This is a genomic window from Emergencia timonensis (assembly GCF_900086585.1).
GTDB classification, from domain to species: Bacteria; Bacillota; Clostridia; order Peptostreptococcales; family Anaerovoracaceae; genus Senimuribacter; species Senimuribacter timonensis.
Genome location: NZ_FLKM01000009.1, coordinates 634388 through 749730 on the forward strand (window position 1 = coordinate 634388; position 115343 = coordinate 749730).

Below are 115343 nucleotides of genomic sequence, written 5' to 3' on the forward strand. Positions count from 1 at the left end.
TGACTTCCTTCCTGGGTGTGGCAGCGCAGAAGACAGGATACAATCTGGCCCTGCTGTCCAAGTTTTCTTATGGAAGCAAGGGGGTCGTCATCCCGCTGTTCATCATGTCCCTGCTGACGCTGGGCTGGTTTGCCAGCATTGCCGGCATGGTGGGCGAAGTCTGGGGCAAGTGGATCGGAAATCCTTCCGGTATCACTGTAATCAATCCGGAGAATTTTGGCATGGAGGGCATGAACCCGATCAGCTTAGAGGAATTCCTCGCTTGTGCCATCTTTGGTGCAGTCTTTACATATACTGCCGTACGGGGAATGTCTGCCATCGAAAAGGTTGCTACGGTATTCTCACCGTTGATTCTGATCGTAGCGGTCATCGCAGGTGTGGTCTTCATCTCACAGGCAGGCGGCGTCGGTCCATTCCTGAATGAAGCAGGTAAACTAGGCGGCATGGGCCTGGGCGACGGCATCACCATCGTTGTGGGAAGCTGGATTGCAGGCGCGATCATGGGCGTGGATATGTTCCGCTTTAACAAATCGGTAAAAGCAGTGTGGCTCTGCGCAGCAGCCTGCTTTGTCATGACAAACCCGATTCTGAACTTTGTCGGTTACATCGGCGTCGTAGTCAATGGGGAGTTCAACTACGTGTTCTGGATGCTGGGAGCAGGGATCATTTTGGCGATTCTGGGCGTTGTCGTATGGACGACGGCTCTGTGGACCACGGATAACTCAGAGTTATACTGCAATTCCATGTATACCGGTCCGGCGCTGGATGTCTTTGGCGTCAAAGCGCAGCGCAAGACCATCGTCATCGTCATCGGTGTCTTGGGAACGATTCTGGGCGCGGCAGCCTTCTATCAGCTCTTCTTCGCTGATTTCATCAACGCATTGGGCGCCATTGCGCCGCCTCTTGCAGCGCCGATTCTGGCGGACTTCTTCGTGGTCGGAAAAGAGAAGAAGTACGACCACGAAGCGCTGGAAAAACAGCCGGCTGTACGCTGGGCAGGGGTGATCTCCTTTGCTGTAGGCGCTGTCCTGGGCTTCGTATTCCAGTACGTGACAGCTCTGCCTTACGGACTGCCTTCCGGCTTGTTCGCTTTGCTGGTATCCTTTGTACTGTACATCATCATCTACAAAGTGACACCGGATGCAAAGACGGATGCGAAGGTCGTAGCAGAACTTGGGAAATAAAAACTTCCTAATATGAATAGAAGAACCCTCCGGGCAGTTGATGTATAAAGCTGCTGCGGAGGGTTTTGCTGTGTGTTCACAAATTGCAGACAATATATTATAATGTAACTATAATACAGTTACAGATGAAAGTGAAAAGATGAGTAAAATAGAAAAACTGATAAAAAGAATAGAATCGTTTCCAAAAGATTTTACCTATCAAGAACTAAAAAATATTGAATGATTTCGGGTATCAAGAATTTCATAAAGCAGTGGACGATTATCTTGAGACTTGTGAGAGCCTTGGCCGTAAGCCGGAGAAAGCGTTTAAAGGGCAGTTCAATGTGAGAATTGATCCGGCTCTTCACAAAGAGCTGGCTTATCATGCGGTGCGGGATAACTGCTCGCTGAATCAGTATGTAGAAAACGCCTTGAGGAAGGCTGTGGAGAAGGAAGAAGACAGATAACAGGTCCAGGCGGCGCAAAGTGGGGGTTTTACCCCGAGCAGCGCCGTTTTTTTGGTGCCAGAAGCGGAAACCTAGCCCATCTAAGACGATTTTCTCGGTATAGGGCTCTATTCGCTTCCTGTATATTCTATTTTTTACAGTTTATATCTTGAGGCGGCGCCGATGCATTTCCTAAATACAGCTTTCACATCAAAAATCCGGCGCTAGGCACCTCGAAATAGGGCCTTTGCGCCGGATGGCAGGTTTTGGTCGATCTATATGATATCTGCAATCTCTTCAAATGATTTTTTTCGCAGTGTCGGCAGTTCATAATCAGGATCAGGCTTGCCGACGACCAGGATCATGACCGGTGTTTCTCCCTCCGGGCGTCCCAGCAGGTCTCTGAGAAACGTAGGTGGAGCCGGGGTATAGGTCAGACTTGCCAGGCCCGCGTTGCGGATGGCGTTGATTAGGAAACCGATGGAGATGCCGATGGACTCGTTAACATAGTAATTCTTATCCTTCGTGCCGTCCTCCAGCATGCGGTAATATTCCTTGAAAATGACAATCAAACATGGCGCTTCTGTGAGAAATGGTTTTTCCCAGGTTACTGCAAGTTTGTTTAAATCCGCCTGCCACTCGTCGGTTATTTGTTTTTCGTAAAAGTTCTTTTCTACTTTTTCGGCTTCTTCTCTGATGCGCTGTTTCACGTCAGGATCTGTGACGATGGTAAAATGCCACGGTTGTTTGTCTGCGCCGTTGGGCGCCGTTCCAGCCGTTAAAACACAGTTTTTTATGACGTCCATATCCAAAGAATCAGGTAAAAACTGTCTATATGTACGGCGTTTTCGAGATTCCTCCAACAACTCTTGTGATTTTTTGTTCATATGTGATGTCCTCCTCTTTGGGTTTTGTTTATCAAAGGTTATCACAATCACGCCAATAGTGCAATAATGAAATTATGAATATTAACAAAAAAAATTAATGCTATTTGTTGATTTTGATAAAATGCTGTTTGATATTGTGACATAATAATGTAGAGAAACTTCACCGAAATAACAAAAAAAATTTCTAAAAGGGTGTTGACATTCAGCAGGTTCAGTAGTATCTTATATATAGTGATTAGCACTCAAATTGAGTGAGTGCTAATAAAGGAGAGATGATGTATGGAATTAACAGAAAGAAAATTAAAAATCCTGCAGGCAATCATCAGTGATTACGTCAGATCTGCAGAACCTGTTGGTTCAAGAACTCTTTCCAAGAAGTTTGATCTGGGTATCAGCCCCGCTACGATCAGAAATGAGATGAGCGATTTGGAAGAAATGGGATATTTATCACACCCACACACTTCTGCAGGCAGAGTACCGTCAGATAAAGCTTACAGACTATACGTAAACCATCTGATGGAAAGGCACGAGCTGACTACAGTGGAAAAGAATTTAATTGCTGAGAAGCTGAGAGCAGACGTAAACGAGTTTGACGAAACCATCAAACACGCGGCCAGAATTCTTTCCGAGATTACGAATTTGACTTCTTTTGCTATGTCGCCTACACAGAATGAGGACACATTGCGGTTTGTCAATCTTTTGCCGGTGGATGAGCATACAGTCGTTCTGATGATTGTCTCTGAAAGCGGTAAGGTTTCTAACACAGCCCTCAAGCTTAAGGTGCCGTACACGGAAGAAAGCCTTCAGATCTTAGCAAAGAATATAACATATAATTACAATGGCAAGAAAATTACAGATGTCCTGAAAAGTCGCATTATTTCAAACTTTGAATCTGATATCGAAGCAATGAGCAGACTGGCAGAGAACATCATGCCAAATTTTATGAAGACCCTGGAAGACATGCTCAATGTCAACCTTTATATGGACGGTCTGACAAATATCTTCGATATTCCTGAATATAACGACCTGGAGAAGGCTAAGAGCTTCCTTTCACTGCTAGACAAGAAAGAAGACTTTACAAAGCGATTGATGGAAAGAGAAGATGGCATCATTGTTACCATCGGTGACGAAAACGCTGATGATTTGATGAATGATTGCTCGCTGATTACGGCAACATATCATGTAGATGGCAAGTTAGTTGGAAAGATTGGTGTAATTGGACCGACAAGAATGAGATATGATGAGATTACATCCATCATAGAGTACTTGACAGATAATCTGAACAGTACATTCCAGTTAGAAGGCGGTGAAAAGGAAAATGAATAACGAAGAAAAAAAAGTAAATGAAGAACTTGACGAAGAAGTTAAGAATGAAACTCCCGACACTGAAGAAACTAAAGAAGATGAGGTCAGGGAGGAACAGCCGGAAGATGCGGCAGATGCTGAGGCGAATAGTGAAGAAGACGAGGCGGTTAATACAAAATACTTGAGATTGATGGCTGATTTTCAGAACTTCAAGAGAAGAGTTGAAAAAGAGAAAAGTGACATTTATGCATATGCGAATGAGAAACTCGTATCGCAGCTGCTTGATGTGATAGATAACTTCGAACGGGCGCTGCTCCACGAAGAAGCAGACGACTCTTATGTCGAAGGAATGAAGATGATTTTCAAACAGCTCACTGGGGTGCTGGAAAAGGCAGGGCTGGAAGAAATAAATGCGCTTGGAGAGGATTTTGATCCTAATTTCCACAACGCGGTTATGACGGAGGACAATGACGATTATGACAGCGGCAAAGTCACAGAAGTCATGCAAAAGGGGTATTTACTCAATAAAAAAGTGATCAGACCTTCTATGGTCAAGGTCAACAATTAACCATCTTTTTTCCGCATTACTGCAGTTTGCTGCACCAGATGCCCGGGGTTACGTACTTCGAGTCCGCGCCTTACGCATCAGCTTGCAATCCTGTGTACTGCGAAAAAAATCCAGGTTAATGAAACTGATAGAGTTTCAAGCTTTTGAATTGATCAACCAAAGGTCTACAGAAAAAGAATTTTAGAGAAATTTTAAGGAGGAAAACAAAATGGCTAAAGTAATAGGTATAGATTTAGGAACAACAAACAGCTGCGTATCAGTACTTGAGGGAGGAGACCCGGTCGTAATTGCAAACGCAGAGGGTAACAGAACAACTCCATCCGTGGTAGGATTTGCAAAGAACGGAGAGAGACTGGTTGGAGAAACTGCAAAGAGACAGGCAGTTACTAATCCAGAGAGAACCATCGCATCCATCAAAAGACATATGGGTGAAGACCACACTGTAGAAATCGATGGCAAAAAATATACACCTCAGGATATTTCTGCTATGATTTTGACAAAACTGAAAACTGATGCAGAGGCGTATTTGGGAGAGAAAGTAACAGAAGCGGTTATCACAGTACCGGCTTATTTCTCTGACGCACAGAAGCAGGCAACCAAGGACGCCGGAAAAATCGCTGGACTGGAAGTAAAGAGAATCATCAACGAGCCGACTGCAGCATCCCTGGCTTATGGTCTTGACAAAGAAGAAGGATCTCATAAGATTCTGGTATACGACCTGGGCGGCGGTACTTTCGACGTATCCATCCTGGAACTGGGCGACGGCGTATTTGAAGTATTAGCTACTAACGGTGATACACATCTGGGCGGCGACGACTTCGACAATGCAGTCATGAACTTCCTGGCAGATACCTTCGCAAAAGAAAACGGCGTAGATCTGAGAGCAGACAAGATGGCGCTGCAGAGACTGAAAGAAGCTGCTGAGAAAGCAAAGAAAGAGCTGTCCAGCGCACAGACTACAAACATCAATCTGCCGTTCATCACAGTAACGGCTGATGGTCCGCTTCATCTGAACATGGATCTGACAAGAGCAAAATTCGATCAGCTGACTGCTGACCTGGTAAATAAATCAATCGAACCGATGAAGAAGGCCATGGCTGATGCAGGCGTATCAAATAACGACCTGGCAAAGGTAATCCTGGTCGGTGGTTCCACAAGAATTCCGGCAGTACAGGACGCAGTCAAGAAAGTTACAGGCAAAGAGCCGTTCAAGGGCATCAACCCTGACGAATGCGTGTCCATCGGTGCAGCTATCCAGGCCGGTGTACTGACTGGCGAAGTACACGATGTACTGCTGCTGGACGTTACTCCACTTTCCCTGTCCATCGAGACACTTGGCGGCGTTGCAACAAAGCTGATCGAAAGAAATACGACAATTCCTACAAAGAAGAGCCAGATCTTCTCAACTGCTGCTGACAATCAGACGGCGGTAGACATCCATGTAATGCAGGGTGAAAGAGAAATGGCAGCCGGCAATATCACACTGGGACGTTTCCAGCTGACTGGTATCGCACCTGCTCCTCGTGGAATTCCGCAGATTGAAGTTACTTTCGACATCGACGCAAACGGTATTGTAAACGTAAGCGCAAAAGATATGGGAACTGGTAAGGAACAGAGAATCACAATCACTTCTTCCACAAACCTTTCTGAAGATGAAATCAATCAGAAGGTAAAAGAAGCAGAACAGTTCGCAGAAGAAGACAAGAAGAGAAAAGAAGAAATCGAAGAGAGAAACAAGGCTGAAAATCTGGTCTATGAGACAGAGAAGGCACTGAAAGAATTAGAAGGCAAGATTTCTGACGATGAAAAGAAATCTGTTGAAGATGCGAAAGAAGAGCTGAAGAAGGCTCTGGAAGCAAATAATCCAGAGGACATCAAAGCCAAAACAGAAACTTTGACTGAGAAGTTCCACGCAATTTCCACAAAACTTTACGAGCAGGCACAGGCAGCAGGCGTAGATCCAAGTGCAGCTGGTTTTGACCCGAACATGGGTGCGGCAGGCGCCGGTCCAGATGCAGGCGCTGCTAATAACGGTCCTGCAGGGGATAACGTAGTTGATGCGGATTATGAGGTTGTGGACGACGACAAATAATAAAGCTTGCTAAATTTTCGCATTACTGCAGTTTGCTTTTGCAATTGCTCGATTGCGTACTTCGAGTACGCGCACTCACAATTACTCGGTAAACCTGTGTACTGCAAAAATTTCTCAGCGCTTTATAACGCAGCGACAGCTGTGAATGAGTTTTCGGGCGCACGAAGATTGTTAAATTCGCAATATGATATGTAAATTTGCTCATGGCGGCGAGGCCCGCCAGGAGCAAATTTTACTGCGTTAAGAAGGAAGGTGAAAGTTATGGCAGAAAAAAGAGATTATTATGAAGTCCTTGGCCTGAAAAAGGGTGCAAGCGACGATGAGATAAAGAAAGCCTTCCGAAAGATGGCTATGAAATATCATCCCGATAAAAACCCAGGTGATAAAACTGCAGAAGAGCAGTTTAAAGAAGTCAATGAAGCGTACAGCGTCTTGTCAGATCCTGATAAAAAGAGCAAGTACGACCGATTTGGCCACGCCGGCGTAGATCCAAATGCTGGCTTTGGGGGTGGCGGTTTCGGAGGCTTTGGCGGCGGAAGCGGCGGTTTTGACGATATATTTGATATGTTTGGCAGTATGTTTGGCGGTGGTTTTGGCGGCGGAAGCGCCAGCAGAAAAAATGGCCCTATGAAAGGCAGAGATCTGCAGAAAGCGATTACCATCGACTTTGAAGAGGCCGCTTTCGGAACAAAGAAAGAGATCAGCATTAACAAATACGTACAGTGTCCGAAATGCAAAGGAGAAGGAAACGCCCCCGGCACAGAGAAGAAGACTTGCGGCAATTGCGGCGGAACGGGTCAGGTCCATACAGTGCAGAGAACGCCTTTTGGACAGTTCCAGAGCACGGGACCATGTCCTGACTGTGGAGGGAAAGGTACGATTATTGATACGCCGTGTCCTGACTGCGGAGGCACTGGGAAAATTCGCAAGAATATCAAAATCAACGTGGATATTCCTGCAGGCGTAGATAACGACAGCGTTATTCCTATCAGAGGGCAGGGCGAACCAGGTGAAAACGGCGGTCCTAGCGGCGATCTGTACGTGGTAATTACAGTGAAACCACACAAGATGTTTAAACGCGATCGGGATAACTTATACTTAGATATTCCAATTTCCTTCAATCAGGCGGCACTAGGAGATGAAATTACTGTACCGACTCTCGATGGAAAGGTATCCTATAAAGTTCCGGCAGGAACGCAGCCAGGCACGGTCTTCAGACTGAAAGGCAAAGGAATGAAAAACGTTAGAAACGGGCGTATGGGGGACCTGTATGTAAAGGTCGTGCTGGAAATTCCAACCAAGCTGAATTCTAAACAGAAAAAGGCTGTGGAAGAGATGGGCAAAGCCCTGGATAACAACTGCTATCAGAAAAAGTCCGGTTTTGCGGAAAAAATGAAAGATTTGTTTAAATAGTCCAAATAGAGCTGCCGTGCTTGATAATTTCAAGTGCGTTAGCTCTTTTTTAATCGAAAATGATGCAGGCTCTTGACTATGGGGCGATCATGTGCTTTAAAATATAAGTAGGAATACGGAGGTGGTATCTTGAATTTGAAGTTTCATACAAAATTATCGTATGGCATCGGCGGGCTGGCGGACAACGCCATGTTCACGCTGATTGAGACGTTCCTGCTCTTTTACCTGACGACGGTGGTCGGCATCAAGCCGGCAGCGGCAGGAACCATCCTGGCACTTGGATGCATCTGGGAAGCCTTTTGCGGTCCGATCAGCGGATTTTTGTCAGATAACATTGAAACCAGATTTGGCAAGAGGAAGCCTTTCCTATTGGTGGCGGCGGTACCGGCGGTCATTGTCACCAGTCTGCTCTTTACCTCCATAGACATGAGCTATGGACTCAAAGTCATATATTACGGGTTGATGACGATTCTCTTCTGGTGGTGCTTCGCCATCTTCTTTGTCCCGTATATGACCTGGGGGTCTGAGCTGACAAGCGATTATCACGAGCGGACGGTGCTGCGGTCCTACGTCTATGTGTTCAATCAAATCGGAAAAGGTCTCGGCATGGTGTTGCCGTCGGTACTGGTCGCCTTCCTCATGGGCATTGGCAGGACGCTGGAACAGTCCTGGTCGGCAGTGGGCATGACCGTAGGGATTGCCAGCGGGGCGGCGCTTTTGATCTGCGCACTGACCATCAAAAAGACCGATGTGCCGGGCTTTGTAAAGGATCCCGATAAGGAGAAGATCCTGACTGCAGAGAACATCAAGAATATGTTCAGAGAATATTTTCAGATCCTGAAGCTGAAACCGATCAGGTACATCATCGGCGCCAGCCTGATCTATCTCATTGCCAACACGATCTTCGCTTCGGATCTGGTCTACTACTTTACGTATAACCTGGGGCTGCCTGCGGTGCAGATTTCGGCGATCACACTGCTGATGACCGTGGCGGGCATCGCACTCACTCCTTTTATTGCAGCCTGTGCGGGCAAAACGGACAAAAAGCTCACCTTCATGGCTGGCATGATATTCAGCGGGGTCATCCTCATCGGGGCAAGGTTTGTCGGAGTCAGCTCCTTTGCGGCAAGTTGTCTCATGTGCGGGCTCTTTGCCGTAGGGAACACTTGCTACTGGCAGCTGATGCCGTCGATGATCTATGATGTCTGCGAGGTGGAAGAACTGGCATCCGGCGAAAAGCATTCGGGAGCGGTCATCTCCCTGCAGGCATTGTCGGAGTCGCTGTCTGCGGCGGCAGGCGTACAGATTCTGGGCATTATCCTGCAGCAGGCAGGCTTCAACGAAGCGGCGGCAGTACAGGGCGCGTCTGCCCTCACCTGGGTCAGCAACAGCTTCTCCCTTCTTCCGGGAATCGGCATGCTGATCGTGGCATTTGTCATCAGCCGTTATCCCATCAACAAAAACACCTTCCCGCGGATACTGGAAGGTGTGGAAAGACGCAGGCGGGGCGAAGCCGTGAACCTGGAAGAGTACGGGGACATCTTTTGATCAAAGGACTGCCAGGCGGGTCTGCCGCAGGCGGGATATCGGCTTTCCTTGCGGCGAGCAAAGGTGTATGATAGAATGGAAGTAAGAAATTTCCGAAGGCAATAGTTAATGAGTTGGGATTGAGGGAAGGAGATCAGTTATAATTCGTATCGCTGATGGAGGGATTCAGATTTCACCGATAGTATGTCCGCAAAAAATGTCAAAGCCATTGGCTACAGAAGTCAGTGACGCAAGGCAAAAATATACTACAGGGGAAGAATTGTCACGATTAGAAAGAAGGTGCTCTCATTGGCTCTCATGCCTGAAAGAGCACCGGTCGTAATAGGCAAGGAATTAAATGATTATAAAATTAGATTAGTACTGGTCGGAAATTAGGATATCTTTTATTGCATAGATGAAGAGGATAGAAAAGTAAATATCTTGCGTGTGATGTACGATAGAATGAACTGGAGGGAACATTTTGAAATATATAGAAATCAACATCGAAACAGAAAGCCAGGGCATCGAGGCTGTGATCAGCGAACTGATGAATCTGGGTATTACGAATACTGTAGTGGAAGATCCCAGGGATATCGAAGATCTGATGGACAAGAAGCAGACTTACGACTGGGACTATCTGGATGATGAGATCATCGAAAAGATGAAGGACAAGCCCAAGGTGACGGTATACTTTGAAGATACGGAAGAGAATCGGACGCATATTCGCGAAATTGAACTTGCTATGTCAGAGCTGAAGGCGAAGGCTGCGGCAGGAGAGTTTGGTCAGAACATGGATTTTGGCACTTTGCAGGTTACCAATAAGCTGGATGACGACGCAGAATGGAAAGACAAGTGGAAAGAGTATTTCAAGCCGTCAAAGATTTCTCAGCGTTTGGTGGTTAAACCGACCTGGGAGCCTTACGAAAACAAAGAGAATCACCTGGTCATCGAGATCGACCCGGGCATGGCTTTTGGAACGGGAACCCATGAGACGACGTCTCTTTGCGTGAAGATGCTGGAATCCTATCAAAAAGAGAATGACAAGGTACTGGACGTAGGCTGCGGAAGCGGCATTTTGTCCATCGCATCGGCTCTTTTGGGAGCGAAGGAGGTATTGGGCATCGATATTGATCCGGTGGCGGTGGAAGTCGCAGAGGAAAATATCGTTTTGAACAAGGTGGATACTGTGGCCAAGGCGCAATATGGAGATCTGACCAAAGGCGTCGACTATCAGGCAGACGTCATCGTAGCCAATTTGATGGCCGATTTGGTCATGATGCTGGCAGAAGACGCGGCAAAGCACCTGGTCAAGGGCGGTTACTTTATCTCTTCCGGAATTTTAGTAGAAAAAGAACTGCAAGTAGTAGAGCATCTGAGAAAGAAGGGCTTTGCCATCATGGAAGTCAGAGAAGACGGCGGCTGGTGCTGCATTGTGGCAAAGGCATAGCTTTAGAAATAGATGAAGGGAGCTTTGAAAAATCAAGGCTTCTTTTTTTGCCATTGACAACCGCACTACTTTGTATTACAATGTAGTTGTATCTTGCAATACAAGGTAGTCTGTTTTGTTCAAAAGGAGAGAAAAATGATTCCATCACAGATGTTAAAAGGCGTTTTGGAAGGCTGCATATTGGCTGTCATTGAAGAGGACGAAACCTATGGTTATGAAATTACAACCAGGCTGGCAGGCTATGGTTTTGGGGCGGTGGCAGAGGGAACCATCTATCCGATTTTGCTGCGGCTGGAGAAGAGCGGCAGCATTGCCGCCGAATTGAAACCATCCCCGGCAGGTCCAAAGCGGAAGTACTATCATTTGACAGCGGCTGGAACAATGAGTCTGATAGAATTTCAGAAGAACTGGCGCTCAATCAGTGAGGCGGTGGATTCAGTATTAGAGGGAGGTAAAAGGAATGGATAAGAGAACACGGGCATTAGCGGCTGAAAATGAAATAGAAGAAAAGAAAATTTGGGATGCCAGCGAGGAAATCTATACCGATATCGTCGTCTATCTGCGAGTTTCACGTCTGCCTGCATATAGTCAGGAACTGGTGCGCAGAGACGTTATCCATATGATTTTAGACGGTCAGGAGCGAGGCCAGGGAATCGGGCAGGTCATCGGTGAGGATTATAAGGGATTCTGCGATGAAATTATCGACACCTTTCCGCCGAAAGGACAAAAAGAAAAAGTCCTGGAGGTGTTCGATATGATCTGCATGTGTCTGTATATTTTAGGCACAATCAGCGTGATATTCAATCTCATCGACAACCTTCGACAGAAGAATCATCTTTTAACCTATTCCCTATCGGCAGCAGATGTGTTAAACTTTACTATGATTGTAATCATTGCCAATCTGGTCGTCTATGTGATATGCAAAGGTGCCTTTCAGGAGCCAAAGAAAGAGAGCAAGATGAAGCTTTTTATAGAAGGATTTTGCCTTTTCTTCTTAATCGCGGGATTCTTTGTAGGTGCAAATCTCTTATTGAGCCATTATGCAGTGCAGTTCAACATGGTTATAGCAGTTGCAGGCATTGCTTTGGCATTTGTCGTTCATAGAGTCGTAGAGACCAGAATTCCGGCTTAAGACTATTGCGAGGAGGTTGCCTGATTGAAGAGAAGCAACTCGAAGAAAAAAGATAATATTATATTCATGCTGTTCTGCCTGGTTCTAGGCATGCTTATGGGCTGGCTGGCCAAGGACCTGGCAGGGAACGGCGTCATTGGCGCTATCATATCCAATATCGGCATCTGGGTGTTCGTTTCCGCCCTGATTGCTGTCTATTCGCCAGAAGCAGTCCGGGCTGCAGTCCATGTGTTCCTGTATTTCATTGGGGTCATTGCCGCTTACTATACCCATCTGTTTGCCTTGGGAGGACGCGTCGACATGGGACAAGTCGTCTACTGGATCATCTTTGCTGCGATCGGCGCTTTGATTGGATTTATTGACTGGCATGCAGGTGATAAAGAGTGGCTGGGGGCTGGCTGTGCCGCCTTGCCGATTTCCCTCTTGATCGCAGAAGGTTATCCGATTTATCACAGCATGTCGGTTTCACTGGGTTTTGATATCGTCTGTGCCATCATACTTTACATACTTTTGGCTCCGGGAAAAAATCAAAAACTAATGGCGCTGCCTTTTATCATGGCATTTACTTTTGCATTGGTATATTTTGACGTTTTTTCAAAGATCTTTGGAGGGTGGATATGAGACTTTTTGCAGATGCAGGATGCATCGGGGACAAATATATCAAAATTACGGATCAGGGTGATATCAGGCATCTGTCAAAGGTGCTCAGATTGAGAGAAGGCGACGAAATCGACGTATCCGATTCTATGGAATGGGAGTATCGAGCGGAGATTGTCCGCATAGAAGAAGAGGAAGTGCTTCTGGTTATCCTCGATAAACAGAAGTTCGCCAGGGAGCCGAACCTTGAGGTGACTCTTTTTCAGGGCATTCCCAAGGCGGGAAAGATGGAGAGTATTATCCAGAAGTGCGTAGAACTAGGCGTTCACGCCATCATTCCTGTGTTTATGGAGCGCACCGTGGTGGTGGATAAGGGTAATTTCAGCAAAAAGCTGGACCGGTGGCAGAAAATCAGCGATGAGGCGGTCAAACAATGCAAGCGGGGAATGGTTCCACAGGTTGGCAGACAGCGACCCTTCTCCGAAATGCTTGACAAGCTGCGGAACTATGATTTAATCCTCTTTCCTTATGAAAACGAGGGCGATTATTCCATCAAAGATTGCCTGCGCGGCCTTGCAGAAAAGCCCCGGTCAGTAGCTATTGTCATCGGGCCGGAAGGGGGATTTTCGGACAAGGAGGCAGCAGCGCTGGATGAAGCTGGTGCTGCCCGCGTAACCCTGGGCAAGACCATTCTCAGGACAGAAACAGCCGGCATGGCTGCTCTGGCCATGACCATGTATGAACTGGAACTGTAGAGATTGCCCTGCATCAACATCACTGCAGCAGTTCTGCTATGGATGCTTTAGGGGTCCGAAGTTTTCTTTTTAACAGATAGAGTCCCTCTGTGTCGCCTTTTTCTATCGTATTAATGCCGCCGTTGCAGCTGAGAGTCGCCTTGAATCCCATGGACTTGAGCAGATCACGGGAATCTTCTGTGTAGGCGCCAAAAGGCCAGGTGAAGGTGTTAGGATAGACGCCTGTGGTTTCTTTCAACTTCTTTTGCAGTATTGACAAATCCTCTTTCAGGATTTTCTCATAAACATCTTCAGATTCCCATTCTTTCTTGCTGGCGCCTTTGCGTCCGCCCTTTGCTTCGTGCGAATCCCAGGTGTGATTCTGAATTTCCCAAAGACCGGAATCTGACATCTCTTTTATCTGATCCCAGGTCACATTGCAGTAATCTTCCGCACGGTGATCTGCCACGCTGGCCTCTTCGCAGGCGTGACCGATGACGGAGAGGACGGCTTTCATGCCGTATTTCTCAAGGGCTGGGGTAGCGTAGTTATAATTGTTGCAGTAGCCGTCGTCAAAGGTGATGACGACCGGCTTTTCTGGCAGCGCTATCTTTCCCGTCTTGTCGTAGACGTAGTCGATGAGTTCTGTCATGGTGATGGCTGTATATCCGTTTTCTTTCAGATATTTCATATCGCTTTCAAAGGTGGTTGCAGGTATAAAGTAGTCGTTGACCTGTGACTGCTTTTTCGTCAATCCGTGATACATCAGAATCGGGACCTGCGCTGTAGCGGCAGCAGTCTTCGCTGTTTCTTTGATTTCTGGCGATGCCCGATGCTTTGACAGAAGACGGATCAAGGCATAGGTGTCGATCCATATTTCTGAGTTGCATTCTTTTTGTGATTCGTCGAAGACCAGTTGCATACCGAAATGCAGGTGAGGGACATTGATATTGTTGACGTTTTCTTTGACGCTGTATCCGCTCTGGCCGGAATAGCCGATAATCTGACCGGCTTTGACGGTGTCTCCTTCTTTGAGATCTTTTATGTATGGAGAATCTTTGCGAAGGTGGGCATAGTAGTAATAACGAAAACCGTCGTTGCTTCTGATGCCGATCCGCCAGCCGCCGTACTGATTCCAGCCGAGAGCTTCAACTTTGCCGCCTTCAACTGCTGCAACAGGGGTTCCAACACTGCAGAACATGTCATGCCCAAGATGTTTGCGGGCAAAACCGTAGCTGCGGCCATTTCCAAAGTCATCGCTGTCAGTGTACCAATAGCCTTCAGCTACAGGGGAGTAAGCGGTAAGACCATAGTTGCCGTCTTTATCCAAACCGAGGAAATTGCCGATTACGGCGCAGTAGGCTTTATAGTAATAAGGGTAGGATTTCATATTAGATGTGATATCTTCTACCGAGCTGCCTTCGTTGAGCGTTTCCACAAACCAATCGATGTCTTTGTGAGAATACATGGAAAAATCGCCGCCATATTTGCAGGCGAGGAAAGCCAGGATGTCTACCCAGCTGACGTGAAGGTCTTGCTCGTAAGTTTCTATATCTACATTCATGGCGTCTTCCAAAGCTTCGTAGGTGATATCAAAATCAACCCATTTGATGTAATCTTTGTTCGCTTTATCGGAGGTGACCATCAAACCCTGGACGCTGTGCTCACTGACCATGACGCAGACTAACAGACATATTAAAAAAACAGAGAAAAATTTCTTTGCCATAAAATAATCCTTTCATAACAATATAATGCGCCCATAGCGAAGATTATTCTTGAAGTTACGAGAAAAAGGTTGTACTATTTAAGTAACTAGTTAGATTTACACAATAGAAAGAGGATGTTTATGAAAATCGCATTTCACACATTAGGCTGCAAGGTCAACCAATACGAGAGCGAGGCCATGAAGGAGCAGTTCGCTGCAGCGGGCCACGAAATCGTAGGGGAAGAGGATTTTGCAGACGCTTATGTGATCAATACATGTACCGTGACAAATCTGGCGGATCGCAAGTCACGGCAATATATTCGCAAGATGAAAAAGGTCAACCCAGGCGCTGTGGTGGCTGTGACAGGCTGTTATGCCCAGGTCAGTCCTGATGAGGTCAGCCAAATTGAAGGCGTCAACATCGTCGCCGGCACCAATGAAAAGCAAAATTTGCTCGGTTACATCGAGGAATATATGGCTGCGGGCGAGACCCAGTGTCACGTCAAAGCCTACGAAGAGCTTGACAAATACCAATCGTCAGGTCTGATCACTTCCATGGAATCCAGAACCCGCGCCTACATCAAAATCCAGGAGGGATGCAATCGATTTTGTTCCTATTGTATCATTCCTTATGCCAGAGGCAAGGTCAGAAGCCGGGCCTTGGCGGAAATCGTAGAGGAAGCCGGCGGGCTGATCGCCAAAGGCTTCAAGGAACTGATTCTGACTGGAATCAATACGGCTCTCTATGGGGAGGATCTGGGTCATGGAGGCATCGAACCGCTGATCGCGGAACTCGATGCCTTGCCAGGGGACTTTCGGATTCGTCTCAGTTCTCTGGAGCCGACTGTCATCAACGCCTCCTATGTTCAGCGTCTTCTGAAGTATGAGAAACTCTGTCCTCACCTGCACCTGTCTATCCAGAGCGGATCGGATCACGTCTTACAGCTGATGAACCGCCGCTACAATCGGACGGCATACCTGGATATCGTCAAAGTGCTTAAGGAATTTGATCCTCTGTACGGCATTACGACAGACATCATCGTGGGTTTTCCGGGGGAGACAGAAGAAGATTTTGCTGACAGCCTCAGAATCATCGACGAGGTTGGATTCTGCAAAGTACACGCTTTCAAGTATTCACCGAGAAAGGGGACAAAAGCCGCGGAGCTCGGGGGGCAAATATCCGGTGAGGTGAAAAATAGCCGCAGCCGGATTTTGATTGAGAAAGCAGAGGCGGATGCCGGACGGTTTTTTACCCTGTGCAGAGGCGCTAAGCGGCAGGTTTTGTTTGAGGAAATCAGCGAAGACGGCTTGCTGACCGGTTACACGGACAACTATATCAAAGTTTATGCAATCGGTGAGAATGCGATGTTAAATCAGTTTTACAATGTAAAACTTTTAAATGAATATAAAGATGGCATGAAAGGAGAGATTGTTAATGACTGATTGTATATTTTGCAGGATCGGAAGTCACGATATCCCGTCGACTGTCGCTTACGAAGACGACAAGATCATCGCATTTCACGATTTGGAGCCCCAGGCTCCCGTTCACGTTCTCGTGATTCCCAAAAAACACATCGAGTCACTGGACGACGTGACAGAGGAGGACCAAGAACTTTTGGGTCACATCATGTTTAAGATTCACGAGATCGCTGCTGATCTGGGCCTTGCAAACGGCTACAGAGTTGTCAGCAACAATGGAGAAGACGCGTTCCAAACGGTTAAGCATCTTCACTTCCATATTCTCGGCAAGAGAAAAATGACCTGGCCTCCAGGCTGATATATGGTGGTACAGCAAAAACAAACTAGTCCGAATTCGGACTAGTTTGTTTTTGCTTGGACAACGATACCTTTACCTTTACAACGATGTTAAGACTAAAATAAAAAATGAAAAATTCTGAAAAAGGTATTGCTTTTTGGATGAAATGTGCTATACTTTAGTTACAAAAAGCGATGAAGTACTATTCAAAAGCTTCTGACATAAGATAAACTGAAACATATGTTTCAGGGAAGAAAGAGGTGAGACCACCAGAAGTGTTTAATGAGGTACAGAGAAAAGTACCGGCTGTTGAACGCATCTAGTTTCGCAAAGTGAAAACTTAGAAGACTGTGACGACGGTAGTTTGATACCGCCATTGCAGAAGAAGACTAAGACGGAAACTTTGGCAGGAAGAAATGATAGATGTTAAAACAGCCGGTGCTTTATTTTTTGTATAAAAGCACCGGCTGTAGTTATCTTAGATTTCAAAGGTATGGAACTTTTCGATGGTTCCTTCTTCTTCTTTAAACTCGTAATCGTTACCAGGTAAAATGGCATTGGCCGCAATTCCTACGATAGCAGCGATAGCAAGCCCGGAAAGGGTGATTTCTGCGCCAAAGGCAGTAAAGGAGATTCCGCCTACGGAGTTGAAGCCCAAAGCGCATACCAGGATGAGCGCAGCGATAATTGTGTTTCTGGACTTAGTAAAATCAACCTGGTTTTCTACTACATTTCTAATTCCAATTGCGGAGATCATACCATACAGGATCAGAGATACACCGCCGATGATGGCGGCTGGAATCGAGGAAATGAGGAAACTGATCTTTGGTACGAAGGACAGCAGGACTGCAAAGCAGGCGGCGATGCGGATGACCGCTGGATCATAAATCTTTGTCAGCGCCAGAACGCCTGTGTTTTCCCCATAAGTTGTATTGGCAGGTCCGCCGAAAGCGGAGGACAGGCAGGTAGCCAGTCCATCGCCTAACAGTGTTCTGTGAAGGCCTGGATTTGCAATATAGTTGTTGCCCGTTGTAGCGCCGATGGCAGAGATATCACCGATATGCTCCATCATGGTCGCCAGTGCGATTGGCATGATGGTGATGATGGCGCTGACGTCAAACTTCATAATCATAATTGGCGGAAGTCCGACCCAGGATTCTTCACTGATAGCAGAAAGGTCTACAGCGCCAGTGACGACAGCAACGACATAAGATATCACGACCCCCAGGATGATCGGTATGATTTTAGCCATGCCTCTTCCCCAGATGTTGAAAATGATGATGGTCAGAAGTGCAACCAGGGCCAGGAGCCAGTTCGTCTTACAGTTGGTAATCGCTGTAGGAGCCAGAATCAAACCGATGGAGATGATGATGGGACCAGTTACCACTGGCGGAAAAAACCGCATAACCTTCTTTGCACCGAAGGCTTTGATAAAGGCTGACATCACCACGTAAACCAGTCCTGCGGCAAATACGCCGCCGCAGGCGTAAGGCAGCATCTCTGTATTAGGCGTGCCGTCTGCCAGCATAGGAGCCACTGCCGCATAACCTCCCAAGAAAGCAAAAGAGGAACCTAAGAATGCGGGAACCTTCCCTTTTGTCAGAAAGTGAAACAGCAGCGTCCCTAGTCCGGCCATGAGCAAAGTGGTTGCAACGCTGAGGCCGGTCAGGATAGGAACCAGTACAGTGGCGCCGAACATAGCAAAGGTGTGCTGAAGACCCAGTATCAGCATTTTGGGTATTCCCAGTTTAGAAGCATCGTGGATTCCGTGTTTGTTTACATCTTCGTTTGTCATTCGTATAAATCCTCCTTTAATTTGCAAAAACATCTGCGGGCATAAAAAAAATCTTATCACAGACGTGACAAGATTATCTATTATTCTCCCAATATGTAAATCTTGCCGGCATCATGTTACCGACCTAAAGATGTTCTTTTCTCGATAAATACTACATTATTCGTGGACTTCTGTCAAGGGAAAATATATAATGGATATTGTGACTATAAAATTTGAGGTGTAAACAATGAGTGATTTAATTCTATATCTAAGTGTAGCCGTCATCGGCTACTTTGTCGGCAGCAAACTGAGAGCAAAGCAGGAGATTACCAGATGGACTGGCAGAATTCAGACCTTTGCCATCATCGTGCTGATCTTTACCATGAGCATGAGCATGGGATCAAAAGGTGAGGTCATGGAGCATCTGAACTCCATCGGACTATATGCGTTTATTATGACCGTGGTGATTATATTCTGCTCAGTGGCAGCCATCACCATCTCTAGAAAGTTCTTCAAGCTGGACAAGTACGGGAACATAGAGGGAAGCGAAGTACCGCCGGAAGAAATCGCAGAAGAGGAGGAAAAGGCTCAAAAGGACGGCTCTATGACCATCATCATCCTGATATGCGTCGTCGCAGGACTGGCTTTCGGCTATTTCGCTGTGGACAGGATTTTTTCCGATATGGAATTTTTCGCCTCTCTGGCCGGCAATCTGATTACCGTCGGTCTCTGTATTCTGTTGTTCTTTGTCGGTTTTGACATGGGCTTCGAGGGCACTGTCATCGACCATTTTAGAAAAGTCGGACTGCGGGTGCTTGCCTTTCCATTTATCATCATGGTGGGAACCCTGGCTGGCGCTTTGCTGTGCAGTTTGTTCCTGCCTCTCTCCATCAGGGAGTCTCTTGCCATCGGCGCGGGCTTCGGCTGGTATACCTTTGCTCCCGGCATTATCTTGGAAAAGGGCCTGGTGACGGCCAGCGCCGTCTCATTTATGCATAACATCATGCGGGAATACATTTCTGTGTTAATCATTCCGATGACGGCAAAAAAGGTCGGCTATTTGGAATCTATGGCAGTGTCTGGATGCTCCTCCATGGACGTGTGCCTTCCAATCGTGGAAAAAGCGACTCGCGGAGATATCGCCATGTATTCCTTTATTTCGGGCGTGATTCAGAGTATGGCCGTTCCTATTTTGGTGCCACTCATTCTGGGATAATTTCTTTGGAGAGGACGAAATAGATGAAGGATTTGATTACATATACCTTATTGGCAATCATCGGCTATTTTGTAGGCAGCAAAATGAGGGAACACCGTTGGGTCACCAAATGGACCGGCAGAATTCAGACGGCGGCAATCGCTATTTTGCTGTTCACCATGGGCCTAAGAATGGGTTCGAATAATGAAGTGACCGATCATCTCAGTTCCATCGGACTGATTTCTGTCGCTATGACATTGGCAATTATGCTGCTGTCGAGTCTTTCTGCCGCATTAACCAGAAGGTGTATCGGCATGGATCGCTGGGCCGTCATGCAGAATAGAGAAGTTGATTCTTTGGAGGAGACCGTAACGACAGACGAGAAATCAGGCAAGGCGCAGACCGTGATGGCCGTGACCATCTTGCTGTCTGTTATGGCTGGACTTCTGTGCGGTTATTTTTTCGTCGGCAGCCTCTTTGCAGGCCATATGGATCGCTTTGATTTTTGTGCAGGGCTGGCGGTGAACCTGGGTTTGTTCCTGCTGCTTCTTTTGATTGGATTTAACATGGGACTTGACGGAACGGTTCTTGAGAACTTTAAGAAGGTCGGCGCTAAGATTTTGTTTTTTCCTTTTGCTATTATGGCAGGCGCGTTTTTGGCCGCCGCCCTCTGCTCACTGCTGATGGATATCGACTTGCGCCAGTCCTTTGCCGTGACTGCCGGCTTTGGGTGGTATTCACTGGCGCCCGGCATTATTCTGGAACGAGGATTGGCCCGCTGTGCAGCGATTTCTTTTATGCACTGTATTATGAGAGAATACTTTTCATTACTTTTGGTGCCTATTGTAGCCAAAAAGGTCGGATACATGGAAGCAATCGGCCTCTGCGGCGCCACTGCAATGGGCGTCTGTCTGCCCATTGTAGAGAAATCGACGCGGGGAGACGTGACGATTTATTCGTTCATCTCAGGTTTGATTCAAACTGTATCGGTACCGATTTTGATCCCGTTGATACTGGGATAGGAGGATAAGCAATGTTTCTAACTGTAGGAGAAATTTCTAAAGCCCTCGGCATTTCCAACGAGGCCATCCGATATTATGTCAAAGAGGGCATCATCAAGCCGAAGAAAAATGAGGAGAACAACTATTGGGAGTATTCTTCTGACGACTTGATGAAGTTGACCGATGTACTATTTTACAGGACGATGAATCTGACCATGAAAGAAATTAAGCTGATTATGGGCGGCCTGCACTTGGAAGATATCGGAGCGGTCATCGATCAAAGAAAGTCAGATATGATTGGCGAGATCAAAGAGCTGGTCAGTTCCCTTTCAGACTTGGACCTGTGGCAGGAAAACTACCGCAGGGAATTAAACCTGATCGGCAGGTTCACAGTTGGCGCCATGCCGGCAGAGTTCAGAAGATACGGTTGTTTTGAAGAGCCGAACCATATGGCCCGGTATCTGGAGGAATGTTTTGATTTGGACAAAGAGGACTGGGGCGGCGTTTCCATTTCATTTTACTACAATATCAACGAAGTGAGACCAAAGCTGCAGCGATATCTTTCCATTGAAGGTTCGGTCAAATTAAAGGTATCCAATACCTATGACAACATCATTGAGGAGAAAGCAGATCACTGCCTGATTACAGAAGTCCATTACAGTGATGATGTACTTGAGATGATTGAACCCATGATAGATTACGCCTGAAAGCACGATCTCCATCTGACCGGAGAATTCTACGGCCGGGAGGACACGAATTATTATGTAGATGATAAACGGTCTGGACTTTACAAGATTTATGCGCCCATAAAAGATTAGCTGATATTTTGCAGAACTTCATAAATAGGTATTGACCTCGGGGTTACCCCGAGGTTTATTCTTTTGTTAGGCAGAAATAAATACGACAAAGGAGGCTATCAGTTTGAAGGTAGAAGAAATGAAACGGTACATCGATGACCATGCGCAGAATATCATCTCAGATCTGAAAGGATTCGTAGATATTCCCAGTGTGTCTTCCGACAAGGAAAACGTGGACAAAGCGCTGGATTATGTGCTGCAGTTGGCAAAAAATATGGGGTTTGAGGCAAAAAGTGTTCTCAATCACCAGGTAGGTGTGATTGAGATTGGAGAAGGGGAAGAGACGATCGGCATTCTATCTCATGTTGACGTGGTGCCGCCAGAGAATCCCCAGTCTTGGATCAGTCCGCCTTTTGAAATGACAGAAAGAGATGGTCATCTTTGGGGACGGGGAACCATGGACGACAAAGGCGCGATCATCGTTTGTCTCTATGCGATGAAGTGCCTCTTTGAGAGTGGAGAGCCGCTTAAGAAAAAGGTCCAGATGATTCTAGGTACCCAGGAAGAAGTGGAATGGTCTGACATGGAAGCTTATGTGGCGAACTTTCCGCTGCCCGATTATGGATTTACACCTGATGGGGAATTTCCTCTCTGCAATATCGAAAAAGGCTGTATGGACGTAGAGCTGTACTTTGACCTAGATGAAACAAGGGACAGGGACGGCTGGTATTTTACAAGCATCCTTGCCGGACAGGCGACCAATGCCGTGCCGGGCAGCTGCAGCTGTCAGCTGGTCAGATATCAGAATGGGGCGGCAGCAGAAAGCAAGACCCTGACGACGACGGGGAAGCCAGTTCATTCCTGTCAGCCGGAGAAGGGGGAAAACGCTATTTTTAATATGGCGGATTTAGTCGCCCAAACAGAGCACCGCGAGAATCAAATCAGCAGAATTTTGATGATGCTGAAAGAAAAGTTCAGCAGTCTCTATGGAGAGGAAGTCGGTTTGTATAGCGAAAGTGAGATGTATAACGGAGAGTTCGTCCACCGTAACGTCTTTGCGCCGACTTTGGTGAGAACGGATAAAAACCACCTGCTGGTTCATATCAACATCAGATTTGCCTATGGTACAGCAGAGACGGAAATCATCACCAGATTAAGAGAAGTGGCAGAAGCCTATGGAGGGAAACTCCAAGTATCCAGCTCTATGCCAGCGGTGTACGTCAGCAAGGAGAGACCGTTTATGAAAGCCTTCGCACAGGCTTACGAAGAAGGCTCCGGCAGAAAGCATTCGTTTGTCCTGGCATACGGCGGTTCTTACGCCAAAGCCATGCCGGGCATCGTCTCCTGGGGGCCGATTTTTCCCGGTGACGAAGATACCTGTCATGAGGACAATGAGCACATATCGATCAAAAGTCTGCTGGACAACGGAAAAGTATTTGCCATCGCATTAAATAAGGTGGCTCTGTCAGAGCAGAGTTTTAAGTAATTGAGAAGGGAGTTATTTTTATGAGTTTTGGATTTTGGAGTTTAATACCTGTCATCGTTATCATCGTATTTGCACTTATCACCAAGGACACTTTTATTTCCTTATTCCTCGGCGTGGCGACAGGCTTTATCATGGTTGCTGGAGGTAACCCGATCAAAGCCTTTAACGGTTTTCTGGAAACTTTGACAGAGGTCATGACCGATGATAATACAGCCTGGGTATTGCTGATCTGCGGCCTGTTCGGGTCTTTAATCATGCTGATTACTGAAGCTGGCGGCGCCCTGGGGTTTTCCCGGTTGGCGGAACGATTCTTAAAAACCAGGACGGCGTCTATGATTGGAACTTGGATTTTGGGTATTATCGTCTGTGTGGATGATTATTTAAACTGTCTGGCTGTAGGCGCGGCAGTGAGAAAGATCACCGACAAAGAGAGAGTTTCCCGAGAGATGCTGGCCTATATCATCAACTCAACGGGCGTGACGGTATGTGCAATTATTCCGTTTTCATCCTGGGCGGCCTTTATGGGAGGTCTGATGGAAAAGGCTGACATGTTGGGAGGCTACAGCGTATCAGGCGCATATATCCATACGATTCCCTACATGCTTTACGGATGGCTGGCTGTCATCTGCGTGCCGCTCTTTATTCTCAAAGTGATTCCTCTCTTTGGGCCGATGAAGTCTGCTGAGCGCAGGGCGCTGGATACGGGAGAGGTATTTTCTGCGCAGACAAAGGCACAGCTGAAGGCCCTGCCTGATGAAGAGCTGAAATTCAAGGGCAAGAAATGCAGAGCGTTTAACTTCCTGGCGCCTATTATCTTGGTGGCTGTGTTGACTGTAACCACAGAGGACCTGCTCATCGGTGTATTTGCAGCATTGGCGCTGTGTTTTGTCATGTACTTGCCGCAGAGGCTGATGAGTGTGAAGGAATATTTTAACAACATCATGGCCGGGCTGGCCGACATGTTTTCCATGCTGGTCATCATTATTTTGTCTTACACCTTGATTGAAGTCAACGGCCAGCTGGGTCTGGTGCAGTTCGTTGTAGACATCGCTTTAAAAGCTGTCAATCCGGCACTGCTGCCCGCAACTATTTTCATCGTCATCGGCCTGCTGTCTTTCGCTTCGGGCAGTTTTTGGGGGCTTGCAGCAATTGCTTTTCCAATCGTGGGACCTTTGGCTGCAGCACTGGGTGTAAACCCGCTGTTATGCGGCGGAGCTTTGATTTCTGCCGTCGCTTTTGGCGGACATATCTGCCTCTATTCCGACACGGTTATTTTGACGTCTGCATCGACGCAGGTGACAAATGCAGAGTATTTCAGGACTTCAGCGCCGCTGGTAGGGGTTCCTTTTGTCCTGGCCGCCATCGGCTTTGTCATCATGGGTTTCGCATTATGACATGTCCATAAGTTCTGATTAGGTTTTTGATTTTCTTCTGATGGTTTCGCGGAACTTCATTCAGGTAGCTTAAAGGTATTGTAACAGGTATCGTCATTGTGATAAACTATGAGAAAGGAAGAGGAGGATTGGCTATGGCTAAGGGGAAGCTGAGAAAAATGTTGGGGAGCGTGGAATCAAAAGCAAGTATTGACTTGATGAATCTGATCGAGACGCAGAGCAAGATTACGTTAGGGATCTGGGCAGTCACCTATGCAAAAGATCATTATTTAGCGATCTATGAAGAGGTTTGTCCTGCAGAGCGGCGGCTGAGAGAGATTGTAACAGCCTGTGAAGAATATCTGCAGGAAAGCAGGAAGTTGAGCGAGGTTAAGCCTCTGATCAGAGAGGCCGGGCTGATTGGGCGTGAAATCACCGATAACCCAGTCGGCCAAGCGGCAGCACGTGCAATTTCCGCAGCATGTGCCGTGATGCAGACGCCGACCAATGCTCTTGGCTTTCTGTTCTATGGTGCGGCGGCCGTCGCCTATAGCCGTGCAGGCTTGACACAGCCAGCGGAGATTTATGATGAATTGGCCGAGAAAGAATTGGGACAAGCGCTGAATTCTCTGCAGAAGATTGCAGTCTGCAATGAATCGAACCCTGTGAAGATTAAATGGAACTGCTGATACGATAGCAGAAAACCACAGAATAAAAGGATGCTGAATGATGGGTCTTCCCTTCAAACAGCATCCTTTTTTGATATTATAATATTTCGTGATGCGCATTGGTAGGTGACCAATGGACATTAACCATATAATTGTATAGCCCGGCACTGTCTTTCTCTTTAAATAGTTTTAAAATTTCACGGTGCTCGTCATTAATCAGAGCCAGGTACTCCTTGCTTCTACTAGCCTCGTCCTTAGAAAATCCTCTGGTGAAAAATTTACTCTTTAGTCTGGATATAGTATCCTCTAAAACCTCATTATCACATTTTTCAATATACACCAGATGGAATAGGTCTTGTTGTGTTAAGTACATCTCGTAGTTGTCGGTTTTGATGGCCAAATCCATGCTCTGGATATAGAAATCCATGCGAGATAAATCTTTATCAGTTAAAATATTGCAAGTCATCTGAGCAGCAATACCGTCCAGGGCGCCGATTACAACATATAACTCTGAAGCTTCCTTTTCTGAAACACCTTTTAAAACAAAGCCTTTTCTTGGCACATTATCCAGAACACCTTCGCAAGATAACTGAATCAAAGCCTCTCTGACGGGAGTTCTGCTTACAGATAGTTCCTGTGAAATTGCAGTCTCATTAATGCGCTGAGAAGGAATAAGCTTTCCCTCTAAAACTTGTTCTGTAATGTAGCTGTATACATGGTCTTTTAGTGTCTTGTATTTTTTCATACAATTCCTCCAAATTGGTAAGTCTCCGTTTAATGTAACCATAATAGCACAAAATATGGAAAAAAGGAATAAAAATATATATTTGACAGAATTAACAGAATACATTGACAAAATATAATATACGGTGTATAATCCTCTATAATAAAAATTGTATATTATACACCGTAAGAATTGATGAAGAAAAGGAGAAAAGTAAAATGAAAAAGTTTAACCATGTAATCGTGAGAAGACCGTGTAAAGCAATGGTAGAGGGCATTACCTCCGTACCTGAATTAGGCAAGCCTGATTATGAACTGGCATTAAAACAGCATGACGCTTATATCGAAGCACTGAAACAATGCGATGTTGATGTGACAGTTCTGGAAGCTGACGAGAGATACCCTGACTCCTGTTTCGTAGAGGACCCGGCACTGATTACGAGAAAGTGTGCAATCATCACGAATCCTGGTGCAGCATCGAGAAACGGTGAGAAAGACGAGATCGTAGGAGCAGTAAAGAAATTCTTCTCTGACGATCAGATTGAATACATCAAAGCGCCTGGTACCCTGGAAGGCGGAGACGTCATGATGGTTGGCGACCACTTCTATGTTGGAAGATCTGCAAGAACCAACGAGGAAGGCATCAGACAGCTGACAGAAATCCTCGCCAAATATGATATGACTTGCTCTGAAGTAAAGCTGGAGAAAGTATTGCACTTGAAGACAGGTGTCAACTATTTGGAAAACAACAACATGCTGGTATCAGGAGAGTTCATCGAGAAGCCGGATTTTGAAAAATACGACAAAGTTGTCATTCCAGAGGAAGAAGCCTATGCAGCAAATTGCATCTGGGTCAACGATAAAGTCATCGTGCCTGAAGGTTATCCGGCTGTTTTAGAGGCGGTAAAAGGTATGGGGTATGAAACCTTGCTGGTAGATACGTCAGAATACAGAAAATTGGACGGCGGCCTGAGTTGTCTGTCACTTAGATTTTAATTGAGATAAATGAGATGGGAGATGAAGGATTTGAAGAGTCCGTACATAGCAAAGAGACATTGGGATTTTGAAGAGGCTGCTCTGAGCAAGACCAATGAGATGGTAAAACGATATGACGATGTGATCGATCTCAGCATAGGCGATCCGGATTACCCGGCCGATAAGGGATGCATCGACAAAATGCATGAAGAAGCTTTGGCAGGACATACAAGATATACAGAATTCCTGGGCGATGAGGATTTGAGACGGGAAACAATCAAACAGTATAAAGAAGATTACGGATTTGACTTCGACGAAGATGAAATCATCATCACTGCAGGCGGCACCCACGCCATGTATCTGACTATGGAAGCAATTCTCGATGAAGGTGATGAAGTCATCGCTATTGCGCCGTATTATATCTATTACCAACCGCAAATTGAACTGCCAAGAGGGAAGCTGGTAGTCTACAACACACGCAGCGAAGACAACTTTGATGTGGATCTGGCAGAATTTGAAAAACACATTACAAGCCGCACGAAGGCTGTAATCATTAATTCTCCAAATAATCCAAGCGGTAAGGTATACAGCCAGGAAAACGTCAGGGGGATACTGGAAATGGCCGAGAAATACGATTTTCTGGTCATCGCTGATGATATTTATGGAGCATTGAACTATACCGACAATAAAAAGGCGATTTGTTCCTATGAAGAGCGGCCAAAACGAGTGATTACGATATACAGTTATTCGAAAGATTACTCCATGACTGGGTTAAGACTAGGACACGTTATCGCTGATAAGGAATTGATTGCTACTATGAGACGAGTGAATGAAGCAGTCAACTTCACCATTAACTCTATGTCTCAGAGACTAGGCATCGCAGCGATTAAGGGTAGAAAGGAAATCCAGAAAGGGTTGTACGAAGAGTACTATAAGAGGGTGATGTATCTCTATGAACGCATACAAAAAATGAAGAATATCACCTGTACGAAACCAGAGGGTACTTTTTATGTCTTTGCTAACATCAAACAGACAGGCATCAGTTCTATGGACATCTGGGAAAAAATCCTCGATGAAGCCCATGTGTTGGTGCTGCCGGGTAGCGGATTTGGTGAAGCGGGAGAAGGCTATATCCGCATTGCATGCACAGTAGGTATCGATACATTGAAGGAAGCCTTTGACAGATTGGAGAAAATGAAGATTTTTAAATAAACTATTGCCTGATATAGAAGAAAGTGAAAGGTGAAATATGAATATTGGTATTATAGACTGGATCATTATAGCAATATATCTTGCAGGCATGCTGGTAATTGGCTTTATTGCAAAAGGCAAAATCGAAACAATGGATGATTTCATCCTGGGAGGAAGAAGATTTAATAGATGGGCCTTAATCGGCACGATTCTGGCTACAATGGTAGGATCAGGCATGTTGATGGGCGCTGTGGGAAATGTGTACACCAGTGGAGCAGAGAGTTCGGCTTTCTGGATTTACATAGGCATGGGCATCGGTCTGGTCACAATGGGAATCTGGAGCAAGGCTATTAGAAATACCAACGCCAGGTCATTGGCAGAGATTACGTCTGTTTTCGGCGTATCTACAAGACTGGCTGCGGCAATTGTCGTTTCTATTTATGCTGTTGCTTTGGTAGCAATTAACATTGCCGGTCTTAGAACGATTATTGTCTACGTGTTCAGCGGAATTAATATTTCGATTCCTGTAGCGACGATCATCGCTGCGGCAATTTCTATCGCTTATACGGCAATGGGCGGATTCTTTGCAGTCGTTTGGACAGATGTTGCGCAGTTGGGCATTATGATTCTCGGCGTATTTATTATTGGTCCGATTATCGGTTTGACTATGGTAGATGGAGGTATGGACACGATTATTACTACTTATGAAGCAGAGGGGATGACGATCACGAATCCTTTGGCAGGAGGCGTGACTGTGGGAATTGTCGGAACGGTACTGACTTACTTCCTGACATCGCCTGGCGATCCGACCATGCCACAGAGGGCTTTATCAGCAAAAGATGCCAAGACGGCGAGATTTTCTTTTACGACGACGGGAATCATAGCGCTGCTCTTCGGAGTTTCCATTCTCGTCATCGGTGGTGCAATCCATGTCTTGATGCCGGGAATCGAGGCGAAAGATTCCGTGCTGCCATTGTTCATTGCAACGTATTATCCGCCGGTTATCAAGGGAATCTGCTTGGCAGGAACAGTAGCTGCTGTCATGTCCTCCTTTGACTCCTTCCTGATTTTGGCAACGACTCACATCATGTATGACATCGGAAGAACAATCAAACCAGATATGCCAGAAGAAAAGATTTCAAAAGCGCTGCCGAAATTGACAATTATTATCGGCATACTTGGTATCATCGTGGCGTTGTTCATTACAAGTCTGCTTGATTATCTGACCGCGGTATTCAGCATCGTCGGTTCAGCTTTAGTGCCAGTGTTGGTAGCTGCCCTGTTCTTTAAATATAAGACGTCAAAGAGAGCTGCTACCTTATCCATTATCCTCGGCGGCGGCATCCCGGCGGTTCTATTCTTTACCGTAGGATATGACGTACCGTTGGGCGATCCGACATTTATCGGTGTGGGAGCATCTATTTTGACTTTGATTATTGGCTCACTGATTTGGAAGGATAAAGTCAGCGTAGAAGAGAAAGCGGCATAAGCTTAGTAAGGTGGTGTTAATTTGAAATTTTGTCTAATTGATGCAGGTATTTTTATAGATAAACCGGAACTATTGGATCCGTTGAGGGCCATAGGCGAAGTAGAAGTCTTCAATGGCATACCTGCAGGAACGGAAGAAGTTATTGATCGGGCAGGTGATGCCGACGTTATCGCTTTCGGGCTGATGCAGTTTACTGAGGAAATGCTGGATGCTCTCCCAAAATTGAAGGTACTTCAATTTATCGGCACAGGCATGTGGAACTTTGTCAATGTCGATTACGCTGAGAGCAAAGGAATCAGAGTGCTCAATATTGACGGTTACGGAAGTAATGCGGTAGCGGAGTTTGCAACAGCAATGGCTCTATCTCTGGCAAAAAATATCCCTCCTGCCGACAGGGTATTGAAAGAGGACAGATGGACCATCGACGGTTTGATGGGTAAGGAAATCAAAGGATCTACCGTCGGGGTCGTCGGCACTGGGAGCATTGGGCGCTTATCCGCAGAAAAGTTTGCAGCACTGGGAGCTGAAGTCATAGCCTGTGATATCTATGAAAGTGAGTATTTAAAAGAAAATTACAATATTCAATATAAATCCATGAAAGAAGTTTTTATGGAGGCTGATATTGTAACCTTACATATGAAAGTAACGGAAGAAAATGAAAGGATCATCGATCATAAATTATTATCGCTGATGAAAAAAGACGCACTTTTAATCAATGTAGCCAGAGCGGAATTGGTCAATACAGAAGATTTATATAAAGCGTTGATTTCGGGGAATCTGGCTGGCGCAGCCATCGATGTATATGACAGCGAGCCGCCAACGGCTAGGGATTATCAGCTCGCTCAGTTGAAAAATGTCATCGCAACACCTCACATTGGCTACTATACCCAGGAAGCGAATGACAACTCAATCAAAATGGCGGTCTCCTCTATCTTAGCCTCTCTATAGGACTTAGGTGGAGTCTGAAAAAGGAATGTTTGGCATCATTCCTTTTTCTTTTTGCAATGGTAGCAAAAGGGAAAATTGTTAAGAAGCCCCGGTTTTAGGGCAAAGGGTATCGCCGTAAGGGCATGTACCAAAAAGTTAAAGGAAATAAATTCGAAAATTGACTTGCCTAATTCGTTCAAAAATAGTATAATAATTCCGTTATAGACACGAAACTGTTCACAGCTGAATATTTCAAGTTGGTCAGGAGGTGAATTGGAATATGGCACAAGTAATTGTAAGAGAAAACGAAAGTTTGGAAAGCGCTCTAAAGAGATTTAAGAGATCGTGCGCTAGAGACGGCGTTATGAGTGAGCTTAGAAAAAGAGAGCACTATGAGAAGCCAAGCGTAAAAAGAAAGAAAAAGTCTGAAGCCGCTAGAAAAAAGGCTAAGAAATTCTAGTCATTTAGGATCGAGGTGATATAAATGGCTTTGAAAGAACAACTTATGGCCGATTTTAAAGACGCGATGAAAGCCCGCGACGAAATCGCCAAGAATACAATCAGTCTTGCTCGTGCAGCAGTCAAGCAATACGAGGTGGACAACAGAGAAGAACTAGACGACGCAGGCATTATTGCAATTTTATCAAAGCAAGTTAAAATGCGTAAAGATGCCCTCGCTGATTTTGAAAAAGCTGGTAGAACAGATTTAGTCGACTCATATAATGCAGAAATCGAAATTCTTAACCGTTATCTGCCTGAGCAGTTATCAAGAGAGAAAGTGCTTGAAATTGTAAAAGAGACTGCAGCCTCACTTGGAATTGAAGGAGGCAAGCAGAACATGGGCAAACTCATGGGACCCGTCATGGGTAAGGTCAAGGGTCTTGCCGACGGAACCCTGGTGAAAGATGTCGTGATGGAATTTCTTTCATAATATCTGAATGAGGACAACCTGGTAGAAATACTGGGTTGTTTTTTTAATGTAGTCAGAAAAACTTGCCTCAACAGGTTCGAATGGAGGACGTTTCAACAAATTAAAATTTTTCCGCGAACTGATACTAATATGAAGCTGTAAATTCATAGATTTCAACTCTGTCAAAAAGACAAATTTTTCCTTAAAACGCTTGAAAAAAATGTACGAGGGGTATAATATTATTAGATATGTAAGGCAGAGGGAAAACCTGCTATGAGTTGGAAAGAACGCGGATAGATTTGGCGGAAACCAGACTGCCGGTCGCATTCTACAAAACGACAGTCTAATCAGGCAGGCGGACTTTATGGCTTTGTATTGAATACAAGGTCTTTTGTTTTATTATCAGATGTCAGATGCAAGGTCGTCTTGCATCAAAATATATAGAGAGAGGAGGAATCTTGCCAAAGCCGGTGAAAACCGGTGACGGAAAACTAAAGGGCCTTACCATCCCCATGGTTGGCAGCCAGTTGTCCGGGTACGGACATATACCCGGTAAAAGCGGGTACGCCCGCAAGATGGGGAAAGAATGAAAAAATTAAGAAAGCTGATGGCACTGTTGCTGGCAGTGAGTCTGATTGCTCTGATGGGGGTGACTTCTTTTGCTGATAATATCGTTCCTGGTACAGAAGAGAAGGATCTCTGCTTGAACTGCAAAAGCGCAGAAGAAGGACATGTTCATGACGATAGCTGCTACAACCATTCCTGGGATGACGGTCAGGAGATTATGGCAGCCACCTGTACAGAAGATGGTGAAAAACTGTTTACTTGCACAATTCCTGGCTGCAATGCGACTAAGACTGTGCCTGTTTTGGCAGGCCATGCCTGGAATCAAGGTGAGAATACTGTAGCTCCAACTTGTACAGAGAATGGGATAAAACAGTACGCCTGTACCGCGGAGGGTTGTGAAGCAACCGAATCTGTAGAGATGAAAGCCCTGGGCCATGACTGGGACGAAGGAACTGTTACCACGCCAGCCACCGACTCGACCAGTGGTGAAAAATTATTTACATGCCAGCGCGAAGACTGCGACGCGACAAAGACTGAAGTGATTCCTGCCAAATATACGTATGTATCAGGAGAGAGCAAATGGAAAACTAACGTAATTTCCTTTGCACCGACAAGCGAAGGCATCACTTACGAGATCACGTATACCTCTACTAAAACCAAAGAGGTATTTACGCAGGCAGAAGTTGATGCAATGAGCAAGGAAGAAATTAAAACGCACAAACTCTTTGTCTCCAAAATCACATACACCATTCCGAAGGACTTTGAGGCAAATAAGGTAAACATTTTTATGGGAGATGCAATCAACAACGCTGCAAATTATATGACCTATCTTCCAGGAGATGCAGCCCCGATTCAAATTGCCATTGTAAACCATTCTTCCCATGGATATGGATATCAGAATGGCAGCTTTGCCGTTACGACAGAAGACTATCAGCAGTATTTTGACAAAGGCTGGGCAACACAGTCAAACGCAATCGGATATGACAGCCAGAATATTCCAGAGGAATACCTTGCAGTCAGAAGCAAAAATGGAGCCATACAAAGTCTGTATGGTGTAACAAGTACATCAAAAGTGTCAAACGAACAGATGACAGATGCTGTGTTGGGCGCAAAACTAGTAGAAGCCGGTTATTCTAATGGTATTGATGATTTACACAAGTATTATCTGGATTACTATAATGAAAAGAAAAATACCAGCTATACAGCTCTTGAACAGCTGCCAGACAGCGAAATCGCAGTACTTTTGACATCTGGAAACACAACATCTGTTAAGGAACAGAATACAGAGATTGCAGAACTGTTATACAACTATTTCTACAATCATCTATACAGTCTGACTCCTGCAGGTGCTGGCTATCCTGGACATGAAAACAATGCTTATACGATAGGCTCGCTGATGAGAGCTTACCATAATAAACAAGCTACAGTATTTGATCAGTCTATCTCTAAAGCATGGGGCGATATTGCCGCATCTGCAGAGGATGGAGCCAATTCCTACCTGTGGGAAGGCTTTGAAGCTTGGATTAACAGTCCGGATACACGAAACACATATCAGAATTACAACTATGGATTCACTGCAGGTTTTTCACTAGAACGTACAGATACAACCTATAGTGTAATAACCAAATACTTTACATCCACAGACGGTAGTGCACCAGTCTTAGACGGCTCTGTGACCAGGGTAGACCAGGTTGCAATTGGTGTCGGTAATACGGCAAGCGTAGTACCTGAAGCTGCATGGAACAGGTATGATGGGAATGACTATAAACTTGAAGAACCAGCAAAATTGAGTTTGGTTGCTGTAGTAGATCCGGCATCTAACGTGATTGTTCTCAATTATTACCGAAACGTGTCAGGTCAGGTAATCGTTCCACCAGTAGATCCGCCGGTTGACCCACCTGTGGATCCAGATCCGAACGATCCGCAGCCGCTGCCGCCAGATGAGAACTTAGAAGATCCTGAGAAGCCTGATAATCCGAAAGACAATCCAAACCAGCAGCTTCCGCCGGACGAGCATTTGAAGGAGGATGACAACGTAAAAGCGACGAAGTCAAATCATCCGGATCAGCCGAAAACCGGCGATGAATCACAACTGGCTCTGTATTTGATTCTGACTGTAGGCGTCAGTGGAGCATTGGCTCTTACGGTGAGAAGAAAAAGATCGAGTAAATAAAATTTAAAACGATGCTTGTTTTAGCCGTCGTACCGCAAGATGTGGTGCGGCGGATTTTTTACTGTTTTTTAAAAACCGGGCTACGCGGAATCAACTGACTGACCCAAGAAGTTGGACCAAAGGGGGCAGTTACGCATATGCCAGTGCCCAGCGGCAGGCTGCTTAACGAAAGAGACCAAATTAGGCGAAACTGCGCAACACACCCTTTGCAAAGAGAGGGGCAGTTACGCATATGCCGGTGCCCAGCAGCAGTCTGCTTAACGAAAGAGGCAAAATCAGGCGAAACTGCGTAACACACCCTTTGCAAAGAGGGGGCAGTTACGCATATGCCGGTGCACAGCAGCAGGCTGCTTAACGAAAGAGGCAAAATTAGCCGAAACTGCGTAACACGCCCTTTGCAAAGAGGGGGCAGTTACGCATATGCCGGTGCCCAGCAGCAGGCTGCTTAACGAAAGAGGCAAAATCAGGCGAAACTGCGTAACAGCGGCAGTTCAAGAGTACAAGGGCGCCCGGTCAGCGAGTCGCTCGCTCGGGCGATGAGTCCATCTGATATCTTTTTGCCCATTAACAAGTCATATCGGCTGACCACACGGCATACATTCTAACATGAAACTGATAAACGAATTTACCTTTGACTTCGATATTACAGGACCAAAGGTTACGGCTTCTGCAAATGCAGCCATCATTGAAAATGTACTCAGAGTAGTTTTGATCAGCGATACTTCGGTGACAGTTGATACGGGACGCTTTTATGTTACTGTCAAAGGAAGCAGATTTGTGATAAGCGAAATTTGGGAAGGACGAATGGAACTTGAAGGAAAAATCGAGGGAATCGAATTTTATAAGGCATTGGGTAAGGATTAAGCTGGAAGGGTTTAAGCCTGAACGAATTATTTCGGAGGCGATTGCCCGCGGCATGACCATACGCCAAATAGATTATAAAGACGAAACGGAAGTCTGCATGACAGTGGCAGAAGAAGATTTCCGGGTAATCAAGAAATTCGCTAAGAGCAAATATAAATTTACCATCATCGACGAAGGAGGTGCGCATCCGGTTGCCAGGAAAATCAAGGCAGGAAAGATGATGATTGCAGGCATGGCGATTTTTCTTCTCTTTTTTGGTGCTCAAACACTTTTTGTCAGAGAAATCAACGTCATCGGCTGCAAAAGTATTACGGAAAGCAGCATCAGAGAATGTCTCCGAGAAGAAGGTCTTTACGAAGGCAGCAGAAAGAATTTCGACTGCGACGCCATTGAGCGCAGGCTCTTCAAAGAGTTTGACAACATCGTATGGGCAAAAGTGGCTTACGAGGGGAACTACGTGGAAGTGAAAATTTCTGAAAGCAAACAGGTTCCAAGTGACAAAGTCGGTAAAGAGACTCCGTGCAACATTGTAGCAGACCAAGACTGCTACATTGAAAGAATTTTGTCTTACACGGGCAGAAGTGTCGTCGCTAAGAATGATTTTGTGAAAAAAGGGGATATACTGATTACAGGAACCATTCCCATTGAACATCCTTCCTATGAAATGGGAAAAGATGATTCACCGGAACATTACGTCCACGCTGCAGGCAAAATCGTAGCCAGAGTACCTTATTATTATTCTTTTTATATGGAGCCGACAGACGATGTCAAAGCTGCTGCGGGCACCATGCTGAGAGAGTGGATTGCAGAAAATATCCCGGAAAGTGCGCAAATTTTAAATAAAGACTTTCATTTTGACAAGAAAAAAAATATAATAAGAGTATATGGTACGGTAGAAACTCGCCAGCAGGTGGGGAAAGAAAAGGAGATTGTAATTGACAAACACAAACGAGGAACTAAAGAAGATACAGATCGAGGATGATGTTGACAGAGTAGAACTCTTCGGCAACATGGATGCCAACCTTGGCTTAATTCAGGAAAGTACAGGTGTAGAAATCTTTCAAAGAGACGATTGTCTGCTGCTGCGCGGTGACAAGCTGGAATTAGCAGAAGGCATACTCAAGGAGCTGATGGACATTATCAGAGTGGGAGAAAAACTGGATGTTCAGAAGGTCAACTATATCATCAGCCTCAAGGAGCAGGGTCTATCTTATCGAGAGAACAATGTAAGCAAGGATATCATTTGTTTTACCTGTAAAGGAAGACCACTGAAGCCGAAGACCATCGGACAGAAGAACTATGTGAACAGCATCAGAAAAAAAGACATTGTCTTTGGTATCGGACCAGCGGGAACAGGTAAAACCTATATTGCTGTAGCCATGGCGATCAACGCCTTTAAAAATAAAGAAGTACAGAAGATCATTCTGGCCAGACCGGCTGTAGAAGCGGGAGAGCGGCTGGGCTTTCTTCCCGGCGACCTGCAGGAAAAGGTAGATCCCTATCTCCGCCCTCTGTATGACGCCTTGTACGATATCCTGGGAAGGGACAATGCCTCCAGACTGAAAGAAAAAGAAGTGATCGAGGTCGTTCCGCTGGCATATATGAGAGGCCGGACTTTGGACAACTCCTTCATCATCCTTGACGAGGCGCAGAATACGACCAGGGAACAGATGAAAATGTTTTTAACCAGAATGGGCTTTGGCTCAAAAGTTGTCGTCACCGGCGACATCACCCAGATCGACCTGCCTAGAGGGAAGAAAAGTGGTTTGATTGAGGCGGAAAGGGTACTAAAGAACGTACGGGACATCGATTTTTGCTATTTGAAGGATGTAGACGTGGTCAGACATGAATTGGTCAAGCAGATTATCAACGCTTACGATCAGTTTTATAAGAAGTATCCAGAAGAGATTGAGGAATAATCATGAATATCTATTTTGAAGATGGACAAGTAGTGGATGAAACGATTTTGGCAACGATGAAAAAAGCAGCCGAATACTGTTTGGATCTGGAACAGGTGGATCAAGAGCGGACAGAGATCAGCGTTACTTTCGTGGAAGGGGAAGAAATCAGAAATCTGAACCGGGAATACAGAGATACGGACAAGGTGACGGACGTTCTCTCTTTCCCTCAGTTTGACGATCTTGACGAGATTCCGGAGTTTGGAGAAATCTGTTTGGGAGACGTGGTCATCTGCAAAGACAGGGCCTTAGAGCAGGCGGAAGAATTCGGCCATTCCTTTGAACGAGAGATCATCTACCTGTTCACCCACAGCATCCTCCATCTGCTGGGTTATGACCACATGGAGGAAGACGAGAAAAAAGAAATGCGCCAGCGAGAAGAAGAAGTGATGGCACATCTGGGAATATTGCGGGATAGTAGAGGAGAATGAATATGGACTACAAAGAACTGTACAGAAAGGCGGCAGGGGTCATGCCCAATGCTTATGCGCCTTTTTCAAAATTCAGCGTGGGAGCGGCGCTTTTAACCAAGACGGGGGAAGTCTTTACCGGTGTCAACGTGGAAAATTCTTCTTACGGCGCTACGATCTGTGCCGAGCGGACAGCTTGCGTCAAAGCCGTCTCGGAGGGGTTTCGTGCGTTTGAGGCTCTGGCTGTTGCATCCAGCGGAGGAACGGCATACCCCTGCGGCATCTGCAGACAATTTCTCTACGAATTTGCACCGGATCTTGACGTCATCGTCGGGGAAGACGAGGCGCACCTGAAAATATACAAACTGAACGAACTATTACTGGAAGGATTTAAATTATGATGAAATCAGGTTTTATCGGCATCATCGGCCGCCCTAATGTGGGAAAATCGACATTGCTCAACAGCATTTTAGGAGAAAAGATCGCCATTACGACGGACAAGCCCCAGACGACGCGAAACAGCATCAGAGGCATCTATACCAGGTTTGACGAGGAAGGGGAAACTGACGGCGTGCAGATGGTGTTCATCGATACGCCGGGCATTCACAAGGCAAGAAACAAGCTGGGGGCAGCCATGACGGATATGGCGCTGAATACCTTCAAAGAAGTAGACGTGATCTTATTCCTGGTGGACGGCAGCATCAAAAAAGGACCGGGAGACAAATACATTGTCGACCTGCTCAAAGATCTGCAGACGCCGAAGATTCTTGTCATCAACAAGATCGACACCATGGGTCCGGAAGAGTACAAAGAAATCTTTGACGAATACGATGAGCTGGGGGTCTTTGACGGCATCTTCGGCACGTCAGCCCTAGAAGGCAAAAACGTTCCCGAGCTGATGAACAAGATTGAAGAATACATGGAAGAAGGACCGATGTTCTTCCCCGAAGATATGGTGACCGACCATCCGGAACGCTTCATCGTCAGTGAGATTATCAGAGAAAAGGTGCTCAATTATTTGGAGGAGGAAGTTCCCCATGGCGTAGCCATAGAAATCGAGTCTTATAAAGAAGAACCCAATATCACCCGCATCGGAGCGGTGATTTACTGTGAAAAAAAATCTCACAAGGGTATCATCATCGGCAAGCAGGGCAAGAAGCTGAAGGGCATCGGCAAGGCGGCACGCCTGGAGATCGAAGCGCTGCTTGGTACGAAGGTCTACTTGGAATTATGGGTCAAAGTTAAGGAAAACTGGAGAGACAGTGATTTTGCGCTGTCTAATTTCGGTTACAAGGAATAGGTTATGTACATCAATTCGGAGGGAATCATCTTCAGACAGGTCAAAGCGACAGGCGGCAGAAGGATGATTCTTTTGTTTACAAAGAAATATGGGAAGATCAGTGCGGGCAGCAATATCAACGAAAAGGGCAGGACAAAATCGGCTCTTGCCATGCGGCCTTTCACTTATGGTACCTATGAATTGTACAAAAACAGGGAATACTACAATATCAACAGTGCTGATGTTAAAAAAAGCTTTTTCCGAATTGGGGAAGACGTGGACAAGTATATGCAGGCTTCCTTTGTTCTGGAGCTGACAGAAAAGATGGTTCCGGAGGATTTGCCGCAACCCAGATTGTTCAATCTGCTGATTGATTTTCTGGATGCGATGGAGAGTAGAGAGAAAAGACACGAAACCCTGGTGCTGGCTTATGAAGTCAAAGCATTGGCGATTTTGGGCACCTATCCTCAGCTTGACCAATGCACCTGCTGCGGCAAAAGTGAAGATCTGCGTTATTTCAGTATTGCAAGCGGCGGCATGATGTGCAGTGACTGTAGGGAAAAAAACCTGGAAAATACGGCAAATAAAGCCAATGATACATTGATTTATGAAGCGAAATTTGATATAGTAAAGATATTGAAATATTTTTTTGATACGCCGATCAAAGCGTTTGAGAAAATAGCTCTGGACGAGAAGGCTGCCGAGAGTTTACAGGCAATATTGAGAAAATACATGTCATATTATTTAGACATAGGCACTTTGAAAAGTGAGAGTATTTTTGAAGGGAAATTTTAGGAGGTACATGAAATGGAGATTACGTTAGAAAAGATCGAATTAGTCAAAGACAGAACAGGCGTGACTTACAAAGAAGCCAAGGAAGCTTTAGAAGGCGCTGACGGAAATGTGGTCGATGCGATTATTGCAATTGAAGAGACCATCGACCAGAAATCTTCTAAGAAGATCGGCGCCCAGGGTGAGGCTTTGATATCAAAGATGAAAGAAGTCGTAAAGAAGGGCAACATCTCAAAGATTCTGGTGACGAGAGACGGTGATACGATTATCAACATTCCTCTGACCGTAGGCGTCTTGGGAACAGTGGTTGCCCCTTGGGGAATGATTGCAGGCGTGGTTGCGGCCTTTGGCTTCAAGTGCAGAATAGAATTCGTCAAAGACGATGGTTCTATTATCGACATTACAGAAAAAGCTGGCGATATCTATGAAGAAGCAAAAGAAAAAGGCGCCGACATCTATGAGGACATCAAAGAGAAGGCCCCTGGCGTTTATGAAGATATAAAAGAAATAAGCGGGGAGGCCTTTGCCAAAGCAAAAGATGCCGCCAAAGACGCAAAAGAAAAAATGATGAAGGATAAAGATTACGACGATGACGACATCGATATGGACAGCGTGGATCTTTGTGACAAGGATTGTGACGTATGCGAAGAACCTTGTGAAGAAAAATGTGATGACTGCAGGTTTGATGAGGTACACGAAGAAGAAAAATAAAAAATGGAAGGATATTAGCATCAATGAGTAAAGAAGTTACAATGGAGAAAATCGTTGCACTTGCGAAAAACAGAGGATTTGTATATCCTGGCTCCGAGATTTATGGAGGCCTTGCAAATACATGGGATTACGGTCCTCTGGGTGTGGAGTTCAAGAACAACGTCAAGAAAGCCTGGTGGAAAAAGTTTGTACAGGAATCCAAATACAACGTAGGGCTTGACGCGGCGATTCTGATGAATCCCAGAACCTGGGAAGCGTCCGGTCACGTAGGCGGCTTTGCTGATCCACTGATCGACTGCAAGGAATGTAAAGCAAGATTCAGAGCAGATAAACTGATTGAAGACTATATGCAGGAAAACGGCATGGAGGTCGTTCCAGTAGATGGCTGGGCCAATGAGAAACTGGAAGGCTACATCGCCGAAAAAGAAATGAAATGTCCTGAATGTGGAAAGAGCAATTTTACCAGCATCAGACAGTTTAATCTGATGTTTAAAACGTTCCAGGGCGTTACCGAGGATTCGAAATCAGAAATCTACTTGAGACCAGAAACGGCACAGGGTATCTTTGTCAATTTCAAAAACGTGCAGAGAACTTCCAGAAAGAAGATGCCTTTTGGAATTGCTCAGATTGGAAAATCTTTTAGAAACGAGATTACTCCTGGTAACTTTACTTTTAGAACCAGAGAATTTGAACAGATGGAATTAGAGTTTTTCTGTAAGCCGGGAACGGATTTAGAATGGTTTGACTACTGGAAACAGTATGCAATCAAGTTCCTGGAATCCCTGAATATGAACATGGAACACATCAGAACCAGGGATCATGAAAAAGAAGAGCTGTCTCACTACAGCAATGCGACGACGGACCTGGAGTATCTGTTCCCGTTCGGCTGGGGAGAACTGTGGGGTATCGCAGACAGAACGGACTTCGACCTGAAACAGCACAGTGAATTCTCAGGACAGGAGATGACCTATACCGATCCTGAGACCAATGAGAAATATATACCGTATTGCATCGAACCGTCCCTGGGCGCCGACAGAGTGGCTCTGGCATTCCTGGTAGATGCTTATGATGAAGAGACGCTGACCGATGGCAATGGAAAAGAAGACACGAGAGTCGTCATGAAATTCCATCCGGCTCTGGCACCGTTTAAGGCGGCTGTACTGCCACTGGCGAAAAAGCTGGCGCCTGTTGCGGAACCGATTTTTGAGGAGCTTTCTAAGTACTTCAACGTGGACTATGACGCAGCGGGTTCCATCGGGAAGAGATACAGAAGAGAAGATGAAATCGGTACGCCTTTCTGTATCTGCGTTGATTTTGATACTGAAACAGATGGTTGTGTTACAATTCGTGATAGAGATACCATGGAGCAAGTAAGACTTCCTATCGACCAAGTTAAAGGATATATTGAAGAGAGATTGGTATTTTAAAGGAGATTAGATATGAAATTCGTTTATTCATTTAATGAAGGCTCAAAAGATATGAGAAGCCTTCTCGGCGGTAAAGGTGCAAATTTAGCAGAGATGACCAAAATCGGTCTGCCAGTTCCATTCGGTTTTACAGTAACGACAGAAGCATGTAACAAATACTACGAAGAAAACAAGACCATCGCTGATGAAATTATCGACGAAATCCATGAGAAAATGGCGGAATTAGAAAATGTAACAGGGAAAAAGTTTGGAGATACGGAGAATCCCCTCCTCGTGTCCGTGCGTTCCGGCTCTGTTTTTTCCATGCCGGGCATGATGGATACCATTTTGAACTTAGGCCTGAACGATGAAACCGTAATCACCTTGAGCAACTTGACGGACAACGAAAGATTCGCCTATGACAGCTACAGAAGATTTATACAGATGTTCGGCGACGTAGTGATGGAGATTCCAAAGAGCGAGTTTGACGCTATTTTTGACGGACAGAAAGAAAAAGCCGGGGCGGAATTCGACGTAGATTTGACAGCAGAAGACCTGAAGGCTGTCATCGTAGAATACAAGGCTCTTGTCAAGAAGTTCATGGGCAGAGAATTCCCGCAGGAACCGGGCGAACAGTTGATGGAAGCGATTCAGGCGGTATTCCGGTCCTGGAATAACGACAGGGCTATTCTGTACAGAAAACTGAACAATATTTCTGATAAACTGGGAACTGCAGTCAACGTACAGGCCATGGTCTTCGGCAACATGGGAGATACTTCAGGCACTGGCGTGGCATTTACAAGAAATCCAGCTACGGGAGAAAATGCCTTATTTGGAGAATTCCTTGTCAACGCCCAGGGAGAAGACGTGGTTGCCGGCATCAGGACGCCAAAACCAATTAAGGAAATGGCAGTATCCTTCCCAGACGTATATAAGGACTTCGAACGGATTGCAGACGTATTAGAAAAACACTACAAAGACATGCAGGATATGGAATTTACTGTTGAACGCAATAAGCTATACATGTTACAGACCAGAGCTGCGAAGAGAACTGCCGTGTCAGCGGTGAAAATCGCCGTCGATATGGTAGGCGAGGATTTAATTTCTAAGGAAACCGCGGTTTCCCGCATTGATCCAAACCAGATTGATCAGCTGCTCCATCCTAACTTCGATGAAAAGGCGGAAGCAGAGGCAGAAGTCCTGGCCAAGGGACTTCCTGCATCACCGGGAGCGGCCACTGGCAGAATTTACTTTACTGCCGCTGACGCAGAAGCTGCCGTTGCCAACGGCGAGAAGGCAATTCTTGTAAGACAGGAGACCTCGCCTGAGGACCTGGCTGGCATGGTGGCTGCAGAAGGCATCCTCACTGCCAGAGGAGGCATGACCTCTCACGCTGCTGTAGTAGCCAGAGGCATGGGCAAATGCTGTGTAGCCGGCTGCAGTGAAATCGCAGTCAGCGAGAGCGAAAAGACTTTGACTATAAAGGACGATGTATATAAAGAAGGCGACTACGTTTCCCTAAACGGTTCCAAAGGAATCGTCTACAAAGGAGAGATTAAAACAGTTGCGCCTGAATTCTCCGGTGACTTCGGTACTGTGATGTCCTGGGCAGATGAAATCCGTTCTCTGAAAGTGAGAGCCAATGCGGATAATCCGAGAGACGCGAAACAGGCTGTAGAATTTGGCGCACAGGGTATCGGTCTTTGCAGAACAGAGCATATGTTCTTTGAGGAAGAGAGAATTCCAGCAATCAGACAGATGATTATGGCAGAGACAGAAGAAGAGAGAAGAGCGGCTCTTGCGAAACTGCTGCCGTTCCAGAAATCCGATTTTAAGGCGATTTACAAAGTCATGGAAGATAAGCCGGTTACCATCAGACTCCTGGATCCGCCGCTTCATGAGTTCCTGCCGCATACAGAAGAGGATACGAGAGAACTGGCTGAACAGACAGGAATTTCCTATGCTAAGTTATCCCAGATTGCAGAAGAGCTATCTGAGTTTAACCCGATGCTGGGACACAGAGGCTGCAGATTGGCTGTTACTTATCCTGAAATTGCGGAGATGCAGACCAGAGCAATTATAGAAGCTGCCGTTGAAGTGAAGCAGGAGAAAGGCTTTGACATCATTCCAGAAATCATGATTCCGCTGGTAGGTATGGAGTCAGAAATTGCAGACGTCAAAGCTACCGTAGAGAAAACCATAGGAACCTGCTTGGGAGAATACGGCGTGGAGATGGAATATCTCATCGGTACCATGATAGAAGTGCCGCGGGCAGCGCTGACAGCTGGCAGCATCGCCAAAGAAGCAGAGTTCTTCTCCTTCGGAACCAATGATTTGACACAGATGACCTTCGGTTTCTCCAGAGACGACACTGGCAAAATGATTAAGGAGTATATGGACAAAGGCATTTTGGCTGACGATCCGTTCCAGACCATCGACCAGGAAGGTGTCGGCTCTCTGATGGAGCATGCCGTAAAACAAGGTAAACAGACCAGACCGAACATCAAATTAGGAATCTGCGGCGAACACGGAGGAGACCCTAGAAGTATCGAATTCTGCCACAAAATTGGACTTCATTATGTTTCCTGCTCGCCATTCCGTGTGCCAATTGCGAGAATCGCAGCAGCACAAGCAGCAATCAAAGAAAAAATAGCAGACTAAAGCAGAAGGAGCTGTCTTAAAAGAGACAGCTCCTTTTTTGACATAAAAAGGAAGCAGGGATTGAATTATGATTCGAGGAATGATATAATGATTCTTGTAGAAAATATGTGATAGAAGAAATGCATGGTATAGACAAAGCGTTCTCTTTTGAACCTGCAGAAGTACAGGTTGAGGCCAGCTTTGTCTTTTTTAGAAATAGAGAGTACCTGTTGTCAATTCTGCGCCTAGTAGATGAATTGACATGGAAAGAAGGTGTACGTGTTGAATGATGTTTTTAAACAGATGAAGGAATGGAAATGCGACGTAGAGGGTGCCCTGGAACGATTTCTTGACGACGAGGAGATGTATATGGACTTCCTGCACCAGATTGCAGAAGAGGAGGCCATCGTCAAACTTGGAAAAGCCATTGACGCGGGAGATATACAACTAGCATTTGACTATGCCCATACCTTAAAAGGCGTTCATGGAAATATGGGGCTGACGCCGCTGTATCTTCTGGATATAGAAATCGTGGAGCCCCTGAGAGAAGGAACCTTTGAAACCGTCAAAGAAAATTATCAAAAACTAGTTGCAGAAAATGAGAAGCTAAAAGAGATTTTAAGATAAGAGGAACCGAATGGAAAGCGAAAAAAGTATTCTGGTTGTTGATGATAATGCGATCAACAGAGAAGTATTAAGAGAAATCCTTAAAACAGAATATTCGGTCCGGGAGGCAGAAAATGGTGAAGAAGCACTTCGTATTATGCGTGAGATGCCGGATCGTATTCTTGCTGTCCTCAGCGACATTGTGATGCCTTTAATAGATGGTTTTCAACTGCTCGAAGAGATCAGCAATGATTCTAAATTGGGCAATATTCCGATTATCGTCATGACTGCCAGCAGTGAAAACCAGGAGGAGATCAAAGCCCTCCGCATGGGTGCCTGGGATTTTATTACCAAACCATATAATCCGGAAGTGATTCTCTGTCGACTGAGAAACGCTATTGGCAGAAGTGAGGTCGCTGCAGCAGAACAGATGAGGCACATGGCCTGCCACGATCAATTGACAGGAATCTATAACAGGGTTCATTTCATGAAGAAAACGGAATCCATGATTAAGCGCAATGCAGACAAACAGTTCGTGTTTGTCTACTTTGAAGTGGACAGATTTCAACTGATCAATACTTTCTACGGCGCAAAAGAAGCGGACAGTTTAATTCAGTATTTAGCCAAAATCTTAAAGCTCTTTGCAGAAACGTATGATCTTTTCACATATGGACGTATGGAGTCGGATGTCTTCTGCTTCTGCATGGAATATGATGCAGATGAACTGGAGCAGATGATCGATCGCGCCAAAAGCCTGCTCGAACAGTACGGGTCCGATTATGATATCGAACCTAACTTTGGATTGTACGTGGTGAAAGATAATCGGATGCCTGCAGAGGTGATGTACAGCAATGCCAGCGTTGCGGCCAAAGAGGGCGCAGGCAATTACTTGAAATATTTTACCTATTATACCGACGAAATGGACGCGAAGCTGAAAAAAGAACAGGAGATTCTCAACGATATGCACAGAGCGTTGGAGAATGAGGAGTTCTGTATCTATCTTCAGCCTAAATACAATATTCATACCAATGCCATCGCCGGAGCAGAGGCACTGGTCAGATGGATGCATCCAGAAAAAGGGATGATTTCACCAGGAGATTTTATTCCAGTGTTTGAGAATAACGGTTTTATCACCAATCTGGATTACTACATGTGGGAAGAAACCTGCAAACTGTTGCGCAGCTGGATTGACGAAGGTCTTAATCCGTTGCCGATTTCCGTCAACGTATCCAGAGTGGATATTTATAATTCCCGGTTAGCAGAATCTATCGTGCAGTTGGTAGACAAGTATCAGCTGCCTCACGATCTGTTGGAATTTGAAATTACAGAGAGCGCGTATGCTTTTAACCCGATGATCTTGATTAAGCTGGTCAGCGATCTTCATGAAAATGGCTTCACTATTTTGATGGATGACTTTGGTAATGGCTATTCCTCACTGAGCATTCTCAAGGATATTGAAGTAGATATTCTCAAACTGGATATGCTGTTCCTTTCCAATTCTAAAGATACGGGCCGGGGAGAGAACATTCTAGCGTCTGTCATTCGAATGGCTAAATGGCTGAAGATTCCGGTCATCGTTGAAGGCGTTGAGACTGCCAGCCAGGTGAATTTTTTGAAATCTGTAGGCTGCGATTATGTACAGGGATATTATTATGCCAAACCGATGTCGGTAGGAGAGTACAAAAAACTGAGGATGAAAGCGGAAGGCTTTGACGGAAATCTGAGGAACAGCGATAATGACGATTTTGATGTAGACTCCCTTTTCCAATCCAACCCGCAGATGAAAGTGCTGTTTGGAGATTTGCTTCAGGCATTGGCAATCTTTGAATTTGACGGCCAGAATATGGAATTTGTGAGAATAAACGAAGGCTATTATGATCTTTTCGGCTCAGACGACCCTGCTATTAGAATGGGAAATCCGATAGAAATTGTCGACAGCCAATATCGGGACATCGTTATGAATTCTTTCCGCACGGCAGTAAAAACGCACGGCACTGCCGAGTGTGACTTTATCAGATATACCGCTACAGGAGCATCGATTTGGGTCAATCTGAAGCTGAGATATCTAAAAGAGATTGGAAACAAGCACCTAGTATTGGGTCTGCTCGACGACGTGACTGCACAGAAACGCATCGACTTTGAATTGACAAAATACCGGCAAGCTTTGATTGGAGAAGGTCGTGATGGAAATATCATGATGGTCGTCGATGATATGCCGGCCAACAGAGCGATTTTGAAAAAGATCTTTTCGGATCAATACACCATCATTGAAGCCTCAGATGGTATGGATGCCCTGGAAAAACTAAATGAAGCGCCTAATGTCTCTGTTATTCTTCTGGATATCGTCATGCCGCGGATGAACGGCTGGGATTTTCTGCAGCACAAACGGAATCTGCCTGCCATAGCCAACATTCCGGTCATCATCATTTCAGCGGAGGATAAACTCAACGAACAGGAAATCGCTTTAGATATGGGCATCAACGACTATATCGTCAAACCTTTTGTGCCGGAAATTGTAAAAAAGAGGGTCAGCAATGCGATGGATTCTATCAAGTTTATGCAGGAAGCGGTCAGAAAATATGATTCTGCAGCGCAGATGGCGAGAATTGACAGAACTACAGGGTTATATCATTTAGATGCGGCCACAAAGATTGTAGATGAGTATTTGGAAGATTTTGCTGATGATCTCAACGTGATGGTCACCTTTGCGGTGGATAATTTTGCGGAAACGAGCAGACAATATCTGGAGCACTATGACGAAAGTCTGGTGAAAAAAATCGGCAGGATTATCAAAGAGCTGTTCCGCAGGGATGATGTCGGCTTTAGAACAGATGACGACATCTTTGGTGTCTTTGCGAAGAATTACAAAGACTTAGAAAAACTGAAGGAACGTCTGGACGAGTTTATAGAGCTGGTTACGGCAGATAACAGTGAAGACCACGTTGTAATCGTCTGCTCTATTGGCGCAGCGTTCTCCCCAGGGGCAGGAAAAACTTTTGACGAACTGTATGAAAATGCCGAAACTGCAAGATTAAACGCAAAAAATACCGGGGAAAACATAAGTAGTATTTACAACGAGCGAAATTAATTGTATAATTAAGAAAACTAGGAATTGGGGTGAAAATATAATAGATGGTTGGTCTTTGGGGAACTTATATAGGAAATATCATAATGACAATTTTTATATCCATGGTGCCAATCATTGAGCTGAGGGGAGCGATTCCCATCGGCGTTGCCAATGGTCTCAGTGTGAGAACAGCGCTTTTTGCAGCGATTATTGGCAATTTAATCCCTGTGCCTATTATCATATTGTTCGTGCGAAAAGTATTTGCATTTATCAGAACCAAAAGTGAAAAACTGGACCATCTGGTCTGCAGGTTTGAAGAGAAGGCAAAGAAACAATCAGGTATGGTTGAAAAGTACGAATGGTTTGGCCTCGTGCTCCTGGTCGCAATCCCGCTTCCAGGAACTGGAGCATGGACGGGAGCACTTGTTGCTGCTATGCTGGATATGAGGATGAAGAGAGCATTTCCTGCAATTATGATCGGTGTGATCATCGCAGGGATTGTGGTTTCGTATATTACATACGGAGCAAGTATGTTGTTTTAACATACGGTGGAATCTAACAAAAGGAGGTAAGAATGATGATTTTAGGATTATCATGGTTCAGTATGCCGGTCTTCTGGCTGGCTGCAGCGGTCATCTTTGTCATCATCGAAGGACTGACCATGGGTCTGACGACTATTTGGTTCGCCGGCGGCGCTGTCATTGCATTGATTGCAGCTTTATTAGGCGCAGGGCTGGAAATACAAATTGGCTTGTTCTTCGTGGTTTCGATCATTCTCCTGTTCAGCACCAGGAAGCTGTTTGTGAAAAAGCTACATACTGGACAGGAAAAGACCAATGTAGATGCCTTGATTGGCAGAGAAGCAGTCGTGACTTCAGCGATTAAGCCCCTGGAGCCTGGTATTATCCGGCTGGGAAGCCAGGATTGGACTGCAATCTGCAAAGCGGAGGATACTGTTATAGCAGAAGGAACAAGAGTTCAAGTAACCGCCATTGAAGGGGTAAAGGCCGTGGTCGTCCCTTTGGCTGAATAGAAAGGAGATTATTATGGGAGTTGAAATGGGTGAAGTAATTAAAATAATCGTAATCGTAGTCTTAATTATCGTAGCAATCGGATTGGTTGTAACGAATATCAGAATCGTGCCGCAGGCAAGAGCCTACGTCATTGAAAGACTGGGTGCATATAAAGGAACATGGCAAGTAGGGCTGCATTTTAAAGTGCCTCTAATCGATAAGATTTCCAGGAAAGTATCTCTGAAAGAAAAAGTGATTGATTTCCCGCCACAGCCGGTTATTACCAAAGATAATGTTACTATGGAAATTGACACAGTTATCTATTTTCAGATTACAGACCCTAAGCTATATGCTTACGGTGTTGAAAGTCCAATGGACGCAATTGAGAATCTGACTGCGACGACTTTGAGAAATATCATCGGTGAATTAGAACTGGATGAGTCTTTGACCAGCCGTGAGACGATCAATACAAAGATTCGTATTGTTTTGGACGAAGCTACTGATCCATGGGGTATCAAAATCAACCGTGTGGAAGTAAAGAATATTACACCGCCAAGGGATATCCAACAGGCGATGGAAAAGCAGATGAGAGCTGAGCGAGAAAGAAGAGAAGCGATCATCAGAGCAGAGGGTGAGAAGAAGGCTGCGATACTGACCGCAGAAGGACACAAAGAGGCGGTCATCCTGGAAGCTGAAGCTAGTAAGGAATCAAAGATTCTCGATGCAGAGGCCAGAAAGCAGGCCTCCATCAGAGAAGCCGAAGGTCAGGCAGAAGCAATCAGAATGGTTAAACAGGCGACTGCCGACGGTATCAAAATGCTGGTTGAATCACAGCCAAACAAGGAAGTTATTGCCCTGCAGGGTTTGAATTCCTTCGAGAAGGCTGCTGACGGCCAGGCAACAAAGATCATCATTCCTTCAGAAATTGCAGGCCTGGCAGGGCTGGCAACTTCTCTGAAAGAATTGATCAAAGAAGACTAATCGCATAGTAAATCAACATTGAAAGCACCTCGCTGAGCGGGGGGCTTTTTTGATTCAAAGGAAATTGCTTTTTTACAATTTCCTAATATCTTGAAAGTTAAACAAAGGCAAAAGCACGGAAGCGCATAGGACTGTTAACTGAATCTGAAAATCGACTGAGGGAACCGCATACAAAACATAATAACAAATGGTTATATAAAAATGCAAAACAAAGTGTCGGCAAGAGAATTGCAAACAGCATATTATGTGTAATACAAGAAGGGAAAGTAATTTATTAAGATTAGAAAATAGCAATGACGTGTTTTTTGTGTTAAAATACCCATGTACCAACAGTATATAAATGTGGAGGCGCGATGGATGAAAGAGGTCATATTGAGAAAAGCGGCGGTCTTGGACATGGACAGCATTATGAAGCTGCAGATCAGCATATTTGAGGGAGAGCAGAAAATTCCGGCAGAAATCATACCGATTGCTGAGGAAATGCATCCGCAGTGGTGGTGCGCCTTACTGCAGGAGACTGTCGTAGGCGCGGTTGCAGCCTGGGAAGAGAAGGGCACGATTCATTGGGGCAGATTTGTCATGGACCCGGACTACAGAGGACTCCATATTGGCACGCGATTAGCTAAGTTTTCCTTGGACGATCTCTTCTCTCAGGGGATTGAAGAAATCCATCTGGAAGCGAGGGAGGCAACGGTAAAAATTATCTGCAGCATGGGTGGAAAAATTATGGGGCAGACGACCAACTTTTATGAGGGGACCGTAACACCCCTCGTTCTATATAAACAGGATTATGCATCGTAGGGAGCGGGGTAACTTATGCTGCCCTGATAGAAAAGGAGAGTGGAAAGATAGCAAGGCTATCTTTCCACTCTCCTTTTTCCTATTATTAGAGCAATGCCACCTGTTCCCGGTAGTCTGCCAGATTCTTAGCAAGCAGCGCCGGGGTGTCCAGGCCATAGGGGCATTTTTCCCTGCATTGTCCGCAGTGGAGACATTCGTCGATCAATTCCATGTCGGCCTGATGAGCTTCGTCCATGTAGACAGAAGTCGGTGCCCGGCGGATCATCAGGGACATCCGCGCGCAGTCGTTGATTTTGATACCGACAGGACATGGCATGCAGTAGCCGCAGCCACGGCAGAATTCACTAGAAAGTTCTTCGCGCTCTTTCTGAATAAAGTTCTGCATTTCTTCGTCCATGGCAGGCGGGTTCTTTTCGCAGGCGATGAATTCCTGCAGCTCCTCCATCTTCTGTACGCCCCAGATGGGCAGCACGTGGTCGTACTGCGCACAGAAGGCGTAGGCGGCATCAGCTCTCGTAATCAGTCCGCCGCTCATGGCCTTCATGGCGATAAAACCCATATCAGCCTGTTTGCACTTTTCTACCAAAGCGGCATCCTGCTCGCTGGCCAGGTAGCAGAAGGGAAACTGCAGGGTTTCGTAGAGACCGGAGTCGATGGCCTCGTGGGCAACAGCCAGCCTGTGATTGGTGATGCCGATGTGCCTGACCTTGCCCTGGGCTTTTGCTTCCAGCATGGCCTCATAGAGTCCCGTGCCGTCGCCCGGTTTTGGACAGAAGGCTGGATTGTGGAACTGATAGAGATCCAGGTAATCTGTCTGAAGATCAGAAAGAGACTGGGCAAGCTGTGACCAGAATTCCTCCGTAGTATTGCACATGGTTTTGCTGGCTATGTAAACCTTGTCTCTGATTCCGCGTTTGGCAATGGCGCAGCCCAGTTTCTCTTCACTGTCCGTATAGAAACGGGCGGTATCGTAAAAGGTCATGCCGTTATCATAGGCTTCGTAGATCAGAGCCTCTGCTTCCTCATAAGGAATTCTCTGAATCGGCAGAGCGCCAAAGCCGTTTTTATTCGTTATGATTTCTGTTTTTCCAAGTCTGACCTTCGTCATAGTTTTCACCTCTAATTTTTTAAACTCTGCAGCGGAGCCGGAATCCGTCCGCCGCGGTTGATCATCTTGGCTGGGGACTGGCTTCTGAGCGGCATGACCGGTCCGTAGCCTAAAAGTCCGCCAAAGTCCAGTTCTTCGCCTTCTTTGAGTCCAATAGCAGGAATTACTCGCACCGCCGTCGTCTTGGAGTTGACCATGCCGATAGCCGCTTCGTCAGCGATAATGGCAGAGATGACTTCGCTGGCAGTATCGCCTGGAATGACGATCATGTCGAGACCTACAGAGCAGACAGCGGTCATCGCTTCTAATTTTTCGATGGAAAGAACTCCATTTCTGGCAGCTGCAATCATGCCCGCGTCTTCACTGACTGGGATGAAAGCGCCGGAAAGCCCGCCGACGCTGGAAGATGCCATGACGCCGCCTTTTTTCACTGCATCATTGAGCATGGCGAGGGCAGCAGTCGTTCCGTGAGCGCCGCACTGTTCCAGGCCGATCTCTTCCAAAATGTGTGCGACGGAGTCGCCTACAGCAGGTGTCGGCGCCAAGGACAGGTCGACGATGCCGAATTCCACATCCAGCATATCGGCAGCTTCACGACCGACCAGCTGGCCGATGCGGGTGATCTTGAAAGCAGTCTTTTTGATGGCTTCTGCCACCACGTTGATCGGTGCGTCAGCAGGCATCTTGGAGAGTACGGATCGGACGACGCCGGGGCCGGATACACCCACACTGATGACGCAGTCTGCTTCACCTACGCCGTGGAAGGCGCCAGCCATAAACGGGTTATCTTCTACAGCGTTGCAGAAGACGACCAATTTGGCAGCGCCGATGCACTGTCTGTCTTTGGTCAGCTCCGATGCCTGCCTGACGGTTTCGCCCATGATTTTGACGGCGTCCATGTTGATGCCGGCTTTGGTGGAACCGACATTGACGGAGGAACAGACCAGTTCCGTCTCTGAAAGGGCGCGAGGAATGGATTCGATCAGTTCCCTGTCACCGGCGCTGAACCCTTTCTGCACCAGAGCGGAATAACCGCCGATGAAGTTGACGCCTACATCGTGGGCAACTCTGTCCAGGGTTTTGGCGTATTTGACCGGATCTCCGCCGGATACGCCCGCCAGCATGGAAATCGGCGTGACCGCGATTCGCTTATTTACGATGGGAATGCCGTATTTCTTTTCGATGGATTCTCCGGTTTTTACCAGATCCTTGGCATGGCTGTATATTTTGTTGTAAACCTTTTCACAGGATTTGTCGATGTCGCTGTCTGCACAGTCGATCAGAGAGATTCCCATGGTGATGGTTCTGATGTCTAAGTTTTCTTCTTGTATCATGGTGATGGTTTCCATGATGTCGCTCATATTTAACATTGTGACGATCCTCCGCTTCCTATATTCTATGCATGGAATTAAAGATATTCTCATGCATGACGTGAACCTGCATGGCAGGTACTTTTTCTTCGATGGATTTTTGGAGCTGGTCGATCTGCTTGTCCGATTCTGTAATGTCGATGATCATGACCATACAGAAAAAACTGTCCAGAACGGACTGGGTCACTTCGATGACGTTGGTGTTTGCTTCTGCGCAGGCAGTGGAAACCTTTGCCAGGATCCCAACCATATCTTTTCCGATCACTGTTACCACAGCTTTTGATGTTTCTTTCATTTCTTTTCTCCTTTTATTACAACTTGAAATTGATGATCATTGAGTGAGTCATTTACCTTATATAATATGTTAAGACAGGGGTACTTTTCAAGAAAAAATTTCTTGTTTCTGCCGGAATTTCCAACCATATTAGAAAAACTTTTCGAATTAGCATAAAAAGTGACTTTTGTGCGGCTGTTTCGATCAAAATCCGTCCCGGCCAGCTTCTCTTCGATGCGCTCTCTGGCGATTTCGCCCTCCACCAGCTGCCGAAAGGCGGGGTGGTAGGTACCGCCACTGATCTCACCGTTTTCGCTGATGATATCGGTGCTCTTGAGGCCCACGCGGATGATGTTGATACTGGCAGCATCGAGGAGCTTGTACATCTCCTTGGTTCGCAGAATTGCTTCGTCTTGAGAGAGCGGTTCGTATTCGCCGCGCAGATACTGATTGTGAAGCTCCGTATCGTTGATGACGATGGTGGGATAGAGACGGGCTATCGCAGGGGCGATTTTGACGGTTTCTCTTGCCGAGTAGAGGCAGGTTTCCAGGGTGTCCCCGGGCAGACCGATCATCAGCTGAATGCCCAGCTCAAATCCGTAGTCTTTGATCAGATCACAGGCCTGGTAGACTACTTTGCTGTCGTGACCTCGATTGGAAAGTGCGAGCACCTTGTCATCGAAGGACTGCACGCCCAGTTCGATCGTATCGGCGCCATACTGTTTCAGGTTATCGAGGATTTTTTCGTCGATGTAGTCTGGCCTGGTGGACATATGGATCTTGTCGACTCTGCCCGCATCCTTGTATTTCCCTGCGATAGCCAGATAAGCAGACTGCTCTTCTATGGGGATCCCCGTAAAGCTGCCGCCGAAAAAGGCGATTTCTATGGTGTCCAGATTTCGGTTCTCTAAGGTGGATAACCAGGTTTCTATGGTGTTTTCCACATCTTCGCCTGTGACCGCCTTCTGCCTGGCCGTGATTTTCTTCTGGTTGCAGAAGATGCAGTCGTTAGGGCAGCCTTTGTGGGGGATGAAGATGGGTATGATTGCATGTTTTTTCACTTGTCTTTCGCCTCCATTGCTTCGGTTTGCAGCTTCACTGCGGTACTCACGTACTTCAGGTACGTTCCGTTCCTCCATTCAGCGCAAACCTGTGCACTAAAGGCGAAATCCTGCGTGAAACTGTTTTTATGCCCTAACCCGGTTTTGGTACAAAACCGCTGGTAGGTCAAACGCCAGAAAATCCAAAATCTCAGATTTTGTAATTTTTACGGCGCCTCCTTTCGTCGATATGGGTTTGTTCTTTGTCTCTCTCGAATATAGGGTATGGGGGTATATATCAGCCGTTTCGTACAATACAGTTAGGCTTTTTGCAGGTACTTGATTTATTTGGCGTAACTGTTTGCATGTTAAGTGCCAGAAATCGGCAAAACTTCGCTATTCGTGGCCCGATTCTCGTATGAATATGCAGAAAAGGGCGCTTATGGGGCCTGTATTACGCCGCAGGTATGTTTTTTTGCAGCCTTACAAAGCATATACCCCCCTGCTAAACAGTAAAAAGAAGTCAACAGTTACGCGAAGACCCGTAAAAGGCTTCAAAAAGCATAACCGTATTGTAACACGGCGGCCTACAAAATCGACCCGATATCAGTCAGTTTATAATCTGGGAACCATCTGCAAGTTAAGCCCCGCTTTTCGATAAAGGTGACGATGCGCTGAAAATCGGGATGGGCAAAGAGGTCGCCGTTAAAGAGCACCTCGTTTCCCACTCTGCCGCTGCAGCCGCCGATGAATCCGGTGTCATAGCCGTCCAGGCGGACAAAACCGGGGGAAACCTGCAGAACTTCCAGTTCCGGGTATTTGCTGCACGCGCGAATGATGCCCTCATCATAGGTGATGATGGCATCTTCTGCGACTACGACGATACTGCACTTGGTATAACCCTGGCCCACGTCGATCAAAGTCATACCCATCTCCTTGGCGGCAAGGAGCAGCTTTTCGTTGGTATAGGACAGGTTATGGATGAAGTATCTGCCGGTGCAGGCCGCATTGAAGGCTACATCAGAAGGGTAATCTCTGCCCAGGTCTTCTTTTTCTGCAAAGAAAATCGGTGCGCCGTCCCCGGCTCCCATTTTGCACAAAAAAATATCAGGGTGATTGGAAATTGCCGGATCGACGATGTCGCTGGAGGCAATAAAAGACAGGTGGCAGCCCAGGCCTTCTAAATAGTCTGTCAGTATCTTGTTTGCATCTTTTGAAATGTATATCTTGTTCATAGCAATATTCTAACACGAATAGCCGGTGAAAAAAAGAAGTTATTGCAGATTCCCTCTTGACTTCCGCCTTTGGTATGTGTTTATACTATTGTTAGTAGAAGGAGTGAATTATGAAGAACAACACATTAATGACATCAGGGACGATTTGGAAGGAGATACTTCTTTTTTCGATTCCTTTAATTTTAGGCAACCTATTTCAACAGTTATATAATATTGTCGATTCCATTATTGTCGGCAATGTGGTCGGCAGCAGCGCTCTCGCCGCAGTAGGAGCCAGCGGCGCCATCATCCAGCTTTTGGTCGGCTTCTGCATCGGGGCTTCGGCCGGTGCTGGCGTTGTCACCAGCCAGTACTACGGCGCTCGAGACGACGAGGGCGTGCGCAAAGCAGTACATACGACCATCGCCATTTCCATCGCCGCCGGCGCTATCCTATCGATAATAGGCGTTTTGACGGCGCCTCTGATTTTAGACATTATGGGGACACCGGAGGAGGTTTTTGATCAGGCATCGGATTACCTGCGGGTATTCTTTGCCGGCATCATCTTCTCTGTCATCTACAACATGTCGGCGGGCATTCTCAACGCCGTGGGAAATTCGCGCAGATCGTTGATCTATCTGATCATCGCCGCAGTCTCGAACATTTTCTTAGATATCCTGTTTGTAGCAGTATTTAAAATGGGTGTCGTCGGCGCAGCCATCGCTACCGATATCAGCCAGCTGATCTCCTGTATCTTCATCCTGCGTTTTATGCGGCGCAGCAAAGAGTCCTACAGAATCAGGCTGCGGGACGTTCGCTTTTATGACAACCTTTTAGGAAAGATCGTCAAAATCGGTCTGCCAACAGGGGTACAGAATATCGTCATCTCCCTGTCCAACGTGGTGGTTCAGTCCGGGGTCAACAGCTTCGGCGCTACCGTAATGGCCTCCTATGCGGCATTCAACAAAATTGACGGTTTCATTCTGCTGCCGATTCTGAGCATGAGCATGGCGGCTACCACCTTTGCCGGCCAAAACTACGGCGCGCGGGAGTTCGACCGGGTGCACAAGGGGATGAAGGTTTCCATCGGCATGGGCGCCGTCTATGCTGTCGTGGCAGGCGCTTTGATGCTGATCTTTGCTCCCTATATTATCAGGATCTTTACAGGCGAGCAGGCAGTCATCGATTACGGCATCTACATGATGAAATATATGTATCCGTTCTACTGGATCATCGCCATTTTCCATATTGCGACGGGTACCATCAGAGGTGTGGGAAAAACCTTGCAGGCCATGATCATGTCCATCTGCTCTCTCTGCGCGGTTCGTATCCTCTGGATCTGGGGGTCTTTCCAGTTCGCACACAAGTTATATCTGCTTTTGCTGGGTTATCCGATCACCTGGGTTATCGGCGCGATCATGATGCTGATCTACATCAAAAAAGGCAAGTGGCTGGAAGATCCGGAAGCCGCAGAGCAAAAGGAATCATAAAGAAAGGAAGGAAGAAAAGAAGTGGTAAACATCGGAAACAAATGGGATGAAGTATTAGCTGGAGAATTTGAAAAAGAATATTATTTGAAATTGCGGCAGTTTTTGATCGAGGAATATAAGACGCGGACCATTTACCCTGGCATGCACGATATGTTCAATGCCCTGCGGTATACTTCCTATGAGGATGTAAAAGCCGTCATCTTAGGCCAGGACCCCTATCACGGTCCCGGTCAGGCACACGGCATGTCTTTTTCTGTGCAAAAAGGTGTGAAACAGCCGCCGTCACTGGTGAATATCTTCAAAGAAATGAAGGACGATCTGGGTATCGACCCGCCGGATCACGGCTGTCTGGTCAAATGGGCGGAGCAGGGTGTTTTGCTCCTCAATACCTGTCTGACGGTGAGGGAACACCAGGCCAACTCCCACAAGGGAAAGGGCTGGGAGATCTTTACCGACCGGGTCATCGAGCTGCTCAACGAAAGAGAAAAACCCATCGTCTTCATTCTTTGGGGTGCCAATGCCAAGTCCAAGGCACAATTAATCACCGGGAAGCAGCATTTGATTCTCGAAGGCGCCCATCCGAGCCCTTTCTCTGCCTATAACGGATTTTTCGGCGGACAGTATTTCTCTAAGGCCAATACATTTCTGACAGAAAAAGGAGAAGGACCGATCGACTGGGACTTGAAGGAGTAACTATGGAGAAGATCGCCTATATCGTGCCGTCAGAGACGATGATTCCCGCCGTAGAAGAGATTTTGGCTGACGATGTAAAAAGGGGCGTCGTTGTGGTGCAGACGGTGGATGTTTATCGTTCCGCTGCAGAATACCGCAGGCTGGCAGCAGACGGCTACGGCGTTATCATCGCCAGAGGGGGCATCTATACTGACTTGGCCGCGGTATCCGATTCTGTCCATGTGATGGAAGAAAAAATCCGTACCTCCGATATTCTCTACATGCTGACCTCTGTCAGGGAAACTTACTGGGGAAAAATATACGTAGTGCTGCGGGAACATGTGGCAAAGAAGTTTGAAGGCGCTGTTTCTCTCTTTGATTTTCCTTTGGAAGTCAGACGTTATACAGACCTGGAATCTCTAAAGCGGCAATTGGAGTCCATACCAGAACAGGGGGTTGTCGTATTGTCCAGCGGTGTGGCGTCGATGCTTTGTGACCGGGAAGACTTGACTATGGTAGAACTGATGAATCGTGATACCACTATCAGGGAGACGGTGAGGGTGGCAAAAGAATTCCTTACCCAGCTTGCCGAAAGCGCCAAGAGGGTCAATGTGCTGGAATCGATACTCAACAATGTGGACGAGGGGCTAATTATTTTTGACCGGGAGTATCGCATTCGCGAGGTCAACAGCAAAGCAGAGGAACTGCTCGCCCAAAGTGCGGAAAATCTTCTTGCTGCTGACGTGCGTAAGGTGATCCCCAATATGCCGGCAAAAAGAATGCCTGGCGTCTGCGAGACTGCGCCCCGTTCCTTCGTGCGGAAATTAGACCGCGCCATGCTCAGCTTTACCATTCATCCTTTCCAATTCTACAAGTCAGAAAAACGATATCTGACCACGGTACAGGATGTGACCAAGATACAGGAACTGGAACACACCATTCGTATGAAGCTGGCGCAGAAGGGCCTGGTGGCGTCCTACCACTTTGACGATATCAAAACCGAAGATGCTGCCATGAAGGCTTTGATCAAAAGAGCCCGCACTATAGCGGACTTTGAAGGCTCCGTGCTAATTTACGGAGACAATGGCACGGGAAAAGAACTCTTCGCCCAGAGCATCCACAACGCCAGCAGGCGGAGAGAGGGGCCTTTTGTCGCGGTCAACTGCGCGGCCCTCAGCGAATCTCTCCTGGAAAGCGAACTCTTCGGCTATGTTGCAGGCGCATTTACCGGCGCCAGAAGTGAAGGTAAGGCGGGGCTTTTTGAGCTGGCGCACCAGGGGACGATTTTCCTGGACGAGATCAACAGCATGCCCATGGGGCTGCAGGCGAAGATCCTCAGGGTCATCGAACAGCAGGAGGTCATGCGGGTAGGTTCTGATTACGTCATCCCGCTGGACGTGCGCATCATTGCCGCCAGCAACGGAAATCTGACCAGAAGCATCCGGGAAAACCAGTTCCGCAAGGATCTCTTTTTCCGGCTCAATACCTTTCAGCTGAATATTCCGCAGGTGAAAGAGCGCAAGGGGGATATCGTGCCTCTGTTCAAATACTATCTGGCGGAGCTGCGAGGATGTCGGGCAGAGGAGATTCTGCTTTCCCCTTCTTTTGAAGAGGAACTGCTGGCTCACCACTGGCTGGGCAACGTGCGGGAGATCAAAAGCGCCGCTCTGCGTTATCACGCCTTTGACGGCGATAATTCCTGCGGCGAAATCATTCAGAATGGGCAGGCTGACGAAGGTCTTGTGGATGAGGAACTGAAAATCGACCTGGGCCAGTTGAACAAGGTGGTGGAAACCATGGTCATCGAGTCTCTGCTGGCCAAAGGCACTTCCAAAAACGATGTGGCAAAAGCGCTGGGCATCAGCAGGCAGGCACTGTATAAAAAACTCCATAGAGAAGAATGATGTAAACCAATGTAAAGAGAAGTTGACGTACGATCGACTTCTCTTTTTATTTTGCGGTAAAAAACGATGAAATTGCAAGGTCTTTAATCATGGCACGGGAATTGCAATTATATAACGTAAATCTGGCACAGAATGTTTTCTTTTCAGGTGCCGGTAAAGGAAAAAGGAGAAAAATTATGCCAGCAACAATTGTGCAAGGAGAATGGTATTCAGAGGCATTGGGACGTCCGACACAGATTACCGGTTTGCTGCCGGCCAATCTGTCCAATGGACGACTGCAGCCTGGCCGTAAACTGAAAACCATCTATCTGCTGCCGGGCGCATTGAGCCACAGCGAAGCAGTCCTCACAGAAATGAACTTAGCCTCTTACTTCGAAGGTTTCGATTTTGCAGACATCGCCATATTCTGTGTGACACCCACCTTCAGCTATTACGTGGATTATCAGAAGGAATATCGGTATGCGCATCAGTATTTTACATTTATGACCCGGGAACTCATCGAGCAGACCAGGACGCTGTTTCCCCTTTCGGATAAAAGAGAGGATACGGCGATCTACGGCTGCTCCGTAGGCGGGTATGGAGCCTATTATTGCGGGCTGAACAGTCCGGATGTCTATGGTCATGTCGGCGCCCAGAGCGGCATGCTGGATATGAAGTGGGCGATCGAGGCCCGCCCTTTCATGACGATCAAGCATCAGCGGCAGTTTGGCGACAATCTGGATATCAGCGGGAAATCCTATGACCTGTTCCATGTGGCGGCAGAGCTGGATCGAGAAGCGTCAGAGGGCAGAAAAGAAATTCCGAGGCTGTTTCAGAGCTGGGGAGAAGAGGATTACCTGGCCGTACCCAATGAGAATATGCATGCCCATTTGAAATCGTTAAAAAATCTCGACTATACATATAAGGTAATTCCGGGACCCCACGGCTGGGGCATCCACAATGAAGGGGTGAACCTGTTTCTGGACTGGTTCCTGGCAGATCAGAAGAAAGGAGATGAAGAATCATGGCAGCGTTGATTCGTACCAACATGGTGTCAGATGCGGTAAAAGACCGTATGGACGTATTGCTTGCAGTGCCGCAGAAAAAACATGTGAGATCAGCTAAGTCTCCCGAGCTGAGATTAGGCAGCTTTGAGAACGAGTACCCGGTTTTGTTTCTGCTTCACGATGAAGCTTCTTCACCGGCGGAGCTTTATCAGATAGCGGCGATTTCCCGCCTTGCCGATGAAACGGGACTTTTGATCGTTCTGCCCCAGGGACTGCTCAGCTTTTATACTGACTATGCAGAAAGGGACGTCAATGAAGGGTCGCCGGAGAAAACGGCAGCCTCCAACATCGAAGGGCAGTTCAGCGAAATGCGATATGGGTCCTTTCTTCTGGACACGGTGAATTTTGTCCGCAACACCTTTCCAGTATCAAAAGAAAGAGAAAAGACCTTTATCGGAGGCATCGGCATGGGCGGATTTGGAGCCCTGAAGTGTGCAGCAGCCAATCCAGCGCTATTTTCTGCCGCCGTCTCTATCTCCGGCATTACCGATCTGCAGTGGCTGATGGACCATGACCTGGGAAGAGGGGAACAGTTTTCCGCCATATTTGGCGGTTTGCAGGCAATGGGAGAAAACGACCTGGCCGGCAGCTTCGCAAGACTTTCGGGTACTGCGAAGGGACCGAAAGTCCTGCAGATTTGGCAGTCGTCCGAAGAGCGGGCGGCGATGAATGAAAGCTTCCGCGAAAAAATGCAGGGCGTCTATCCATGTTATGAAGCTAGAGAAAAAGAGGATTCAAGGGATTGGCACTACATCGAAAGCGCTTTACGCGAAGCAGCAGACTGGCTGTAGATTTTATTGAAAAGGAGCAGAACAAAATGAAAAAGAAACAACAAATAGAATTCGTCCCCGACAGTCGTTTTCAGGCGATGGGAAAGGAAGCGGTCATGGTATTGGTCTACTGGCTGGCTATGTTTATCGGCGTGATGCTGTCTGCAATCTTCCTGGGCAGAGGAAATCCGGCGGACTATACCTATCTCTTTGGATTTCCCCTTTGGTTTACGGTTTGTATCGGCATTATGATTGTCGGCATTCTCGTGGGCATCTACCTGGTCATGAGGGTCTTCCAAAATGTTTCTCTGGATGCAGAAGATCCGGAATTTGATTATGAGAAAGGAGTCAGAAGATAATGGATATCAGCAATACAACGCGTATTTTTGCAATCGTCACCTTTATCGTCTACGCACTAGTCTGTGTGGTACTGGGCAATGTCGCTTCCAGAAAAAAGGTCAAAGGGGATGGCTTTGGCAAAAGTTACTTTGCCGGGGGAGGAAACATGGGGTTTCTGGCAGCCGGCTTTATGATCGCAGCCAGCTTTGCCAGTGGAGGAACCTTCTTATCAAATCCCGGCCTCTCTCATGCCTGGGGGCTGATGTGGCCGATCTGTATGGCTACCTTCGCTTTCAGCGGACTGATTGCAGCCAGCATTATCAACAAGAAACTGAAAATCGTCTGTAATCGAATTCATGCGGTGTCCTTAGGCGCTGTGCTGCAGCACCGCTATGACAATAACAAATTCATCGCATGGTATACGCCGTTATCCATCGTGATTTTCACGGGGCTGTTCCTGTACCAACAGATGACCTCCGGGGCTCGTCTGATGGAAACCATGACCGGGCTGCCCTATGCTCTCGGACTGGTGATCTTTGGACTGATTCTTTTGGCTTATACCATCTTCGGCGGCAGCCGCGGGGCAGCGGCAGTATCGGTCTTCCAGGGTTTTGTCATGACGGTGACGACCGTTGTGCTTGCCATCGGCATCGTATCCTACGTCAACGGCAGCTTTGGCAATCTGGAAAATGCCTTCCGCAATTTAGCCGCAGACGAGCCGGGAATCTTAAGCCCAGGGTCCACCTTTGGCTTTGTGCTCTTGGCCTGCTATCTGTTTCAAGTGGGCGTATCTGGAAACATCGGCAAAGACAACGTCTCTCAGGCCGTCAAAATCGGAAACAGCAAATCCCTGCACAATTCAACGGCCATCACCCTTGCCTTTGTCGGCTTATGGTGCATTGTGATGCCGACCCTGGGCACCATTGGAAAAACAGTATTTCCTGATGTGGTCTCCGATACGATCATTCCCTATGCAGCGCTGAAAGTGCTTCCGCCAGTGTTTGCAGGCATCGTTTCTTCCGGTGTCGCTGCGGCGATTCAATCTACCATCGCCTTTCAGCTGCTCAACGTAAACTCCTGCGTCGTCATGGACATCTATGGCGGATTGATCAAAAAGGGAAGGGCATCCGATGCCCAGTTGAAGAAGGTCAATACGGCAGCAGTGGTGGTAATCATGGTGATTACCGTGGCCTTTGCCATTAAACCGCCGGCATTGATCGGGGTCATCAACAACTTCACCATTGCGGGCGGCGCATGTGCCTTCTTCATGCCGGTGCTCTTCGGCGTATGGTGGAAACGGGCGAACAAATTTGGCTGTATCGCCTCCATGGTTGTGGGAATCGGATACTATTTGCTTTCAACGGTAGTACCGGCGTTGAGTTTTGGTATGCTGCCGCTGATCCCATCTTTGGTATTCTCCTGCGCGGCGATGATTTTTGGCAGCCTGCTTACACCGGCGCCGGGCAGTGAAGTCCTCGACGTGTGGTTTGGTGTCGGCAGAACCTGCTGCAAGCCGTCATCGGCAAAAATAGAAGCATAAATACATTATGATATTGAAAAGAGGAAATTTAAAATGACTGAACAATTATTAGAAGGAATCCGAGTCTTGGATTTTACGGATTTTCTGGCGGGACCCTATTGCGGCATGTATTTTGCCGATATGGGCGCTGACGTGATCAAAGTGGAGAATCTGCGCAGCGGCGGCAACTTCGTCCGCGGCGCCAGGCCTCTTGAGAAGACGACGGGCAGAAGCATGTATTTCCAGAACCTGAACAGAAACAAGAGGGGGGTAGCGGTGGATTTGAAAACCGACGACGGCAAGAAGCTCTTTGCCGATCTGGTAAAATCCGCTGACGTTCTCCTTGAAAATAATCGTCCCGGCGTCATGGAGAAGCTGGGCTTCAGCTGGGAGGTCTGCCACGAGCTGAACCCGAAGCTGATTTACGCATCCATCTCTGGATATGGGCAGTACGGTGCCAATGCGAAGAAACCGGGTTATGATCTGATCGCCCAGGCCATGGGCGGTTCCATGTCCATCACGGGTTGGCCGGGTATGGAGCCGACCCGTGCAGGCATGGCCATCGGCGACCTCTTTGCCGGGCTCAATGCGGGCTTTGCCATCCTGGCCTCGCTTTTGAAGAGGGAGGAAACAGGCATCGGACAGAGAATCGACGTGGCGCTGGTGGACAGCATCGTCAGCGGCATGGAAGCCAAGCTGATGCAGTACGTGTACGAGGGAAAATCCCCGGAGATGACGGGAAACAAGTACATCTCGTCAGCGCCTTACGACTCCTTCAAAGCCAAGGATGACTACTTTGTCCTAGCCAGCGGCACCGATGTCCACTTCCGCAAGCTGACAGAAGCCATGGGTATGAAGGAACTGGCGGAAAATCCGCTCTATCTGGACACTGAGCTGAGAAAGAAAAACGCCGACTCTTTGAAAAAAGTCATCGAAGAGTGGGCCAGCGACAAGACGGTCATGGAGTGCGTGGAGATCATCGACAGTGTCGGCGTTCCAGCAGGCCCGATCTACAACTGCGAACAGGTCTGTGCTGATAAAAACATCACGGAAACAAGAGAGATGCTGGTCAAAGTTCCCCATAAGGAAGCAGGTGACTTGACCGTGATCGGCAACCCGATCAAGATGAACGAATACCCGTGCCAGTATAAAAAAGCGGCGCCGGATCTGGGGGAAGATAACTTCAGTATCTTTGCATCTCTGGGATTCTCCAGGGAGGACTTAGAGAAGTACAGAGAAGAAGGGGTGATCAACTGATGCTGACCTTACCGGAAAAAGTGGAAATCATAGAGGTCTGCCCACGGGACGGCTGGCAGAACCATAAGACGTTGATTCCCACAGAGACGAAGATCAAGTATATCAAGAAGATGATCGACTGCGGTGCGAGAAAGATGGACGTTACTTCTTTTGTCAATCCCAAGGCCGTGCCGCAGATGGCGGATGCCTTTGACGTGGTGGCAGGCGTGTCGGACTATGCAGACGAAAAGGGCTGCCGCTTGTCGGGCCTGGCGCTCAACCAGAAAGGCGTAGACAATGCGAGAAAAGCGGGACTGACTGACATATCCTTTGTCCTCTCTGTCAGTGAGGAGCACAACCTGCGTAACTCGAAACGCACCATCAAAGAATCGCTGGATACCTTTTTGAAACTGGCGGACAGCGCAGAGGGCCTTGCCATCACCCTGGCGCTGCCCTGCGTATTCGGATCGCCTTTTGGCGATGAGATACCGATGAAACGAGTGACGGATATCATCGACAAAGCCTTTGCTGCTGGCGTAACAGAAATCGGCCTGGCGGATACTGCCGGCATCAGTACGCCGGGCCACACGAGAGAAGTGCTGCAACATCTGGCAGGATTTGTGGATTTTGACCATGTGAGCATCCACTTGCACGACACCAGAGGCATGGGTCTTGCCAACGCCTATGTGGCTCTGGAAGAGGGGATTACAAAATTTGACGCGTCCATGGGAGCGATGGGAGGCTGCCCGTTCGTTCCAGGCGCAAAGGGGAATATAGGGACTGAGGATTTGATCAACATGTTTGAGCAGATGGGAGTGGCTACGGGCTATGACCTGCAGATGGTAATCGAGACTGCTGTCGAAATGGGCAGAGAAATCGATGCGGAACTGGTCAGCAGCATGACCAGGCTCTGCGCGCAAAAATAGGCTCGTGTTGATAGCGGAAATATAGTATAGTGGAAAGCGGGGAGACTCCCGCACCCTGAGGAGGAAAATATGGAATTCAAATTATCTCAGAAGATCGGTCTCTTCCTGGGACCCATCGCAGCAATTATCTTATGTATTTTACCCAGCGGCATTCCCGGCCTTGCTCCAATCGGCGTCAAAGCGCTGGCGCTGACTCTTTGGATGGTCATCTGGTGGGTGACCTCGGCGCTGCCCATCTGGGTGACGGCACTGCTGCCGATTGCAGGCTCCATCGTGCTGAACCTGGCGGGAATGGAAGTGACAGAGGAGGGCGTTAACGCTTACGGATCTTACGCTGCACCTGTAACCATGATGTGCCTGGGCGTCTTTGTCCTGGGCGCTGTTATTGAAAAATGGAATCTGCACAGACGTATCGCCCTGAGCATCATCAACATGGTCGGCGGCAGACCGTCCATGATCGTCTTTGGCTTTGGCCTTGCAACAGCAGTCATCTCCATGTTCATGTCCAATACCACGGCGGTAGCCATGCTGCTGCCTATCGCAATTGCATTGATATCCCAGCTGGGACTGACAAAAAAAGATGGATTTTCTGTAGGCCTGATTCTGATTGTGGCATACGCAGCATCCATCGGGGGTATGGCTACCTTGATTGGCTCGGGCACCAATCTGTCGGCGGTGGGGCTGATCAAAGAATTGACTGGCATCAGCATGAGCTTTACAGACTGGCTGATCATCGGCCTGCCTTTTACCATCGTGCTGCTGCCCCTGGCGACACTGCTAATCTGCAAGATGTTCAAGGTGGGACAGACGGACCTGGGCGATACCAAGGTGATCAGAGAAGAACTGAAGGCTTTGGGAAAGATGAGCAAAGGGGAGAAAATCAGCACCGTTTATCTGCTGGTGGCGATCCTGGGATTTGCGCTCAACGACCAGGTCGCGAGATTGCTTCCGTTTATCTCCAATGAAGGCTTTGCCATCGTGCTGCTGGTCGCATCCTTTGTGATTCCTGTCAATTGGAAAAAGGGAGAGTTCCTGATGGACTCCAAGACGGCCCTTGAGAAGACCTCCTGGAGCACCTTCATCCTCCTGGGCGGCGCTCTGACCCTGGGCGGTATTTTCAAAAACGCCGGTATCGCCGCCTGGATTGCAGAAGGCCTGGGTTTCCTGGCTTCCTGGCCGCCAATCCTGATCATCATCTTCCTCTGTGTCGTCGTGGCGATCCTCACAGAGGTGGTATCCAACTTCGTCGTCGTGGCAGCGTTCCTGCCGGCCATATCGGGCCTGGCAGTGACCATCGGCATGAATCCGATGTTTCTGATGATGGCGGTATCTCTTTCGGCAAGTTTCGCCTTCATGCTGCCGACGGGCACGCCGCCAAATGCCCTTGTATTCGGCAGTGGCTACATAGAGATGAAAGATCTGATGAAGGGCGGTTTTGTGGTAAAGGTGCTGGGCATCGTCATCTTCCCGGTCATCATGTACGCCGTTGCCGCGCCGCTGTCGCCATTGTTTTAAACGAACTCGTTCAATATAAATGCCTAATAGAAAAGACCGCCGGCAGGCGGTCTTTTCGTCATATGGTCTATAGATTTTTGATTTCTTCGATAGGCAGGCCTGTAATGCTTGAAATGGTTTCTATGTCAAATCCCATTTCTTTCATCTTTTTTGCATTTTCCAATTTTGCCTTTGCTTCGCCTTCGGCAAAAATCTGCTCCCGCTCCATCTCAATCTGCAGCTTGATCTTCTCTTCCAATGTCATCAGCTTCCGCCTCCATTCCGAAGTATTGTATTTCTCTACCTGGGCATGCAGGGCCTGGATGAACTTGTCGTCATCAGGCACCTCCATACGGTTTACGTAGTCGAAAAACGGCACCAGTCCCCGCGGCGTATTCTCTGCAGGGGCCGTCGTATTTACTATTAGTTTAAAGGATTCGTCGCCGTATGGCAAGTGGTTTTTGACATCGTAATTCTGGAAGCTGTAGACAGCCTGCCCCAATCCGTAGTGATCGAAGGTGCAGATGAAGATGACGTAGTTCTTTTTCAGCTCCCTGTATGCCTCCCCTCTCCGCAGCTGGTCGATGTCCATGGCTGAGGCGTAGTAACGGCCCCGCATGGGAAGGGCTGAATCGCTGGTGTTCTGCATCTCGATACTGTACCAGGAATCGTCGCCTTCAAAGAGGACGTCCAGGCGGACGCTTTTGGAAATCATGCCGGTGACGATCGTATTCTGCACTTCTACGTCCGGGTCGTCTGCAATCCTGAGCTTCCGGATCTTTCTGCCGGGGAAAATCCGCTCCAGCAGGCCTCTGCAGAGCTCGGCGTCATTCATGACCAGGGCGAACATGATGTCGTTATCAAGGGGATACTGAATGGTAGTGGTGCTTTTTTGCATATGCATGGAGAGCTCCTTTCTGTACGGTGTATAAATTCATCATCTGCTATAATTTGTAATTAATGTAATTTTATCACATAAAACAGATGATGTCAATAATTTCCATTATAATACAAAAAAGGCCACTTCAATGGAAATGACCGTAGGTATGCGAGTATTATTCTGGGCAGCTTTCTCTGAGAATCAGCTTTGACGGAATTTGTCTATGGCAAAGGGGTAAATCTGGTGTCTGGATGACCTGTCTGGCGATATCGATACAGTTTTCTGCCATTTCGTGGGAAGGCATTTCAATGACAGAGAGGGAAGGATTAGCAAAGTGAGACAGGTTGGGATCGCCGATTGCGAAGGCAATCAGTTCCACATCTTCTGGCATCACGAGTCCTTTGCGGCTGAGTATAGAAGACGCGCCGATGGCGATGGTGTCTGACATAGACAAAATCGCTTTAGGAGGATGATCCAGGCTGAGATATCTCCGGGCGGCGATTACCCCGCCATCGCAGCTGTCTTCTACGGAAAATATGGAATTCCTTTCTATAGAAAGCCCCGTCTCTTCTGCGAATTGAAGGAGCATAGAAAGCCGTTTGCCTGATACCGTGTAGAGCGCATCAGGATGGAACAGGCAGGCGCGCACATGGCCTTTTGCTGCTAAAAGATTGACCGCATTGCGCAAGGTGCTTTCGTCTTGTGAGCAGACGGTGTGGTATTTCTCCAAATATCGATTGAAGAGGATGATAGGCAGACTGGTTTTTAAGCCTTGCAGGTATGCCATATCGGCTTCCGACGGCGCGCCGATAATAGCGGCGCTGTAACGATAAGCGTTCTTCAAACCCTGTTCTTCGGCCAGCTGGTCATTGCGATAAGTGCAGATGATCAGTTCGCAGTCAAACTGCAGTTTTTCGATCTCTGTTCGAAGGCCGGTCAAAATTGCGGCAAGATAGTTGATCCTTAGATCCATGGGCCAGTAGAACGCTATGGTTGGTTTTTCAATCTCAGAAGTCCTCAGCTTCCTGGCAGAGGCATTGGGTTTGTAGGCCAGAGTCTTCGCGGCAGCCAGGACCTTTTGCTGGGTCGCGGCAGATACCTTCAGTTCCTGTCCTCTGCCATTTAAAACCAGAGAAACGGTGGCTGTAGATACGCCTGCCAGCGCCGCCACGTCTTTGATTGTTGCCATGAGTCATATCCTCTCTTTCTAAGTGTATTTTACATCAAAAAAAGCAGATGTCAAGAACTAATTAAAACGATTTAACTAAAATATTGACTGTAAATTCAGAGAGTGATATAATTAACTAAAACGTTTTAGCTAATCGAATGGATATACGAGATAGAGATCTTTGATGCCTGGAACTCCTGTAAGGGGCACTTTACGGCGCAGTGCTTTATAACCTTTTCGTGGATGGGTAAAGATGGTGCTGTTGCCGTCATGGCGCTGATCGATGCACTGGATTACCGTATCGATCAGTGAAGCAGGGTAGATGCCGCCGTAGTGGGAACCGAGAATCCCTTTGATGTCGAAGCTGACCTTGAGGCGACAGAGGCAGCTGCGATACTCAGCCAATGGCGCGCTTTGCTCGAACATGATCCAGATACTGTGACCCAGGTTATCACCTGAAAGAAGCAGGCCGCTTTGATGGTCGTAGAGTGCGACGCAGCCCCGGGTATGGCCGGGAAAGAAAAAGACTTCCACGATTCTCCCGCCTAGATCGAAGATCTGCCCGTCAGTTAGATCGATAAAGCTGCAGGGCTTATAGGCGTAATAATCTTGGAGATCGAAGCCTTCCGGCCAGGGACGGGGTTTCTTCCCCTGCTGATAGAGAGACCACATCCGGTCCATGAGGCTTTCTTTTTCTTTCTGATAGAGGTCGTAAACCTGGCGCTCGTAGGGATGGATATAGATTTTCTGATCAAACCAGAAGTTGCCGCCTGCGTGATCCAGGTGGCCGTGACTGTTGACGATGGTCAGGGGCAGATCGGTCAGGGCGCTGACTGCTTCTCTGATGTCACAAAATCCGTAGCCCGTATCAAAGAGCAGGGCGCGCTCTCGGCCCACAATCAAAGTACAGTGTACGTCACCCGGCTCATAGATATGGAAGAGGGAAGGCGCCGCTTCGTAAGGCGTAAAGTAAGTCATATCAAACATCTCCTATTAACAAAATCTTTCTAAATTATCATACCACATTTTAGCGGAGGAAAATCATGAATTTAGCAGTTCTATCATTGATCGTGTTTCTGATAACCGTCGTCGTCGGCATTGTGCGCAAGGTCAACTGCGGCCTGGCAGCCATTTTGGCGTCTTTTGTCTTGATTCTCTTTTTTATTCCCCAGATGGACCTGGCTGATCTCTATCGTCTGGGGTGGCCAGTGAGCACTTTTTTTATGATGCTTTCGGTTCTTCTGCTTTTCGGCATTGCGGGCACTAATGGAACCATGGAAATTGTGGCGAAGAGGATCTTGTCTCTGGCCAAAGGCAGGGCTTTCCTGATGCCATTTGTCATCTACCTTCTCTCCTTCCTGCTTTCAGCCAGCGGGGCAGGACCAGGGGTAGCGCCGATGATTATGATGATTGCAATGGGAGTCTGCAAAGAGACGGGACTCAGCTGTTTCATGATGGGGATCATGGTGGAAATCGGTGCGGCTTCGGGCGGTTTGTCTCCGGTAGCGACTTCCGGCATCATTGCAAAGGAGCTGGCAAAAGAGGCAGGAGTCAGCGGTTACATGGGATTGTTTCTGCCTTACGCTGCCGCCATGTTCGCAGAAGTACTGCTGGTGTATTTCTTATTCGGTGGCGCCAAGGCCAAGACGGTTTCGTCAACAAACCTGCGGCAAAGCATTCCGCAGATGAACCTGCATCAGAAAGAAACTTTGGCTGTCATTTTGTTCGTTATCTGCGCTATCATTTTTTTAGGATTGGATGTCTCCGTAACGGCTTTTTCCGGTGCGGCCCTGTTGATTCTCTTGGGCGTCATGGAGGACAAAAAGGCGGTTTCCACTGTGAACTGGAATACCCTGCTGCTGGTTGCAGGAATGTACATGTTGATTTCCGTAGTAGATCAGTGCGGCGGCATCGCGCTGATCTCTGATATCCTGCTCAAATGGATTACGCCAAAGTCCGCTACAGGCATTATGACTTTGATCAGCGGCCTTCTAGCCACGGTGACCAGCTCTTCTGGCGTGGTGATGCCGACTTTGATTCCTGTGGGCGGCCATATTGCGGAAAGTCTTGCGGGGGTATCTGCCTCATCGCTGCTGTCCGGCGTCATCGCCGGGGCCAACTGCGCCCTATTCTGCCCGTTTTCGGTTCTGGGTTCCATGACCATAGCCCTTTACCCGGAAGGCACAGACCGGCAGATGATCTTCAAACGCCATCTGCAGATGACGGCGGCATCTATTGTCTTCTTTACCTTGTTAGGGTTCAGCGGGTTTCTCAGTTTGTTTGCCTAGTGTTAAAGCGTTATGCAGGATGCAGTCAGATTCCTCAAAGAACCTAGCTGCATTGTAAAGAATACCCCCTCTCCTCTATGTGACGAGAGAGTTTTTGCAAGGCCCTGCAGATTTCTTGAGTCTTTGGGTACAATAGTGTATAATAAAAGCTACAAAAATTTGGAGGTTAAGAAATGATTGCAGGAATTATCATTGCGGCAGTGGTCGCGATTTTGGTGATCTGGGTGATTGCCAGCTACAACGGCTTTATCAAAGCAAAAAATAACGTGGAAGAGAGTTTCTCCACCATGGACGTTTATTTAAAGAAGAGATATGATCTGATTCCCAACTTGGTAGAGACGGTCAAAGGTTACGCCAAACATGAGACAGAGACTTTGAACAAGGTGATCTCCGCTCGCAATATGGCGGAGGGTGCTGCGACCATGGAGGACAAGATCCAGGGCGAAAACATGCTGACTGGTACCCTCAGATCCTTATTTGCCGTGGCCGAAAACTATCCTGACCTGAAAGCAAATGAGAATTTCATGGATTTACAGGGACAGCTCAGACAGGTAGAAGAGGACATCGCCAATGCGAGAAAATACTACAATGCAGTTGTCAAGCTTTATAACAATAAGTGCGAAATGTTCCCGACTAATATCCTTGCAGGGCTTTTCCACTTTGATCAGAAACCGATGTTCGAAGTAGAAACAAAAGCAGAGAGACAGAACGTGAAGGTGGAATTTTAAGATGAGAAAAGGTATCAAAAGACTCGTGATTTTGGGAACCCTTTTGACTATGATGCTGGCCATGTCGGCATCTGCGGTCTTTGCCTGGCAGGACTACGAGACCGACGCCTTCAACGTCAAGGTCGACATCGGGGAAGACCATGTGATCCATATTACAGAGACCATCCGTGTGGACTTTCATTCAGCAAAACACGGCCTATACAGAAATATCCCCTATCAACCCAAGTTTTATAAGATCAAAAACATCCAGGTCAAAGGGGATGATTTTGACGTGTCTACTGAGGCGGAAAATAACGTGGTGCAAAAGGTCATTCAAATCGGCAGCGCCGACAAGACGGTCACTGGCGGCAAGACTTATGAGATTAGCTACGATATGGTCTGCTACGAGGATGAATCGAAGCAGCTTGACTACCTCTCCTTAGATGTACTGCCGACCAATTGGGAGACACCTATAAACTCTGCTAATATTACGGTCAAAATGCCAAAGGCAATGGACTGGGACGAACTAAAAATCTACTCTGGCGCCTACGGATATCAGAATGTGATTAAAGATCGTTACCTTGGAGTGGAGTATCACATCGATAAGAATAAGAATGTGATCCGGATCACTGGTGAGAATCTCATCCAGGGTACGGGCGTGACGCTGCGTGCGGATTTGCCAGAGGGTTACTGGGTTGATCCGGCGAATCACGATTGGCTGATCTATCTGCTGTTTGGGATTTTGATCGGGATACCCGTTTTGATGTGTCTGCTTTGGCTGCTGTTCGGACGTGACCCGAAAATCATCAAAACAGTAGAGTTTTATCCGCCGGAAGGAATGACCCCGGCAGAAATCGGCTACGTTATCGACGGTGTGATTGACAATAAGGATATCGTTTCGATGATTACGTATTATGCGTCAAAGGGATATCTCTCTATTCAGGAGTATGAAGCCATGAAGACGACCAAATTCATGGTCAAGAAGCTGAAGGACATCGATTCCAGTGAGAAGCGCTTTGCGAAAACTTTCTTTAATGCTATCTTTGAGTCGGGAGACAGAATTAAGCTGGACGAACTGCCAGAAGATTTTGGCGACCTTTATTGGGCGGCGAGAGATCAGTTAAAGGGTTGGTATACTGGCGAGAAAGCCTTATTTACCAGCAGCTCGAAAGTTTGTCGGGGGATCGGCACCGTTTTGATGTTCGTGCCGCCGGTAGTGTCCATTTTGCTCAGTGCTCTTTTGTCCCTTGAGTTCCTGACACTGATTGGCTTGATACCGCTGGTGATTTTGCTCATGGCGGGTCTGCTTATGGTCATGATGACTTTTGACCGGCGCGACTCTATGAAAAAAGGGAAACGAACGACCCTCTTTGTCATCGGTACTGTTTTCATTGCACTGGGTATCTTGATTGCCGCCGGATTGACCGCTTATCTGCTCAAGAGCGAGATTCTGGCATTGCTAGTCATCGCCTCTACTGTCGTAACCTATGCTTTTGTGCTTTTGATGAAGTCGCGTACCAGATGGAGCGCCGGGCTGCAGGGAAAAATCCTGGGCTTTAAGGATTTTATCGAAGCAGCGGAACTGAATAAATTGAAAATGCTGGTGGAAGAAAATCCAGAGTATTTTTACGATATCATGCCTTACGCTTATGTCATGGGGCTGTCGGATAAGTGGGCGAAAAATTTTGAAAATATACCGACGAACCCGCCTTCCTGGTACTATGGCGGAAACAGCAGCATGGTGTTCAGTACCTTGTGGTACAGCCACATGATTACCAATTGCAGCCGCAATTTCTCCAGCGGCATTATGAACGTCACCAGCGTGGACACTGGCGGCGGCAGCATCGGAGGCGGCTTTGGCGGCGGAGGCTTCTCAGGAGGCGGCTTCGGCGGCGGCGGAGGAGGCGCCTGGTAACATTCATGAACGAGCGATCAAAAGCATATATTAAACTGATCACCGCCATGCTGATCTGGGGCAGCGTCGGTCTCTTTGCTAAGATGATTCCCATGGAAAGCGCACAGATCGTATTGGGACGAGTCGTCTTAGGCGGCATCGTCCTGGGAATTGTCTACGCCTTGAGCAGAGAAAAGTCCTCGCGCACACTGCTTAAGAAAAACATCCCTGTTCTGGCCTTATCTGGTGCGGCCATGGGATTTAACTGGATTGCCCTATTTGAGGCGTACAAGTTTACCACGGTCAGCCTGTCCACCATCGCATACTACTGCGCACCTATCGTGGTCATGGCGGCTTCTCCGTTCTTTTTAAAGGAGAGGATTACAAAGACAAAGGCCCTTGGAATTCTGGCGGCTATGGCAGGACTCTTGTTCATCACTGGCGGCCTAGACGGCGGCAGCGATCCGAAGAGGGGATTTTTATTCGGCCTCCTGGCGGCGGTTCTCTATGCGTCCGTCACGCTGCTGAACAAAAAAGCCAGCAGCATCACAGGAATGGAAATCACCTTGATGCAGCTTTTTGCAGCGGGGCTGGTCATCCTTCCCTATGCGGTGATTACCAACCAGTCTGGCTGGACGATGCCGCCTCTGTCAGGCGTTCTGGCACTGTTGATTATCGGCATCATACATACCGGTTTTGCGCTGTTTTTATACTTTTCGTCCATTCAGCAGCTCCCCGGGCAGACAGTGGCGCTTTTAAGCTACATCGACCCCTGTTCCGCCTTGCTTTTTTCAGCGGTATTCCTAGGAGAGCGCATGGCAGTGAAGGATTTTGCTGGAGCAGCGCTGATTTTGGGCGGGGCGCTTTATGGAGAACTGGTACAAAATAGAAAGGGGAAAACAAAATTTGAAAAGTAAGATCGTGAAATTGACCTGGAAGGTGGCTTTCGTTTTTGTCCTATTGACAGCGGCCTTTGCCATCTACTTCTATCAAAATGCAGAACTTGCAAAGCAGATTTTTGCCACATATTTACCGAAAGCACAGTCCGTCATGAATGAAGATGGAACGCTGTCTTATGTGGGCGTTGTGATGAACAACGTCTTTGCCTGTGCCATGTGCATCGGCATGGGGTGTATTCCGTTTATCTTCCTGCCTGCGCTGTCAGTGCTGTCAAACTGCATGATCATCGGCGCACTGCTGGGTTATGGCGCTGCGGCAGGAACCATATCTCCACTGCCTGCCATCGTCTATGGACTGCTGCCTCACGGTATCTTTGAACTGCCTGCTTTCTTTTTGTCTATGGCGATGGGCATCTATCTCTGCAGAACATTGACGATGAAACTTTTAGGTAAAGCGAAAGAAGAAAAAATCCTCACCATGCTCAATCATCTGGCAAAGACCTTTGTCCTGGTGGTGATCCCGCTGCTGATCATAGCAGCAGTGATTGAATGCAATTTTACCCCGATGATTATGAAGGCTGCTGGCATCCATTCGTGATGCCAGTTTTGCTTTTTTGTGAAAGATGTTAGCGGAACCATCATACGACTAACGCCAAGCCAGCCAAAGGCTGGGGCGTAGCCGTCGAGTGCCACGGAGCACAGTTCCTGCACTCCTGGCAGGGGACCTGCCGGCGGTTTCGCTTCGCTAAATTGGGCTAAGTCTCCCAAAGCATAAGGAGTTCCCATCGATTTGTTTCGCTAAATCGGGGCAACGCCGTTATTAGAAAATTATAAATCTTGTGTTTTCTTCTTGCAATTTCTCCGAAGATGTGTTTTAATAATTGATAAGAGGTCTTACCACCTAGAAAATATTAAAGGAGGCGGAAGTAAGTGAAGCATAAGTTTATTGCAAAAAGATACTGGAAGGACCAGAGCACTGCCATGGGAAAGTCTGATGAGATGGCTAAATCCTTTGATGACTGCATCAATTTGAGTCTGGGGGATCCGGATTTGATTACGGATCGTTTGATCATAGATAAGTCTTATGAGGATGCAAGAATTGGTCATACCAAGTATACGGATTTTCGCGGCGATCCTGAGCTGAGGGAGGAAATCTGCAAATACTACAAAGAGGAATATGACATGGAGGTAAAGGATGAAGAGGTCTTTGTCTCTGCCTCTGCCTGCCTGGGCATGTATCTGGCATTGGAAGCGATCATCGACGACGGTGACGAAGTCATTCTGCAGGCGCCGTATTTCACACCATATCCGCAGCAGGTGGAGCTGGCAAGGGGAATTCCTGTGGAACTGCCGACACTGGAAGAAGAGGATTTCCAGATCAATGTTGAGCGACTGGAAGGACTGATTACAGAGCGCACAAAGGCACTTGTCATCAACTCGCCGAGCAACCCGACAGGCAACTGTCTCACCACCGAAACCATGGAAAAAATCGCGGTCATCGCCGAGAAATACGATCTGGTGGTCATCAGTGATGATATTTACACAGCCTTCAGCTATGAGCATCCTTTTGTACCATTTGCGACCATGCCGGGGATGCGGGAGAGGACCATCATCTTGAATTCTTTCTCCAAGAACTTTACGATGACAGGTTGGAGAGTCGGCAACATCATCGCACCGGACTACATCATCAAGACCATTCAGCAGATCAACGAGAACGTGGTGTTCACCGCGCCGTCCATCTCTCAGCGGGCAGCCATCTATGCGCTGCGCCATCGGAAGGAGATTCAGCCGGCCATGGTGGAGGAATACCGCAGCAGAATGTTTTATGCAGCGGAAAGAATCAACCAGATTCCGAATATGCACGTCATCTATCCGCCAAAGGGCAGTTTCTACCTGTTTATCAACATCAAGGATACTGGTTTGACCTCCACCGAAGTCACCGAGGAGATTTTGAAAGAGGCCCACGTGCTGATGCTGCCGGGAAATGCCTTTGGTGATTGCGGAGAAGGGTATATGCGTATCGCCTGTACCGTCGGAACGGACAAACTGAAGGAAGCTTTTGACCGAATCGCAGAGATGAAGCTTTTTAGGAGGTAACAACTTATGGAAGAAATGAAAAATAACGCACTTGCTGAAGAAGCGACAGCTGTAGAACTGGAACCCGTGAAGAAGAAAAACATCTGGAAGTTCGTATTAGCATCAGTGGTCGGCGCCTTCCTGTTCCTGGTACCAATTCCAAACGGCACCACCTTTACCATTCCAATCGGTATGGTCATTGACTGGGTAGCAGGCTTGCTGGAACTGGAAACCATCAATCTGGCCAGCCTGTTGGTGTTGGTATTTATTACTTTTTCAACAATTGTGACGATCATCAATATGATCTTCAAACCAGCTATCATACAGAACAACGAGAGTATGAAAAAACTCTTCTCGCCGACGCCGCTATATTTTATCAGCAGATTGATCGGACTGGTGGTCGTTTACATGGCGTACTTCAATGTGGGACCGGAGATGATCCGATCTGGCGCCACTGGCGGGTCCATGCTGGGCGTATCGACGACGCTGATTTCTGTAGTCATGTGCATCGCTTTCCTGATGCCGCTGCTGACGGATTTTGGCATCATGGAATTTGTAGGCGTATTGATTCGAAAAGTAGTAAAGCCGCTGTTCACTGTACCGGGACGTTCGGCCATCGACTTGATGACCTCGTGGCTGGGTGCGTCCAACGCAGCAGCAATTCTGACGACGCGTCAGTATGAGACAGGATATTACAGCGCAAGAGAAGCGGCAACCATCTCTATGAACTTCTCCTTCGTATCCATCCCGTTCTGCTTTGTCATTGCCAAGCTCATCGGTGTGGATGAAAAGTTTACCGTATTTTATCTGATCAACTTGATCTGTGGTGTCCTCATGGCCATGATCGTATCGAGGATTCCGCCACTGTCCCGCATTCCTGATACATACGACGAGATTGCAGGCAAACAGATCAACGAAGAGATGCCGGAAGGCGTATCCAAGCTGAAATGGGCTTTGAACCTGGCAGGCCACAGAGCGGAAGGCGCTACCCTGAAAGGGGTTGCAAAATCCGGCCTCCACGTTTATTCCAGCATGTTCCTGGATCTGATTCCAGTGGTCATGGCATGGGGCACCATCGTGCTGATTCTCGTTGAATACACACCGATCTTTGACTTTGTATCCATTCCGTTCGGCTGGTATATGGATCTGGTAGGTATTGAAGGTGCAAAGGAAGTTGCGCCGACTGCACTGGTAGGATTCTCAGATATGTATATTCCGCCGCTGATGCTGGCAGATTATGCGATTGAAAGAACCAGATTTATCATGGGATCGGTCTCCTTGCTGCAGATCATCTATATGACAGAGGTCGGCCTGATCGTACTCAAATCCAGAGTACCGGTCAATGTAGGGCACCTGTTCCTGGTCTTCATCGAGAGAACCATCATCGCCATTCCACTTGTCACGCTGCTCACAAATCTGCTCGTGACCTTCTGATAAAAAAGACTAGAAAAATAGGGATGTCGCACTAAGAGTGATGAGATAACCAAAAAAACCAGATCATACGATCCACGAATCCGATCAAACGGCGTAAATGTCTATTTTAGATGCATCATACGCCGTTTTTTTGTTAACAAAAATGATTGAAAGCGAAAATCGTTACAATGTAATTCAGAAAAGGAAATTAGTAACTGGTAAATTTAAGGAAATTGACATTTTAAAAGAAAAAAAGTGTCTGATAGATCTTGTTTCCCATGAAATTCAGCGAATCTACCTGCTAAATCTGCTCCCAAACGGCGTAACGCATCCAGAAAACGATGCTTTACGCCGTTTCTTCGCTGATGCGACACTCCCGTTTTTGTGACTTTATAGGTATGCAATCTTGATATTGCCCAGGTGTTTTTCCATGGCTGCCGCTGCGGCTTTGGAATCGTGCCGCTCCAGGGCGCTGATGATTTCCTCGTGTTCCTTGTAAATGTTCTCGATGGAATCTCCTTTGAAATAAGAAAGCTGGACGCTTTTTTCAAAAAAGCGGTCGATCAGATAGGAAACGTTTTCCATGATGTTGTACATCAGCATATTACCTGTGATTCGCACGATCTCAAAGTGGAGGTTTCGATCAAAGGACGCTTTTTCGGAAGGGGTCCTGGCAGAAACCATCTGCTGTGCGATGGCGCGCAGACTTCGGATATCCGAAGGCGTTGCAATCTCGGCGGCTTTGGCTGCCGTATAGGTTTCGAGGCAGCTTCGCATCTCAAAGATTTCACTCTCTGTTCCATGGTTCAGCATAAAGGACAGGGAAAGCGGCTCGAAATAACTGGCCTGCACCTTGTTGATGATAAAATTTCCCAGGCCGTGGCGCCGCTCGACAAGCCCCAGCATTTCCAAAGACTTGAGTCCTTCGCGCAGGGCCGGCCGGCCGATTCCCAGCCGCTGCGTCATTTCTCTTTCTGGCGGCAGTTTGTCGCCCTCCTGCAGTTCACCACTTAAAATCATTTCCTGTACCTTTCGGATCACTACATTTGAAAGGTTCTTATCATCTCGTTTTTCCATTCTGTCCTCCTCTACTTGTCAACACTTCTCTAAGACATTGTAACTGAAATAGTGAGAAAAATCAATTAAATCTGGCAAAATCTCTTGCAAATCAAAGAATTCCGTAGTATAATCAAAGTGGTAAGACCACTTAGGTAAAAACGTTGTAAAATCAACGATTATGAAATGAAACAGAACAGAGTGAGAACTGATTTGGAGGAGAAAATGAGAATACTCGTATTGATAAAAGAAGTTCCCGACATGGAAAAGGTAAAGTTTGACAGTGAAAGAGGCGTGGTAGACAGATCTTCTGCGCGGGCGGAAATCAATCCCTTTGACGAAAGCGCGCTGCAGGCAGCCCTTGATTTGAAGGAACAATATGGCGGCACGGTCTGTGTCATGACCATGGGGCCTGCACGGGCGGTGAATTCCCTGCAGGAGGCTTATGCGAGAGGCGCGGACGAAGGCATTTTGCTGACGGACAGGGCCTTTGGCGGATCAGACACCATCGCGACGTCCAGAACCCTGGCGGCAGCTATCAAAGGGGAAGATTTTGACCTGATCCTGTGCGGAGAAAAGTCGGTGGACGGCGACACTGCCCAGGTCGGGGCAGAGACTGCAGAGCTTTTGGGCATTCCACACGCATACTACGTGGACGCCATCGAAACCTGCAGTGATGGCGAGATCAGAGTGGAGATCGAGAATCTCTGCGGCAACAGACAGGTCAGAGTCATGAAATTGCCAGCCCTCGTTGGCGTGACCAAGAACATCGGCAAACTGAAGCTTCCGACGGTAAACAGGAAGCTGGAATCCCTAAACGCATCATGCCGGACGGTGACTATGGCCGATGTCCAGGGACTTTCCAAGGACGATACCGGTTTTGCGGGTTCTCCGACCAAAGTGGCGAAGATCGAAGTGCCAAAGGTGCAGCAGCGGGAAAGTGAGATTTTCAGAGAAGACATGGGGAATTTCACAGCGAAGCTGGAAACCGTATTTACAGAAAAGGGGGTCATCTGATCATGGAAGAGAAGAAATACAGCGGCGTTTTGATCCTTGCTGAAACAGAGCATGGCAAAGTACATAGAGTCGCATATGAATTATTGAACAAAGGCAGAATGATTGCAGACGCATGCGGAGAAAGCCTTTCCTGCCTCTTGCTCGCGCCGGACACCTTTGAGATGTCTGCCTGCAGCGAACTCTGCCAGCGGGGCGCCGACCAGGTCTATGTGATGAAATCTGCGGCCTTCCGGCATCCAGAGGAGGTTCTGTTCGCACAGAATATCGTTTCTTTTATTGAAGAGAAAAGGCCGGATACGGTTCTGGTCGGGGCGACTCATCTGGGCCGTTCCCTGGCGCCGAGAGTTGCGGCAGCTCTGGGAACTGGTCTGACGGCGGACTGTACCGATCTGCAGGTAGATGCAGACGGCAATCTGGAGCAGATCAGGCCGGCTTTCAGCGACAACATCCTGGCACACATCAAAACCGTCACCAGGCCGCAGATGGCGACAGTCAGATACAAAGAATTTCAGGAAGCCCCGGTCAATGACGGGGCGCAGATCGAGATCAGAGAAATCGCCCCATATATTGAGGAAAATCAATCTGTCAAAATCGAAGAGGCTGTGTCCATCGGAGACCTCTCTATCACCGATGCAGAAGTCGTCGTGGCAGGCGGCCGCGGAATCAGGAAGGAAGAGGATCTTGCCCTTCTGCAGGAGCTGGCTGACCTCCTGGGCGGCCAGGTGGGCGTATCCCGCGCCCTGGTAGATGCGGGGATGGCGCCAAGCAGCATCCAGGTGGGATACAGCGGAAACAGAGTCAAACCGAAAGTTTATATCGCCTGCGGCATATCCGGGGCGCCGCAGCACCTGGCCGGCATGAAAGAAGCAGATGTGATCATCGCCGTCAACAACGATCCGTCTGCGCCGATTTTTAATATCGCGGACTATGGATTTGTGGGGGACTTGTACGAGGTCCTGCCGCAGCTTACCGAGCACTTTAGAAAGGATGGGCAAGCCGATGAAAGATAACAGGATTACAGAAAACTTGATTTTGCAGCTGCAGGAAGTAGTCGGCAGCGATTATGTCATTACTGGGAAAGAGCGGACGGAAGCCTACCTGTATGACGAAGTGGAAAAGACCTATCGTCCAGAGGCGGCTACAGGCTGCGTCGTCGTAAAACCGGCCAGCACAGAGGAAGTCTCCGGCATTCTCAAAGCGGCAGATCAGGCGGCTGCGCCGGTGGTGGTCAGAGGGGGAGCCACCGGCCTTGCTGGCGGCTGCACGCCGGTGGTGGACAGCATCATCATCTCCACAGAGCGGCTCAACCACATCGTCGAAATCGACCAGGAAAACATGGTTGCCGTGCTGGAAGCAGGCGTTACTCTGATGGATCTGCTGGAGGAACTGGAGAAATATGAGGGCCTCAGTTTCCCGGTGCACCCGGGAGATGAAGGCGCACAGATGGGCGGCATGGCGGTGACCAACGCAGGAGGCGCCAGAGCGGTAAGACACGGCGTCATGAGAAAACACATCCTGGGCCTTACGGCAGTGCTGCCAAACGGCGAGATTCTGGAGCTGGGCGGAAAGCTGATCAAGAACAACGCCGGGTATAATCTGACCCAGCTGCTTCTCGGCAGTGAGGGGACTTTGGCCGTGGTGACCAGGGTCATCCTGAAGATCTTCCCAAAGGAAAAAGCGTCGGCTACCATCGTTGCGCCTTTTGAAAAGATTGAAGATGCCTGTCATGCGGTGACGGACATCCTGCGCAGCGGCTATACCCCGCTGGCGGTGGAATACATGGATAAGCGGCTCTTCGTGGACACGGCAAAGATGCTGGGCCTTAAGTGGCAGGCAGAACAGGGGAATGCGGATCTTTTGATCATCCTCTCCGAAAGGACGGAACAGCAGCTTTACGACGCGGTCCGCGCCATCAACGAGATCTGCGAAAAGAACGGCGCCTATCCGTGCCTCTATGCAGGCAAACAGAAGGAGGAGGAAGAACTGCTCCTGGTCAGAAGCCAGCACTACGAGCTGATCAAAGACGAAATCTGCGATTCCTTCGACATGGCAGTACCCGTTTCCCACGTATCCCAGTTCATCCTGGGACTGAAGGAACTGGTGGCGGAGTACGGCACCGGCACCAACATCATCGCCCACATTGCAGACGGCAACGTTCACAACGACATCCTGTTCCTGCCTGACGGCACCATTCCGCCATACGCCGATGAGCTGAAACACAAGATGTACGATCTGTGCTACAGTTTTGACGGTACGGTAACTGGCGAACACGGCATCGGCAAAATCAGAGTGGAGGAGCTGGCGCAGCAGAAGGATCCGGCGGAACTGGCGCTGATGAAGGGCATCAAGGATGTCTTCGACCCAAAGGGGATCATGAATCCTGGCGCACTGTTTGATTTGTAAAATTTGTTTAAATAACACAAAGAATACAGTGATGCGCTTTTGAAACTATCCATAATCTCCTGCGATGCAACTGGCTGGTGAGGCGTATACGGTATAGGGGTATGCGCGGGGCATTCTTTACAATAAGGTTAGGCTTTTTGACGCTGTTTCTGAAGGTTTCGCATAACGTTGCAGGAGTATCAGACGCAATATCCGTCCATATGCCCTGAGGCAGGCGAAGATTTTCTGCTGAATCCATGAATATGCTGCGCCCCGGTTGCTTTTATGGATTGTGAACGGCCTTTGCAGCGGGGAAATGGATAGGAAAAGTAACCGGAATCGGATATACCCCTCAGTTGAAGCATTTTGCAATGATCCGGTTATGCGAGAATGTGCAGATGGGATCAAAAAGCGTAAAGTTATCGTAACAGGAGGTCATTTTGGGACATTTTCGCTTCTCTTACTTAAAACAGTATTATTTTAGAAGTAGAAAATTTGTTTAAATAACACAAAAAAGTACTTGTAATTCTGTGAAAAATATATTAAAATAACTGTATTATGATAGAGGTGCGGAGCAGAAGAAGGTGTGCGAGCCGGCAGGCAGTGACCACTCTGGAGGCAATCTCCGCCGAACTACAGATGGAAGGCACACCTCTGTGGTGGGTCCATGGTCAACAGCCATGGGACTGTCTACGAAAGTAGTTGCGCTATCTGAACTTACAGTATATCTTATTGTTTTTTAGATCTGTGCATGCATTTGTGCAGATCTTTTTTAATAGGAAATATCGATTTCCTATTAAAAAAGGGGGTGTGCAGAGGGGATTCCCCTCGCCGCCTTCAGGAGGGTGCTCAGCCTGCGTAGCAGGCGCCGAAGGGAACCTATGGTCCCTAGCGGAGTGGCGCAGCCACTTTTTGTCAGCGGGCGGCGCAGGGTCGCTCCTCTGTAAGGGCGCAGAAGGGAGAAAAGAATGAATATTGTACAAAAATACGGAGGCTGTTATCTGAAAAACATGGAGGATTTATCAGCCATCGCCAGCCATCTGGCCCAAAGCAGAGAAAACTCAGACTCTCTGGTGCTGGTAACGGCTGCCATGCAGGAAATTGCAGAAGCCATGAGCGCCAGGGCGGCCAGTTTGGAAACAGAAATCGGCAGTGACAAGCTGGATGCCATGTTTTCTGCCGCAGAGAAACAGACAGCGGCTTTAATGGCCGCAGCTCTGGAAAGAGAAGGCCTGCGGGCTGCGGTCATCGAGGACATCAAAGGCACGTCCCTCAGCGAGGTTGAGGTCTTTGCCGGTAAGCATGAACTTGAGATAGGAAGAATCGAAAAGGCGCTGCAGGAGGGCGTCATTCCCGTCGTTGCAGGATTTCAGGGCATCGGCAAGTACGGTGCAGAAGACGTCCAGGGCAGGTACGGCGCGGCCGCCACGGCCGTCGCCATTGCAGCAGGGCTTGGATGTGACTGCCAGCTCTACGGAAACACCAAGGGCATCTACACCAGAGAGCCGGCAGAGGAAGGAAGCGTCATAGAGAAGATCAGTTATGAGGAGGCCATGGAGCTGATCATGCTGGGAGAAAGCGACCTGGAGAGCAGGGCCATAGAACTTGCCAAGGCATTTGGCGTAGAGGTGTACGTCGGTCCTGCGATGGAAGAAGAGAAGAGTGGAGGAACATATATAATGGATAGAAGTTTAATCGTACAAGAAGCGGCGGTAACCGGACTGACGGTTTCCGACGATATCGTGGTTTATACCCTCAAAGGGCTGCCCACAGACGGCGACCGGATTGCTGAACTCTTTGAACTGCTCAGCGACCTTTCTGTCAACATCGACATGATTTCGCAGCAGACCTGTTCCGAGCACAGTTGCGCCGTATCCTTCAGCTGCAGCAAGGACAAAATCTCCGAGATCGACCAGGCTTTCGAAGTGAACCAGCGCCTGCGGGAACTGGAAATCTATAAGCAGGATAACCTGAGCCTGGTGTCTCTGGTAGGCGTGGGCATGGCAAGCCATGTAGGCGTTGCCGGCAGAGTCTTCAGCGTTCTGGCGCAGCATGCTATCCACCACTATAACATCACGACGTCAGAGATTTCCATCTCCGTCGCCATCGACAGCAGCCAAAAGGCGGCGGCAGTGGTCTCTCTCAGCGAAGCCTTCGGTTTATAAAGAGCATAGTATTTTATGAATTGAAAAAGCCGGGTCAGTTGCATCTGACCCGGCCTCTGCTGTTACAACCTTTCAATCGTTGGCTCTACTTGATAAAAATCGCGGAGGGCTTCGTACTCTGCCTGCGCTTTTGCAGCACGGGCGCTGCCTGGCGAACCGGTTTTAATCGCTTTGATCATGATATTTCTGGCCGTGTGCTCTAGGCTGGTAAACTCAATCATGGCGACTTCGTAGCCGGCTGCTTCCAGCTTGAGACCACGCAGGCCGTCGGTCAGGTATTCTGTGAGACGATCTTTTAGGATGCCGTATTTCAACATAGGCTGATGGAGGTCATTCTCAATCTGGCTGAACAGCTCGTGCTGACAGCAGGGGACAGAAAGGATGACTTTTGTGTTCCAGGAAACCGCATTGATCAAAGCGTAATCCGTAGCGGTATCACAGGCGTGGAGCGTGACGACCATATCTGCCTGGTCGCTTCTGTAGTCTGCGATGTCCCCCATCAGGAATTCCAATCCGTCATAATGGAGATCCTCCGCTATTTTGCGGCAGAAACGGATGACGTCTTTTTTTAAATCCAGGCCGATGATTTGGACATCTCTGTTCTTTCGGATCCTCAGGTAATAATAGAGGGCAAATGTGAGGTAAGCCTTGCCGCAGCCGAAGTCGATGATTTTCAATACTCTGCCTGTGGGCAGATAGGGAAAGACGTCTTCGACGATTTCCAGGTATCGGTTAATTTGTCGAAACTTGCTGTAGTGTTTTTGGATCACCTTGCCGCTTTCCTCCATGACGCCCAGGCGAATGAGGAAGTCGCAGGGGACGCCGTCTGCAATGATGTAATTCTTTGTTTTATTATGTTCGAGACTCGGCATGCCCTTTGTGGCAGGCTTTGTTGTAATTCTGGCCTTTTCGGGCTTTGAGGCAAGGATCTGAATGTCTTCTGCCAGGGTAAAGGCGTTGATCTGTTTAAAGTCTTCCTTTATTAGCTGCAGGGCCAGTGCTGAAGCAGCTTGACAGGAGAGATTCTCATGGGTTACTTTTTTATCAAAGGTATACTCTGCCTGAAACAGCACTTGGCCGGAAATTTCCACGGGCCGAATGGATACCTTGTTGTACTCTACAGATTTTTTTCTCTTACTTGAGAAGATCATTCTGATTAATTCTCCGCCACTGAATAGATCAGCGAGGCGCTCTTCTAACTGGTTCATAAAATGTTATCTCCCATTATATTCATATACTTGGGAACATTTTAGCATAAATACTTTTAAGGTTCAACAAATGGTACGCCAAGAACATCTGCTACAGACAAGGCCAGGTTGCGGCCGATGGCTTCTACATTATTCTTGATCCAATTGGCATCGTCTATGTTGTCGTGATAGGCCACTTCTACTAAGACTGCCGGCGCAGAAGTCCGGCGCAGTTCAGCCAGAGTTGTAGTAGGCACCGTGGTAACCAGGGATGGGTTTGGATAAATCATCTTTAAATTGTTGGCAACGATGTCTGCATCTCGCTGTCCCTGGGTAGAATCTCTATAGTAATAGACATCAGGTCCCTTGATCTGTCCTGCCAAATTTGGCGGGGCGGCGTTGGAGTGAATGGCGAGATGAAAGTCATAATCTCCCGCATTGGAAGCGTTGATGGAGTCGGTAACCGTTCCACCTGGATTGTTCCTCGAAAAGCTGATTCCGCTTGCGCGCAGATACGGCACCATGGCGTCGGTGATTAGATTTGCATAATATTCTTCGGTGCCGCCGTTAACAAATTGATTATATTCCTGAGTCGATGGACTCAAAAAAACACTGGGCATAGTAATCCTCCAATCATGATTCATAATAACTATCTATATACTATGCAGATAATGAGGAAAATGTGACAGAACGCAATGGGCGGCAGATTTTTTGTCCTGGAGAGGGCTGCGGGGCAGTTGTGCATATATTTGTACAAAGTATTGAACAATCACCTGAAATGTGGTATCATTAAGAGATATTTTGTAACAAAAAACAAAAAGAGGTAAATGAATGACAGAAAAACAGAAAATAATTAACATAGCAGTGATTGCCCACGTTGACGCGGGAAAATCCACCCTTGTAGATGCTTTCCTAAACCAGAGCGGCGTCTTTCGGGCTAACGAAGATGTAGCAGACTGTGTGATGGACAGTGATGATATTGAGAGAGAAAGAGGAATTACCATTTATTCGAAGAACTGTTCGATTATGCATGGTGATGTGAAGATAAATATCGTTGATACTCCTGGACACGCCGACTTCTCATCAGAAGTAGAGCGTATTATGAAGACTGTAGACACCGTAATTCTGCTGGTCGATTCCAGCGAAGGACCGATGCCGCAGACCAGATTCGTTTTGAGCAAATCCCTGGAACAAGGGCTGAACCCAATTCTGTTTATCAATAAGATAGACAAGAAGGATGCTCGAATTGACGAGGTCGTAGACGAAGTTTACGAGCTTTTCATGGATCTCAATGCCAATGACGAACAGTTGGACTTCCCAATTTTATACGGAATTGCCAGACAGGGTATCGCAGTGAGAGATCCTGCGGATGCCCAAGGGTTGTCAGTAGAAGCGGGAGGTTCCAAAATCAAGCATACGCCGGAAGGATACGCAGGACTTAACATTACGCCGCTGTTTGATACGATCATTGAACATTGCGTTCCCTACCCTGACTTGCGAGAGGAACCGTTACAGCTGCAGGTTTCTACTCTCGGCTACGATGATTACATCGGCAGACTGGGAATCGGCAGAATCACCCAGGGAACCATTAAAGAAGGCCAGACTGTTGCTGTCGCCAAAGAGGACGGCTCTATTGCACAGAGGAAGGCCGGTCAGGTCTTCGTCTACAGAGGCCTCAAGAGAACAGCCGTGTCAGAAGCGGAATGCGGCGATATCGTAGTGATTTCAGGTATATCGGATATTTCCATTGGAGAGACGATCTGCGATTCGAAAGACCCCCAGCCTATGGAAATGATTCATATCGAGGAACCGACTCTTTCCATGAACTTCATGGTCAACAAATCGCCTTTTGCAGGTAAAGTCGGCAAATTTGTCACCTCCAGGCACATCAGAGAACGCCTGGAAAAAGAATTGGAAGTCAACGTCGGCCTGATGGTGGAAGAGACTGACTCGACAGATTGCTTTAAAGTGTCAGGCAGAGGAGAACTACACCTTTCTATTTTAATTGAGAATATGAGACGAGAAGGCTATGAACTGGCTGTTTCAAAACCGGAAGTCATTTTTCGAAGGGATGAAAACGGCAAGAAGCTGGAACCGGTGGAAGAGGTTGTCATCAGTGTACCCGACGAATATGCGGGCACTGTCATCTCAAAGCTGAATCTGCGAAAAGGTATTATGGTGCAGATGAATGGAGAAAACGGATATTCCAAATTAGAATACCATGTTCCGACTAGAGGCCTTTTGGGTTATCGCTCTGAGTTCATCAACGACACGAGAGGCGAAGGAACCATGGAACGAAGGTTTCTGGACTTTGAACCATATAAAGGAGAAATTGGCGGAAGGAGCAACGGCTCGGCCATTGCTATAGAAGAAGGCGTCTGCACACCGTACGCCCTGTTCAACATCGGGGAGCGTGTACAGCTCTTTGTAGATCCGGGCACGAAGGTTTACGAAGGTATGATTGTCGGTATGAATTCCCGCGGGGAGGACATGGAGGTAAATCCATGCAAGGCCAAGAAAGTCAGCAATATGAGAGCATCAGGCAGTGATGAATCAGTAAAACTTTCGCCGCCGAGAGTATTCACACTTGAGGAAGCCCTTGAATTTATTGATGATGACGAATTGGTAGAAATTACGCCGGACGATGTGAGGCTGAGAAAGAAACTGCTGAAAGAAATTGAACGCAGGAGAGCTGGGAGATAATGGAGTTGCCCCAATTTCTGCAAGAAATTGCAGGGAACTCCTTATGCTTTAACGCCCCAGCCTTTGGCTGGCTAGGCGTTAGTCGTATAATGGCGCTGGGAGACCTAACCCGATTCAGCGAAGCGGAATCGTTGGTAGATCCCCTGCCAGGAGTGCAGGAGCTATGCTCCGTGGCACTCTACGGGCAATCCCCAAGAGAGTGAGCATTACATGCGAAGCTCGATTGGCAGGATTTAGTCGTATAACGTCGTATAACGGAGGTAACTATGGCTGCGAATATCGTGAAATTCTTGAGATATTTTGGGCTTGAAAAGAGTACCATCGATCTATTGTTCAATATTGGAGATGCAGTGTTAATCCTGATCTTCGGCTGGATTGCTATCAGCATGATTCTACGCATAGAGAAAAAAGCTTTGGCGAAATCCAGGCTGGACGAGGCGCTGCACCTGTTCATCGTTAAAGCCACGAAAGTAATACTCTGGATTGTCTTGCTGATTACGCTACTGTCCACACTGAAGGTTCCTATAGCACCTTTTGTGACGGTTCTGGGAGCCAGTGGCGCGGCTATCGCTCTGGCGCTGAAAGACAGTTTGGGAAATATCGCCGGTGGTATCATCATATTAATCAATAAGCCCTTTAGCCGGGGCGATACCATCGAAGTAGCGGGAACGATGGGCATGGTAGACAGTATCGACCTGTTGACCACCCAGCTTCACACCTTTGACAACAAGGTGGTGACTATTCCCAACGGCACGATTACCATGTCGGTTTTGATTAACTATTCACAAGAAGATACAAGAAGGGTGGACTGCGTATTCAGCATCAGCTACGAGGCTGATATATTGAAGGCAAAAGAAATCCTTTTGAATGTGATATCCTGTAATCCGGACATTCTCGGGGAGCCTGCACCCATAGTAGGCGTCGCCTCCCACGGCGACAACGCAGTGATATTAGATTTAAAAGTTTGGTGTTCCACTGAAAGCTTTTTTGATGTAAAATACTACCTAGAGGAAAATGTGAAATTGGCTTTTGACGAGGCGGGGATTGGAATTCCCTACCCGCAAATGGACATTCATTTGGTTAAATAATTTAATTTTTTTATAAGAGAATGGGAGAAAAAAATGAAAGAAATTAAAAAGTTTAAAAGAGTCTTGGTCGCCAACAGAGGCGAGATTGCAATCAGAATTTTTAGAGCATGCCAAGAATTAGGCATTAGAACGGTTGCGATTTACTCAGAAGAAGATAAGAATTCTCTCTTTAGAACAAAAGCAGACGAATCTTATCAGATTGGAAAAGGCAAGACTCCAGTCGGCGCTTATTTGGCAATCGATGAAATTATCGACTTAGCAAGGTCTAAAGGTGTTGACGCGATTCACCCGGGCTATGGTTTTCTTTCCGAGAACGAAGAATTTGCGGCGGCATGCGAAGACGCAGGCATTGAATTTATCGGGCCTACCCACGAGATGATGGATAGTCTGGGAGATAAGATCAAATCCAAGATTGTTGCTGCCAGCGTAGGCGTTCCAACGATACCGGGCGTAGAGAAGGCTATAGAAACTGAAAAAGAAGCGTTGGAATTTGCACAGAAATGCGGATATCCGATCATGCTGAAGGCTGCAGCAGGCGGCGGCGGAAGAGGTATGAGAATCGTCAGAAGTGAAGAGGACCTGATTCCGGAATATAGAAGCGCTAAGAGCGAAGCAAAGAAGGCTTTTGGCATTGACGATATCTTTATCGAAAAATACTTAGAGGCGCCAAAGCACATCGAGGTGCAGGTGCTGGGTGACAAATACGGCAATGTGGTTCATCTCTGTGAAAGAGATTGTTCCATTCAGAGAAGACATCAGAAGGTGGTTGAATTTACACCGTCACTCTGTCTGACAGAAGAGAAGAGAAATGCGATCTGCGAAGACGCTCTGAAGATTGCCAGATCTGTCAATTACAGAAGTGCGGGAACCGTAGAGTTCCTGTTAGACAAACACGGAAACCATTACTTCATCGAGATGAACCCTCGTATTCAGGTTGAGCATACCGTAACAGAAATGGTAACGGGTATCGACATCGTACAGTCTCAGATTTATGTGGCGGAGGGTTATCCGCTGGATTCAAAGGAAGTGGGTATCAGAAGTCAGAAGGACATCCAGATGACAGGTTACGCGATTCAGTGCAGAATTACCACAGAAGATCCGGCTAACGGATTCGCACCGGATACGGGCACCATCGAACTCTACAGAAGTGCCTCCGGTTACGGCATCAGATTGGACGGCGGCAACGGATTTACCGGTTCGGTAGTTTCTCCGTATTATGACAGTCTTTTGGTTAAATCCACGGCTTATGCCAGAACCTTTGAAGGAGCGACGCAGAAAGCCATCAGAGCGCTGAGAGAAACGGAAATCAAAGGCGTAAAAACCAACGTCGGATTTCTGCTCAATGTGCTGAACCATCCGACCTTCAGAGCTGGAGAGTGCGACACTGGATTTATCGAAGCAAACCCTGAACTGCTTAACATCAGAAAAGCACAGGATAGAGAGCGGAAAGTCCTTAATTACATAGGAAATAAAGTTGTAAACGAAACAAAGGGCGTGAAACCACAGTTTAACGTTCCTGTATTCCCAAGAATTCCGATGACAGAAATCAACGGCCTTTCTGGAACGAAGCAGATGCTGGATAAGAAAGGACCTGAGGCAGTTGCGAAGTGGACTTTGGAACAGAATAAACTTCTGATTACAGATACCACCATGAGAGACGCACAACAGTCCCTGATGGCTACAAGAGTCAGAACCATTGATATGGAAAAAATTGCGCCGGCGGTAGCGCTTTACGGCAAAGATCTATTCTCCTTAGAGATGTGGGGCGGCGCTACTTTTGATACTGCTTACAGATTCCTCAAGGAAGATCCGTGGGAAAGACTGGAGACACTGAGAGCAAAGATTCCTAACGTTTTGTTCCAGATGCTGATCAGAGGCGCCAATGCAGTGGGTTATAAGAATTATCCTGATAACGTCATCAGAGAGTTTGTAAAACAGTCAGCGGAAGCTGGCATCGACGTATTCCGTATTTTCGACTCCCTCAACTGGATTCAGGGTATGGAAGTAGCGCTGGATGAGACGCTGAACCAGGGCAAGATTGCAGAAGCCTGCATCTGCTACACCGGCGACATCTTAGACGACAGCAGAACGAAATATAATTTAGACTACTATATCAGAATGGCTAAGGAACTGGAGAAGAGAGGTTCTCACATTCTGGGGATCAAGGATATGTCCGGACTCCTGAAGCCGATGGCGGCTTACAAGCTGGTACACGCACTGAAAGAGGAAATTGGAATTCCGATTCACCTACACACCCACGATACCAGCGGAAACGGCGTTGCGACCATCCTGATGGCAGCACAGGCAGGTGTTGATATCGTGGACGCAGCATTCAACAGCATGAGCGGACTGACTTCACAGCCGGCGCTGAACTCTGTCGTTGCGGCCCTTGAGCACAGCAGCAGAGATACGGGTATCGACGTTGACGGTATTCAGAAGATTTCCGAATACTGGAAGGATGTCAGACCGGTTTACAAGAAATTTGAATCAGAATTGGTGACTTCATCGGCGGAGATTTACAAGTACGAAATTCCTGGCGGACAGTATTCCAACCTGAAGCCCCAGGTAGAATCCTTCGGCCTGGGCCACAAGTTCCAGGAAGTAAAGGATATGTACAAAGCCGTAAATCAGATGCTGGGCGACATCGTCAAGGTAACGCCTTCCTCAAAGGCTGTCGGCGATATGGCCATCTTCATGGTGCAGAACGATCTGACGCCTGAGAACATTTTAGAAAAGGGAAAGGGCATCGACTTCCCGGATTCCATCGTATCCTTCTTCGAGGGCATGATGGGTCAGCCGGAAGGCGGCTTCAACAAAGATCTGCAGAAGCTGGTTCTGAAAGATAAAGAACCGATTACCTGCAGACCTGGAGAGCTGCTTCCGCCGGAAGATTTTGAGTACATCAGAACAGGACTGCAGAAGCACTTTGGTCTTGACGGTACACCGCAGGAAGTGATCAGTTACGCGATGTATCCGAAGGTCTTTGAAGATTACCACAAGAGCCTGAAAAAGGACGGCAACTTCAGATATATGGGCAGCGATATCTTCTTCCACGGACTGGAAGAGGGGGAGACCTGCGAAGTGAAGCTGGAAGAAGGTAAGGTTCTGGTCATCAAGCTGAATGAAATCAGAAAGATGGACGCAGAAGGCAACAGAGACATGGTATTCGAGGTCAACGGCAACAGAAGAATTGTCAAAATCAAAGACGAGGATATGAAGACTGCTGAGTCTTCCATCGCAACAGCTCGTTTTGCTGACGAAGACAATCCACTTGAAATCGGCGCCAACATCCCAGGAAACATCATCAAGATTCTGGTAAAAGAAGGCGAAAAAGTAACTGAGAAACAACCGATTGCAGTCATTGAGGCTATGAAGATGGAAACGAATATTCTCGCTACGGCAGATGGAATGGTAGATAAAATCTTCATCAACGAAGGACAGCAGGTAAAGGCCGGCGAATTAGTTGCAAGGTTAAAAGAAGAAGAAAAATAAGATATCCTTTGGGCAGACTCTGCCGGGCAAGCGCATCGCTTGCCCGGTGTTTTTGTTTGATAGGAAATCCATATCCCCTGTCAAACAAGAAAGGGGTGTGCAGAGGGGGATTCCCTTTGCCGCCTTCAAGAAGGCGCTCAGCCTGCGCAGCAGAAAACTCGCTAGAACAAGGTGCAGGAATATATGTTAAAAATTATCAGTAAAATATTGACATTTAATGTTTGATTTGGTATACTTACGACAAGATGAAATGATAGTTTCAATATCAAACACCTTGAAGCGCGTAATGATTACTTAGAAATATATAGCAGACGAAATCGGAGGTTCCCATGATAAGAAAAGCGACAAAAAATGATTTAGACTGGATTGAAGCTAGTTATACCGAACTGCTCACTCGGGAAGCAGAACAGGGCAGCAATACCAACTGGCAGTTAGGTCTGTATCCCACGAGGGAGACCGCACAGAGGAGTTTGGACGAGGAGACTTTGTACGTCCTGCAGGAAGAAGATGGGCTCTGCGCCAGCATGACTCTCAACCAGGTGCAGCCAGCAGTCTACAATGAGATTTCTTGGGCATTTCCGGCAGCACCAGAAGATGTTTTGCTGATACATACCCTCTGTATACCGCCGTCCAAGGCCGGGCGGGGATTTGGCAAAGCCATGACCAGTTATGCCGCAGCAAAGGCAAAGGAGATGGAGTGCAAAGTCATCCGTCTGGACACATATGCCGGCAATGAACCGGCAGCTACCCTGTACCGAAGCTTAGGTTATCACTATGCAGGCAAAGCGGAAACCCTGCACGAAGGAGTGATTCCAGAAGAATTGATTTTCTTTGAGAAGAAAATTTAAATCTGACAATAATTAATACCGTCATGATTGTTAACGTGATTGCAGAATCCGATAACCATCATGACGGTATTTTTTTATCGGATGGATTCATATTCAGTCTCGTATTCTTCGCATAATTATGGGAATTTTCATAGAAAAACAGAAAAAATACGGAACATAGATAAAAAATTAACGGAAAATATACGGTTCATGTTTTAGAATCATAGTACAAGGGAGGAGAAGATGACAAAAAAATTACTTTTTAACGGTAACATCATCACCATGGATGCCGAGCGGAAATCGGCAGGTAATCTTTTAATAGAAGGGGAAGCAATCTGCAAAGTCGATCTATCAGCAGCGGAGATTGAACAATTGAAAGATGTGGAAGCGGTCGACCTTGCGGGAACGACTTGCATTCCCGGTTTTCATGACAGTCATATGCACCTGATAGAATACGGATATAATAAAAAGTATTGTGTAGATTTATCAGGCGCAGGTTCCATAGAAGAGGTTATCAAGATGATGCAGTCTTTTATCGAGGAAAGAGCGCTGCCAGAGGGAAGCTGGGTCATGGGAATGCGCTGGAATCAGGAAAACTTCAAAGAGAAGCGATTGCTGACCAGAAAAGATTTAGATCGAATTTCTGATAAACATTACATATTTACCAAGCGCGTTTGTATTCACATAGCGGCGGTAAACAGCAAATTGCTGGAATTGTGCGGTGTGAATCGTGATACTTTCCGAGAGGATGAAAACATCGGGCGGTATGCAGACGGCAGACCGAATGGACTCATCTATGAAGATGCCATCAGTGGCATTATCCTTCAGAAGAAACCGCCATTAACGGTAGAGGAAATTGAAGGCATTATCGCGGATACGACGAGGGAGATCAAAGGCAAAGGCTTTTCTGCTGTTCAGAGCGACGACATGAAGGCTTTTTCAGACTTTCAATCGAAGGAGAACATCGTCAGAGCCTATGACAACCTGCGCAATCGAGGGGAACTGCCTATCAGAGTTTTTGAACAGGTACAGGTATCATCCCTGGAAGAGTTTCTGCAGATTCAAGAATTTCTCAAAGAGGTGAAAGAGGACGAGCTGTTCTCCCATAACAGATTAAAACTGATTTTAGACGGTTCTCTGGGCGCTTCCACGGCTGCCATGGAGACCCCTTATAAAGGCACCACGGACCATTACGGCATTCTCAATTTTAGAGACGAGGAGCTGAATCAACTGGTAGAATTCGCTTATATGAACAACATGCAAGTGATGTGCCACTGTATCGGTGAGCGAGCTATCAATCAGGCGATTCGCATGATCGGCAGATACCAGAAAAGGTACGGTCAGGATAGGCGGCCGAGACTAGTACACTGCCAGATTTGTACAAAAGAGCAAGTGGAACAAATGGCTCAGCTGCAGATGATGGCCGACATCCAGCCTGCTTTTGTCCCGGCCGATTACAGGGCAGTCTATGAAAAGATTGAGGCAGCGGAACAGTTTGCGCTCTACCCGTGGAAAACCATGCTGGACAGGGGTATTCGCATCAGCGGCAGTTCAGACGCGCCGGTGGAATCCTACGACGCTTTATACGGCATACAGACAGCGACGACGCGGGCAGCTATCGACGGCAGCCCCCAGGGCGGCTGGCTGCCTACGGAAAAGCTGTCTGTGGAAGAAGCTTTACGGCTGTACACAGAGACGCCGGCCTATTCTGTATTTATGGAAGAGAAAATAGGCAAAATAAAAGAAGGCTTCAAGGCAGACCTGACCATTTTAGATCAAAACCCATTGGAAACAGCACCGGAATTAATCTATCTAATCAGCGCTGTGAAGACGTTCTGTAACGGAAGAGGAGAGTGAAACATGAAGAGAGTTTTTATCAACGCCAACGGTTATGCCATGGATAAGGCAGAAAGCCGATTTGAAGCGGCAGCCGTAGAAGACGGTATCATAAGCTGTGTGGGCAGCAACGAAGAAGTCCTCGCCTGTGCGGGAGAGGCCGAAGTCATCGATCTGGCAGGAAAGACCCTGCTGCCAGGCGTTAACGACAGCCATCTCCATCTGCTCAGCTATGGTTACAGCTTGGAGGTTGCGGATCTCAACGACTGTAAAAGCTTGGAAGAATTGAAGAGACGCGTAAAAAAGTACATCGAAGACAACGATATTCAGAAAGGTCAGTGGGTCGAGGGCAGAGGCTGGGACCAAAATCAATTTGACACGAAAGAGATGCCGACCAGGTTGGATTTGGACGAAGAATTTGCCGACTATTATGTGGTTCTGACCAGAACCTGCGCTCAGATTTCTGTTGTGACCACCAACGTCTTGCAGTTGGCCGGCATCTATGAAAACCCGGTTCAGATTGAAGGCGGTATGATTCTTACAGATGAAAATAACACGGCAAACGGCATTTTGACAGGTCTGGCGACGGAGATTGTCTATAAAATCATTCCCAAATTAGGCGTTGACAGGATCAAAAAGTGTATTTTATCAGCCTGCAACAAGTATATTACCAGCGGCATGACTTCCACACAGACAGACGACTTTGAACTGCTTAGGGCAGGTAACTTTGAAGAAATTCTCCAGGCCTATGAGGAACTGGATCGGGATGGACTTTTGCCAATGCGCGTCAATCTGATGCTCCACCTGGCGACGCTTGAAGAACTAGAGGCGTTCATAAAGCTGGGCTACAAAACAGGCGACGGCAGTCCCTTTTTCCGCATCGGACCATTTAAAACCATTACCGACGGCTCCCTGGGCGGCAGAACAGCAGCGCTGAGAGAACCTTACAGTGATAATCCGGCGGGGATGGCAGATAATATAGGAGAGATGTACATCAGCAGAGAAGAATTGGAAGCTCTGACCCGCATGGGTTTTGATCACGGTCTGCAGCTGGTGTCTGACGGTATCGGCGATCGAGCCATGAGGACGGTTCTGGACGCTTTTATCAAAATTATCGAAGACCATCCGGATGAGGATCTTCGCTTCGGCATAGACCACTGCCAGATAACCACAGAAGGTATTATTGAAGATTTTGCCAGATACGGAATCATTGGCGGTTTGGAACTGATTTTCTTGGCGTCGGATATCGCCATTGTCCGCGATCGGGTTGGGGAACATAGAGCAGCGATGTCCTATAATTGGAAAAAGTTCAAAGATCTTGGCGTCGTCATTGCGGCAGGCTCCGATAGCCCTGTAGAGGAATACAGCCCTCTTCACGGAATCTATGCGGCGGTAAGTCGATGCACTTACGACAAGCAGCCGGAAGGCGGCTACCACCCGGAGCAGAAATTGTCCGTCAGCGACGCCCTGCACGCCTTTACAACTGGACCAGCTTACGCCACGTTTGAAGAGGACAAAAAGGGAACCATTGAAGAGGGAAAGTACGCAGACTTTGTCGTACTGGATAGAGATTTATATGCCATCGATCCGCTTTCCATCATGGACACTGAGGTCCTGATGACCGTGGTCGGCGGTGAAATCGTATATCAAAAATAGGTGAAAACATGGATTATATTTTATACAATGGAAACTTTATATCCATGGAGGGGGAAAAAGCGCGTTATGGAGCCGTTGCTGTCTGCGGGGACAAGATCGTTCATACTTATGGAGACAGGGATCAGTTTCCAAAGCGCTGCTTCGGCGCCAAAATGATCGATTTGGCAGGCAGAACAGTTCTGCCCGGCTTTATCGACAGCAATATTCATATGGTGCAGAGCGGACTTCTGCAGTACTGCATCAAAATCAACGCCGAGACAAAAGAAGAATTTCTGCAGCTTTTAAAGGCAAGGGCTTTGGCGTTTGAAGACGGGGAGTTGGTGTGGTGCATCGGCTACAACGAAGAGACCATCGACGTTAACCGCTGGGATCTGGATAAGGTTTCTTCCAGCCACCCCATCGTGGTCAGCAGGACGGAGTTTCATAAAACCGTAGTCAACACCACCGCCTATAACATGCTGCAGATTCCCAGAAGCGTATCAGGCGTTATCAGGGATGAAAAGGGAATGCCTACCGGTGTCCTGCGTGGAGAGGCCAGCGGCTTTGCCAGAAGAAAGCTGTACACCAACTTTGTCAGCGACGATCTGCGGCGGAAAGCGGTCCGTGATATGGAAAGAGAAGCCTTTCGTTATGGTATCACCACGGTGAACGCCATGGAAGGCGGGGCCTTTTTCTCAGGACGTGACATCGATATTGTCGACGACTATGCCAAAAACAGCGCTCTAAGCATATTGCTCTTTCCTCAGACGATGGATGTGGCAAGAATGATAGAGATGGGCCTTTCGCGAATTGGCGGAAATATCTATCTGGACGGCTCCATCGGCTCTAAAAATGCGGCCTTGGCCGGGAATTATAGAGGCTGCAATCACAACGGCACCTTGTACTATTCACAGGACGACGTCAATCAATTTGTTTTAGAAGCCCATGCGGCAGGCCTGCAGATCGCACTTTCGTGTATCGGACCGAGAGCCATAGACCAGGCGCTGACTGCCTTTTCGTCGGCCTTTGAAGCTGTAGGCGCAGGAAATCACAGGCACAGGCTGGAACTCTTTGTGCTGCCGACTTCGGATCAGATAGAAAATGCCATCGCCTTGGGTTTAATCTTGTCTATGCGGCCCAATTATGACGCTCTCTGGGGCGGCAGTCAGGGGATGTATGCAGCGAACATGGGCAGCGGATGGCAGTCCTGCAATCCTGTCGGACAGGTCATCAAGCAGGGCGGCATCGTCTGCGGCGGCTCTGAATACAGTGTCACACCGCTGAATCCGTTGACGTCCATCAGATCCTGCCTGCTGCACAGCCAAGAAACACAACGGATTTCTCTCTACGAAGCGTTTAAGACTTATACGGTCAATGGCGCTTATGCCAACTTTGCAGAGACTTCCATCGGACAGATTCGGGAAGGCTTTCAGGCAGACCTTGTGGTGCTGGATGAGGACCCTTTTGCTGTCAGCCCACAGGATTTAGACAGCATCGGCATCACTATGACCATGAAGAATGGACAAATCGTCTATTCTAAGGGGGAAGCAGAATGGAAATAAAGATTTACCTGCTTCAGAGGCCACATATAGAAATAGATGGCAAAGAGGCGTTTACAAAATTGAATAACAAGGCTTTCGCCATGGTACTCTATTTGGCCTCAAAGCAGGGACAGGCTGTTTCTAAAGAAGTGCTCAGCGAGATCTTCTGGCCGCAGCAGCAGGAGGAAAATGCCCGCTCTAATCTGAGGCAGAATCTATCCTACATCAAAAAAATCTGCACGGAGGAGCTTGCCAACCTTTGTACGGAAGAGGTGTCCATCATATCCTCAGAGCGAAACGTCTGCGGCCTCAACGAAAATTTGGATATCAAGGTGGACCTGATTGAATTTTGGGCTAACCTGAGGGCGGGTTACAGAGCGGATGACTTGGAGACAAAAACGTCTCTTCTGCAGTCTGCGGCAGATGCTTATCAAGGCAGCGTTTTAGGAGGCGTCTATGTCAGAGGGAGCGCCGCTTTTGAGGAATGGCTCATGTTTGAGAGAGAGGCTGTAAACCAAAATCTGGTAAGAGTCTGCAAGGATCTGGCCGCAATCTATCAGAAAAAAGATCTGACGGAAAAGGCCATAACCTGCCTAAAAAAACTGCTGCAGATGGACCCCCTTTTGGAAGAAGTGCATCTGGAATTGATGAAGCTTTACTATCAGAACAAGGAGAGAGCAAAGGCCATCTGCCAGTACAAAGAGTGTGTAAGAATACTGGGGGAAGAACTGAACATCAGTCCGATGGAAGAGACGAGAGCTTTCTACCAGAAAATTTCAGAAGAGGCATCAGAGTTGATTTTCCAGCAGACTGCCTTAGAGGACCAGAAACAGAGCCGCCTTCTTCTCCTTCCATCGTCGTCTCCGGCGCCTATGGAATATGAAGGAATCTACGCACTGCTGGAATCTGTAGTAGAGGACGGCAGTCTGGTTCCCGACTACTTGAAGCGGGGCCTTGCCATTTTGTTTCCGCAGTACTCTGACAAGCTGGACGGACAGAACCTGCCGGAAATCTACCTGTTTTATACGATCAAGAAACTATTGGAGTATCTAGGTGAAAAAGGAAAACTGACCATTCAAGCCGAAGATGCGGAATGCCTGGACAGCAAGACAAAACAGCTTATCACCTATTTGTCGAATCATTTGGATCATCCAAATATCGAAATAATCTTTTAAACAGTTTAGGAGGAAAATATGTCTAATAAACAAGAAACAAACACGGGACTGCGAAAAGAACTGGGCTTGTTCCACAGCGTATCTATCGTTGGCGGAATTATGATTGGCTCCGGTATCTTCTATGTAAGTACCTACGTACTTTCGAGATCAGGGCTGTCAGCCGGATTTGCCGTCCTGGCATGGGTCATCGCAGGGCTGATGTCTCTGATGGCAGCGTTATGCTATGCAGAGCTTGGTACTTCCATGCCGCAGGCGGGCGGTACATACAACTATATCTCCAAAGCCTATGGACCGGGAATAGGATTTTCCATGGGCATTACGGACTTTTTTATATCACAGTCAGGTTCTATCAGTGCTCTTGCAGTTGGATTTTCAACGTATTTCAGCATTTTGGTGCCGCTGACGGAGTGGCAGATCAAAGCCATGGCTATCGCAATTATCGTAGCGTTATCACTGATTAACATGGCTGGTGTCAAAAAGGGCGGCAACGTGCAGGGAATCTTCATGATTGCCAAGCTGGTGCCAATCGCAATTATCATCGCCTGTGGTTTCATCATGGGTAAGATGAACAATCCGATGGATATCGTTCCTGGACAGGGCCTAAACCCGCTGAGTGCTTTTGCGCTGGCCATCGTAGCGGCGCTGTGGGCTTATGACGGGTGGAGCTCCGTATACATCGTATCAGAAGAGTTGAAAAACCCGAAAAAAGACCTGCCGAAAGCTGTAACCATTGGCGTATTAGGCGTTACCCTGGTCTACGTACTATTTAACTTCGCCCTGCTGAAAGTGCTGCCGATTGACGAAATCGTAGCGACAGAAGCCCCTGGAACGATGGCGGCAGAAGCCCTCTTCGGAAGACCAGGCGCCGTATTAGTTACAGTAGGCGCGCTGATTGCGATTTTCGGCTCCTGCAACGGTTGTATTCTAGCCTATCCGAGAGAATACTTCGCCATGGCCAGAGACAAGAGATTCTTTAAAGTCTTCGCAAAGATCAACCCTAAGACTGGCACGCCAGTTAACGCGCAGATTGCCACAATGATCGTATCCTCGCTGCTGATTCTCTTTGGAACCTTTGAACAGCTGACTGCGCTGGTTGCATTCTGCGCCTGGATTTATTATACACTGGGTGTATCGTCTGTATATGTGTTCAGAAAGAAATATCCTGACATGGAGAGACCGTATAAGGTGTGGGGATATCCGGTGCTGCCGGCAGTGACCATTTTGCTTTCTCTCGTAGTGTTGGTCACGACCCTTTGGGAAGATCCGATGAATTCTGTAATCGGTGTCGTCATTCCGATTGCAGGCTACATTCTGTATCACGTTTACTTCAAGAAACAGGCGGAAAAAGAAGCCTAATCCTACCTCTTGACAATGGCTGGTGTTGATGTTAGACTGATTTTGTCCATCGGAGATGGCTAATCATCGCAAGTATGAAGCCGGATAAGATGCTGGGTGCGCCCAGGATTTTATTCGGCTTTTCTGTTGAAAAAAGAAAGGATGTATACCTGTGCAACAATCTGAACTTCCCTTCTGGTGATCCTGGCTGATCGTCAATTCCCTTTGGCATCGTCCCATCTTCTTTATGCAGGCCATGTCGGCCTTCGTCGCGCAGAATGTGGGAGCAAAAGAAATGAGCAGGGCGGGGAAGGCGCTGGGTTTTGGCATCTTTCCACGGCGACATGATGGCCTCCTGGTTTACTTTAGAATGCAGCCAAAACTGCAGTTCGAAGTGCTGTAAGTGCAGGACAACATTCATTGACCCTCGAATGGTTTTATGGTATGATGACATAAGGAGGGCGGAATGATGTTTAGAAAAGATAAAAAAGAATTTACAAAATTCGTATGTATCCTGTGCGGTTTAGTATTTAGCTTTGCTGCGATTATCCCTGTGACAATCTATCTTGTCAGCAAACGAAAAGAGGGATATAGATGAGCGACTACTTAGATAAATTAAGTGCCAACGGAGTCGACGTATCTGGCACCATGGAAAGATTTATGAATAACGAGGATTTGTACAAACGGATACTCAAGAAATTTACATCGGATACCAGCTTTGCCGATGCTGTCAGAGCGAGAGAAGAAGGAAACGATGAAGAAACGCAGATGCATATCCACACCCTGAAGGGTGTTTCTGCCAATCTGGGTTTGACGCCGATTTTTGCCATTACTGACGAGATGATGCAGCATTTTCGCAGCGGCGCGCCTCAGGCAGCTTATGATCTCTTCGGCCCATTGGAAGAGAAGTATCTGCAGTTGATGCATTTGATAGAGGAAATCTGAATAGTTAAAAAATTGGTATTCTGACTAGAAAAAATAATAAAATTGTTGTGCATATACTAAAATTGCTTGACTTTTTTGAATAGTATTACTAAAATAATCACGAAAGAAAGCAATGAGAACGGTTTATGAAATAAGTCATCAGAAAAACAGACAAAATGTAAGGGAATTTTGTCTGTTTTTTTGTTATGGGTCCAGGGAGAGGCGGACAGCACAAAGAAGGGCATCAAACAAAAAGTTATAAAACCTAAAAAATAATTTGACATTGATCATAGGATTCGTTAAAATAAATAGTATAATGGAAATAATGACAGATGAAGCAAAGGTTCGCATTGTTTTACAAAAGGAGATAAAGAATGGCTTATAGCAAATTTAGTGAAATGGTTGAAAAATGTAAGGAAAATCCGCATACAAAGACCGTCGCTGTCGCCGGTGCAGCAGATGAACACGTATTGTGTGCGATTATAGAAGCAGAGAAAATAAATCTTGTAAAGCCGATTTTGATCGGAAACGTGGCGGAAATTGAAACTGTACTCAGAAAGTTAGGCGAAGTTCCGAAGGATTATAAGATCATCAACGCCGAAACTGCGGCTGACTGCGGAATAGAAGCCGTTGAGCTGATAAAAAAGGGCGAGGCGGAATTCATTATGAAGGGGATGGTAGATACCAAGGACGTATTGAAACCTCTGGTCAAGAAAGAAAACGGTCTCCATACGGGCAGAGCGATGTGCGTATTCGCATATACCGAAGTACCGCAGATGAACAAATTGCTGGCCGTCTCCGATGGCGGTATGATTCCTTACCCTACCTTGGAGCAGAAACAGGACATCATATTGAACTGTGTGGAAGTTCTGCATAAATTGGGCGTCGAAAATCCATCTGTCGCAGTTTTGGCCGCCGTAGAGAAGGTAAATCCGAAAATGGTGGAAACTACCGACGCGGTTGCTCTGGTTGAGATGAATAAGAACGGTGAGATTCCGGGGTGCGATGTTGTTGGACCGATTTCCTTTGACATTGCCATGAGCAAGGAAATCGCTGCCGTCAAGAAATACGATTGTCCTTACTGCGGCGAATTTGATATGTTCCTGACACCTACGATTGCGGCGGGCAACATGATGCACAAGGCCATGGTCCTGTGCGGCGGCTCTAAGATGGCCGGCGTAGTAATCGGGGCAAAAGTGCCCGTTGTATTGACTTCGAGAAGCGCATCTACAGAAGAAAAATTTGTTTCTCTGGCGCTGGCTTCTTTGATTTCGTAAATCTGATTGAGCACTAAGAAAGGAGAAACACCGATGGACTATAGAATATTGGTCATCAATCCAGGGTCCACCTCCACGAAGGTCGCCGTTTATCTGGAGAGGGATCAGCAGTGGGTAGAGAGCATTTCCCATACACAGGAAGAGCTGGCCCCTTTTGCTGATATCTATTCACAGATGGACTTCAGAGCAGATCTGGTGAAAGAATGCTGTGAAGAACACGGCGAACGGATTGAAGACTTTGACGCTGTCGTAGGCCGAGGCGGTCTTCTGCCGCCAGTTCACACCGGCGCGTATGAGGTGAACAAATATATGCTGGACTGTCTGAAATATAGACCTCAACTGCACCATGCCTCTAACCTGGGCGCACCCATCGCTTACAGAATTGCGCAGAAGGCCAACTGCAAGGCCTATATCTACGATGCGGTGGCAGTAGATGAGATGGAAGAAATTTACAGAATAACCGGTATCAAAGATATATTCAGAATCGGCAGAGGCCATAATCTGAATATGAGGGCTGCAGTATTGAACCTCTGCGAGCAGAAAGTCATTGACTACAAAGATCACAACATCCTCAGCGTTCATTTGGGCGGCGGCATTTCCGTCGGACTCTTCGCACACGGCAGGCTGGTGGACATGATTTCTGATGACGAAGGACCATTTTCACCGGAAAGAGCCGGTGGACTTCCAGGCTACAGCCTGATAGATTACTGCTACGACGTATATGAAAATAAAGACGACATGATGAAACAGATGCAGAGAAAAGGCGGTCTGGTTTCTCACTTTGGCACTGCAGATTCCAGAGAGGTAGAGAGGCTGGTCTTAGCAGGAGATGAGCATGCGAAGCTGGTTTACGACGCGATGGCTCTGAATATTGCAAAGAATATTGCGAAACTGTCTGTCGACGTGAATGGAAAAATTGACTATATTGTTCTCACCGGCGGTATTGCGTATTCAAGCTATATCACAAAAGCCGTCAAAGAACGAGTCGAATTTATTGCACCAGTAGAAGTCATTCCTGGCGAAAAGGAAATGGATTCCCTGGCAAACGGAGCATTACGTGTTCTTACTGGCTTAGAAACAGCCAGAATTTTAGTAGAAGAGGAGTATTCCAATGTCTAATAACAAGAGATGGCTGTACCTGGGCGTAGGTACAATCTTACTGATTTTCTGTGGGTTGATTTACGGATGGTCTCTGTTTAAGGAACCATTTGGTCAAGTCTATCCTGACTGGTCTTTGTCCCAGTTATCCATGACGTTCACGATTTCTATGGTATTTTTCTGTTTAGGCGGATTCGTAGCAGGTAAATTATCGGCGAAATTAAAACCGAAATACATCATTATGATATCGGGCCTTCTGCTTCTGATAGGCTTTTTCGGTGTGTCCCGTTTGAATCCTGAAAATTCCGCTTCCAGCCTGACCATGCTCTATGTCTGCTATGGCGTTCTAGGCGGTACGGGCGTAGGCTTCAGCTACAACAGCGTTATTTCGACGATGAACAAGTGGTTTCCTGACAAGCCGGGTCTCGCATCTGGCATCATGATGATGGGGTTCGGCCTGGGCGCTCTGATTCTGGGCAGCGTGGCTACCAGCTTAGTTGCGAGCAAAGGAGTATTTACCACCTTTATGATTCTGGGCATTATCATCTTTGTTGTCCTGGTAGTCGGTTCTCTGTTTATAAAGAATCCGGAGGCGCCAAAGGGTGAAGGCGGGGCGGCTCCCGCGCTGGAAGGGATGACGACAGGCGAAATGCTGAAGACATCTTCTTTCTGGATTTTTATCATCTGGTGTATTATAGCCAACTCTGCCGGTCTGATGGTCATCAACAGTGCGGCGTCTATCGCAATCGCTTTTGGCGCACCGGCTATCGTAGGTATGGTGGTTTCCGTATTTAACGGGGCAGGGCGCGTTATCATCGGCGGTGTCTTTGACAAACTGGGAAGAAAAAATACCATGCTGATTAACATGGTCGTCATGGCTGTGGCCGGCGTATCTCTGTTTTTCGGAGCAAAGACTTCTGCGATGATATTGATCTTACTGGGCCTTCTGTGCATGGGTATTTCCTACGGCGGAAATCCAACGATTTCTTCTGCCTTTATCAATCGGGAATACGGACCGAAGCATTTCCCTGTAAATTTCAGCTTAGGAAATTTCTCTTTGATTCCGGCGGCAATCCTGGGACCGATGATTTCCAGCAAGCTGGTTGAGAGCGCAGGCGGAAAATATGACACCACATTTCTGGCCATCATCATCTGTGCGGCAGGCGCCTTCGTGCTTTGGATCGTACTCAATGGTGCATGCGGTAAGGATAAGAAATAGAATCATATATAAGAAATAGACATGCTGGACTGACGAGTGGCGAGAACGAGTTGGTCCGGCATGTTCTGCATTTAGCAAAGGGGTGATTTCATTGTCACATAAACCTTATATCAGGGAAATTGCCGGCAGTGATACTGCGGTTTTATTCATACACGGGATTTTGGGGACGCCAGAGCATTTTCGCGATTTTATTCCTCTCGTTCCCGCCTCCTGGTCGATTTTTAATATTCTTCTGGATGGACATGGGAAAACGGCCAAAGACTTTTCTCATTCATCCATGGAGCAGTGGAAGAGTCAGGTCAGCCGTATCATGCATCATCTGAGCGAACAGTACGATCATGTTCTCATTGTGGCCCATTCCATGGGGACGCTTTTTGCCCTTTCAGAGGCAGTCGCCCACCGGGAAAAGGTGAGAGGATTATTTTTGATGGCAGTGCCGCTAAAACTTTTTCTGCGGGCTTCTGCCCCGCTTAACTCTTTGAAAGTCATCTTTGACCGCGTATCTGAAGAGGATGCCGTAGCTGTAGCAGCCAGAAACGCTTACAGTATGGAGCCCAGCAGGAAAGTCTGGTCTTATGCGGGATGGCTGCCTCGTTATATGGAATTGTTCAAGGAAATCAAAAGAACGAGAGGACTGCTGCCTTTGCTGGATGTTCCCTGCTATGTTTTTCAGTCTGAAAATGATGAGCTAGTCTCTATGAACACCATCAGATATCTGCAGGGCAACAGAAAAGTGGAAGTCTCTGTCCTGCGCAGGTCGAGACACTTTTACTACCACCCGGAGGACTACGCTTATCTGCTGGAAGGGTTTCAATCCTTTGTAGAGCGGAATCTGTATTAAGCATGTTTAAAAGCTGGCAGATGCAGTTGAAACTGTCGGCAACAAGGGCAGGCGTTTATGCAATAGAAAAATATGCAAAAAACCATTGACAATCTTAACTGTAACATTTATAATTACAGAAAAGGATAACTGTAAATAACTAAGTAACAGATTAGGAGGATGGAGATGAAAAAATGCAGGAAAATTGCAGGTGTTTTAGTTGTGGTGATGATCGCTGTGCTGACCATGGCTGCCTGCGGCAGTGATACACAAGACGTGGAGCCGGCAGACAAAAGAAGCAGCGCAGGATTTGAAGATTTTGAGGGTGAACTTCTGGGCGGCGGCGTAGTTACAGAGGATATTTTTGCAAAAGCAGATTTGACCATGGTCAACGTCTGGGCGACTTACTGCGGACCGTGTATCGATGAAATGCCGGACCTGGGGAAGATTTCTAAGGAATATCAGGATAAAGGCTTTCAGATTGTCGGTATCGTCAGCGACACCTACGATGCAGAGGATGCAACGGCCAAAGAAATCGTTGAAGAGACCGGCGCCGATTATAGTCATATCGTCTTAAACACGGATTTAGTGAATGGCCCATTAAAGGATGTCCAGGTCGTGCCGACGACCTTCTTTGTGGATAAGAACGGAAATCAGGTGGGCCAGGTGATTACAGGTTCCAAAAGCGAGTCGAACTGGAAAAAAATCATCGACGATCTACTGCGTCAGATTTAGGAGGAGGCATTATGAGAAGAACGCTATTTGCCGGTGCTCTGGCGGTCTCTGGTATCATATTTATTGTTGCTGGAGCTATGCGGGGAGAGATGGCAACTGTATTTATGAAGGCGACAAAAATATGTCTGGAGTGTATCGGAATTGGTTAAAGTGATTAAGAAGACGAGAGATAGAACGAGATTATGGGTACAGATAGTCTTTACAGCCGTGACCAACGGTTATCTGATCGGATTTGTGCAAGGAAAGATCTATACCGGTCCGACAAAGAATTTCTGTGTGCCCGGACTTAACTGCTATTCTTGCCCGGGCGCATTGGGCTCCTGTCCCATCGGCTCATTGCAGGCAGTGCTGGGGAGCCGAGATTATAAATTTTCCTTTTACGTCATCGGCTTCTTGCTGCTGTTCGGTTCTCTTTTAGGAAGATTTGTATGCGGCTGGCTCTGCCCTTTTGGGCTTGTACAGGACCTGTTTTACAAGATCCCATTTGTGAAGAAAATGAAAAACTTGCCGGGACACAATGTCCTTAAATGGCTGAAATACGTAATTTTGCTTGTATTTGTCATCTTGCTCCCGCTCTTTGCAGTAGACATGTTCGGGCAGGGAAAACCCTGGTTTTGTGAATACATCTGCCCTAGCGGGACTTTGGCGGGCGGGATTCCTCTCGTCCTTGCCAGTGAACCGCTGCGGCAGACCATCGGTTTTCTCTACGCCTGGAAGATGGCGATTCTCATCATCTTGGTTTTGCTGTCAGTGATGGTATACCGGCCATTTTGCAAATACCTGTGCCCGTTGGGCGCGGCATACGGCCTGTTTAACCCCATTGCCTTTCAGCGATTTGAGGTAGAGACGGCAAAGTGCGTAAAATGCGGTAAGTGCCAGGATGCCTGCAAAATGGACATTAACGTATGGGAGAACCCCAACAGCCCAGAATGCATCAGGTGCGGCGATTGTATCAAAAACTGCCCGACAGGGGCGTTACGGAAAAGGAGAAAAAATGACAAGTGAATTTACCATAGCAGTGCATGCACTGGTGTTTTTAAATCACAAAGGTGAAACGCTGGATAGCGAGACTCTGGCGGAAAACGTCTGTACCAACCCTGTGCGGATCAGAAAAGTGATGGCAAAGATGAAAAAAGCCGGTTTTGTGACCACGAAAGAGGGGGTCAAAGGCGGATATTCTATGGCCAAGGATGCAAAAGAAATCAACCTCTGCCAAATTGGAGACGCTTTAGACGTGGACTTCGTCAAAGCATCCTGGAAGTCCGGTAATCCTGAGATGAAATGCCTGATTGCTTCTGGTATGGCTGGGATTATGGACGGAATCTATGAAGGACTCAATGAAGAGTGCAGAGCACGACTCAAATCAATTACCATCGAGGATATTAATCAAAAGATTTTTAAGGAGGATTGACCATGAAAAAGTATGATGCAATTATGATTGGATTTGGTAAAGGCGCAAAGACACTGGCGGGCAAACTCGCCGCTGGAGGCAGCAAAGTAGCCATGATTGAAAAAGACGCTGGAATGTACGGAGGCACCTGCATCAACGTGGGCTGTATTCCTTCTAAATCTTTGGTCAGAAGTTCAGGTTTGGCGGCTCTCGAGACAGAAGCTTCATTTGAAGAAAAGGCTGAAAAATACCGTCTGGCTATTGAAGAGAAACGTCGTCTGACAGATATGCTTCGCCGAAAAAATTATGGCAAACTAGCCGATAATCCCAATATTGACGTGATTTTGGGCAAGGCTTCTTTTGTTTCCAATACAGTAGTGCAGATCGTAACGGATCAGGAAACTGTCGCCATTGAGGGGGAAAAGATCTTTATCAACACCGGCGGTACACCGGTCATTCCGGCCATCGAAGGTTTGGCTGATAACCCTTATGTCTATACGAGTGCGTCTCTGATGGATTTGGACCAGTTGCCAAAACATCTGGTCATCATCGGCGGTGGTTATATCGGATTAGAATTTGCATCGATGTATGCAGGTTTCGGGGCAAAGGTTTCTGTCGTCCAGGATGGAGAGGTTTTTATTCCGAGAGAAGATAGAGACATCGCCGACGCGATAAAAGAGGTCCTCGAAGAAAAAGGCGTCAGCTTTTACTTTGGCGCTAAAACAGAGAAAGTTACAGCTCAAAGCGGTCAGGCAGAAGTCCTTTTAAACTGGAGGGGTGAAGAGACTGTTCTTCAAGGGGAGGCGGTTCTCATCGCAACTGGCAGAAAAGCCAATACTGCAGAACTGCAGGCTGACAAGGCAGGTGTGGAATTAGACAAGCGAGGCGCCGTCATCGTAGATGAGAATCTGAAGACTACGGCAGAAAATATCTGGGCTATGGGTGACGCCAAGGGAGGCCTCCAGTTTACATATGTTTCATTAGATGATTTCCGCATCATCTGGTCGCAGATGAACGGCGGGCAGTATTCACAGGCGGGAAGAAAAAATGTGCCCTACAGCGTATTCCTCACCCCGTCCTTCTCAAGAGTTGGACTGAATGAGGAAGAAGCACGCAAAGCCGGATACCGCGTAAAAATAGCCAAGCTGCCGGCAGCAGCCATTCCCAAGGCACAGGTGCTGAAAAATCCGCAAGGTCTGTTAAAAGCGATCATTGACGCTGATACCAATCAGATTCTCGGCGCGATGCTCTTTTGTGAAGAATCTTATGAGATGATTAATACCGTGAAACTGGCCATGGATTTAGGCGCAGATTATCATGTGTTAAAAGATCAGATCTTTACACATCCGACCATGAGTGAAGCCCTCAACGATTTATTTGAGATATAAGGGGCGGTTCAGGAGTTTAAAATTATGTGTCAGACCCTGTTTGGAGTCATAAAATGAGTTCTCTGCACATATATATAAGTGTATGTTAAAATAAATTAGGCGACGTGTTGTTTGTTTGGGGAACGCTCAGTCCTGTTGCCCGCAAGTGACGCGTCTTTTTATGTAGTAGAGAGAAGGGGGAAATCATTTGTACGAAACTGGTGATTTAATAATCTATGGAAACGAAGGCGTATGTAAAGTGGATGCCATTGGAATGCCTGATATTCCTGTGCTGGGGAAAAAAAGATTATACTATACACTTTTGCCGCAGTATCAGGAGGGGAAAATCTTCACACCTGTTGACACCAAGATATTTATGCGGCATGTGATTACAAAGGAAAAGGCTGAAGAATTAATTGCGGATATTCCTTCTGTCAAAGCGGAAATATATGAGAATAACAACATGAGATTTCTCAGCGAACATTATCAGTCTTTCTTTGACTCTCATGAGTGTAAGGACCTTTTGAAATTGGTCCGGGACGTCTATTTGAAGGAATGTGACGCAAAAGAGCGCGGTAAAAAACTAGGCCAGGTAGACGAAAAATATATGAGGCGGGCCGAAGAACTGCTTCATGGTGAACTGGCTGTGGCGCTGGGGATTCCCAAGGAAGACGTCAAAGAGTATATAACGAAATCGGTAGAAGAAGAAAATTAACCGACATATCGGTATTGAAAATAATATTCTTATGATGAGCAAAGCACCATCGGCAGCATAGTTCTGCCAATGGTGCTTTTTTCATGCATCTTATTCCGTACGAAGCGCCGCTACTGGATCTTTCTTCGCCGCGTTCTTTGACGGTATGAAGCCGCCGATCAAAGTGAGCAGTACACTGAGTACGATGAGTATTATAGCACTGACTGCCGGCAGAGCCGCATTGACATCGGTTGTGTCTGTCAGCGCGTGAATGGCAGCATTACCAGGAATCAACAGTAAGAGTGAAATAGCGATCCCGATGCCTCCAGAACAAAGTCCTACAATAAAGGTCTCTGCGTTGAACACCTGCGTAATATTTCGTTTTGACGCGCCGATAGCCCGCAGAATGCCGATTTCTTTCGTTCGCTCTAAAACAGAGATATAAGTGATGATGCCGATCATGATTGACGACACGAGCAGCGAAACAGCGACGAAGGCAATTAATACGTATGAAATGATGTTGATAATCGTCGTCACTGATGACATCAAAAGCTCTGCATAGTCCGTATACGTGATTTGATCGGCCTTCTTCGCAGATTGATTATAGCTTTCAATACAGCCCGAAACGGCGTCTTTATCTTCAAAACTGTCTGTATAGATATTGATCGCTGAAGGTGCGTCCAGGCTGACGACACCGAAGGTGCTCAAATTATCATCATAGCTTCCGCTGGAAATATAGTTGTCATAGATTGATAACAGCACGTCATCCTCAGGATTCTGCAGATACGAGTCCAGCGCAGATGCCAGCTCCTCTTCGCCCATAGCCATCATCTGAGAAGCCCTGGCCGGATCGTTGGAATAGACGGACTGAAGTATTTCTTTGGCCAATTTGGCCTTCTCAGAAACGCCCAGATTTTCCAGGTAAGTTTTCGCATCGGCAACTTTGTTGTCGTCGTCGCCGGGATCAAAGATCATACCGCTGAGGACGTTGACCTTCTTATCTTTTTTCTGCGCCTTTACGACGGCGCTGTCATCTGTATAATCGATGAGATAATCGGTCAAAGCCTTGGTATAACCCAGCGGCGCAGAGAGGGAGGCGCTGGCAGCATCTTCCTTTGGTCGGATGATGCCTTTTATTTTCAGCTTGACTGCGTCCTGCAGCCGCGACTTCAGTTCGGCTTTGTCCTCTGAAATGGAATCAAAGGTGTCGTTTTCGTTCTTCTCATAGGTGTCACAAGCGGGAAGCAGATAAAAGTCTTGTTTACAGATATCTTCATAACTCCAGCTTTCCGTCTCTAACTTGACTTTTTTGCCGTCTGCAATCTTTTCCATCAATTTGTCGTATGCTGAAGAGGGAAGGATTCCCAGCTCATAGAGAGTCTCTGTAGAAATCTCATTGTTTTCGTCCAGGATTAAGACGAGTTCATCATAAGATGATGGCCATGCGCCGTAGAGGACGTCGTAACTGTCCGTGATGGCCGTGCTGATCATCGCCTCGCCACTGCCTGGAATCAATTCTTCAAAGTTTTCCGTGGTTTCGGAAGAATTACCCATCGCCTCACTCATATGGGTCATGTCGCCCATAGCAGATTTCGCAGCTTGTTTTCCCTCTGACAGAGTGCTGCCATCGGTATTGAGCAGGACGTCATCAGAATCGTAGGTATAGACGCTGAACTTCGTATCGTAGGAATAGACGATGCCATTTTCCCCTACATACTGGCTGATCTCACTGTCCGGATCGTCCAGATATTTTTTAAAGGCAGTCAGATTGTTCTCTACAATACTGGTAGCTGCTTGGGAAGCCTTTTCCACGCTTTCCCCGTTGGAGTACACCCCGTCCAGAGCGTGGTTCAGCTTATCGGTGTTGTGTGGTGTTACACTGCCCAGCATGCTGGTCATATCTATGGACTCCTCCTGAATAGATATGGGATAAGCTGTCATGGTACTCTTTTGAATGTCGGTAATATAGATGTTGACACCGTTTGAGAGAGCCAGAATCAGAGCGATACCGATGATGCCGATGGAACCGGCAAAGGCTGTCAACAGGGTGCGGGTCTTTTTTGTCCGCAGATTATTGAAGCTCAGCGATAAAGAAGTACGAAATGACATGGATGATTTTCCCATATTTTGATACTTCGGTGCGTTTAGCGAGGTTGTATCAAGTTCAAATGGAGCGGAATCGCTGATAATTTTGCCGTCCCGCAGCTTTACGATACGAGTTGCGTAAGTTTCAGCCAGCTCTGGATTGTGTGTTACCATGACCACCAGCCGGTCTTTGGCTACGCCCTTTAATAACTCCATAATCTGTACGCTGGTCTCTGTGTCTAAGGCGCCGGTAGGCTCATCAGCCAGCAAGATATCCGGATTATTGACCAGGGCTCTGGCGATGGCGACACGCTGCATTTGACCGCCGGACATCTGGTTTGGTTTCTTATGAAGCTGATCGCCAAGTCCCACCTCATCCAGGGCCTGTGCGGCGCGTTTTCGACGCTCTGATTTTGAAATTCCCGAAATTGTCAGCGCCAGTTCTACATTTGCCAACACCGTTTGATGAGGAATCAAGTTATAGCTTTGGAATACAAATCCTATGGTATGGTTGCGATAGGAGTCCCAATCCCGATCCTCGTATTCCTTTGTTGAGATTCCATTGATAATCAAATCACCGCTGTCGTAGCGGTCCAGACCGCCGATGATATTGAGCAGTGTCGTCTTTCCTGAGCCGCTTGGGCCCAGAATGGCGACAAACTCATTGTCACGGAGATTTAACGAGACCTCCTTTAACGCAGTCTGCGTCAAATCCCCGGTTGTGTATTGTTTGCTGATATGCTCTATTTGAAGCATTTCCCTTCACCCCTTTTCTACTTCTTTGCCACAATATCTATTCTAACCCATTTTTATAAACTGAAAATAAACAATGAGAAGTTTATTTTCAGTTTATTTTTATGCTATACTGTAAGCAGTATAAAAAGGAGGCAGAAGAGATGTTTCAGATACTGGTTGTAGAAGATGACAGGAGCACGCGCATGCTGATGAAGGCGGTGCTCAGCCATGGAGGATATGAAGTCTTTGAGGCAGAAGACGGTTTAGCAGCACTGGAGGTGACGGACCGGCAGCATATCGATTTGATTGTTCTCGATGTCATGATGCCGAAGATGGACGGGTATGCGTTCACGGAACAGCTGCGAGACTGTGGGGATAATACGCCGATTCTCATGATTACGGCTAAGCAGCTCCCAGAAGAGAAATGCAGAGGTTTTCTGGTTGGAACCGATGATTATATGGTCAAGCCGGTCAACGAAGAGGAAATGCTGCTGCGGATCAAAGCGCTGCTCCGTCGGGCAAAGATTGCCAATGAGCGAAAGCTGCGTGTCGGCAAGGTTCTTCTCGACTATGATGCCTTGACTGTATCGAAAGACGGCAGCAGCCAGACTCTGCCGCAGAAGGAATTTTACTTGCTGTACAAGCTGCTCTCATACCCAGGACAGATTTTTACCAGATTACAACTGATGGACGAGGTTTGGGGCATGGAATCTAATTCGGCTGACACTACGGTCAACGTCCATATTAACCGCCTGCGGAAGAAGTTTGAAGGCTGGCCTGAATTTGAGATTATCGCCATCCGTGGAATTGGCTACAAGGTGGTGATTCTTTGATATTCAGAGAAAAGAAGAGATTTCAAAAACTGGAACTGTCTCTGCTGTTTGCCTTGATTGTCTTTTTCATCATGCTGCTGACGATACTTCTGGTATTTGGCGGCATGTATTTTCTCTTCCGCCTGCAAATCGTGACAGGGCTTCAGCTTAAGAGTCTGCCTCTGCTTTTATTTGCCCTAGTCAGTCTGATAACGGGCACCGTCCTGGCTGCCATGGTGAGCAAATGTCCCCTGTCACCTCTGCGCAAAATCATGAAGGCGACGGACAGAATTGCCGCGGGAGATTACAGTACGAGGATTTATTTCAAAGGACCGCTCGAGTTCAAGCAGCTCAGCGAAAGCTTTAATCACATGGCGGAGGAAATCGGCAGCGTAGAGATGCTGCGTCACGATTTTGTCAATAACTTCTCTCACGAGTTTAGGACGCCTATCGTTTCTATTCGCGGTTTTGC

Annotated in this window: 106 protein-coding genes and 2 riboswitches (2 of these 108 running past the window's edge); of the genes, 89 read left to right on the forward strand and 17 right to left on the reverse strand. The window is 47.3% G+C overall.

All coding sequences use genetic code 11. The annotated features are described in order from the left end of the window. Positions 1-1184, forward strand: partial view of a purine-cytosine permease family protein gene (locus BN6539_RS13920; RefSeq protein ID WP_067539736.1) — the 3' portion only. The gene continues 250 nt to the left of window position 1, outside the view; only the last 1184 of its 1434 coding nucleotides appear in the window; its start codon lies beyond the left edge, outside the window; the stop codon is at positions 1182-1184. 215 nt (positions 1185-1399) lie between these two features. Then, a complete protein-coding gene (locus BN6539_RS13925; RefSeq protein ID WP_067539738.1) occupies positions 1400-1630 on the forward strand; it encodes a type II toxin-antitoxin system HicB family antitoxin in 231 nt (76 codons plus the stop codon). A gap of 254 nt (positions 1631-1884) precedes the next feature. Here BN6539_RS13925 and BN6539_RS13930 read toward each other — a convergent pair whose 3' ends face one another. Further along, positions 1885-2496 carry a nitroreductase family protein gene (locus BN6539_RS13930; protein ID WP_067539741.1) on the reverse strand — a complete coding sequence of 204 codons (612 nt, stop codon included), beginning with the start codon at positions 2494-2496 and terminating at the stop codon, positions 1885-1887. Positions 2497-2775: 279 nt separating this feature from the next. On the opposite strand from BN6539_RS13930, the gene hrcA reads away from it, so the two are divergent. From hrcA to BN6539_RS13980, 10 genes are all read left to right on the forward strand, one after another. After that, entirely contained in the window at positions 2776-3822 is a 1047-nt protein-coding gene (hrcA, locus tag BN6539_RS13935; protein ID WP_067539744.1) for a heat-inducible transcriptional repressor HrcA, read from the forward strand. Further along, entirely contained in the window at positions 3815-4369 is a 555-nt protein-coding gene (gene grpE / locus BN6539_RS13940) for a nucleotide exchange factor GrpE (RefSeq protein ID WP_067539749.1), read from the forward strand. Before hrcA ends, grpE begins: the two co-directional genes overlap by 8 nt. Before the next feature lie 208 nt (positions 4370-4577). After that, positions 4578-6461 carry a molecular chaperone DnaK gene (gene dnaK, locus BN6539_RS13945; RefSeq protein WP_067539755.1) on the forward strand — a complete coding sequence of 628 codons (1884 nt, stop codon included), beginning with the start codon at positions 4578-4580 and terminating at the stop codon, positions 6459-6461. A gap of 261 nt (positions 6462-6722) precedes the next feature. Next, a complete protein-coding gene (gene dnaJ, locus BN6539_RS13950) occupies positions 6723-7874 on the forward strand; it encodes a molecular chaperone DnaJ (protein ID WP_067539757.1) in 1152 nt (383 codons plus the stop codon). Between the two features lie 129 nt (positions 7875-8003). Beyond that, positions 8004-9422: an MFS transporter gene (locus tag BN6539_RS13955; RefSeq protein ID WP_067539759.1), complete on the forward strand. Its 1419-nt coding sequence runs from the start codon at positions 8004-8006 to the stop codon at positions 9420-9422. Positions 9423-9882: 460 nt separating this feature from the next. Continuing rightward, on the forward strand, positions 9883-10848 hold the full coding sequence (gene prmA, locus BN6539_RS13960; protein WP_067539762.1) for a 50S ribosomal protein L11 methyltransferase: 966 nt from the start codon (positions 9883-9885) through the stop codon (positions 10846-10848). A gap of 135 nt (positions 10849-10983) precedes the next feature. After that, positions 10984-11316 (forward strand): PadR family transcriptional regulator, encoded by a 333-nt coding sequence (locus BN6539_RS13965; RefSeq protein WP_067539765.1) that lies wholly within the window; start codon positions 10984-10986, stop codon positions 11314-11316. Beyond that, positions 11309-11980 (forward strand): hypothetical protein, encoded by a 672-nt coding sequence (locus BN6539_RS13970; protein ID WP_067539767.1) that lies wholly within the window; start codon positions 11309-11311, stop codon positions 11978-11980. Before BN6539_RS13965 ends, BN6539_RS13970 begins: the two co-directional genes overlap by 8 nt. A 24-nt stretch (positions 11981-12004) precedes the next feature. Continuing rightward, positions 12005-12601 (forward strand): hypothetical protein, encoded by a 597-nt coding sequence (locus BN6539_RS13975; protein ID WP_067539770.1) that lies wholly within the window; start codon positions 12005-12007, stop codon positions 12599-12601. After that, entirely contained in the window at positions 12598-13332 is a 735-nt protein-coding gene (locus tag BN6539_RS13980) for an RsmE family RNA methyltransferase (protein ID WP_067539772.1), read from the forward strand. The genes BN6539_RS13975 and BN6539_RS13980 overlap by 4 nt, the downstream gene beginning before the upstream one ends. Before the next feature lie 19 nt (positions 13333-13351). Here the strand turns inward: BN6539_RS13980 and BN6539_RS13985 are convergent, their stop codons facing one another. Then, complete coding sequence (locus tag BN6539_RS13985) at positions 13352-15037, reverse strand: polysaccharide deacetylase family protein (RefSeq protein WP_067539775.1); 1686 nt, start codon at positions 15035-15037, stop codon at positions 13352-13354. A 120-nt stretch (positions 15038-15157) separates the two neighbouring features. Here BN6539_RS13985 and mtaB point away from each other — a divergent pair, with 120 nt between their 5' ends. Further along, positions 15158-16459, forward strand: coding sequence for a tRNA (N(6)-L-threonylcarbamoyladenosine(37)-C(2))-methylthiotransferase MtaB (gene mtaB / locus BN6539_RS13990; RefSeq protein ID WP_067539778.1), 1302 nt, complete (start codon positions 15158-15160; stop codon positions 16457-16459). Then, positions 16452-16793, forward strand: coding sequence for a histidine triad nucleotide-binding protein (locus BN6539_RS13995; protein WP_067539780.1), 342 nt, complete (start codon positions 16452-16454; stop codon positions 16791-16793). Before mtaB ends, BN6539_RS13995 begins: the two co-directional genes overlap by 8 nt. A gap of 457 nt (positions 16794-17250) precedes the next feature. Here the strand turns inward: BN6539_RS13995 and BN6539_RS14000 are convergent, their stop codons facing one another. Beyond that, complete coding sequence (locus tag BN6539_RS14000) at positions 17251-18567, reverse strand: uracil-xanthine permease family protein (protein ID WP_067539783.1); 1317 nt, start codon at positions 18565-18567, stop codon at positions 17251-17253. Positions 18568-18793: 226 nt separating this feature from the next. Here BN6539_RS14000 and BN6539_RS14005 point away from each other — a divergent pair, with 226 nt between their 5' ends. The 6 genes from BN6539_RS14005 to BN6539_RS14030 all read left to right on the forward strand — a co-directional run bounded on the left by BN6539_RS14005 (position 18794) and on the right by BN6539_RS14030 (position 25087). Further along, positions 18794-19762, forward strand: coding sequence for a lysine exporter LysO family protein (locus tag BN6539_RS14005; RefSeq protein ID WP_067539786.1), 969 nt, complete (start codon positions 18794-18796; stop codon positions 19760-19762). A 23-nt stretch (positions 19763-19785) separates the two neighbouring features. After that, positions 19786-20763 (forward strand): lysine exporter LysO family protein, encoded by a 978-nt coding sequence (locus tag BN6539_RS14010; RefSeq protein WP_067539788.1) that lies wholly within the window; start codon positions 19786-19788, stop codon positions 20761-20763. 11 nt (positions 20764-20774) lie between these two features. After that, positions 20775-21449, forward strand: a complete 675-nt coding sequence (locus BN6539_RS14015; RefSeq protein ID WP_067539791.1) for a MerR family transcriptional regulator — start codon at positions 20775-20777, stop codon at positions 21447-21449. A 214-nt stretch (positions 21450-21663) separates the two neighbouring features. Further along, the gene (locus tag BN6539_RS14020) at positions 21664-23025 is read left to right on the forward strand and encodes a Sapep family Mn(2+)-dependent dipeptidase (protein ID WP_067539794.1); all 1362 of its coding nucleotides are present in this window, start codon (positions 21664-21666) and stop codon (positions 23023-23025) included. Between the two features lie 20 nt (positions 23026-23045). Then, positions 23046-24419, forward strand: a complete 1374-nt coding sequence (locus BN6539_RS14025) for a Na+/H+ antiporter NhaC family protein (RefSeq protein ID WP_067539797.1) — start codon at positions 23046-23048, stop codon at positions 24417-24419. 134 nt (positions 24420-24553) lie between these two features. Continuing rightward, positions 24554-25087 (forward strand): putative immunity protein, encoded by a 534-nt coding sequence (locus BN6539_RS14030; protein ID WP_067539800.1) that lies wholly within the window; start codon positions 24554-24556, stop codon positions 25085-25087. A gap of 76 nt (positions 25088-25163) precedes the next feature. Here the strand turns inward: BN6539_RS14030 and BN6539_RS14035 are convergent, their stop codons facing one another. Continuing rightward, positions 25164-25811 (reverse strand): GntR family transcriptional regulator, encoded by a 648-nt coding sequence (locus BN6539_RS14035; RefSeq protein WP_067539803.1) that lies wholly within the window; start codon positions 25809-25811, stop codon positions 25164-25166. Between the two features lie 197 nt (positions 25812-26008). Between BN6539_RS14035 and BN6539_RS14040 the strand changes: the two genes are divergently transcribed. The 24 genes from BN6539_RS14040 (at position 26009) to BN6539_RS14150 (ending at position 50549) form a co-directional block, all read left to right on the forward strand. Continuing rightward, positions 26009-26785 carry a dimethylarginine dimethylaminohydrolase family protein gene (locus tag BN6539_RS14040; RefSeq protein ID WP_067539805.1) on the forward strand — a complete coding sequence of 259 codons (777 nt, stop codon included), beginning with the start codon at positions 26009-26011 and terminating at the stop codon, positions 26783-26785. 21 nt (positions 26786-26806) lie between these two features. Continuing rightward, positions 26807-27976 (forward strand): aminotransferase class I/II-fold pyridoxal phosphate-dependent enzyme, encoded by a 1170-nt coding sequence (locus BN6539_RS14045; RefSeq protein ID WP_067539814.1) that lies wholly within the window; start codon positions 26807-26809, stop codon positions 27974-27976. A 37-nt stretch (positions 27977-28013) separates the two neighbouring features. Then, positions 28014-29444, forward strand: coding sequence for a sodium:solute symporter family protein (locus BN6539_RS14050; protein WP_067539817.1), 1431 nt, complete (start codon positions 28014-28016; stop codon positions 29442-29444). Between the two features lie 21 nt (positions 29445-29465). Continuing rightward, positions 29466-30392, forward strand: coding sequence for an NAD(P)-dependent oxidoreductase (locus BN6539_RS14055; RefSeq protein WP_067539820.1), 927 nt, complete (start codon positions 29466-29468; stop codon positions 30390-30392). Positions 30393-30651: 259 nt separating this feature from the next. Continuing rightward, positions 30652-30831, forward strand: coding sequence for a 30S ribosomal protein S21 (gene rpsU / locus BN6539_RS14060; RefSeq protein ID WP_067539822.1), 180 nt, complete (start codon positions 30652-30654; stop codon positions 30829-30831). 24 nt (positions 30832-30855) lie between these two features. After that, positions 30856-31302, forward strand: a complete 447-nt coding sequence (locus BN6539_RS14065) for a GatB/YqeY domain-containing protein (RefSeq protein ID WP_067539824.1) — start codon at positions 30856-30858, stop codon at positions 31300-31302. Positions 31303-31731: 429 nt separating this feature from the next. Continuing rightward, positions 31732-31816, forward strand: a riboswitch (cyclic di-GMP riboswitch). Between the two features lie 51 nt (positions 31817-31867). Beyond that, positions 31868-34021: a sortase B protein-sorting domain-containing protein gene (locus BN6539_RS14070; protein WP_067539825.1), complete on the forward strand. Its 2154-nt coding sequence runs from the start codon at positions 31868-31870 to the stop codon at positions 34019-34021. 606 nt (positions 34022-34627) lie between these two features. Further along, on the forward strand, positions 34628-34885 hold the full coding sequence (locus tag BN6539_RS14075; RefSeq protein ID WP_067539828.1) for a YabP/YqfC family sporulation protein: 258 nt from the start codon (positions 34628-34630) through the stop codon (positions 34883-34885). Then, positions 34833-35867 (forward strand): sporulation protein YqfD, encoded by a 1035-nt coding sequence (locus BN6539_RS14080; protein ID WP_074038132.1) that lies wholly within the window; start codon positions 34833-34835, stop codon positions 35865-35867. The genes BN6539_RS14075 and BN6539_RS14080 overlap by 53 nt, the downstream gene beginning before the upstream one ends. Beyond that, the gene (locus BN6539_RS14085) at positions 35821-36804 is read left to right on the forward strand and encodes a PhoH family protein (protein WP_067539834.1); all 984 of its coding nucleotides are present in this window, start codon (positions 35821-35823) and stop codon (positions 36802-36804) included. Before BN6539_RS14080 ends, BN6539_RS14085 begins: the two co-directional genes overlap by 47 nt. Before the next feature lie 2 nt (positions 36805-36806). After that, on the forward strand, positions 36807-37274 hold the full coding sequence (ybeY, locus tag BN6539_RS14090; protein ID WP_067539837.1) for an rRNA maturation RNase YbeY: 468 nt from the start codon (positions 36807-36809) through the stop codon (positions 37272-37274). A gap of 2 nt (positions 37275-37276) precedes the next feature. After that, positions 37277-37654: a cytidine deaminase gene (gene cdd / locus BN6539_RS14095; RefSeq protein ID WP_067539839.1), complete on the forward strand. Its 378-nt coding sequence runs from the start codon at positions 37277-37279 to the stop codon at positions 37652-37654. Then, a complete protein-coding gene (era, locus tag BN6539_RS14100) occupies positions 37651-38553 on the forward strand; it encodes a GTPase Era (protein WP_067539840.1) in 903 nt (300 codons plus the stop codon). The genes cdd and era overlap by 4 nt, the downstream gene beginning before the upstream one ends. 3 nt (positions 38554-38556) lie before the next feature. After that, entirely contained in the window at positions 38557-39327 is a 771-nt protein-coding gene (gene recO / locus BN6539_RS14105) for a DNA repair protein RecO (RefSeq protein WP_067539842.1), read from the forward strand. Between the two features lie 12 nt (positions 39328-39339). Then, positions 39340-40035, forward strand: a complete 696-nt coding sequence (locus tag BN6539_RS14110; protein WP_067539844.1) for a DUF4342 domain-containing protein — start codon at positions 39340-39342, stop codon at positions 40033-40035. Between the two features lie 23 nt (positions 40036-40058). Beyond that, positions 40059-41462, forward strand: a complete 1404-nt coding sequence (locus BN6539_RS14115; protein WP_067539846.1) for a glycine--tRNA ligase — start codon at positions 40059-40061, stop codon at positions 41460-41462. 12 nt (positions 41463-41474) lie between these two features. Further along, positions 41475-44102 carry a pyruvate, phosphate dikinase gene (gene ppdK / locus BN6539_RS14120; protein WP_067539848.1) on the forward strand — a complete coding sequence of 876 codons (2628 nt, stop codon included), beginning with the start codon at positions 41475-41477 and terminating at the stop codon, positions 44100-44102. 107 nt (positions 44103-44209) lie between these two features. Next, positions 44210-44371, forward strand: coding sequence for a hypothetical protein (locus tag BN6539_RS22780; RefSeq protein ID WP_207645101.1), 162 nt, complete (start codon positions 44210-44212; stop codon positions 44369-44371). Further along, positions 44364-44708: an Hpt domain-containing protein gene (locus BN6539_RS14125; RefSeq protein ID WP_067539850.1), complete on the forward strand. Its 345-nt coding sequence runs from the start codon at positions 44364-44366 to the stop codon at positions 44706-44708. Before BN6539_RS22780 ends, BN6539_RS14125 begins: the two co-directional genes overlap by 8 nt. A gap of 10 nt (positions 44709-44718) precedes the next feature. After that, entirely contained in the window at positions 44719-47775 is a 3057-nt protein-coding gene (locus tag BN6539_RS14130; protein ID WP_067539853.1) for an EAL domain-containing protein, read from the forward strand. An 83-nt stretch (positions 47776-47858) separates the two neighbouring features. Continuing rightward, complete coding sequence (locus BN6539_RS14135) at positions 47859-48296, forward strand: COG2426 family protein (protein WP_227142532.1); 438 nt, start codon at positions 47859-47861, stop codon at positions 48294-48296. A 32-nt stretch (positions 48297-48328) separates the two neighbouring features. Further along, on the forward strand, positions 48329-48787 hold the full coding sequence (locus tag BN6539_RS14140) for an NfeD family protein (RefSeq protein WP_082907533.1): 459 nt from the start codon (positions 48329-48331) through the stop codon (positions 48785-48787). A 13-nt stretch (positions 48788-48800) separates the two neighbouring features. Then, on the forward strand, positions 48801-49748 hold the full coding sequence (locus BN6539_RS14145; RefSeq protein WP_330385091.1) for an SPFH domain-containing protein: 948 nt from the start codon (positions 48801-48803) through the stop codon (positions 49746-49748). Between the two features lie 357 nt (positions 49749-50105). After that, a complete protein-coding gene (locus BN6539_RS14150) occupies positions 50106-50549 on the forward strand; it encodes a GNAT family N-acetyltransferase (RefSeq protein ID WP_067539859.1) in 444 nt (147 codons plus the stop codon). Positions 50550-50634: 85 nt separating this feature from the next. Here the strand turns inward: BN6539_RS14150 and BN6539_RS14155 are convergent, their stop codons facing one another. From BN6539_RS14155 to BN6539_RS14175, 5 genes are all read right to left on the reverse strand, one after another. Further along, positions 50635-51657: an aldo/keto reductase gene (locus tag BN6539_RS14155; RefSeq protein WP_067539860.1), complete on the reverse strand. Its 1023-nt coding sequence runs from the start codon at positions 51655-51657 to the stop codon at positions 50635-50637. An 11-nt stretch (positions 51658-51668) separates the two neighbouring features. Beyond that, positions 51669-53027: a PFL family protein gene (locus BN6539_RS14160; RefSeq protein WP_067539862.1), complete on the reverse strand. Its 1359-nt coding sequence runs from the start codon at positions 53025-53027 to the stop codon at positions 51669-51671. Between the two features lie 19 nt (positions 53028-53046). Continuing rightward, a complete protein-coding gene (locus BN6539_RS14165; RefSeq protein ID WP_067539864.1) occupies positions 53047-53322 on the reverse strand; it encodes an ACT domain-containing protein in 276 nt (91 codons plus the stop codon). Continuing rightward, positions 53319-54362 (reverse strand): elongator complex protein 3, encoded by a 1044-nt coding sequence (locus BN6539_RS14170; protein WP_067539866.1) that lies wholly within the window; start codon positions 54360-54362, stop codon positions 53319-53321. Before BN6539_RS14170 ends, BN6539_RS14165 begins: the two co-directional genes overlap by 4 nt. A gap of 566 nt (positions 54363-54928) precedes the next feature. Then, positions 54929-55576 carry a DUF6873 family GME fold protein gene (locus BN6539_RS14175; protein WP_067539868.1) on the reverse strand — a complete coding sequence of 216 codons (648 nt, stop codon included), beginning with the start codon at positions 55574-55576 and terminating at the stop codon, positions 54929-54931. 110 nt (positions 55577-55686) lie between these two features. Between BN6539_RS14175 and BN6539_RS14180 the strand changes: the two genes are divergently transcribed. The 10 genes from BN6539_RS14180 to BN6539_RS14225 all read left to right on the forward strand — a co-directional run bounded on the left by BN6539_RS14180 (position 55687) and on the right by BN6539_RS14225 (position 66972). Further along, positions 55687-57045 carry an MATE family efflux transporter gene (locus BN6539_RS14180; protein WP_187375510.1) on the forward strand — a complete coding sequence of 453 codons (1359 nt, stop codon included), beginning with the start codon at positions 55687-55689 and terminating at the stop codon, positions 57043-57045. Positions 57046-57066: 21 nt separating this feature from the next. Then, positions 57067-57738 (forward strand): uracil-DNA glycosylase, encoded by a 672-nt coding sequence (locus tag BN6539_RS14185; RefSeq protein ID WP_067539873.1) that lies wholly within the window; start codon positions 57067-57069, stop codon positions 57736-57738. 2 nt (positions 57739-57740) lie between these two features. Next, a complete protein-coding gene (locus BN6539_RS14190) occupies positions 57741-59621 on the forward strand; it encodes a sigma 54-interacting transcriptional regulator (RefSeq protein WP_067539876.1) in 1881 nt (626 codons plus the stop codon). A gap of 176 nt (positions 59622-59797) precedes the next feature. Then, positions 59798-60637, forward strand: a complete 840-nt coding sequence (locus tag BN6539_RS14195; RefSeq protein WP_067539878.1) for an alpha/beta hydrolase — start codon at positions 59798-59800, stop codon at positions 60635-60637. Beyond that, positions 60625-61458, forward strand: a complete 834-nt coding sequence (locus tag BN6539_RS14200) for an alpha/beta hydrolase-fold protein (protein WP_067539886.1) — start codon at positions 60625-60627, stop codon at positions 61456-61458. Before BN6539_RS14195 ends, BN6539_RS14200 begins: the two co-directional genes overlap by 13 nt. Positions 61459-61484: 26 nt before the next feature. Next, entirely contained in the window at positions 61485-61796 is a 312-nt protein-coding gene (locus BN6539_RS14205) for a YhdT family protein (protein ID WP_067539888.1), read from the forward strand. Next, positions 61796-63316, forward strand: a complete 1521-nt coding sequence (locus BN6539_RS14210) for a sodium:solute symporter family transporter (protein ID WP_067539890.1) — start codon at positions 61796-61798, stop codon at positions 63314-63316. The genes BN6539_RS14205 and BN6539_RS14210 overlap by 1 nt, the downstream gene beginning before the upstream one ends. Positions 63317-63349: 33 nt before the next feature. After that, positions 63350-64552, forward strand: coding sequence for a CaiB/BaiF CoA transferase family protein (locus BN6539_RS14215; RefSeq protein ID WP_067539892.1), 1203 nt, complete (start codon positions 63350-63352; stop codon positions 64550-64552). Further along, positions 64552-65457, forward strand: a complete 906-nt coding sequence (locus BN6539_RS14220; protein WP_067539895.1) for a hydroxymethylglutaryl-CoA lyase — start codon at positions 64552-64554, stop codon at positions 65455-65457. The genes BN6539_RS14215 and BN6539_RS14220 overlap by 1 nt, the downstream gene beginning before the upstream one ends. A gap of 69 nt (positions 65458-65526) precedes the next feature. Then, on the forward strand, positions 65527-66972 hold the full coding sequence (locus BN6539_RS14225) for an SLC13 family permease (protein WP_067539898.1): 1446 nt from the start codon (positions 65527-65529) through the stop codon (positions 66970-66972). Positions 66973-67039: 67 nt separating this feature from the next. On the opposite strand, the gene BN6539_RS14230 is transcribed toward BN6539_RS14225, so the two are convergent. The 3 genes from BN6539_RS14230 to BN6539_RS14240 all read right to left on the reverse strand — a co-directional run bounded on the left by BN6539_RS14230 (position 67040) and on the right by BN6539_RS14240 (position 69977). Continuing rightward, the gene (locus BN6539_RS14230) at positions 67040-67855 is read right to left on the reverse strand and encodes an Rpn family recombination-promoting nuclease/putative transposase (RefSeq protein WP_067539902.1); all 816 of its coding nucleotides are present in this window, start codon (positions 67853-67855) and stop codon (positions 67040-67042) included. 151 nt (positions 67856-68006) lie between these two features. Further along, the gene (locus BN6539_RS14235) at positions 68007-69020 is read right to left on the reverse strand and encodes a LacI family DNA-binding transcriptional regulator (protein ID WP_067539905.1); all 1014 of its coding nucleotides are present in this window, start codon (positions 69018-69020) and stop codon (positions 68007-68009) included. A gap of 129 nt (positions 69021-69149) precedes the next feature. Then, positions 69150-69977, reverse strand: a complete 828-nt coding sequence (locus tag BN6539_RS14240; protein WP_067539908.1) for an MBL fold metallo-hydrolase — start codon at positions 69975-69977, stop codon at positions 69150-69152. Positions 69978-70042: 65 nt separating this feature from the next. Between BN6539_RS14240 and BN6539_RS14245 the strand changes: the two genes are divergently transcribed. From BN6539_RS14245 to BN6539_RS14280, 8 genes are all read left to right on the forward strand, one after another. Further along, the gene (locus BN6539_RS14245) at positions 70043-71287 is read left to right on the forward strand and encodes an SLC13 family permease (protein ID WP_067539911.1); all 1245 of its coding nucleotides are present in this window, start codon (positions 70043-70045) and stop codon (positions 71285-71287) included. A gap of 173 nt (positions 71288-71460) precedes the next feature. Further along, the gene (locus BN6539_RS14250) at positions 71461-72015 is read left to right on the forward strand and encodes a LemA family protein (protein WP_067539913.1); all 555 of its coding nucleotides are present in this window, start codon (positions 71461-71463) and stop codon (positions 72013-72015) included. Between the two features lies 1 nt (position 72016). Further along, positions 72017-73909, forward strand: a complete 1893-nt coding sequence (locus BN6539_RS14255; protein ID WP_067539916.1) for a DUF2207 domain-containing protein — start codon at positions 72017-72019, stop codon at positions 73907-73909. Positions 73910-73914: 5 nt separating this feature from the next. Next, complete coding sequence (locus BN6539_RS14260; RefSeq protein ID WP_067539919.1) at positions 73915-74805, forward strand: DMT family transporter; 891 nt, start codon at positions 73915-73917, stop codon at positions 74803-74805. Further along, positions 74795-75385 carry a stage II sporulation protein M gene (locus tag BN6539_RS14265; RefSeq protein ID WP_067539922.1) on the forward strand — a complete coding sequence of 197 codons (591 nt, stop codon included), beginning with the start codon at positions 74795-74797 and terminating at the stop codon, positions 75383-75385. The genes BN6539_RS14260 and BN6539_RS14265 overlap by 11 nt, the downstream gene beginning before the upstream one ends. Before the next feature lie 332 nt (positions 75386-75717). After that, positions 75718-76884: a pyridoxal phosphate-dependent aminotransferase gene (locus BN6539_RS14270; RefSeq protein ID WP_067539925.1), complete on the forward strand. Its 1167-nt coding sequence runs from the start codon at positions 75718-75720 to the stop codon at positions 76882-76884. A 6-nt stretch (positions 76885-76890) separates the two neighbouring features. Beyond that, positions 76891-78297, forward strand: coding sequence for a YjiH family protein (locus BN6539_RS14275; RefSeq protein WP_082907539.1), 1407 nt, complete (start codon positions 76891-76893; stop codon positions 78295-78297). A 97-nt stretch (positions 78298-78394) separates the two neighbouring features. Further along, on the forward strand, positions 78395-78664 hold the full coding sequence (locus tag BN6539_RS14280; RefSeq protein WP_067539927.1) for a hypothetical protein: 270 nt from the start codon (positions 78395-78397) through the stop codon (positions 78662-78664). Positions 78665-78666: 2 nt separating this feature from the next. Here BN6539_RS14280 and BN6539_RS14285 read toward each other — a convergent pair whose 3' ends face one another. Continuing rightward, positions 78667-79353: a FadR/GntR family transcriptional regulator gene (locus BN6539_RS14285; RefSeq protein ID WP_067539930.1), complete on the reverse strand. Its 687-nt coding sequence runs from the start codon at positions 79351-79353 to the stop codon at positions 78667-78669. Between the two features lie 165 nt (positions 79354-79518). Here BN6539_RS14285 and BN6539_RS14290 point away from each other — a divergent pair, with 165 nt between their 5' ends. The 4 genes from BN6539_RS14290 (at position 79519) to BN6539_RS14305 (ending at position 84896) form a co-directional block, all read left to right on the forward strand. Then, on the forward strand, positions 79519-80349 hold the full coding sequence (locus tag BN6539_RS14290) for an electron transfer flavoprotein subunit beta/FixA family protein (protein ID WP_242869418.1): 831 nt from the start codon (positions 79519-79521) through the stop codon (positions 80347-80349). Positions 80350-80351: 2 nt separating this feature from the next. Continuing rightward, positions 80352-81359, forward strand: coding sequence for an electron transfer flavoprotein subunit alpha/FixB family protein (locus BN6539_RS14295; protein WP_067539937.1), 1008 nt, complete (start codon positions 80352-80354; stop codon positions 81357-81359). Further along, positions 81349-82752 (forward strand): FAD-binding oxidoreductase, encoded by a 1404-nt coding sequence (locus tag BN6539_RS14300; protein WP_082907540.1) that lies wholly within the window; start codon positions 81349-81351, stop codon positions 82750-82752. Before BN6539_RS14295 ends, BN6539_RS14300 begins: the two co-directional genes overlap by 11 nt. 533 nt (positions 82753-83285) lie before the next feature. Then, positions 83286-83449: riboswitch (Lysine riboswitch) on the forward strand. A gap of 250 nt (positions 83450-83699) precedes the next feature. Then, positions 83700-84896: an amino acid kinase family protein gene (locus tag BN6539_RS14305; protein WP_067539939.1), complete on the forward strand. Its 1197-nt coding sequence runs from the start codon at positions 83700-83702 to the stop codon at positions 84894-84896. Between the two features lie 62 nt (positions 84897-84958). Here BN6539_RS14305 and BN6539_RS14310 read toward each other — a convergent pair whose 3' ends face one another. Further along, a complete protein-coding gene (locus tag BN6539_RS14310) occupies positions 84959-86104 on the reverse strand; it encodes a class I SAM-dependent methyltransferase (RefSeq protein ID WP_067539942.1) in 1146 nt (381 codons plus the stop codon). Between the two features lie 56 nt (positions 86105-86160). Continuing rightward, positions 86161-86703: an N-acetylmuramoyl-L-alanine amidase family protein gene (locus BN6539_RS14315; protein WP_067539945.1), complete on the reverse strand. Its 543-nt coding sequence runs from the start codon at positions 86701-86703 to the stop codon at positions 86161-86163. A 211-nt stretch (positions 86704-86914) separates the two neighbouring features. On the opposite strand from BN6539_RS14315, the gene typA reads away from it, so the two are divergent. The 9 genes from typA (at position 86915) to BN6539_RS14365 (ending at position 101736) form a co-directional block, all read left to right on the forward strand. Further along, entirely contained in the window at positions 86915-88786 is a 1872-nt protein-coding gene (gene typA, locus BN6539_RS14320) for a translational GTPase TypA (protein WP_067539948.1), read from the forward strand. A 266-nt stretch (positions 88787-89052) separates the two neighbouring features. Beyond that, positions 89053-89874, forward strand: a complete 822-nt coding sequence (locus BN6539_RS14330; protein WP_067539953.1) for a mechanosensitive ion channel family protein — start codon at positions 89053-89055, stop codon at positions 89872-89874. Positions 89875-89907: 33 nt separating this feature from the next. Further along, positions 89908-93366, forward strand: a complete 3459-nt coding sequence (locus BN6539_RS14335; protein WP_067539956.1) for a pyruvate carboxylase — start codon at positions 89908-89910, stop codon at positions 93364-93366. Positions 93367-93695: 329 nt separating this feature from the next. Continuing rightward, positions 93696-94214 carry a GNAT family N-acetyltransferase gene (locus tag BN6539_RS14340; RefSeq protein WP_067539959.1) on the forward strand — a complete coding sequence of 173 codons (519 nt, stop codon included), beginning with the start codon at positions 93696-93698 and terminating at the stop codon, positions 94212-94214. Positions 94215-94436: 222 nt separating this feature from the next. Continuing rightward, entirely contained in the window at positions 94437-96050 is a 1614-nt protein-coding gene (locus tag BN6539_RS14345) for an amidohydrolase (RefSeq protein WP_067539962.1), read from the forward strand. A gap of 3 nt (positions 96051-96053) precedes the next feature. Then, a complete protein-coding gene (locus BN6539_RS14350; protein WP_067539964.1) occupies positions 96054-97685 on the forward strand; it encodes an amidohydrolase in 1632 nt (543 codons plus the stop codon). Positions 97686-97693: 8 nt separating this feature from the next. Next, positions 97694-99226: an amidohydrolase gene (locus BN6539_RS14355; protein ID WP_067539967.1), complete on the forward strand. Its 1533-nt coding sequence runs from the start codon at positions 97694-97696 to the stop codon at positions 99224-99226. Beyond that, on the forward strand, positions 99217-100380 hold the full coding sequence (locus BN6539_RS14360; protein ID WP_067539970.1) for an AfsR/SARP family transcriptional regulator: 1164 nt from the start codon (positions 99217-99219) through the stop codon (positions 100378-100380). The genes BN6539_RS14355 and BN6539_RS14360 overlap by 10 nt, the downstream gene beginning before the upstream one ends. An 18-nt stretch (positions 100381-100398) precedes the next feature. Beyond that, positions 100399-101736, forward strand: a complete 1338-nt coding sequence (locus BN6539_RS14365) for an APC family permease (RefSeq protein ID WP_067539973.1) — start codon at positions 100399-100401, stop codon at positions 101734-101736. A gap of 31 nt (positions 101737-101767) precedes the next feature. Here BN6539_RS14365 and BN6539_RS14370 read toward each other — a convergent pair whose 3' ends face one another. Then, the gene (locus tag BN6539_RS14370) at positions 101768-102061 is read right to left on the reverse strand and encodes a hypothetical protein (RefSeq protein ID WP_067539975.1); all 294 of its coding nucleotides are present in this window, start codon (positions 102059-102061) and stop codon (positions 101768-101770) included. 120 nt (positions 102062-102181) lie between these two features. Here BN6539_RS14370 and BN6539_RS23120 point away from each other — a divergent pair, with 120 nt between their 5' ends. The 12 genes from BN6539_RS23120 (at position 102182) to BN6539_RS14425 (ending at position 111260) form a co-directional block, all read left to right on the forward strand. Further along, positions 102182-102313 (forward strand): hypothetical protein, encoded by a 132-nt coding sequence (locus tag BN6539_RS23120; protein ID WP_264473432.1) that lies wholly within the window; start codon positions 102182-102184, stop codon positions 102311-102313. Further along, a complete protein-coding gene (locus tag BN6539_RS14375) occupies positions 102310-102660 on the forward strand; it encodes an Hpt domain-containing protein (protein WP_067539978.1) in 351 nt (116 codons plus the stop codon). Before BN6539_RS23120 ends, BN6539_RS14375 begins: the two co-directional genes overlap by 4 nt. A gap of 353 nt (positions 102661-103013) precedes the next feature. Further along, the gene (locus tag BN6539_RS14380; protein WP_067539981.1) at positions 103014-103916 is read left to right on the forward strand and encodes a phosphate acyltransferase; all 903 of its coding nucleotides are present in this window, start codon (positions 103014-103016) and stop codon (positions 103914-103916) included. Positions 103917-103949: 33 nt separating this feature from the next. Then, positions 103950-105035, forward strand: coding sequence for a butyrate kinase (buk, locus tag BN6539_RS14385; RefSeq protein ID WP_067539983.1), 1086 nt, complete (start codon positions 103950-103952; stop codon positions 105033-105035). Then, on the forward strand, positions 105028-106233 hold the full coding sequence (locus BN6539_RS14390) for an MFS transporter (protein ID WP_067539985.1): 1206 nt from the start codon (positions 105028-105030) through the stop codon (positions 106231-106233). The genes buk and BN6539_RS14390 overlap by 8 nt, the downstream gene beginning before the upstream one ends. Before the next feature lie 91 nt (positions 106234-106324). Then, on the forward strand, positions 106325-107074 hold the full coding sequence (locus BN6539_RS14395) for an alpha/beta hydrolase (protein ID WP_067539988.1): 750 nt from the start codon (positions 106325-106327) through the stop codon (positions 107072-107074). A gap of 165 nt (positions 107075-107239) precedes the next feature. Beyond that, positions 107240-107788, forward strand: a complete 549-nt coding sequence (locus BN6539_RS14400) for a TlpA disulfide reductase family protein (protein WP_082907542.1) — start codon at positions 107240-107242, stop codon at positions 107786-107788. An 11-nt stretch (positions 107789-107799) separates the two neighbouring features. Further along, the gene (locus BN6539_RS14405) at positions 107800-107937 is read left to right on the forward strand and encodes a CD1871A family CXXC motif-containing protein (RefSeq protein WP_067539994.1); all 138 of its coding nucleotides are present in this window, start codon (positions 107800-107802) and stop codon (positions 107935-107937) included. Then, positions 107930-108793 (forward strand): 4Fe-4S binding protein, encoded by an 864-nt coding sequence (locus BN6539_RS14410; protein WP_067539996.1) that lies wholly within the window; start codon positions 107930-107932, stop codon positions 108791-108793. Before BN6539_RS14405 ends, BN6539_RS14410 begins: the two co-directional genes overlap by 8 nt. After that, positions 108783-109199, forward strand: coding sequence for an RrF2 family transcriptional regulator (locus tag BN6539_RS14415; protein ID WP_067540000.1), 417 nt, complete (start codon positions 108783-108785; stop codon positions 109197-109199). The genes BN6539_RS14410 and BN6539_RS14415 overlap by 11 nt, the downstream gene beginning before the upstream one ends. Positions 109200-109201: 2 nt before the next feature. After that, entirely contained in the window at positions 109202-110566 is a 1365-nt protein-coding gene (locus tag BN6539_RS14420; RefSeq protein WP_067540003.1) for an FAD-dependent oxidoreductase, read from the forward strand. A gap of 187 nt (positions 110567-110753) precedes the next feature. Further along, the gene (locus BN6539_RS14425; RefSeq protein ID WP_067540006.1) at positions 110754-111260 is read left to right on the forward strand and encodes a CarD family transcriptional regulator; all 507 of its coding nucleotides are present in this window, start codon (positions 110754-110756) and stop codon (positions 111258-111260) included. Positions 111261-111350: 90 nt separating this feature from the next. Here the strand turns inward: BN6539_RS14425 and BN6539_RS14430 are convergent, their stop codons facing one another. Beyond that, positions 111351-114080, reverse strand: coding sequence for an ABC transporter ATP-binding protein/permease (locus tag BN6539_RS14430; RefSeq protein ID WP_067540008.1), 2730 nt, complete (start codon positions 114078-114080; stop codon positions 111351-111353). A 140-nt stretch (positions 114081-114220) separates the two neighbouring features. Between BN6539_RS14430 and BN6539_RS14435 the strand changes: the two genes are divergently transcribed. Continuing rightward, a complete protein-coding gene (locus tag BN6539_RS14435) occupies positions 114221-114892 on the forward strand; it encodes a response regulator transcription factor (RefSeq protein ID WP_067540010.1) in 672 nt (223 codons plus the stop codon). Then, positions 114889-115343, forward strand: partial view of a HAMP domain-containing sensor histidine kinase gene (locus BN6539_RS14440; RefSeq protein WP_242869419.1) — the 5' end (the start) only. 607 nt of this gene lie beyond the right edge of the window; only the first 455 of its 1062 coding nucleotides appear in the window; the start codon lies at positions 114889-114891; its stop codon lies beyond the right edge, outside the window. Before BN6539_RS14435 ends, BN6539_RS14440 begins: the two co-directional genes overlap by 4 nt.

What these genes read in the sequence shown, in the direction of transcription:
- BN6539_RS14415 (WP_067540000.1), top strand. Translation starts at nt 108,783, where the DNA reads ATGACAAGTGAATTTACCATAGCAGTGCATGCACTGGTGTTTTTAAAT.
- BN6539_RS13985 (WP_067539775.1), bottom strand. Translation starts at nt 15,037, where the DNA reads ATGGCAAAGAAATTTTTCTCTGTTTTTTTAATATGTCTGTTAGTCTGC.
- BN6539_RS14210 (WP_067539890.1), top strand. Translation starts at nt 61,796, where the DNA reads ATGGATATCAGCAATACAACGCGTATTTTTGCAATCGTCACCTTTATC.
- era (WP_067539840.1), top strand. Translation starts at nt 37,651, where the DNA reads ATGATGAAATCAGGTTTTATCGGCATCATCGGCCGCCCTAATGTGGGA.
- hrcA (WP_067539744.1), top strand. Translation starts at nt 2,776, where the DNA reads ATGGAATTAACAGAAAGAAAATTAAAAATCCTGCAGGCAATCATCAGT.
- BN6539_RS14230 (WP_067539902.1), bottom strand. Translation starts at nt 67,855, where the DNA reads ATGCATATGCAAAAAAGCACCACTACCATTCAGTATCCCCTTGATAAC.
- rpsU (WP_067539822.1), top strand. Translation starts at nt 30,652, where the DNA reads ATGGCACAAGTAATTGTAAGAGAAAACGAAAGTTTGGAAAGCGCTCTA.
- BN6539_RS14370 (WP_067539975.1), bottom strand. Translation starts at nt 102,061, where the DNA reads ATGTCGCCGTGGAAAGATGCCAAAACCCAGCGCCTTCCCCGCCCTGCT.
- BN6539_RS14390 (WP_067539985.1), top strand. Translation starts at nt 105,028, where the DNA reads ATGTCTAATAACAAGAGATGGCTGTACCTGGGCGTAGGTACAATCTTA.
- BN6539_RS14355 (WP_067539967.1), top strand. Translation starts at nt 97,694, where the DNA reads ATGGATTATATTTTATACAATGGAAACTTTATATCCATGGAGGGGGAA.
- BN6539_RS14245 (WP_067539911.1), top strand. Translation starts at nt 70,043, where the DNA reads ATGAATTTAGCAGTTCTATCATTGATCGTGTTTCTGATAACCGTCGTC.
- BN6539_RS13995 (WP_067539780.1), top strand. Translation starts at nt 16,452, where the DNA reads ATGACTGATTGTATATTTTGCAGGATCGGAAGTCACGATATCCCGTCG.
- BN6539_RS14075 (WP_067539828.1), top strand. Translation starts at nt 34,628, where the DNA reads ATGAAACTGATAAACGAATTTACCTTTGACTTCGATATTACAGGACCA.
- BN6539_RS14255 (WP_067539916.1), top strand. Translation starts at nt 72,017, where the DNA reads ATGAGAAAAGGTATCAAAAGACTCGTGATTTTGGGAACCCTTTTGACT.
- BN6539_RS14030 (WP_067539800.1), top strand. Translation starts at nt 24,554, where the DNA reads ATGGCTAAGGGGAAGCTGAGAAAAATGTTGGGGAGCGTGGAATCAAAA.
- BN6539_RS14050 (WP_067539817.1), top strand. Translation starts at nt 28,014, where the DNA reads ATGAATATTGGTATTATAGACTGGATCATTATAGCAATATATCTTGCA.
- dnaJ (WP_067539757.1), top strand. Translation starts at nt 6,723, where the DNA reads ATGGCAGAAAAAAGAGATTATTATGAAGTCCTTGGCCTGAAAAAGGGT.
- BN6539_RS14150 (WP_067539859.1), top strand. Translation starts at nt 50,106, where the DNA reads ATGAAAGAGGTCATATTGAGAAAAGCGGCGGTCTTGGACATGGACAGC.
- BN6539_RS14180 (WP_187375510.1), top strand. Translation starts at nt 55,687, where the DNA reads ATGAAGAACAACACATTAATGACATCAGGGACGATTTGGAAGGAGATA.
- BN6539_RS14065 (WP_067539824.1), top strand. Translation starts at nt 30,856, where the DNA reads ATGGCTTTGAAAGAACAACTTATGGCCGATTTTAAAGACGCGATGAAA.
- BN6539_RS14045 (WP_067539814.1), top strand. Translation starts at nt 26,807, where the DNA reads ATGAAGGATTTGAAGAGTCCGTACATAGCAAAGAGACATTGGGATTTT.
- BN6539_RS14360 (WP_067539970.1), top strand. Translation starts at nt 99,217, where the DNA reads ATGGAAATAAAGATTTACCTGCTTCAGAGGCCACATATAGAAATAGAT.
- BN6539_RS14340 (WP_067539959.1), top strand. Translation starts at nt 93,696, where the DNA reads ATGATAAGAAAAGCGACAAAAAATGATTTAGACTGGATTGAAGCTAGT.
- cdd (WP_067539839.1), top strand. Translation starts at nt 37,277, where the DNA reads ATGGACTACAAAGAACTGTACAGAAAGGCGGCAGGGGTCATGCCCAAT.
- BN6539_RS14155 (WP_067539860.1), bottom strand. Translation starts at nt 51,657, where the DNA reads ATGACGAAGGTCAGACTTGGAAAAACAGAAATCATAACGAATAAAAAC.
- BN6539_RS14295 (WP_067539937.1), top strand. Translation starts at nt 80,352, where the DNA reads ATGGAAGAGAAGAAATACAGCGGCGTTTTGATCCTTGCTGAAACAGAG.
- BN6539_RS14140 (WP_082907533.1), top strand. Translation starts at nt 48,329, where the DNA reads ATGATGATTTTAGGATTATCATGGTTCAGTATGCCGGTCTTCTGGCTG.
- BN6539_RS13965 (WP_067539765.1), top strand. Translation starts at nt 10,984, where the DNA reads ATGATTCCATCACAGATGTTAAAAGGCGTTTTGGAAGGCTGCATATTG.
- BN6539_RS14405 (WP_067539994.1), top strand. Translation starts at nt 107,800, where the DNA reads ATGAGAAGAACGCTATTTGCCGGTGCTCTGGCGGTCTCTGGTATCATA.
- BN6539_RS14220 (WP_067539895.1), top strand. Translation starts at nt 64,552, where the DNA reads ATGCTGACCTTACCGGAAAAAGTGGAAATCATAGAGGTCTGCCCACGG.
- BN6539_RS14225 (WP_067539898.1), top strand. Translation starts at nt 65,527, where the DNA reads ATGGAATTCAAATTATCTCAGAAGATCGGTCTCTTCCTGGGACCCATC.
- BN6539_RS14175 (WP_067539868.1), bottom strand. Translation starts at nt 55,576, where the DNA reads ATGAACAAGATATACATTTCAAAAGATGCAAACAAGATACTGACAGAC.
- BN6539_RS14215 (WP_067539892.1), top strand. Translation starts at nt 63,350, where the DNA reads ATGACTGAACAATTATTAGAAGGAATCCGAGTCTTGGATTTTACGGAT.
- BN6539_RS14195 (WP_067539878.1), top strand. Translation starts at nt 59,798, where the DNA reads ATGCCAGCAACAATTGTGCAAGGAGAATGGTATTCAGAGGCATTGGGA.
- BN6539_RS14285 (WP_067539930.1), bottom strand. Translation starts at nt 79,353, where the DNA reads ATGGAAAAACGAGATGATAAGAACCTTTCAAATGTAGTGATCCGAAAG.
- BN6539_RS13930 (WP_067539741.1), bottom strand. Translation starts at nt 2,496, where the DNA reads ATGAACAAAAAATCACAAGAGTTGTTGGAGGAATCTCGAAAACGCCGT.
- BN6539_RS14250 (WP_067539913.1), top strand. Translation starts at nt 71,461, where the DNA reads ATGATTGCAGGAATTATCATTGCGGCAGTGGTCGCGATTTTGGTGATC.
- BN6539_RS14335 (WP_067539956.1), top strand. Translation starts at nt 89,908, where the DNA reads ATGAAAGAAATTAAAAAGTTTAAAAGAGTCTTGGTCGCCAACAGAGGC.
- BN6539_RS14135 (WP_227142532.1), top strand. Translation starts at nt 47,859, where the DNA reads ATGACAATTTTTATATCCATGGTGCCAATCATTGAGCTGAGGGGAGCG.
- BN6539_RS14435 (WP_067540010.1), top strand. Translation starts at nt 114,221, where the DNA reads ATGTTTCAGATACTGGTTGTAGAAGATGACAGGAGCACGCGCATGCTG.
- BN6539_RS14400 (WP_082907542.1), top strand. Translation starts at nt 107,240, where the DNA reads ATGAAAAAATGCAGGAAAATTGCAGGTGTTTTAGTTGTGGTGATGATC.
- BN6539_RS14160 (WP_067539862.1), bottom strand. Translation starts at nt 53,027, where the DNA reads ATGTTAAATATGAGCGACATCATGGAAACCATCACCATGATACAAGAA.
- BN6539_RS14035 (WP_067539803.1), bottom strand. Translation starts at nt 25,811, where the DNA reads ATGAAAAAATACAAGACACTAAAAGACCATGTATACAGCTACATTACA.
- BN6539_RS14420 (WP_067540003.1), top strand. Translation starts at nt 109,202, where the DNA reads ATGAAAAAGTATGATGCAATTATGATTGGATTTGGTAAAGGCGCAAAG.
- BN6539_RS13980 (WP_067539772.1), top strand. Translation starts at nt 12,598, where the DNA reads ATGAGACTTTTTGCAGATGCAGGATGCATCGGGGACAAATATATCAAA.
- BN6539_RS14130 (WP_067539853.1), top strand. Translation starts at nt 44,719, where the DNA reads ATGGAAAGCGAAAAAAGTATTCTGGTTGTTGATGATAATGCGATCAAC.
- BN6539_RS14015 (WP_067539791.1), top strand. Translation starts at nt 20,775, where the DNA reads ATGTTTCTAACTGTAGGAGAAATTTCTAAAGCCCTCGGCATTTCCAAC.
- BN6539_RS14300 (WP_082907540.1), top strand. Translation starts at nt 81,349, where the DNA reads ATGAAAGATAACAGGATTACAGAAAACTTGATTTTGCAGCTGCAGGAA.
- dnaK (WP_067539755.1), top strand. Translation starts at nt 4,578, where the DNA reads ATGGCTAAAGTAATAGGTATAGATTTAGGAACAACAAACAGCTGCGTA.
- BN6539_RS14275 (WP_082907539.1), top strand. Translation starts at nt 76,891, where the DNA reads ATGGAAGAAATGAAAAATAACGCACTTGCTGAAGAAGCGACAGCTGTA.
- BN6539_RS14310 (WP_067539942.1), bottom strand. Translation starts at nt 86,104, where the DNA reads ATGAACCAGTTAGAAGAGCGCCTCGCTGATCTATTCAGTGGCGGAGAA.
- mtaB (WP_067539778.1), top strand. Translation starts at nt 15,158, where the DNA reads ATGAAAATCGCATTTCACACATTAGGCTGCAAGGTCAACCAATACGAG.
- BN6539_RS14330 (WP_067539953.1), top strand. Translation starts at nt 89,053, where the DNA reads ATGGCTGCGAATATCGTGAAATTCTTGAGATATTTTGGGCTTGAAAAG.
- typA (WP_067539948.1), top strand. Translation starts at nt 86,915, where the DNA reads ATGACAGAAAAACAGAAAATAATTAACATAGCAGTGATTGCCCACGTT.
- BN6539_RS14070 (WP_067539825.1), top strand. Translation starts at nt 31,868, where the DNA reads ATGAAAAAATTAAGAAAGCTGATGGCACTGTTGCTGGCAGTGAGTCTG.
- BN6539_RS14005 (WP_067539786.1), top strand. Translation starts at nt 18,794, where the DNA reads ATGAGTGATTTAATTCTATATCTAAGTGTAGCCGTCATCGGCTACTTT.
- BN6539_RS14315 (WP_067539945.1), bottom strand. Translation starts at nt 86,703, where the DNA reads ATGCCCAGTGTTTTTTTGAGTCCATCGACTCAGGAATATAATCAATTT.
- BN6539_RS14010 (WP_067539788.1), top strand. Translation starts at nt 19,786, where the DNA reads ATGAAGGATTTGATTACATATACCTTATTGGCAATCATCGGCTATTTT.
- BN6539_RS13970 (WP_067539767.1), top strand. Translation starts at nt 11,309, where the DNA reads ATGGATAAGAGAACACGGGCATTAGCGGCTGAAAATGAAATAGAAGAA.
- BN6539_RS14205 (WP_067539888.1), top strand. Translation starts at nt 61,485, where the DNA reads ATGAAAAAGAAACAACAAATAGAATTCGTCCCCGACAGTCGTTTTCAG.
- BN6539_RS14280 (WP_067539927.1), top strand. Translation starts at nt 78,395, where the DNA reads ATGTCTATTTTAGATGCATCATACGCCGTTTTTTTGTTAACAAAAATG.
- BN6539_RS14375 (WP_067539978.1), top strand. Translation starts at nt 102,310, where the DNA reads ATGAGCGACTACTTAGATAAATTAAGTGCCAACGGAGTCGACGTATCT.
- BN6539_RS14305 (WP_067539939.1), top strand. Translation starts at nt 83,700, where the DNA reads ATGAATATTGTACAAAAATACGGAGGCTGTTATCTGAAAAACATGGAG.
- BN6539_RS14000 (WP_067539783.1), bottom strand. Translation starts at nt 18,567, where the DNA reads ATGACAAACGAAGATGTAAACAAACACGGAATCCACGATGCTTCTAAA.
- ppdK (WP_067539848.1), top strand. Translation starts at nt 41,475, where the DNA reads ATGAAATTCGTTTATTCATTTAATGAAGGCTCAAAAGATATGAGAAGC.
- BN6539_RS14145 (WP_330385091.1), top strand. Translation starts at nt 48,801, where the DNA reads ATGGGAGTTGAAATGGGTGAAGTAATTAAAATAATCGTAATCGTAGTC.
- BN6539_RS14235 (WP_067539905.1), bottom strand. Translation starts at nt 69,020, where the DNA reads ATGGCAACAATCAAAGACGTGGCGGCGCTGGCAGGCGTATCTACAGCC.
- BN6539_RS14110 (WP_067539844.1), top strand. Translation starts at nt 39,340, where the DNA reads ATGGAGATTACGTTAGAAAAGATCGAATTAGTCAAAGACAGAACAGGC.
- BN6539_RS14430 (WP_067540008.1), bottom strand. Translation starts at nt 114,080, where the DNA reads ATGCTTCAAATAGAGCATATCAGCAAACAATACACAACCGGGGATTTG.
- BN6539_RS14165 (WP_067539864.1), bottom strand. Translation starts at nt 53,322, where the DNA reads ATGAAAGAAACATCAAAAGCTGTGGTAACAGTGATCGGAAAAGATATG.
- BN6539_RS14260 (WP_067539919.1), top strand. Translation starts at nt 73,915, where the DNA reads ATGAACGAGCGATCAAAAGCATATATTAAACTGATCACCGCCATGCTG.
- BN6539_RS14040 (WP_067539805.1), top strand. Translation starts at nt 26,009, where the DNA reads ATGAAAAAGTTTAACCATGTAATCGTGAGAAGACCGTGTAAAGCAATG.
- grpE (WP_067539749.1), top strand. Translation starts at nt 3,815, where the DNA reads ATGAATAACGAAGAAAAAAAAGTAAATGAAGAACTTGACGAAGAAGTT.
- recO (WP_067539842.1), top strand. Translation starts at nt 38,557, where the DNA reads ATGTACATCAATTCGGAGGGAATCATCTTCAGACAGGTCAAAGCGACA.
- BN6539_RS14380 (WP_067539981.1), top strand. Translation starts at nt 103,014, where the DNA reads ATGGCTTATAGCAAATTTAGTGAAATGGTTGAAAAATGTAAGGAAAAT.
- BN6539_RS14190 (WP_067539876.1), top strand. Translation starts at nt 57,741, where the DNA reads ATGGAGAAGATCGCCTATATCGTGCCGTCAGAGACGATGATTCCCGCC.
- BN6539_RS14200 (WP_067539886.1), top strand. Translation starts at nt 60,625, where the DNA reads ATGGCAGCGTTGATTCGTACCAACATGGTGTCAGATGCGGTAAAAGAC.
- BN6539_RS14365 (WP_067539973.1), top strand. Translation starts at nt 100,399, where the DNA reads ATGTCTAATAAACAAGAAACAAACACGGGACTGCGAAAAGAACTGGGC.
- BN6539_RS23120 (WP_264473432.1), top strand. Translation starts at nt 102,182, where the DNA reads ATGATGTTTAGAAAAGATAAAAAAGAATTTACAAAATTCGTATGTATC.
- buk (WP_067539983.1), top strand. Translation starts at nt 103,950, where the DNA reads ATGGACTATAGAATATTGGTCATCAATCCAGGGTCCACCTCCACGAAG.
- BN6539_RS14345 (WP_067539962.1), top strand. Translation starts at nt 94,437, where the DNA reads ATGACAAAAAAATTACTTTTTAACGGTAACATCATCACCATGGATGCC.
- BN6539_RS14240 (WP_067539908.1), bottom strand. Translation starts at nt 69,977, where the DNA reads ATGACTTACTTTACGCCTTACGAAGCGGCGCCTTCCCTCTTCCATATC.
- BN6539_RS14115 (WP_067539846.1), top strand. Translation starts at nt 40,059, where the DNA reads ATGAGTAAAGAAGTTACAATGGAGAAAATCGTTGCACTTGCGAAAAAC.
- BN6539_RS14290 (WP_242869418.1), top strand. Translation starts at nt 79,519, where the DNA reads ATGAAACAGAACAGAGTGAGAACTGATTTGGAGGAGAAAATGAGAATA.
- BN6539_RS14350 (WP_067539964.1), top strand. Translation starts at nt 96,054, where the DNA reads ATGAAGAGAGTTTTTATCAACGCCAACGGTTATGCCATGGATAAGGCA.
- ybeY (WP_067539837.1), top strand. Translation starts at nt 36,807, where the DNA reads ATGAATATCTATTTTGAAGATGGACAAGTAGTGGATGAAACGATTTTG.
- BN6539_RS14025 (WP_067539797.1), top strand. Translation starts at nt 23,046, where the DNA reads ATGAGTTTTGGATTTTGGAGTTTAATACCTGTCATCGTTATCATCGTA.